This is a genomic window from Olivibacter sp. SDN3, from assembly GCF_014334135.1.
Lineage (GTDB): Bacteria > Bacteroidota > Bacteroidia > Sphingobacteriales > Sphingobacteriaceae > Olivibacter.
This window is the reverse complement of record NZ_CP060497.1, coordinates 2133848-2249190: the sequence shown is the minus strand read 5'-3', so window position 1 is coordinate 2249190 and position 115343 is coordinate 2133848. Positions and strand designations below refer to the sequence as shown.

Annotated in this window: 88 protein-coding genes and 1 pseudogene (1 of these 89 cut by a window edge); 34 read left to right on the top strand and 55 right to left on the bottom strand. The window is 42.4% G+C overall.

Annotated elements, in window-relative coordinates; translation table 11 throughout:
• The 15 genes from H8S90_RS09180 to H8S90_RS09110 form a co-directional block, all read right to left on the bottom strand.
• A protein-coding gene (locus H8S90_RS09180) for a WcaI family glycosyltransferase (protein WP_187342254.1) crosses the window boundary here: on the bottom strand, positions 1-1084 show its 5' portion. The gene continues 218 nt to the left of window position 1, outside the view; the window shows 1084 of its 1302 coding nt (coding positions 1-1084); it begins with the start codon at positions 1082-1084; the stop codon falls past the left edge of the window.
• 41 nt (positions 1085-1125) lie between these two features.
• Entirely contained in the window at positions 1126-2442 is a 1317-nt protein-coding gene (locus tag H8S90_RS09175) for an NAD(P)H-dependent oxidoreductase (RefSeq protein ID WP_187342253.1), read from the bottom strand.
• 22 nt (positions 2443-2464) lie between these two features.
• A complete protein-coding gene (rfbC, locus tag H8S90_RS09170; protein ID WP_187342252.1) occupies positions 2465-3001 on the bottom strand; it encodes a dTDP-4-dehydrorhamnose 3,5-epimerase in 537 nt (178 codons plus the stop codon).
• A gap of 22 nt (positions 3002-3023) precedes the next feature.
• Entirely contained in the window at positions 3024-4097 is a 1074-nt protein-coding gene (locus tag H8S90_RS09165) for an NAD(P)-dependent oxidoreductase (protein ID WP_187342251.1), read from the bottom strand.
• A gap of 28 nt (positions 4098-4125) precedes the next feature.
• Positions 4126-4953 carry a glucose-1-phosphate cytidylyltransferase gene (rfbF, locus tag H8S90_RS09160; RefSeq protein WP_187342250.1) on the bottom strand — a complete coding sequence of 276 codons (828 nt, stop codon included), beginning with the start codon at positions 4951-4953 and terminating at the stop codon, positions 4126-4128.
• A 71-nt stretch (positions 4954-5024) separates the two neighbouring features.
• On the bottom strand, positions 5025-6059 hold the full coding sequence (locus tag H8S90_RS09155) for a glycosyltransferase family 2 protein (RefSeq protein ID WP_187342249.1): 1035 nt from the start codon (positions 6057-6059) through the stop codon (positions 5025-5027).
• Between the two features lie 138 nt (positions 6060-6197).
• Positions 6198-6785 (bottom strand): putative colanic acid biosynthesis acetyltransferase, encoded by a 588-nt coding sequence (locus H8S90_RS09150; RefSeq protein WP_187342248.1) that lies wholly within the window; start codon positions 6783-6785, stop codon positions 6198-6200.
• A gap of 288 nt (positions 6786-7073) precedes the next feature.
• Positions 7074-8291: a glycosyltransferase gene (locus H8S90_RS09145; RefSeq protein WP_187342247.1), complete on the bottom strand. Its 1218-nt coding sequence runs from the start codon at positions 8289-8291 to the stop codon at positions 7074-7076.
• Between the two features lie 25 nt (positions 8292-8316).
• Complete coding sequence (locus tag H8S90_RS09140) at positions 8317-9357, bottom strand: glycosyltransferase (protein ID WP_187342246.1); 1041 nt, start codon at positions 9355-9357, stop codon at positions 8317-8319.
• 16 nt (positions 9358-9373) lie between these two features.
• Positions 9374-11008: a hypothetical protein gene (locus H8S90_RS09135; RefSeq protein ID WP_187342245.1), complete on the bottom strand. Its 1635-nt coding sequence runs from the start codon at positions 11006-11008 to the stop codon at positions 9374-9376.
• Positions 11009-11027: 19 nt separating this feature from the next.
• The gene (locus H8S90_RS09130) at positions 11028-12152 is read right to left on the bottom strand and encodes a glycosyltransferase family 4 protein (protein WP_187342244.1); all 1125 of its coding nucleotides are present in this window, start codon (positions 12150-12152) and stop codon (positions 11028-11030) included.
• A gap of 49 nt (positions 12153-12201) precedes the next feature.
• Positions 12202-13740, bottom strand: a complete 1539-nt coding sequence (locus H8S90_RS09125; protein WP_187342243.1) for a lipopolysaccharide biosynthesis protein — start codon at positions 13738-13740, stop codon at positions 12202-12204.
• Between the two features lie 11 nt (positions 13741-13751).
• Complete coding sequence (locus tag H8S90_RS09120) at positions 13752-14771, bottom strand: glycosyltransferase family 1 protein (protein WP_187342242.1); 1020 nt, start codon at positions 14769-14771, stop codon at positions 13752-13754.
• A gap of 5 nt (positions 14772-14776) precedes the next feature.
• Complete coding sequence (locus H8S90_RS09115; protein WP_187342241.1) at positions 14777-17134, bottom strand: polysaccharide biosynthesis tyrosine autokinase; 2358 nt, start codon at positions 17132-17134, stop codon at positions 14777-14779.
• Positions 17135-17145: 11 nt separating this feature from the next.
• Positions 17146-17874, bottom strand: a complete 729-nt coding sequence (locus H8S90_RS09110; protein WP_187342240.1) for a polysaccharide biosynthesis/export family protein — start codon at positions 17872-17874, stop codon at positions 17146-17148.
• A 553-nt stretch (positions 17875-18427) separates the two neighbouring features.
• On the opposite strand from H8S90_RS09110, the gene H8S90_RS09105 reads away from it, so the two are divergent.
• Together H8S90_RS09105 and H8S90_RS09100 are read left to right on the top strand one after the other, a co-directional pair.
• Positions 18428-18964, top strand: coding sequence for a UpxY family transcription antiterminator (locus H8S90_RS09105; RefSeq protein WP_187342239.1), 537 nt, complete (start codon positions 18428-18430; stop codon positions 18962-18964).
• Positions 18965-19174: 210 nt separating this feature from the next.
• Positions 19175-19735 carry a Crp/Fnr family transcriptional regulator gene (locus H8S90_RS09100; RefSeq protein ID WP_187342238.1) on the top strand — a complete coding sequence of 187 codons (561 nt, stop codon included), beginning with the start codon at positions 19175-19177 and terminating at the stop codon, positions 19733-19735.
• 91 nt (positions 19736-19826) lie between these two features.
• Here H8S90_RS09100 and H8S90_RS09095 read toward each other — a convergent pair whose 3' ends face one another.
• From H8S90_RS09095 to H8S90_RS26185, 3 genes are all read right to left on the bottom strand, one after another.
• Complete coding sequence (locus H8S90_RS09095; protein WP_187342237.1) at positions 19827-19997, bottom strand: hypothetical protein; 171 nt, start codon at positions 19995-19997, stop codon at positions 19827-19829.
• Between the two features lie 60 nt (positions 19998-20057).
• The gene (locus H8S90_RS09090) at positions 20058-20639 is read right to left on the bottom strand and encodes a hypothetical protein (RefSeq protein WP_187342236.1); all 582 of its coding nucleotides are present in this window, start codon (positions 20637-20639) and stop codon (positions 20058-20060) included.
• Positions 20640-21108: 469 nt separating this feature from the next.
• Entirely contained in the window at positions 21109-21237 is a 129-nt protein-coding gene (locus H8S90_RS26185; RefSeq protein WP_255501882.1) for a hypothetical protein, read from the bottom strand.
• A 61-nt stretch (positions 21238-21298) separates the two neighbouring features.
• Between H8S90_RS26185 and H8S90_RS09085 the strand changes: the two genes are divergently transcribed.
• Positions 21299-21658, top strand: a complete 360-nt coding sequence (locus H8S90_RS09085) for a hypothetical protein (RefSeq protein ID WP_187342235.1) — start codon at positions 21299-21301, stop codon at positions 21656-21658.
• 135 nt (positions 21659-21793) lie between these two features.
• On the opposite strand, the gene H8S90_RS09080 is transcribed toward H8S90_RS09085, so the two are convergent.
• On the bottom strand, positions 21794-23293 hold the full coding sequence (locus H8S90_RS09080) for an acyl-CoA dehydrogenase family protein (protein WP_222852265.1): 1500 nt from the start codon (positions 23291-23293) through the stop codon (positions 21794-21796).
• Positions 23294-23810: 517 nt separating this feature from the next.
• Here H8S90_RS09080 and H8S90_RS09075 point away from each other — a divergent pair.
• Positions 23811-24197, top strand: coding sequence for a hypothetical protein (locus H8S90_RS09075; RefSeq protein WP_187342233.1), 387 nt, complete (start codon positions 23811-23813; stop codon positions 24195-24197).
• Between the two features lie 284 nt (positions 24198-24481).
• Here H8S90_RS09075 and H8S90_RS09070 read toward each other — a convergent pair whose 3' ends face one another.
• From H8S90_RS09070 to H8S90_RS09060, 3 genes are all read right to left on the bottom strand, one after another.
• Positions 24482-26047: a SusD/RagB family nutrient-binding outer membrane lipoprotein gene (locus tag H8S90_RS09070; RefSeq protein WP_187342232.1), complete on the bottom strand. Its 1566-nt coding sequence runs from the start codon at positions 26045-26047 to the stop codon at positions 24482-24484.
• Between the two features lie 12 nt (positions 26048-26059).
• Positions 26060-29158 carry a SusC/RagA family TonB-linked outer membrane protein gene (locus H8S90_RS09065; RefSeq protein ID WP_187342231.1) on the bottom strand — a complete coding sequence of 1033 codons (3099 nt, stop codon included), beginning with the start codon at positions 29156-29158 and terminating at the stop codon, positions 26060-26062.
• 593 nt (positions 29159-29751) lie between these two features.
• A complete protein-coding gene (locus tag H8S90_RS09060; RefSeq protein WP_187342230.1) occupies positions 29752-31614 on the bottom strand; it encodes a LuxR C-terminal-related transcriptional regulator in 1863 nt (620 codons plus the stop codon).
• Between the two features lie 217 nt (positions 31615-31831).
• Between H8S90_RS09060 and H8S90_RS09055 the strand changes: the two genes are divergently transcribed.
• Together H8S90_RS09055 and tssD are read left to right on the top strand one after the other, a co-directional pair.
• Positions 31832-32158, top strand: a complete 327-nt coding sequence (locus H8S90_RS09055; RefSeq protein ID WP_187342229.1) for a DUF4870 domain-containing protein — start codon at positions 31832-31834, stop codon at positions 32156-32158.
• A gap of 13 nt (positions 32159-32171) precedes the next feature.
• Positions 32172-32657, top strand: coding sequence for a type VI secretion system tube protein TssD (gene tssD, locus H8S90_RS09050; protein WP_187342228.1), 486 nt, complete (start codon positions 32172-32174; stop codon positions 32655-32657).
• Positions 32658-32874: 217 nt separating this feature from the next.
• Here tssD and H8S90_RS09045 read toward each other — a convergent pair whose 3' ends face one another.
• The gene (locus H8S90_RS09045) at positions 32875-33255 is read right to left on the bottom strand and encodes a helix-turn-helix domain-containing protein (protein WP_187342227.1); all 381 of its coding nucleotides are present in this window, start codon (positions 33253-33255) and stop codon (positions 32875-32877) included.
• A 347-nt stretch (positions 33256-33602) separates the two neighbouring features.
• On the opposite strand from H8S90_RS09045, the gene H8S90_RS09040 reads away from it, so the two are divergent.
• The 6 genes from H8S90_RS09040 to H8S90_RS09015 are packed head-to-tail and all read left to right on the top strand — an operon-like array spanning position 33603 to position 38211.
• Positions 33603-34277 (top strand): MarR family winged helix-turn-helix transcriptional regulator, encoded by a 675-nt coding sequence (locus H8S90_RS09040; RefSeq protein ID WP_187342226.1) that lies wholly within the window; start codon positions 33603-33605, stop codon positions 34275-34277.
• A 6-nt stretch (positions 34278-34283) separates the two neighbouring features.
• A complete protein-coding gene (locus H8S90_RS09035) occupies positions 34284-35780 on the top strand; it encodes an NAD(P)/FAD-dependent oxidoreductase (RefSeq protein ID WP_187342225.1) in 1497 nt (498 codons plus the stop codon).
• A complete protein-coding gene (locus H8S90_RS09030) occupies positions 35764-36600 on the top strand; it encodes a phytoene/squalene synthase family protein (RefSeq protein WP_187342224.1) in 837 nt (278 codons plus the stop codon). The genes H8S90_RS09035 and H8S90_RS09030 overlap by 17 nt, the downstream gene beginning before the upstream one ends.
• 8 nt (positions 36601-36608) lie before the next feature.
• On the top strand, positions 36609-37061 hold the full coding sequence (locus H8S90_RS09025) for an SRPBCC family protein (RefSeq protein ID WP_187342223.1): 453 nt from the start codon (positions 36609-36611) through the stop codon (positions 37059-37061).
• An 11-nt stretch (positions 37062-37072) separates the two neighbouring features.
• Entirely contained in the window at positions 37073-37525 is a 453-nt protein-coding gene (locus H8S90_RS09020; RefSeq protein WP_187342222.1) for a sterol desaturase family protein, read from the top strand.
• A 2-nt stretch (positions 37526-37527) separates the two neighbouring features.
• Positions 37528-38211, top strand: a complete 684-nt coding sequence (locus tag H8S90_RS09015; RefSeq protein WP_187342221.1) for a lycopene cyclase domain-containing protein — start codon at positions 37528-37530, stop codon at positions 38209-38211.
• 12 nt (positions 38212-38223) lie between these two features.
• Here H8S90_RS09015 and H8S90_RS09010 read toward each other — a convergent pair whose 3' ends face one another.
• Positions 38224-38586 carry a response regulator gene (locus H8S90_RS09010; RefSeq protein ID WP_187342220.1) on the bottom strand — a complete coding sequence of 121 codons (363 nt, stop codon included), beginning with the start codon at positions 38584-38586 and terminating at the stop codon, positions 38224-38226.
• Positions 38587-38886: 300 nt separating this feature from the next.
• Here H8S90_RS09010 and H8S90_RS09005 point away from each other — a divergent pair, with 300 nt between their 5' ends.
• Positions 38887-39525 carry a hypothetical protein gene (locus H8S90_RS09005; RefSeq protein ID WP_187342219.1) on the top strand — a complete coding sequence of 213 codons (639 nt, stop codon included), beginning with the start codon at positions 38887-38889 and terminating at the stop codon, positions 39523-39525.
• A 77-nt stretch (positions 39526-39602) separates the two neighbouring features.
• Entirely contained in the window at positions 39603-39818 is a 216-nt protein-coding gene (locus tag H8S90_RS09000) for a hypothetical protein (RefSeq protein WP_187342218.1), read from the top strand.
• A gap of 69 nt (positions 39819-39887) precedes the next feature.
• Here the strand turns inward: H8S90_RS09000 and H8S90_RS08995 are convergent, their stop codons facing one another.
• The 6 genes from H8S90_RS08995 to H8S90_RS08970 all read right to left on the bottom strand — a co-directional run bounded on the left by H8S90_RS08995 (position 39888) and on the right by H8S90_RS08970 (position 49751).
• Complete coding sequence (locus H8S90_RS08995) at positions 39888-41129, bottom strand: MFS transporter (protein WP_255501881.1); 1242 nt, start codon at positions 41127-41129, stop codon at positions 39888-39890.
• A 73-nt stretch (positions 41130-41202) separates the two neighbouring features.
• The gene (locus H8S90_RS08990; RefSeq protein ID WP_187342217.1) at positions 41203-42378 is read right to left on the bottom strand and encodes an exo-alpha-sialidase; all 1176 of its coding nucleotides are present in this window, start codon (positions 42376-42378) and stop codon (positions 41203-41205) included.
• A 12-nt stretch (positions 42379-42390) separates the two neighbouring features.
• On the bottom strand, positions 42391-43827 hold the full coding sequence (locus H8S90_RS08985) for a RagB/SusD family nutrient uptake outer membrane protein (RefSeq protein WP_187342216.1): 1437 nt from the start codon (positions 43825-43827) through the stop codon (positions 42391-42393).
• 95 nt (positions 43828-43922) lie between these two features.
• Positions 43923-47168 carry a SusC/RagA family TonB-linked outer membrane protein gene (locus tag H8S90_RS08980; protein WP_187342215.1) on the bottom strand — a complete coding sequence of 1082 codons (3246 nt, stop codon included), beginning with the start codon at positions 47166-47168 and terminating at the stop codon, positions 43923-43925.
• Positions 47169-47388: 220 nt separating this feature from the next.
• A complete protein-coding gene (locus H8S90_RS08975) occupies positions 47389-48999 on the bottom strand; it encodes a sialidase family protein (protein WP_187342214.1) in 1611 nt (536 codons plus the stop codon).
• Between the two features lie 347 nt (positions 49000-49346).
• Positions 49347-49751 (bottom strand): helix-turn-helix domain-containing protein, encoded by a 405-nt coding sequence (locus tag H8S90_RS08970; RefSeq protein WP_370525689.1) that lies wholly within the window; start codon positions 49749-49751, stop codon positions 49347-49349.
• A 226-nt stretch (positions 49752-49977) separates the two neighbouring features.
• Here H8S90_RS08970 and H8S90_RS08965 point away from each other — a divergent pair, with 226 nt between their 5' ends.
• The gene (locus H8S90_RS08965) at positions 49978-51582 is read left to right on the top strand and encodes a sulfatase (RefSeq protein WP_187342213.1); all 1605 of its coding nucleotides are present in this window, start codon (positions 49978-49980) and stop codon (positions 51580-51582) included.
• Positions 51583-51593: 11 nt separating this feature from the next.
• Here the strand turns inward: H8S90_RS08965 and H8S90_RS08960 are convergent, their stop codons facing one another.
• From H8S90_RS08960 to H8S90_RS08950, 3 genes are all read right to left on the bottom strand, one after another.
• Positions 51594-53396, bottom strand: coding sequence for a mechanosensitive ion channel family protein (locus tag H8S90_RS08960; RefSeq protein ID WP_187342212.1), 1803 nt, complete (start codon positions 53394-53396; stop codon positions 51594-51596).
• Positions 53397-53450: 54 nt separating this feature from the next.
• Complete coding sequence (locus H8S90_RS08955; protein ID WP_187342211.1) at positions 53451-54251, bottom strand: alpha/beta hydrolase; 801 nt, start codon at positions 54249-54251, stop codon at positions 53451-53453.
• Positions 54252-54535: 284 nt separating this feature from the next.
• Positions 54536-56227 carry an AraC family transcriptional regulator gene (locus H8S90_RS08950; protein WP_187342210.1) on the bottom strand — a complete coding sequence of 564 codons (1692 nt, stop codon included), beginning with the start codon at positions 56225-56227 and terminating at the stop codon, positions 54536-54538.
• 269 nt (positions 56228-56496) lie between these two features.
• Between H8S90_RS08950 and H8S90_RS08945 the strand changes: the two genes are divergently transcribed.
• Together H8S90_RS08945 and H8S90_RS08940 are read left to right on the top strand one after the other, a co-directional pair.
• Positions 56497-57084, top strand: coding sequence for a sugar transferase (locus H8S90_RS08945; protein WP_187342209.1), 588 nt, complete (start codon positions 56497-56499; stop codon positions 57082-57084).
• Between the two features lie 232 nt (positions 57085-57316).
• Complete coding sequence (locus H8S90_RS08940) at positions 57317-57559, top strand: hypothetical protein (RefSeq protein ID WP_187342208.1); 243 nt, start codon at positions 57317-57319, stop codon at positions 57557-57559.
• 189 nt (positions 57560-57748) lie between these two features.
• Here the strand turns inward: H8S90_RS08940 and H8S90_RS08935 are convergent, their stop codons facing one another.
• The 9 genes from H8S90_RS08935 to H8S90_RS08895 form a co-directional block, all read right to left on the bottom strand.
• Positions 57749-58180, bottom strand: a complete 432-nt coding sequence (locus H8S90_RS08935; protein WP_187342207.1) for a lipocalin family protein — start codon at positions 58178-58180, stop codon at positions 57749-57751.
• Between the two features lie 149 nt (positions 58181-58329).
• On the bottom strand, positions 58330-59571 hold the full coding sequence (locus tag H8S90_RS08930) for a PepSY domain-containing protein (protein WP_187342206.1): 1242 nt from the start codon (positions 59569-59571) through the stop codon (positions 58330-58332).
• 31 nt (positions 59572-59602) lie between these two features.
• A complete protein-coding gene (locus tag H8S90_RS08925) occupies positions 59603-61993 on the bottom strand; it encodes a TonB-dependent receptor (protein ID WP_187342205.1) in 2391 nt (796 codons plus the stop codon).
• A 165-nt stretch (positions 61994-62158) separates the two neighbouring features.
• A complete protein-coding gene (locus tag H8S90_RS08920) occupies positions 62159-63238 on the bottom strand; it encodes an acyltransferase (RefSeq protein WP_187342204.1) in 1080 nt (359 codons plus the stop codon).
• Between the two features lie 384 nt (positions 63239-63622).
• Positions 63623-65299 (bottom strand): FAD-dependent oxidoreductase, encoded by a 1677-nt coding sequence (locus H8S90_RS08915; protein WP_187342203.1) that lies wholly within the window; start codon positions 65297-65299, stop codon positions 63623-63625.
• A 32-nt stretch (positions 65300-65331) separates the two neighbouring features.
• On the bottom strand, positions 65332-66798 hold the full coding sequence (locus H8S90_RS08910) for a RagB/SusD family nutrient uptake outer membrane protein (RefSeq protein ID WP_187342202.1): 1467 nt from the start codon (positions 66796-66798) through the stop codon (positions 65332-65334).
• 23 nt (positions 66799-66821) lie between these two features.
• Positions 66822-70199, bottom strand: a complete 3378-nt coding sequence (locus tag H8S90_RS08905) for a TonB-dependent receptor (protein ID WP_222852264.1) — start codon at positions 70197-70199, stop codon at positions 66822-66824.
• A gap of 232 nt (positions 70200-70431) precedes the next feature.
• The gene (locus tag H8S90_RS08900) at positions 70432-71625 is read right to left on the bottom strand and encodes a FecR family protein (RefSeq protein WP_187342201.1); all 1194 of its coding nucleotides are present in this window, start codon (positions 71623-71625) and stop codon (positions 70432-70434) included.
• A gap of 65 nt (positions 71626-71690) precedes the next feature.
• A complete protein-coding gene (locus tag H8S90_RS08895) occupies positions 71691-72290 on the bottom strand; it encodes an RNA polymerase sigma factor (RefSeq protein ID WP_187342200.1) in 600 nt (199 codons plus the stop codon).
• 285 nt (positions 72291-72575) lie between these two features.
• Here H8S90_RS08895 and H8S90_RS08890 point away from each other — a divergent pair, with 285 nt between their 5' ends.
• Positions 72576-73193 (top strand): hypothetical protein, encoded by a 618-nt coding sequence (locus H8S90_RS08890; protein ID WP_187342199.1) that lies wholly within the window; start codon positions 72576-72578, stop codon positions 73191-73193.
• 49 nt (positions 73194-73242) lie between these two features.
• Here H8S90_RS08890 and H8S90_RS08885 read toward each other — a convergent pair whose 3' ends face one another.
• From H8S90_RS08885 to H8S90_RS26410, 5 genes and pseudogenes are all read right to left on the bottom strand, one after another.
• Positions 73243-74937 (bottom strand): hypothetical protein, encoded by a 1695-nt coding sequence (locus H8S90_RS08885; protein ID WP_187342198.1) that lies wholly within the window; start codon positions 74935-74937, stop codon positions 73243-73245.
• A 109-nt stretch (positions 74938-75046) separates the two neighbouring features.
• Complete coding sequence (locus H8S90_RS08880) at positions 75047-75565, bottom strand: hypothetical protein (protein WP_187342197.1); 519 nt, start codon at positions 75563-75565, stop codon at positions 75047-75049.
• 100 nt (positions 75566-75665) lie between these two features.
• Entirely contained in the window at positions 75666-76484 is an 819-nt protein-coding gene (gene proB, locus H8S90_RS08875) for a glutamate 5-kinase (protein WP_187342196.1), read from the bottom strand.
• Positions 76477-76626 (bottom strand): hypothetical protein, encoded by a 150-nt coding sequence (locus H8S90_RS08870; RefSeq protein ID WP_187342195.1) that lies wholly within the window; start codon positions 76624-76626, stop codon positions 76477-76479. The genes proB and H8S90_RS08870 overlap by 8 nt, the downstream gene beginning before the upstream one ends.
• Positions 76627-77247: 621 nt before the next feature.
• A pseudogene (locus tag H8S90_RS26410) lies at positions 77248-77588 on the bottom strand (SLC13 family permease).
• Positions 77589-77897: 309 nt separating this feature from the next.
• Between H8S90_RS26410 and H8S90_RS08860 the strand changes: the two are divergent.
• The 10 genes from H8S90_RS08860 (at position 77898) to H8S90_RS08815 (ending at position 97372) form a co-directional block, all read left to right on the top strand.
• Positions 77898-78479 carry an RNA polymerase sigma-70 factor gene (locus tag H8S90_RS08860; RefSeq protein ID WP_187342194.1) on the top strand — a complete coding sequence of 194 codons (582 nt, stop codon included), beginning with the start codon at positions 77898-77900 and terminating at the stop codon, positions 78477-78479.
• Between the two features lie 68 nt (positions 78480-78547).
• A complete protein-coding gene (locus H8S90_RS08855) occupies positions 78548-79495 on the top strand; it encodes a FecR family protein (RefSeq protein ID WP_187342193.1) in 948 nt (315 codons plus the stop codon).
• A 271-nt stretch (positions 79496-79766) separates the two neighbouring features.
• Positions 79767-83282, top strand: coding sequence for a SusC/RagA family TonB-linked outer membrane protein (locus H8S90_RS08850; protein WP_187342192.1), 3516 nt, complete (start codon positions 79767-79769; stop codon positions 83280-83282).
• A gap of 32 nt (positions 83283-83314) precedes the next feature.
• Positions 83315-84763, top strand: coding sequence for a RagB/SusD family nutrient uptake outer membrane protein (locus H8S90_RS08845; RefSeq protein WP_187342191.1), 1449 nt, complete (start codon positions 83315-83317; stop codon positions 84761-84763).
• A gap of 11 nt (positions 84764-84774) precedes the next feature.
• A complete protein-coding gene (locus tag H8S90_RS08840; protein WP_187342190.1) occupies positions 84775-87318 on the top strand; it encodes a zinc-dependent metalloprotease in 2544 nt (847 codons plus the stop codon).
• Between the two features lie 9 nt (positions 87319-87327).
• Positions 87328-88935, top strand: a complete 1608-nt coding sequence (locus tag H8S90_RS08835; protein ID WP_187342189.1) for an amidohydrolase — start codon at positions 87328-87330, stop codon at positions 88933-88935.
• Between the two features lie 608 nt (positions 88936-89543).
• On the top strand, positions 89544-90917 hold the full coding sequence (locus H8S90_RS08830) for a glycoside hydrolase family 27 protein (RefSeq protein WP_255501878.1): 1374 nt from the start codon (positions 89544-89546) through the stop codon (positions 90915-90917).
• Between the two features lie 454 nt (positions 90918-91371).
• Entirely contained in the window at positions 91372-94443 is a 3072-nt protein-coding gene (locus tag H8S90_RS08825) for a TonB-dependent receptor (protein ID WP_187342187.1), read from the top strand.
• A gap of 11 nt (positions 94444-94454) precedes the next feature.
• A complete protein-coding gene (locus H8S90_RS08820; protein ID WP_187342186.1) occupies positions 94455-96233 on the top strand; it encodes a RagB/SusD family nutrient uptake outer membrane protein in 1779 nt (592 codons plus the stop codon).
• A 485-nt stretch (positions 96234-96718) separates the two neighbouring features.
• Positions 96719-97372: an HAD family hydrolase gene (locus tag H8S90_RS08815; RefSeq protein WP_187342185.1), complete on the top strand. Its 654-nt coding sequence runs from the start codon at positions 96719-96721 to the stop codon at positions 97370-97372.
• Here the strand turns inward: H8S90_RS08815 and H8S90_RS08810 are convergent.
• The 3 genes from H8S90_RS08810 to H8S90_RS08800 all read right to left on the bottom strand — a co-directional run bounded on the left by H8S90_RS08810 (position 97355) and on the right by H8S90_RS08800 (position 102659).
• On the bottom strand, positions 97355-98092 hold the full coding sequence (locus tag H8S90_RS08810) for a YetF domain-containing protein (protein ID WP_255501877.1): 738 nt from the start codon (positions 98090-98092) through the stop codon (positions 97355-97357). The two genes, H8S90_RS08815 and H8S90_RS08810, sit on opposite strands and share 18 nt — an antisense overlap.
• 150 nt (positions 98093-98242) lie before the next feature.
• Positions 98243-101926 carry an ABC transporter permease gene (locus H8S90_RS08805; RefSeq protein ID WP_187342183.1) on the bottom strand — a complete coding sequence of 1228 codons (3684 nt, stop codon included), beginning with the start codon at positions 101924-101926 and terminating at the stop codon, positions 98243-98245.
• Positions 101927-102128: 202 nt separating this feature from the next.
• Positions 102129-102659, bottom strand: coding sequence for an NAD(P)H-dependent oxidoreductase (locus H8S90_RS08800; protein WP_187342182.1), 531 nt, complete (start codon positions 102657-102659; stop codon positions 102129-102131).
• 96 nt (positions 102660-102755) lie between these two features.
• On the opposite strand from H8S90_RS08800, the gene H8S90_RS08795 reads away from it, so the two are divergent.
• The 3 genes from H8S90_RS08795 to H8S90_RS08785 all read left to right on the top strand — a co-directional run bounded on the left by H8S90_RS08795 (position 102756) and on the right by H8S90_RS08785 (position 105526).
• Entirely contained in the window at positions 102756-103121 is a 366-nt protein-coding gene (locus H8S90_RS08795) for a helix-turn-helix domain-containing protein (RefSeq protein WP_187342181.1), read from the top strand.
• 104 nt (positions 103122-103225) lie between these two features.
• A complete protein-coding gene (locus H8S90_RS08790) occupies positions 103226-104218 on the top strand; it encodes a PD40 domain-containing protein (RefSeq protein ID WP_187342180.1) in 993 nt (330 codons plus the stop codon).
• A 195-nt stretch (positions 104219-104413) separates the two neighbouring features.
• Positions 104414-105526: a Fic family protein gene (locus H8S90_RS08785; protein ID WP_187342179.1), complete on the top strand. Its 1113-nt coding sequence runs from the start codon at positions 104414-104416 to the stop codon at positions 105524-105526.
• Between the two features lie 100 nt (positions 105527-105626).
• Here the strand turns inward: H8S90_RS08785 and H8S90_RS08780 are convergent, their stop codons facing one another.
• From H8S90_RS08780 to H8S90_RS08770, 3 genes are all read right to left on the bottom strand, one after another.
• The gene (locus tag H8S90_RS08780; RefSeq protein ID WP_187342178.1) at positions 105627-106073 is read right to left on the bottom strand and encodes a DUF2141 domain-containing protein; all 447 of its coding nucleotides are present in this window, start codon (positions 106071-106073) and stop codon (positions 105627-105629) included.
• A 248-nt stretch (positions 106074-106321) separates the two neighbouring features.
• Positions 106322-107581, bottom strand: a complete 1260-nt coding sequence (locus H8S90_RS08775; RefSeq protein ID WP_187342177.1) for a hypothetical protein — start codon at positions 107579-107581, stop codon at positions 106322-106324.
• Positions 107582-107680: 99 nt separating this feature from the next.
• Positions 107681-108151 carry a hypothetical protein gene (locus H8S90_RS08770; RefSeq protein WP_187342176.1) on the bottom strand — a complete coding sequence of 157 codons (471 nt, stop codon included), beginning with the start codon at positions 108149-108151 and terminating at the stop codon, positions 107681-107683.
• A 659-nt stretch (positions 108152-108810) separates the two neighbouring features.
• Here H8S90_RS08770 and H8S90_RS08765 point away from each other — a divergent pair.
• Positions 108811-109689, top strand: coding sequence for an ATP-grasp fold amidoligase family protein (locus H8S90_RS08765; protein ID WP_187342175.1), 879 nt, complete (start codon positions 108811-108813; stop codon positions 109687-109689).
• 51 nt (positions 109690-109740) lie between these two features.
• Here the strand turns inward: H8S90_RS08765 and H8S90_RS08760 are convergent, their stop codons facing one another.
• Positions 109741-110622, bottom strand: coding sequence for a helix-turn-helix transcriptional regulator (locus H8S90_RS08760; RefSeq protein WP_187342174.1), 882 nt, complete (start codon positions 110620-110622; stop codon positions 109741-109743).
• A gap of 122 nt (positions 110623-110744) precedes the next feature.
• On the opposite strand from H8S90_RS08760, the gene H8S90_RS08755 reads away from it, so the two are divergent.
• Positions 110745-113126, top strand: coding sequence for a carboxypeptidase regulatory-like domain-containing protein (locus H8S90_RS08755; protein WP_255501876.1), 2382 nt, complete (start codon positions 110745-110747; stop codon positions 113124-113126).
• A gap of 314 nt (positions 113127-113440) precedes the next feature.
• Positions 113441-114193 (top strand): SDR family NAD(P)-dependent oxidoreductase, encoded by a 753-nt coding sequence (locus H8S90_RS08750; protein WP_187342173.1) that lies wholly within the window; start codon positions 113441-113443, stop codon positions 114191-114193.
• A gap of 57 nt (positions 114194-114250) precedes the next feature.
• Here the strand turns inward: H8S90_RS08750 and H8S90_RS08745 are convergent, their stop codons facing one another.
• The gene (locus H8S90_RS08745; RefSeq protein ID WP_187342172.1) at positions 114251-115117 is read right to left on the bottom strand and encodes a sialate O-acetylesterase; all 867 of its coding nucleotides are present in this window, start codon (positions 115115-115117) and stop codon (positions 114251-114253) included.
• Positions 115118-115343: the final 226 nt, after the last annotated feature.

Genomic DNA, 115343 nt, shown 5'->3' with positions numbered 1-115343 from the left:
TTTCATGCTTTTTAATCACCGTATGAAGCGATGTTCCTTCTTCTGCAGTAACTAAAGGCAAACCTCCGGAAGAAAGTATTGCCAATAACTTTGAAGGCATTACCAAGTCGCACACATTCTTTTTCTGTAAAATTAAATGTACATCAGCCATATTTAAGAATTCATTGAAAAGATGCACCGGTTGCAACGATAAGAAATGTACATTATTCAACCCTGCATCTAAAGCTAACTGCGACAATTTTTCCTTATAAGGACCATTTCCAGATATAATAAATTTTATCTGTTCTTCCCCCTTTAATTGTTTTGCAATATTAATTAAACTATCCAAGCCTTGTTTCTCACCTATGCTCCCTGAATATAACACCAATATATCGGATGGTTTAAATCCCCATCGTTCTTTCAATCCCAACTTACTTGCCAGAGGAAAAAAAACATCTGTATCCACCCAATTCGGAAAAAAAAGCACTTTCTTATTTACCTTATCGGCTATCTTCTTGCACATGCCATCGGAGATGGTACTCACAAAGTTCACCTGCTTTAAGATCGTTTTCTCCAAGGCGAATAGCAAGCTAAACAATCCTTTCCAGCGTATAACCTGCAAATCTCTCGAAGCCTCTATCTGAAGATCCTGAATGTGGTAAACAATTTCACCACCCTTGAAAAAACGGTAGAATATAGCCAAGAACCCCAAATGAAAAGGTGGAGCCATACAAAAGATTTGTTGATGGCCTTTCTTAAATAAGAGATAACATAACATTACCAAAGAAGTAAGAAAGAAGGTGAGTTCCTGTAAAATACGTTTCAGGCCAGAGGGTAACCCCGGCACATACAACGGACATCTATATATTTGTAGACGACCATCATATTTTACTTCCTTTTTGAAAAGCAGCCCTCTATATGGTTTTTGAATTTTCCAATTGGGGTAATAGGGAAATGATGTTACCACCGTACAACTGTATCCATTTTCGACCAGCCATTCGGTCATTTCTCCGGTATATTTACCGATACCGGTAAGTTCAGGTTTAAAATTGATACCTAAAACCAGTACACGTTTTTTGGTATCATTAAGTTCGCGAATTAACATAAGGTTGATTTTTAGGGTTTTGTTGATTAGGTTTTTTCTTGCTAAACGGTATTAAGCCGAAGATCTCTTCTAAAATACGCCTGTTGTTGCAGATATAGTTTATCGACTAGCCTCCCCTCTGGCACAATAACATCTTCGTAAGTAAGAACCTGATCTTTAGGCACATCGTGTTTAACAATACAATTTTCTGCCAAACCTATAGGTAGGAGATTTTCCTTAAGACGTACTTCCGCGTTTTCACACAAACCATAGGTCATATAATGACCTATGCCGTCCAGGACATCGCCAGCTTTTAAATCTACCTTGGCCGCCGCAACAACTTCCACATAGGGTTTATCTATAGGAGCCAAAGCTGCGTCATTAAATAATACAGCACGTGCGACCGTTTGCGGCACTTCAAAATGACAAAGGTGATAAGGTGTGTGAAAAAGATAAAGAGGTCCTTCTCCTAATTTATATAGATTAAGGTAATGTTGCTGTAAAGGATGTTCGTGTGTTCCCAGCACGAAGACTCCAGGACCAGGCTCCGCCCCCACAACATAATCAACTATGCCTGGACCTTTTAATAAGTCTTGTAGCGGATACCTATCCGTTATCTCCTTTAACGGTGTGCCGCTGGGTACTGTCGGTCCGTGCATCCCTCGTTTAGCCACACGCATACCGGTGCCATTGGCAATGATTGCCTGTTCGAAAGAAATCTTGGTTCCATCAGCAAAAGAGGTTACCATTGATGGGTTTTGTCCCCATTTTTCGGCAAAAGCCTGTTGAGTAGTGGGGTTTCGGTAAGGATCATGCAGTCCTTTAATATTCCCGCAAAGGACGGGCTTCACCCCTAAACCTTTTACAAATCGGTAAAGATTCATGGTAACCCCCGGCTGATCGCCATCCGCATTAGTATACACCACACCCGCCTCATCAGCATAGACCTTCAATATTGGCCCAATGGTGCCGTCCAACTCAGCATTCATCAATATCAGGTGTTTCCGGTGACTAATGGCAGCCATTGCTACTTGCGCGCTATGTTCAACAGCGCCAGTCACTTCGATAATGGCATCTATACCATCAGCTTCACAAAGTAAAAAAGGATTGGTTGAAACACTTACTTGACCTTGTTTGATTCTTTGTTCCAATTCAACGACATTATCTACTATTTCTATCGAAGATTGGCCAGCTGTTTGATATATTTTCTTTGCTTTTTCAACATTTCTGTTGGCTATTGCCACCAGCTCCATTCCTTGCACATAGTTACAGATTTGCAGCGCAATTCCTTGGGCCATGAAGCCTGCTCCTACCATGGCAACTTTAATAGGGTTTCCTTCTCTTTGGCGCTTGGCCAAAGCAGTATCTATGATGATCATATTTATGTTATAATAAATTAAATTATACTTCCATCATCAGAAGAGGGTGCTCCTGATCTTTTAAAGAAATTACGCTCGGTTGTACTGGCCATTCGATCGAGAAAGCGGGATCGTCCCAACGATAGCCTTTTTCAAAACCAGGTGTATAAAACTGGCTGACCTGATAAGTAACGTCTGTGTCATCCTTCAAGGTGATAAAACCATGCGCGAAACCTTCCGGAACATAGAGCATTCGGTAACTATGACCTGTAAGTTCTACACTAATCCACTGTTTATAGGTTGTGGAGCCTTCGCGCATATCTACGATAACATCGTAAATAGCACCACTAGTACAGCGCACTAATTTTGTTTCCTCAAAAGGAGCGGATTGCAGGTGCATTCCACGTAGCGTACCTTTTTTCTTATTGAAGCTAAAGTTAGTTTGTGCAACCTGAATGCTCAACTGGTGTTCCTTAAATTCCTGCTGGCAATATCCGCGGCTAAAAAAACCACGTTCATCTTCCATGGGCTTTATATCTATAATATAAGCGCCTTTCAATTTTGTTTCTGTAAAGATCATTTGTTTTAGTATTAAACGACTATCATGATTCCGCCCAAACCTTTTGCATTTTTTGTTGCCATTCCAGCTCGCTGTTAATTTCATCTGTTTCCTGTAGATAATTTAGCATCTGCAATCGCATCAGTTTTGAGTTACGAAAATGAGCATCTTTGAATGCCATTTGTCGTAGGTTATCGGCCAGCTCCTCAATTGTACTGGCTAAGGTGTAAGAAGGCTGATAATAGGGTGCCAATGTTTTATAACGTTCAAAGCTCACCCGATAAGAGCGTTTATCTGGTGCTGCTTCCCGGTTTAGGGAAACGGTTACTCCCGGAATAATATCTGCGACCATCCCCGCTAGTTCAATTACTCGGTAATTCCAAGTATCGCTACCTGCATTTACCGCTAAAAAGGCACCTCCATTCTCCGGCCAGCGATCAATTGCCCAGTCTATTGCTTTAGCCATATCATTTACATGAATCAGAGGTCTCCAGGGACTGCCATCACTCAATATTTGCACTGTTCCTGTAGCTACAGCACTGGCTACAAAATCATTCAACACCAAATCAAGTCTTAAACGTTCGCTCATTCCGCAGGCTGTGGCGAAACGCAAGCATGTTACCGTAAAGCCATCATCTACCAATTGACTTAATCCTTCTTCCGTTAACACTTTGGAACGTGCATAAGCCGTTAGCGGGTTTAGTGTGGACGCTTCGGTTTTAACATCTTCTCCACTTTCTCCATACATGCTACAGCTAGAGGCAAAGATAAATGAGCGAACGCCCGCTTCCTTGGCCATTTCAGCTAATTTTATACTCGATCGATAGTTCACATTGAAAGTTACCTCTTCATACTTCAATCCCATTGGATCATTGGATATAGCTGCTAAATGTACAACGGCATCTACCCCATAGAGCAGTTCCGGTGGCATATCGCGTACATCACCATAATACTGCATGTCAAGTTTACTTTCCGGCAATACTGAAGCATTGGTCAGGCAAGTACCGAAATAGCCCATATCGTACCCAATCAGTTTGGCATTGGGATAACTATTTCGCAGCCGGTTTACCACTCTAGGCCCTACATAGCCCATGTTTCCTGTAATTAATATTTTCATAATAAAATGAAGTTTATTTGTTTACTTATCAATTGCTTTTGGTAGTAACTTGTTGACTTTTCAGAATGTTCAAAGCCAACGACTGTTCGTGCCAAGGTGCCTTTCCTGCTTTCCACAATTCGTCCAATACCGTTTTATCTCGCAGCGTATCCATGGGTTGCCAGAAGCCCTCATGCCTATAGGCTGCCAGTTGACCATTAGCCGCCAGATTCTCTAAAGGTTCGCGCTCCCATATGGTATCATCTCCATCGATGTAATCCAGTACTTCGGGTTCGAGCACAAAAAACCCACCGTTAATCCATGGCATCTGCACGCCATGTGGCTTTTCCTGAAAAGAATCAATTTTTACCTCTTCGCTACCCAGGTTAAACGCGCCGAAACGACCGGGTTGCTGCACAGCCGTAAGTGTTGCCCAAGCGCCATGAGCCCGATGAAAACTAAGCAGAGCATGAAGATTTACATCACTTAAACCGTCGCCATAGGTCATGCAAAACGTTTCGTTACCAATATATTCTTTCACTCTTTTCAGACGGCCTCCTGTCATACTGTTATAACCGGTATCTACCAGCGTGACCTTCCAAGGTTCGTTATAGTTTTTATGGATTTCCATGCTGTTTTTTGTGAGATCGAAGGTTATATCCGAATGGTTGAGGGCATAATTAGCGAAGTATTCTTTAATTACATGCCCTTTATAACCGCAACAAATGATAAACTCATTGATACCATAGGTGTCGTAAATTTTCATGATGTGCCAGAGTATAGGTTTACCCCCAATCTCAACCATAGGTTTAGGCCGAACGCCACTCTCCTCAGAGATCCGGGTGCCATAGCCTCCGGCAAGGATTACTGCTTTCATAATGTTTGTTTTAAGTTTAGATGAAAGATTTAAGTTAAATGTATAGGTGATGTAGAGTTCTACTGATCGTTTTAGCCCAGTTTATTCGCCAATAATTTCTTGGAAGCTCGCTTTTCCTGGATCTTACTTCCGGAAAGCATATATTTCATGAGCCTCACTTTAAGTCTTTGTTTTCTGTTAACCATGGTAACCGGAATACAGGACACTAATAAAGTCCATTTAGACCAGGCAGGGAACATGTTGGCCTTAAAAAGCGTTTTTAGGTATTGAAAATTACCATGTAAGATCAATTTTAATCCGATATAATAATAACTTGCACAAACCGTAAGGTTGAAATAACGCTGCAGCTGTCTGATGTCATGAGTAGGTGATAGTCGTTGGATCAACTGTCCGTAAATAGCCAGCAACTGCTCAAAAACCTGTCCTTTCATCGTCAGGTAATTAGAAGCTGCACGCGTGTGCAACCTCACGCAGATTAAATCCTGATTTTTTACCCCTATAGCATAATTTTTAGAGGCCCTAACCCAAAATTCAAAATCGCCCGCCGCTGGGAAAGCTTCTGAAAAACCGCCAAGCTCGCGCACTATAGTCGTCCTTAAGCTTACATTTGAAAGGTTTCGGATAAAATTTCCGCAGACGAAAAACCAAAGGTCTGCCTGGCCAACCGGCAATACTTCCGGAATAATGCGGTCTTCCAGCGCAACTGCCTCCGATCGGACTTGAGCAGCCCATCCCTGTTCCTTAAAGGTTACGAAACCCAAACTATTGGGAGCAGTCTTCCAATAGCGCGAAATATGACGCAAGGAAGTCTCTGACGACAAATAATCGTCTGCACACAATATCTGCGTAATGGGGGCGCTGACTTGTAGGAACAAGAAATTTAGATTTCCCATAATCCCCAGATTCTCCTGCTGCAAAAAAACTTTGATGCGTTTGTCGGTCAAGGTCAAGAGATAGTCTATCGTACCATCGGTAGATCCGTTATCGCTAATCAATAATTCCCAATCCGCGAAGTCTTGGGACAACACAGAAGCCACACATTCTTTAATAAAAGGCATGCCATTCCAAACGGGTGTGACAATAGCAATGATAGGTTTAGCATTCATAAATAGCTAATAATTCTTTGGTTTAGATATTGTTTACAATCAAACCCTAAATTTTGATGAGATTTACTATTTAATAGTTATTCGGTTTTTTCGATATTAAAAATTGAAATCATTTCGCGAGTATGAATCGTTGTTTAGCTAACCTTTTACAAATAGTGTCTGTTGATTTTCAAGTCCATCGGTCATTACCCGTTTTTTTATCACCTGACAAGGGTGCCCGGCACATACTGTCCATTTTGGCATATCCTTCACCACCACTGCTCTCGCCCCGATTACGGAACCTTCACCAATTGTAACGCCAGGGTGCACAAAACAATAGGAAGCGACCCATGCGCGATCTCCGACAACTATCGGTTTGGTAAAAAGCGGATGGCCTGCTTTAGTATAATCATGCGACCCTGTACATAAATAACTCCCTTGCGATATAATGGCACGGTAACCGATAGTGATCAGGTCTTGTGAATAGAGTTCAACTCCATTGGCGACACCACATTCATCTTTAAGTATCAGATTCCATGGCGCCCAAATCTTTACGCCGGGGTAAACGTGAACTGCTTTGCCAACTTTAGCTCCGAAACAGCGTAAAATCGTAGATCTATAGCTGTGAAAAGGTCTAGGAGAATATCGGAAAAACAAGTGATAGGTGATATTCCAAAGAAGGCGTCTTAATCTATTACTCAGTGAAAAAGAAGCTCCAGTATAGGTATCAACATTGTGCGTACCCATTGTTTTATATATTATACCCATTGTTTACGTATTAAATTTATAGTTTTTAACAACTGTTTTATTAACCGAAGAATTAATCCGTTGTGATAGCGACAAACATTTTTCCTCCCCTATGCGTGCACAGCGAACGAATTCTCTTGAAAAATGATGCTTTTGGATCACCTAAGCTTGATGCTTCATGGGATATGTTCACTTGCTGTAACCCGTTAATAGAATTTCTTAAGTCTTGACATGCAACTCCATTGAGTTTACACTGCTATTATCCCTGATATTTCCATCAGCTTTACACTAATTTTGTAATTGCATACCAAGCGCGTCCGACGTAATATTTACAAGGGATTGCCCGCAGCATACTTCTAGATAGGCCTTTTCAATTTGGTCTAGACACCGATCCGAATCGAACCGATGGGCGTTTAAAATGCCTTTCGACACCAGCTTTTCACGTTCAGATTTAGATATTCGCATAAAATCATCTACTGTCTTTGCTGCCTTTATTGCCCATAAGGAGATAGCATCTACTTCATTTGGCATCTTTTTTATATATATTCCACTCGAGGCGGCCACTTCCGTCATAGGCGCCTCTTCTGTCGTCAGCACAAGACATCCTGAGGCCTGGGCTTCGACAATCGGCCAGCCAAAGCCTTCTGCCAATGAAGGAAATAATAGCATTTGAGCTCCGGCATAGGCCGTACGAACGGTATTATCATTAAAGTCAGTTAGAAAAATAATGTCTTTTCGATAGGGTGATGAAAGATGTTTTTCTTCCAATGCTTTATCCGGAGACTTCCCAATCATTAGCAACGGATAAGATAAATTACTGAATTTTCGCCAGGCATTATAGATATCAATAACTCCCAGTCTATTCTTATACCACGCATTACCGCCAATATGCATAAGGTAACCATCAGACAGAGGGATACCTGTAATCCTGCTCATATGTTTTCGGGCAATAATAGGATCTTGCGGTGTGAAGACTCGGTTTAAACCGTTGTAAACAACTGTCGAAGTAAAGATCTTATTTGCCATAAACCGTTTAAGGTCTTCATCCGTTTTAGAAGAAACGGATATGAAGTGTTTAGCCCTTGTATAGCCGAACCTGATATATTGTTGGTATATCTTCCCGGTGAAACTAATTCTGACACCATCAATTTCATTGGCAGCAGACCGCTGCGCCAGAAAGTCATGGCAATGCACCATATGTAGGCGATTCTTTACTAAGGGAATCCACGGCCCCAATGCATGGTCGGTCAGAATAAACAAAGTATCTTCTGAGCAAGACCTTATTTTGTTTTTCACTTGCTGTGGAAACAACAAGAACATATCGATGTACGAGAGCCACTTTTTTACGAAGCCATTCTTTCCAAATTTTTCGACAAATGATGCCTTTGGTTGCCATAACTCCACTTCATGTCCCCTTGCTGTCATTCCCTTGCAAAGCATTTCGGTAAAACGAATCATACTATCCTGCTCTTGATAGGCAGGATGTGCGAAAAAAACGATTTTCATAATGATAACTATTTAGATTTTTTGGTTACGCCTGTAGATGTTGAAGAATTTCGCGGCATACGTCCTCGTTACCCAACCTCAGTGTACGGACCTTGCCCATTCCAGCGGAGCGAAGCTGCTCGCAGTAGTAATTGTCGCCCAGCAGCTTTTGACACACCTCAACACACTCCTCCACATCTGTCCAAAAAACTGCCTCATGGCCATCTACATACATCCTTTTATGTTCCGAAGTACGTTCTGCACACAACACTCCGCCAGCGTATGGAATTTCTAAGGAACGGGTAGTATGGAGATCCCTATTCCCTTTGGATAAGAATCCCAAGCATATGTTCGCTCCTTGCATAGCAGCAACGTAATTCCTGCCACCTAATGCCCCTCCCCGGTAGGCTTTTTTTAGGACTTTCCAATAGCCTGATTTCTGCCACCTATCGCCCCAAATACTTAGCGGGATCCCCTGCTGTAGAAGTTTCACCAAAAACTCATCGCGCTTTTCATTTCTCATCCAAGTGCCTATGAAGGCTACTTCTGACCTATAATCCATGGGTATATCGCCTATATCAGTATAAGGCTTATGAGCCTCCTCATCATAGCTTCTGTAAACACGCATGACATTTTTTGCCCCAAGTAGCCGACACTCTTCTGCTGTTTCCTCGCGAACAACTACTACCAAATCATAATACCCAATAGCTTTTTTAAGCGATTGGAACCTGCCTTGATCTCGCTTTCCCGTAGGGTCATCTATATTGTAAAGAATAATCGGTAGCGCGTACGCTTTTAGCAGTTGCAAACATTTTAACCCGAAGAACTCACCACTATCCACCCATATCAAGTCATAATCGCTTTTCTTCGCCATCACTCCCTGCAAAAAAAAAGCTAGCTTTTGCTGTAAAAAACGATATCCTGTGCGGTAGTGCAGAAAATTCTTTAGGCTGTTTTTTAGCTCTTCAGCAACTGCTTTTTCAGGATTCCAATGAGACACGGTGTGACCAATGCGCCTCAAGGCTTGCGCACGGTGAGCAGCGGTAGATGACGAATGGTCATCTCCTAAATAGAGAATACTAGCCATTGTTAGGTAAAGGTTTTTAGAAGAATCTGAAGTTTTTAAGCCCTTCGGTGATCTTTTGTGTGAAGAAAAATAGGAAAGCGTAAAGTAGCACCAATTGAAACCACCCTCTTATCAAATATTGTAAAACTTCCATCACACTTTCTGCAGGCAAAAATTGAAAGATCGCAGTTAGATTTACCAGTGCACATAGACTGAACCGCCTGCCGATCGAAATTTCCGTTTGTCCATTGCTGTTGTTCACGTACTTTTTAACATGTAAAAGGTCTAACAAAAAGAAAGCGGGTATAATTGCCAATGCCAAAATCAGGAGGTACCACCAACCGAAAGCAGCCATACCCGTACCGGATAAATGCCCTGTAACAAAGAAACCAATAATGAATTCGTTTTTTACAACCAAATACCGCAATTGATCACCGAAGGATTGACTGCTTAGCCCTTCCTTATCTAATCTAGGGTGCAGTACATTCAGTAAGGGTTGAGGAAGTATTGTCCATACACGATCAGTTGAAAATCTACGCATATCGGCATTTCCATAGCCTAAGTCCCTCGCAAGCAACAAGCTTGCGTCATTGAACTTGATATTACAAAATCGTGCTAAAAAAATATTGTCCAAATATGTTTCATCCCAATCACTCTCTTCTAATTTAGCATCTTGATCATATTTACGAATCAGCTTTTTATCTTTAAAAGCCTCCCAGGTCAATCGAATAAATTCAGACTTAGGTATCTCATTTCTTTGATGCCTGACAATCACCATTGCTTTTCCCAAATCGGAGAAGGGCCCAGTAAGCAACCATATTGTTCCAACAGCAAAAAATATATTCTTCCAGGTTATCAGCTTTATTTTTATCACGCCGAGTATCATTCCCAATGCAAAAGCAAAACCCAATGATGTAAACCCGATCATAAAAGCACCGCGACTGTTTTTGCCAATACTCACAACGAAGAGGGCAATCGTAAACATGATCAATTTAAAGGCAAAACCTTTTGGCAGAATTTTATGCTGTCCATATAACTTGCCAAAAGGGATGAAAAAAGGCGCGTAAGTAAAAGGCGCAAGCGCCTCCACCATCTTTCCCAGAACTCCCACATCCTTATCGCCTCCGTCCCTTAGGATGAAGGAAGATACAAAGGTTGCCCCTAAGCCCAATAACCCCATCATCCATACCTGCACGTTGGATGGCGGTGTAAAAAAATGCAAGCGTTTTAAGAGACCTGAACCCCTCCCCGGCCTAACAGCCCTATCGAAAGTGATTGACCGATAGATCCAATGGCTTAGCAGTAATACGATTAGTGCTAAGAGCGTATGCATAAATACCTGTGCTGGCACATCCAGGTTGTATACCAGTGGTTTTGCTTCTATCGTAGTAAATAACAAAGGAAAATAAAGCTGTGTACAACAAAAACCAAGGACCAAAAATGAAGACAAGGGATATGTTTTCAACACACGATTTTTAAAATAAATATGCGCGACAAGTACCCATCCGATAAATACATGCGCCATGGCCATTAGATTGACCCATCCAGGAAAAAAAAGGCATTGTAATGCTACGCAAGATCCCAAAACTATCCACGAACCTCTCAGGAGATTATTTAGAAAAGTGTTGCTTTCTGTGACGAAAAAAATCGGAGCAGAAGTAAGATAACGCATATTTAAATTTTTAATCGGGTTACCACCAAGTACAGTATTTACCGACACGGGTTGCCCATTTATCTTCAGTCATTAAATCTTTCAGCAACGTTTCATCAGGATAACGCTCACGTATAGCCGTCACATGTGCTTCAATAGCATCAGTAAAAGATGTTATGTGATCATCGCTTACGGCTACCCAGGCATTTTCTGCCAACATCTCCGAAATACGCGACTCCCTGTTTTGTACTACTGGTATATATCGATAAAGCGCCTCTAAAACCGGCAAACCATATCCTTGCTTCGCCGGCACCAAAAACAGATCAGCCCATCGATACTCTTCTTCCACTTCTTCCTCATTTAAAAATCCGGGAAAACGCACGTGCTGCTCCAATTTCAGATCGCGCGTTAAGGCAATCAGTTTGTCAAGATCCGGCCCTTTCCCGGCAATCACGATCTCCAGTTTTTCAAACCAGCCTTTAGCAGCGAACCGTTCCTGCAAGTTTTTTGCGGCCAGCAAGATCCAGTTTAAATTTTTCGAATGTGTTAATCTGCAAATCGAAAATAAACGTAAAGTATTTCCCACACAACGCTTGCGAAATGGATGTCTACCAGTAATTGGTGGCACGCCACCCTGATAAATCACTTCAAAATTCCGGGAATAGCTCTGATGCAGTTCCCTTGCGTTCCAATAGGTCATGGTCAGACAAACATCGGCACATTTTACGCCCTTTGCTGTTAACCAGGAAGCGAACTTCGTTCTAGGCATAGACAGATATCGAATAATCCGGGCCTGTTCTTTTTCCGCTTTCAACAAACTAGGCGGATCAGTAAAATGCAAAGCGTAGGTATAGGATTTACGGAAGGGCCATGCCGCGTAAAATCCGGCTTTTCCGCTAAAAAATAGCGGTAAGCCTAAAATGCTGCCTTTGTTCTTAAGTAGCCACCGCTGTAATTGTTTAGATTTAACGAGCGGGTTCCAGTGGTCACCTAGCATTTCGACCTGTAAACCTTCCTGATAGTTATCCATTTTTATACGATCGTAAAAACATAGCAATACGGGTATAAAACCTTGATCTAATATTTTAATACTCAAGCCAATAATATTTCTTTCTATTCCGCCGTACTCGTCGATATGCGGATAGAAGATTACGATCCTCTTCATGTTTGAATGGCAATAATTAATAGATTGTCAATCGCTTTTGCTATGACATTCAGGCCGTCACCCACTTCTTCATCAAGGGGATTCTGCGCAAAAGTTCTTTCGTTCGGGTTCTGGTAAACACAGGTAAGGTCTGCCAATATTTGGCTAAATTTAAGCATAACAGGCACATGCTACCTGCAAACGTATAGTATTGAGCGGCCGGAAAGGCGATAAGCATTGCCATACTGACGCTTGCCAATATAATGGCTACATAGACACGTTCAGCAGACCGTCTTGGCCAACTGAGGCCATTTTCAGCAAGCCACTTTTTTGCGGTCATCTTGTAACCTATCGTTACCATAAGCTCTGCTAGCAACAGGGCAATACCAGCCCCTACAATACCTAAAGCAGGAACTAAAGCCAACATCACGCCTATAACGACAGTCGCTGCTAACGCTGATAATTTCATTTGTACTTTCAACAGATTGTTTCCCATAACAATTGCTATGGCAGGTTGAGCCGCAGCGTAGAGCAGTACACCGATGGATAGCAATGCAAAAAGAACCGGATCGAAAACCACCTTTCCTTTTGTCCATAGCTCAAAAAAAGGCGCAATAAAAGTCTGCAATATCACTACTCCGGGAGCCATGATTGCTATAATAATAATCCAAATGGTTCCAAACGCGGTCTCACTCCTCGTCTGATCGCGTTGGTGTAAGAAACGCATCAGTTCGGGCATCATCGGATGCATAATGGTATTCAGTCCCTGCATAACAAAATTAGCCCCGGTGCGTATAGTAGAAAAGCTCACCAGCGCTTGATTACCTGCCAGTGGTGCTAGCAGGATACGTACACCACCGATACGGCAATTCTCCAACAAATTTTTAATAAATAGCGCCAGCGAACGCACAACGTTTTGCCAAGCGGTTTTTATCGATGGACGCGTATATGTTATACCTTCTCTACGCATTAAACGGTAGATATCTAAGAAAAGGAAGCCATTGTATAGCAAAGTAGCGATACCCAGGAACAGTCCTGCTGAAAACAAACCTCCCCCTATCATCACGGCCAATGCGGGCGCCAACGCCGTTATAAAGGCAAGTAGTACCCCCCACCAAGCCAAACGAGGAAAGTAATTGAATACGGCCATCAAACGGACCAATACGCCGCCCACACTACCCGTTATCATCCAAACAAAACCTTGCATAGCTAACACAAGGCCCGCTTCTTTCACCAAGAGTTGGTCAAGCAGAGCGGCATCTGAGAGTAAGAAGTGGAGAATTCCTGTAAAATGTAACAGCAGCATCATTCCCAACTCCACAACACCTATAAAAAAAGCGGCCCAGATACCCGACCAGAACTGCAGACCCAATTGCTGTCTGTTAGCTATTCCTAATCTCAAAAATTCAAACCCTAAAAAGTTCTGATGCCCGAAACTCAGCATGGTAAGTAAAGTAACCAATGCCTGTACACTGATCCACACACCATAGGTGGCTACATCCCAATAGGTCAGATACAGTGGCACCAGCACAAGTTGTGAAATAACAGTGACCCCGATTTGCATCCAAGAAGCTACACTGCCTGAAAGTACTCTCTTTGCTACACTCACGATAACAGCTATTATATGGCCTTTTTAATTTGAGGAAAAAATTCAAGGAGTTCTTTCGCTCGTTTCATACTGCTGTTATCTCTAGCCCATTGCAAACTGTTCCGCTGTAGTTTTTCATATTGTGCAGGCGTAAGCCTTTCTATCTTATTTTTCAGGTCTGTGTAATCTTTATAAGCAATGCAATTTACACTGTCAACTAAACCATGTGGTGCGCAAGTAGCTGGTTTTTCGTCTAAATCTTTAAAGCACATGACCGCACCGTTCGCAGCAATTTCATAGTGCCTGAGGCAATCCCAACCTTCACGTTTCGTGGTAATACCAAAACGCGATTGCCGAAGATCCTCATAGTATGCCTGCTCTTTCTCAAAAGCATAATTTGTATAGCTTCCTTCCACTTGTGTGGCAACTTCAGGGTCAACGATATGCTTTGGAAAGTCTTTTGTCTTCCGGGGAAGCTCAGCTATAATTTTCTCCTCCGGCATACTAAAGGCAATTGTCCGCAGGTTTTTGGGACGGGAAATGAAGCCTCTCAGTTTGATAGGCAAAAAACGCATCCAAAGATGAAAATATGTATTTGGCGTCCATTCCCTTTTAAAATATAAAAATGAGCGATGTGCTGTTGGTAAAAACCAATAATATGGTTTACGCCACCAGCGTCCACGCGCCGGATAAGGATGAGGTGTATCAAAACCATCCATAATTAACGTGTTTTTCATGTGTAGCCATGGACGAAAATGTAGGAACCAGCCAAATTGACGCTGTATATCGCTAAAAATGATCAGATCAAAATAGTTATTTTCCAACTTGTATTCGATATTAAAACGGTCGACCGCTATGTCTTCCAATAAGCCCGTATATAAGGTAAATCCGTTTCCGCGAACCTGGTGCATCATATGCTTTGGGCATTCTCGGTAGAGAATATCTTGTTTCGGAAAATCAATACAATCCGCACCATAAATTTTTCGCAGACCTATCAACACCGCATCGCCTAAATAGTCTTCTACAGGAGTGGTAAAAAAAAGTATTTTCATTGCAACTAGAACCTATTGAAAAAATTGCCAAATATAGCATGCCAAAAAGATTGCTTACTGGATTTTTCGGCATAGTAAGAATAATCCAACGAATAGCCAAAGCGTTTATCCATCTGTACACCATTAAAAACCAGCTTCATATTCGGTAATTTATTTGCTTTATAAACCTCATCCACAAATTTCAGCTCCTCTTTGGGTGTATAATTATGGCGCACTACGTATAAACTGAGTTCTGTCAAAGGTGCTAAAATCAAGGCGTCTGTTACCAAATGAAGTGGAGGAGAATCGATTAGGATATGATCGTATTCATTTCGCAGCTCTGTCAGCAACTGCTTCATCCGTTCACTCTCCAATAATTCGGAAGGATTTTCCGGGACAGGCCCTGAAGGCATAACATATAAATCCCGTTGTAAGCTAGAGGCTAAAATGATATCCTCCTTTGCAACTTCTCCGGCCAGGAGACTGCTCAGCCCCGGGGCTACATTATCCATTTCGAAAATCTTACTAATACGTGGCTTTCGCAAATCAAGTTCCAGAATGATGGTCTTTTTACCGGAAGCGGCCAATGCTACCCCCATGTTGCTCACCACAAAACTTTTCCCTTCACCGGCAATACTAGAAGTAAATAGCGTTACTTTTCCGTCTACTCGCTCATAATGCTCCTGTAATAAGTTGGTACGTAGTACACGCATCTGTTCGCTGATGGCATAACGTTTATCACTTTGTAATACAATCGACGCATTTTTCTCTGTCTGGATCAATTCGCAAATAACCGGTACGGCGGTAATCGCTTCAATATCTTTCTTGGTGAGCACTTTGTTTCTAATCAGCTCGCGACTATAAATGAGTCCTATCGGCAACATAAAACCTGTCAGCAAGGCGATAGCAAAAGGAAAACTCTTTTCAGTTTTTGGTTCTTCATAATAGGCTTCTTCTATTGTTCTTGCATCCGTAATGGTCGAAGCGTAACTCATCGCCACTTCTTCTCTTTTTTGTAGTAAATAAACATATAAGCTTTCTTTGATTCCTTGTTGCCTTTTAATACTTACATATTTTCTTTCCTGCCCGGGTATATTCCGGATCGAGGATTCGAATTTATTGTTGTTTTTTTCCAATTGCTTACGTGTTGCCAGCAAGGATGATTTAATTCCTTTAATCGTTTCGTTCAAAGCAACTTTAGTACTATTGATCTGTTTATTGATCGGTGCAAAGATTGGGTTACCTTCAGGGGTGGTAGCTAAAAGTTTCTGCTTCTGTATCTGCAACTTTGAAAGCTGTTCAACTAAACCGATTAAACCAGGGTCGGTAATCCCGATAGTTGCGGGAGTGCCCTCCGCCTCGCTGTTGTATACATAAGCTTCGATACCATCTATCACATTCAGTTGCACGTCCACTTCGTTCATACGTGCGTCATTCAGTTGCACATTTTCCAAGTAATATTGTGATTTCGACGATATATCCGTAAGTCCGATACTGCTCTTATATCCTTCCACATCCCGCTCCACATTATTCAATTCGCCCGTAATCGATATTAAACGATCATCAATAAATTTCAATGTATTTTCGGTTTCCTGGTTTTTATCAATAACATTATAATTTTTATAGGCAGCAATCAGATGATTCAATACCGCTTCCCCCCTCTCGGGCACCACATCATTTAGGGAAAGATCGATAATCGGCGCCTGTTTATTTAGTGTAACCGCAATTTCATTTTGGTAATGGCTGATCATATTGGGCAACCGATGGAGTTCCAATATAATGGTGCGGCCGATAAACTCATCAAGGTGAGGCGTCACATCCAGTTTCCATAAGCCGATGTCGCTGGAAAAATGATCATCAAAAGTTCCATGTAAAACGTCGCCGTTTTCTTTGGTCAACTCAAATTGTTGTTGATCAATTATGGTAATGGCATAAGTGCGGGCCCGCATTTGCCCATGCTTTTCCAGCCAGTTAAAAACTATCGGCGTAGTGTTATATAAATCAATTGAGCGATATGTCTCATCCAATGAATAATGCACATAAAGTTGCAAATCATTAATGACACGTTGAATAAGTGCTCTGGATTTGATTATTTCTACCTCACTTTCTGCTTGTTTCGGGCTGCCCGCAATATTTAATTCTTCCAAGGCAAATTTCTCCATAGTCGACTTTTTTTCGTCTTTAATACCTATTTTGGCCTTTACATGAAAAACAGGCTGCAAGGTACGCACATAGAGAAAAGCGGCCGTTAGTGCAAAAAACAAACAGCAGAAAAACAGCGGCCAGTGGTAGCTATATTTTTGCCACAATTCCCGGAAACCCTTTGGAGGTGTTTCTTCAACACCATAACCATATGGCGGAAGATTTGATTGTTGATGTACCATTATAAACAGTATTAACGAGTGATAATAATCGCAACGATAGAAAGTGCCGAAAGCGCTAAGCTTAAGCTGCGGTAGACGCCATCTGTAGATGCCGCATACTTGTTTTTCCCCGGTTGCACGTAAAGAACATCGTTATTGCGCAAATAAAAATAAGGCGAGCGTATAAAGTTACTAGCGGTTAAATCAAGCGGAATGAAGCTTCTTGTACCATCTACCTCGCGTATCAACATCACATGCTTTCGCATACCGGTAATATTTAAATCTCCAGCCATGCTAATAGCTTCATTTACCGTGATTCTTTCACTGGCGATGCTATAGGTCGCGGGTTTCATCACATCACCCATCACCGAAACTTTAAAATTGAGGATACGCACCACAACAGAAGGTTCTTTGAGGTATGGCAATAAACGTTCTCTCAGCTGCTCACTCAAGGCTGTACTCGTAAGGCCAGCGGCTTTAACCGAGCCAACAAGCGGGAGTACAATCTCTCCCTTTTGATCAACCAGATAACCTAAATCACGGTTACTGGTATCGCTCCACGCCTGAGGGTTTAAGCTGGTAACGTTAATACTCAGTATATCGGAAGTTTGGATAGTTATAGGTTGGTAATTTTCTATCAGTTCTTCCGTAATGCGCTCCCTATCAATATCTTGAAAATAATTTGTTTTTTTTGAAGAGGCACAAGAACAACATACCAGAATTAATAGAAATATTAGTAGTTGGTTTATTTTATTTTTCATAGAGAAATCGTTTAGATCATCAAGTTACTTATGGCATAAAATTTAAATAGCATTCAATTAACATTGTTATATAGTAATTATAGTTGTTGAGTTTTTAGATGGGAGGTTCGGTTATACTTTTTACGTTGAAGGTTTTAGGTAATGCGAATGTAGCTCCGCCACTCCACTTACAGTGGCTCTTTTTTTTAATTAACCGCAAATCATCTGGCTGCTTATCGTTTGCTCTATCGCCGGTTTAGTATAACAAACTTAGGCGTAAAAACATAACTCATCAAGCGAAAGGCTTAATACGTATGGAATTCGTGAAATTTTGCCTATAAATTATACAATTCTTATATATTTTACTCAATCAGTTGACTTTTACACATTAGTTATTAAGTCAACATATAATATACACACATATTTATACATCAATAAAAACTATTTTATAAAACTCATTTACCACAATACCTCACAGAGTGACATACAATTTGAATAAAGCGAATTAAACAGTGAATTATTATACGGAACTTAGCGAAAGTATAAGTCAGTACTAAACCAAACACTGCAAAATATGTATCAAACTATTATTACCCCCCAAAAAAAACGTAACTGGATGGTTGTTTATACCCGTTCAAACTATGAAAAAAAAGTCTCTCATTTACTTTCAAAACAGCACATTCATTTTTTCTGTCCTTTAATTAAAATCAAGAAGCAGTGGACAGACCGAAAGGTAACTATTGAACAACCTCTTTTTCAATCATACGTCTTTGTTCACGTAGACGCACACGAACAATTACAGGTATTGCAAACCACAGGTGTAGTAAATTTTGTTAATTATAATAATAGTCCAGCTATTATGGCTGAACAGGAAATAACCCAGATCAAGTCGGCCTTAGCGAAGCATCATGCACTTCAAACCGTCAATCTACGTACATTGCATATTGGCGATCACGTCAAGCTGGTATCAGATGTTTTCGGTAATTCTAAAGGCGAAGTCTTAGAAATCCAGGAAAAAAACATCGTTGTTATCATCAAACAGTTAGATTGCGCCTTGGTTGCCAGAATAAAGGTTCCCCACGATCAAATAACGACCTATTTAAATGAATAAGTTATAATATTGACAATCAGCATGAATTTCAGCATGGTCTGTCCGCTACTTCATAAATAGATTAATCTATTTATTATATTTATAACTTTATTATTATCTAGTTAACAAAAAACAATTTTGCAAACAATCATACTAATAAACCAGGTTCAACCTACTCTACTTAGTTCAAGTTTACATCAACAACAAAATACCAAATCAATCCAAACAGAAATGGACGACCTTTTAAACCTGCAATATCTGTTAAAGCAATTTGGTTACCTACGCACAGCTGCGTGGGAATCAATAATCCATAGTTGTAAAAAACAGCATTATATGGCCAATGGAATTCTAGAACTGGCACCAGGGGCCACCTTATATGTGACCAGCGGTTTTGTTAAACAATATGCTTGCTGGCACCACTCCGAACCACGTATCAGCCGTATTATCATGCCCGGACAATTTCTTTTCGTACCTGGGGGGCATCGACTAATTTACGCACAAGCACTTACGCCATGTACACTTTTTTGTTGGGAAGAGGAGTCCATCCGTCGCATCCACCGACAACACCCTGATTTACTGCAGATAAGCAATATATTACATCATATTCAAGAGCAACAAGTAGTCGCGCGGCAGTATATCCGGGATGCTCCCGGTGTTGAGAAAATAGAACTTTTTGACAGCATTTTTCCAAATGTGAGATCACATCTTAGAAAGCAGGAGCTAGCCAGTTACCTGAGTATATCGGTTAAGCATTTGATGCAGCTTCAAAAATTATTACATTCGGAGCAATAGTTCTTTATCTTAGGTGTTTTGTCTTACGAGGTTTACCCTTCTTCTTTCATTACATGTTTTTTGTCCTTCACCCAAACACTTTATCGACTATTTATAGCTCAGGTAGCATACCAGCTAACCAACAGAGATACACCAGTGCATCACTATCTTTTGCAAACAAACGATTGCACGCATTGTGCACTTGATGCTCTACCGCCCCCACAGTCATATCTAAAAGTGTAGCTGTCTCCTGCAATGTTTGACCAGTTGACAATACTTTCACGATCGCCCCTTCATTTCTGGTAAGTATATCTTTTTTTCGAACTTTTCGTTCATTGGAAAATCAAGAATAAACACAGGATGGTGTAACTACTCGTATCCAAAACCCTTCCTCTTTAAGAAAAGGATAGATATCACTTATACGATCAAACATAATCAACGGCTGGCCACAGTCTTCCTTGTAGATTGCCCTGCTGACGTAACAGAAACGTATAGGTCTGCCTTTAAGATTAACCGCCGGCATTCCGCAGACCACTACGGTTGTTGCATCAATTTCTTTTTTCGGAATCCGCTCATCCATCGTTCGTAAAACACCCTCCACATCAGCCTGTATTTCCCTATCCTGAATCATCTGCATAAAATAAGATCGCCAGGAATCGGGTAGTATAGCATTGTCGTACCCTATCAATTCAGCAATATTAGATGTGAAAAAACAGGGCCTATTGGTTATATTGTCTAACAAATAGTAACTTACGTTGTATTCTCTTGCATGCTTTTCGAGCTCCCGCAAGAATAGCAAAACAAACCGGGCTTTTGTTGAACCGCCTGTTTGTGTTGACGGCATCGTTCGCTTCACTTTAAGCACTTCAACAACCCTTAGCAGATCTTCGCGCTGCACATGAAAATAAGAAAACGATTTTTCCATTATTTTTTACGTATTACCCTATTGTGTTGATTTACTCCTTCGAAAAACAAGCTGACTTGAAAATCTTTTTAGCAGACAAGCAAAAGCTAAAAATACATTTTTAAATGGTTTTAAACTACTAATTATGCAAATAGTAGCACATTATTATACACTGCAGAATCTTTTGAAAAACCGACAGGTCGATTTTTACTTTTTTATCGCTTGTTTTACTATTGATTAGAGAAAATTAGCAAACGTACGATAGCCATATATCAGCTCCCAAAAAAAGCCGGTAGTTTTAGTTAAAACTACCGGCCTTCAACCCAAGTTTACATTGGTTAGTGAACTACTCTATAATTCTAACGAATTATTACAAAAATAACCATACTAACGCACTATATAACAAAATTCTACCGCTTGTATACTAATTTGGACAAAGTGCGTAAAAATGCGCATGCTTCTACAAGGCTTCCTAATAAATTTCGCTTTATCACTGAGCCGCTAATCGCTGAGATTCAAGCCCATTAACACCTGAAGTAACAGCCACCAGTGCCCAATCAACGCCTTCTAAAGAAACCCCATGTTTGCTATGAAAAGTTAAAACAAGCTTTGGTATCATTCTTGCGTTTATTACTAGGAAGTACATCATATAATCACGTATTCATTTAAAAAAACCGACTATGGAAATTACGACGACTACCAAACACGACATTTTATGGGATTTTCCTGACTCACAGGAATTCAGCGCAGAGATTGTAAATGGCAAGATCACAAAATTAAGTTTCCAGGATGTTGGAGAACTCACCGAATCATCACTTGAATCTGTCAATGAAAAATACTTAAGGCATGTTCACCGCGCACTAGAGGGTTTATTCCAGCATCTAGACACCATTAGAAATGTGGGCAACGTAGAATTGGCCAATAAAGAGCAACAAGAAAACCTCGACAAGGAGGAAATGAACTTGAGGTATCTACAACGTGACGAACATGAGATGGAGGAATATAAAGAACGAGTTATCAATTCCATTAAGCGCTCATAACAGTTAGCGCCGTTCTATATCATGTATTGATTCACAAAATCCACTTGCGTAAAATTGCCCTACTGCACAAGAGGAAAACTACTGTCCATCATTTAACCCCAAATCATTGAAAGCGGCTTAGCATATTATGCAAAGTCAAAACATGCCCGACCATTCACTGTTCTCCTTATACTCCTTGACGAGCGTTGCCCGTGTATCCAGCGAAAAGTTTGAAACGAGGTGAGCTATATCTAATCGGGTATTATGTAGAGAGTTGACGGTAAGCTCCTTGTTAAATCCTTTATCCCTGATGTCCAGTACATACTGTGCGCTGATCAGCTTTGCAATGATTTTTCCTAGATCAATCATTTTTCTTTGAGTAATATTATCTCCTATAACAAAATTTAGTTCCTTTTTAAAATGAGGGGCTGCTCTTTCCGTTTGTTTAAATTGCGACAGGAAGTTAAATAAATTTGCTTCCTTCTGTCTTTTCATTTGCTTGGCAATAATTTCTGCAATCTGCGTATAGAGCATCTCATTTGAGCCCTCAAAAATCTGGAAGGGTCTACTGTCTACAATACCTCTTCCTGCGATATGGCTAATTTTATAACCATTTGCTCCCGATACCTGCAGGCAAAGCTGAGCAGATTCTTGCATGAGATCCGTTATTAACGCCTTCATGCTGTTTGCTTCAAGTCCTTCTGCTGCAACATTTAATCCAATCCCACTGATATGACTACTTCGGTAACACATTGCAGAACAGATGGTATAAGCTGTTTGTATTCTCGAGAGCTGATGCTGTACGGCATCCAATTTCAATAAATTACCTGTTCCCACGATACGGTTTTCGCAATGGAATTGTGCCTCATCCAGCATACGTTTGATGAATCCCATGCCCATCCCCGGAAATTGCATTCTACTGCGATGCAAGATGTCCAGCATCATCTTAATTCCCGTGCTTTCAGGCTTCAGCTGTTGGTTTTTAGGTACTGTAACATCAACCGTGTTCAGGCCATATGGAATCATATAGAGCCCTAGGTTACTATACAGCGACTCCACTTTGATATGTTGATGAGGGAGCTCATTATCTGTTATAAAGAAATCCACATCTCTGGCAAGTTCACCATTTTCGAGTGCTTTACGGGCAGCAACCAGCCAATAGGTTGCCTGGCCAGTTAATCCCTGCCAATGCTTACGCCCTTTTACCACATATTTCCCGTCGATTTCCTGATAAAATGTTTTCATGTTCAGGGCATCACTACCGAAATCAGGTTCGGTTATCATCAACCCTCCCATGCACTGCTTTTCCAAGAAATCCCTAAAAATAGGCCCTTTAACCTCATCGTTCGCATATTTCGCAACAGGTTCAAGAAACAGGGCGATGTTGATCCCAAAGGTTAGTGATAGTGGAAGAGACTCATAAGAAGCCGCGGCGAGCAATGACAGGCATTCCTTCACTACGCAGCCCCTGCCACCATATTCCTTCGGAACGGCCACGGCAAGCGGCACGGTATCCATAATCCCTTCCCAAATGTGCGGAGGCAGGCCTCTTTCAAGGCTTAGCTGGTTAATATCATGCTGTTCGTAGAATACCTTCTTCAGTGCCTGTTTAAAACGGTCGATAAATTCCGGCAAGTCATTGTCATTTCTATTCATATGATTCATTACCCATCATGGTTGATCAGTGCTAACAAATGTATTCATTCAAAAAAGGAAAGCAAAAATTTCGGCTATTTGATCTCAAAAATAAATATATCAAAAACCTTTCTATTTGTCAACAACCGTCATTTTATTAGGAAATATCACTGAAAAACAACTAATTACAAAAACATTAGGAAAAATAGTTATTATTTATTTTTTATGGTCTTATTGGGCAATGTTTAAAGAGATATATTTAAATGTATATCTGCGAAACTTGGTTACAAGTGATCTGATCACTATACGTACACTTAAAGCGATGACCCGTTATTTGAATTTTCAAAGAAACTAATTTGTTGATTTTCAAATATTTTAGTATATTTACTAAGTTATCCTAAGGCAATTGCTAGGGTGAAATTACAGTTAAAGCTACCTTGTTTTTAGGTTGGAACCTGTTAATAACCTTTTGAGGCTATACAACATTCTTTTCATTGTAAACGCAAAGGCTTATTTTTTATCTCATTAAAAAATTACAATGGAAAATTACAGCAAATATTACCGTGTCTTTATAAATGACACCAAGGTCATTGAATTATCCACCAATAACTTTTTATATTTCGACACGAGACCATATAAAATTATTTGGACGGACCATCATCCGATTAAAGTTTATTGTTCAGTTGCCAATCAATCCTTTCGACTGCACTCCAGTATCGGCAAGTATCACGACTATACTGATAAAATCATGGCTATGGAAAAGGCAAAAGAAGGCGCTCTTCGTTACATATCGTCATTAATTAAACAAGCACAGGGTATTATATCAACCTTAAAGCAATATCGCAACGATCATTACGAAGATCTAAATAAGAACTTAATTGATAGTCAGATCCGCAAGTTGGAGTTGGCGAGTACAAACCGATAATTTAAAAAGTAAGTATATGAGCAGAGATAAGAAAACACCCAAGAGCGCGAAGACAAAAGCTCCTTCGAATTATCAGAATGAGAAGAGTACGTCTTCAAAAGTTGAGATCATTTCTACAAAAAAACCACCCAAGCCAGGAAAATAGCAACTTATCAAATTGATATGGTTAATTGATATCAGCTAGATAATAGTTATTGCTGTAACTTATGTTAATAAGGAAAAGCGTGTCGTACCGATTTACGACACGCTTTTCCTTATTAACAAATAGTTCTGAAGTACCTCTCCTACTCTACATCCCACCACATGCGAGAAGTCATCCGATCGCCATTCTCATAGCGGGCAACGGCCTCGTTATAGCTTTCAGTATTAATCGAAGCTTCGCTGGTAGGATAGGTAAAACGACGGGGTATCGTCCCATTGGTCACATTATTAAAGTAGTTTACCTCCTCCAGCATCGGAAACCCTGATCGGCGATAATTCGTCCAAGCTTCATATTCATCCATAAAGGTGGCAATCCAATACTGGGTATTGATCATCTCCAGAGCACTATCAGCACGGAAGGGGTGCTCGGCAATATAAGCCTGTGCCTGCTCTTCGATGAGCGCCGGAGATGCTCCCAATTGGTTCATTTGCATGATAGCAGCTGTTACCCCCTCATTATAATAAGTACTGGCTTCGCCGCTAATCCATCCGTAATGTGCCGCCTCCGCCAACAACAATTGTGTTTCGGCATGCGTTAAGAGGAACGTTGGGGCGTCCAGCCGTGCATAGGTATAACGATTCACGATGGAATAGTTATTGATATTTCCCGGCCAATTGGCTGCCCTTGAAATATCCGTCTCTGCGCCCAATTCATCGTAACCGTTTGGCATCCCCAATTGTTTAGACGCGGTGGTATCCCCTAAATCAAAATTTGCATTTCCATAGGCATGTTGTGGTGCAGCAGCTACGGTAGCCATATACATTAAACGAGGGTCGTTGGTATTTTTTAGCTGATTCACAAAGGTTTCACTCAAGCGCGAAGCATTTGGGTCCTGATACACCAGTACCTTTCCGTAAGCATTCGCTGCATCCGTAATATTCAGTTGATGCTGCATCATAGCATTATCTTCGTTATTGGCGAACACCCCAGCAGCGAGGGCTTCCTGTACCCATTCTTTCCCCGTTTCCGGATCCACTTTAGACAAGCGCAAGCCTAAACGCACCATGAAAGAAGCTGCGTACTTCTTCCATTTTGCAACATCTCCTCCATATATAAGATCAGCTGTAGTAAGTGTATTTGTGGTATTAGCTTCTAGGGCTTCCGAGGCCTCCTTTAGTTCCTTGTACATATCCTGATAAATAGACTCTTGCGTATCATAGGCAGGATAACCCTGTCCATCCAGATAACCTAATCCCGCCTCGCTATAGGGTATATCCCCATAAAGATCGGTCATTTTCTGAAAGATGCTCACGCGCATGATACGAGCAATATGGTAAGCATTCTGCTGCTCTGGATTATCTTGAAATTTACTCATCGCCATGGTAATATCTCTCACGGCATTCGGAAAATCACGATCCCAGTGTGCGGCGTTATATGAAGCATCAAAGGTATACTTGTCGCCATTCCAGTAATTTTGTGTAGAGGCCAAGTGCTGTATCATGGTTGCACAATAAATCAGGCCATTTCTCCACACATTGTAATCTGTACCTGCATGATATACCTGCGCAGAGGAAAACAGCAGATTATAGTCCATTCCATCTTCAGGGATGGCGTTGGGGTCTGTATTAATCTCTTCGAAATCTTTGGTACAGCTCCATGCACTCATTGCCAAGAAGCCCACCAGTGCAATTAATTTTATATGTTTCATTCGATTACTTCTTTAAAACTTCATATTTACGTTAAAACCAAGACTCGTAATAGGCGGATTGGAGGTAGCTTCCAAACCCTGCGCATTGGAATTATTATATGCAGACTCCGGATCGATATTTGGTGTATGCTTCAATAATGTCCAAAGGTTTCTGGCCACTAAAGAAAAAGTTGCTGCTTTAAACGGCGTCCGCTGTACCAATTCGTTAGGAAGCGTATATCCCAATGATAGCTCCCGTAGTTTGATAAAACTAGCGTCATACACAAATTCTTCTGCAATGTTGTTGTTGATGGCTAAATTCTGGTAATAATTCTGTGCGGGAACAGCCACGGTGTTTGGACTTCCATCCTGGGTTACGCCCACACCGATAACTCCACCTTCCCTACCATCGAGAGTCTCTTCATGTAAGCCTCCGTTATAGAGCAGTAGGTTAGTGGCCGAGAATAGTTTTGCTCCAAATTTAAAGTCGAACAACATACCAAGCGTGAAGTTTTTGTATTGGAATTGATTGGAGAAACCACCTGTGGTTCTGTAAACTCCCGAACCTAATGGTACAATTCCGTCCGTCCTCAAGGGGTTTCCATTGTCTCCATAAATGATGTTGCCCGCCTCATCGCGCTGATAGGCAAAGCCCATAATTTGGCCATAACGTTGACCAATTACATTACTTACAACAACCCCATCACCAAAAGCCGCTTCCGACCCCTGTATGGTGAGGGCATTAATTCCTTCACCGAGGTATCGGATTTGACTATCATTAAAGGCTAAATTGAGGCTGGTATTCCATGAGAAGTTATCATTCTGAATAGGCGTTCCCGAGATCAAACCTTCGATTCCTCTATTGCGTACCTCACCAATATTCTGAATGGCCGCATTATATCCTGAGGCGGTACTGGTACTAATGATCGCAATATCGTCTTTGGTGTCCTTTTGATAAACCGCAGCATCTATATTTAAACGGTTGTTGAAGAATTGCATATTCAGGCCTGCCTCGTACTCGCGGATCTGCACCGGTCGGAGGTCGGTATTGGGTACATTTTCATTTCTCACATAGCCCAACGGCACACCATCCTTATCATAAGTTTGTAGTGAAAAATTCAATAAATTCTGGTATGGTGTTGTTCCGTTAGACGATTCTGCGTAGGAAGCCCTGAATTTGGCAAAACTGATCACTTCCGGAAGGTCAAACGCTTCACTGAATACGAAACTGGTACTTACCGAAGGATAGAAGTAGCTATTGTTGGTCGGGTTCAGCGTAGAGAACCAGTCGTTTCTAGCAGTAAAGTTCAGGAAAAGGTAATCCTTATAACCAAAATCGGCCGTACCATAGAACGAGTTCACACGCAAGCGCTCATACTCCGGCACATACTTGGTGTTCGGGGCATTAATATTGTTGATATTGTACACATAAGGCACAATGAAAGGGCCTGCAGCACCTCCCAGCAAACCATAAGCACGATTGATATTATCTTGCGTATTGCCACCCACCGACGCATTCACGCTAAAATTTTCTCCAATATTTCGATTGGCAGTAACCAGAAAATTGGCATTCAGCTCCCGGAAATTACGTTCATACTCCGTAAGTTCCCCACCATTTGCGTAAGCTGTACCGGTAGGAGTAACTTTTCTGAATTGGAAGACATAACCATCCCGACTTACCTGTCCTTGTACCGAAAGCCAGTCAAGAATATCATATTTTAATGTGGCGGCCCCTGTTAGGCGGTTGCGGTCGGTATTGTTTTCGTGCTCATAAGCTAGAAAATAAGGGTTATTAAAATACAGATTAGTACCCGGCAGCAGTTCGTTGCCATCAGCATTACGATAAGGGTTCAACCAACGGATATCGTATCCATTGCCCAGGTACATGGTCGACGCGTTCACATTTGTCGAATTATCGGCCAACAAGGCCCTATTTTTCACCTGCTCGAATATATAATTAGCAGTAATGGTCAATTCCAGTTTATCTGTAATCTGATAGCTGGTATTGGTGTTGATCCCCTGCTGCTTCATATTCGAATTAGGGACGTTTGGTGTGTTATATAGGTTTGACAATCCAACCCGGTAACGTACTTTCTCGCTGCTTCCGGCCAAAGCAATGGAAGTTTGATTGTTAATACCGTTTCTATAAAAATTCTTCCAATTATCAGGCCCGGGGGAATACGCATAAGTGTCTCCACGCAGGTTCACAGCTTCCGAACCATCAAAACGGGGGCCCCAACTCGATACGGCGGAATTGAGTGCACTGTTCGCTGTAGTAGGTTTCACGCCTTGCGTGCCCTGTCCGTAATCTTGCTGAAACTCTCTGAAATCAATTATCTTATTTACCGTAAAGTTATTATTCAGTTCCACCGATAAGGCTTCTCCCGCTTTACCACTTTTGGTGGTAATCAGTATTGCCCCATTTCCACCTCTGTAACCATAAAGTGCCGAAGCTGCTGCACCTTTAAGCACCTGAATATCTTCAATATCATCCGGATTGATATTAGATAAACCATCACCGAGATCAAGTCCACCATATTGTCCGGCACTTCCTTGGTTGGTATTGTCAAACGGCACCCCATCGATGACGTAAAGCGGTTGATTGTTTCCGGTCATGGATGCGTTCCCCCGGATAACCACGCGACTACTTCCTGAGGCGCCAGTGGCATTATTAGAAACGCTTACACCTGCTACTTTACCTGTTAAGGCATTACCCAGGTTAACATCACGCGACTGCGTAAACTTATCGCCTTCCACCCGGGTCGTAGAATATCCCAGTGCCTTTGCTTCCCTTTTTATTCCCAAAGCGCTTACCACAACTTCGTTCAAAGCATTTGCTTCCATTTCCAAAACCACGTTCATGTTTGCTTCATTTCCTACAGGTACCTCTTTTCTGGCATAACCTATATAAGAAAACACCAGCGTTTCGCCTTCTTGCGCTTGTATTTCATAATTTCCCTCAGATGTAGTCTGCACACTGTTTTGTTTACCTTTCACCTGTACGGTAACACCGGGTAGTGGCCCACCCTCATCGCTAACTGTTCCTTTAACCGTTTGTTGGGCATAAAGCAGAGAACTACTGCCAATACACCAAAACAAACAGAGCAGGAACCATCTGTAATATTGATTCATGCGTTATAAATTGATATGGTTAAACTTAGTTTATTACGGAATATGAAGAAAGTATCGGTAGGTATACGTCGTATGCTCATCTGCTATGAAAATTATATCGGCACTTAAAATTTAAACGTTCTAGCTACAATTATTTTACCGAAAACGAGCATTTAGCTTCCCTATTATAAGTGGAGATAGATGCCGTAGGGGAATCATTTATCGAGAAAAGACAAAAATTATTTTATCGCCATACTTTTAAACTGTCTTACAAACACTTATTAACACGATATAAGCAATAACAAAAACACCAAATTCTTTAGTAAAAATTCCTTTACACGTATGCAATAGCACTAGATGCATCACATCAATTTGAAAAAATTCCTCAAGTTGTAGTAAAATGCCAACGATGGAAATGTTTTTTCAGCCCGTCCGATTCAATAATTGTCTTGGACTATAAAAGCTTTAACTTAGATCACACATTAGGATTCGTGATAAGCGCTAAAGCTACAAAAATCAAGTTGTTTGGAGATAAAAAGCATAGCAGCGTGCTACGGTGATATCGAAAGTTTGATGGATAATCAGGGTTTAATACCTATTTGATATTTTTTGCACTACTGTTGTGATCGGATAAAATGATCGAGGTGTTGATCTTTATCCAGTCCTAGCTTCTGTTTAATACGGTAACGAGCCATCCGGATGCTTTTGGGCTCTATATTTAAACGAAGGGATATTTCTTTATTTGGCAGACCCATCAGAATATAAGCACAGTATTTCAGGTCGAGACGGGTCAATGTATGCTTGGCCTTTTCTTGCAGTCGCTCAACAAAAGCCGGGCTGACCTCAAAAAAACCTGTCTTATGCTCGTCAAAATCCTTATCCATCCGCTTCTGCTGTTTAACAATACGCTTAATCTGTTCGTCGATGCTAAGGTTGCTTTGGCGTCCCACCTTCGTGGGCAGCAATTCCAAGAGTTCATTTTTTTCCGATATCTGTAAACTACCTGCAAGCACTTCTTTTTCAAGTCGTTCCTGCCGTTCTTTCAACAACGACTGTTCGGCATGTAGCTGAAGCATTTCCGCCTCTTTTAACCGAGCCCGCAACTCCGCCTCTTGCTTTTCCTTATCGATCAGCTTCTGCCTTCTGATAGAGGCCTTTAGCTTGTAATTATACGAACTGAGTAACAACAGCAGCAAGGCTATCCCTGTAAATCCCAAACAAACATATAATATATTCCGCTTTTTATTAAACGCAGCTTGCTGTTGCAGGTAAGCTATTTCCTGTTCTTTTTTTACGGATTGATATTGTGCTTCTATTTTCTGTATGCTATGTAATTTCTCCTCATTAAACGCCTCTTTATTAAATTGTATATACTGCTTCAGGTAATGGAGTGCAGCAGCCCTATCTCCCTTATTTTCTGCAATGCGTGACAGCGCCTGAAAAATGCGAGCTTTTGTTACCGGCATTTTCACCACTGTCGCCTCCGTGTTTGCCAGCCCCTGCAGCAAGATACGTTCCGCCCGATTAAAATCACCGTCTCTCACGGCATACTCACTTCTTAAACCATAGCCATTCAATAAGACCTCTTGTAGGTTTGTTCTGCCAGCAATATCCATAGCAACGTCGATATACTTCTCAGCGCTATCACGGTATGTATCTGGGAAATACTGAAAATAGCTATTCGCTGTATTCAAGGCCACCGCCGCTGTATTGCTTTGTACGATCAGTCTTCCTGCCTGCCTTGCTGAAAGGTTGAGCGACTTTTTATTGAAGGCTAAGGCAGAATCGAGCAAATAACGTGTGGTAGTATCCAGTTTAAACCGATCGTAATAACTCTGACCCAGCGTATAATAAGCCGTATTCAAGGCATCTACCTGCTTGCTCTTCAGTGCGCTTTCATAACACATGCGTGCATACCTTTCCTGCTTGGCGGCATCATTGCCATAACCATAAAAACTTGCAAGATAATGGCAAACCAAGCTTTCATAAGCATCTGCCCCCTGTCCCTTAAAATAATTGAGCGCTTGGAGCAACTTCCTTATGGACTGATCATTTTCATCATCAATAATATCTAGCCACCCACTTCTAAACCACACAAAGCCCTTCGCTATGCGATCTTCCGTTCTATCGGCATAATATAGAGCGCTATCCCGGCTTTCATAAGCCCTTTGTATTTCCTGTCGCTGTACATATAAGTGTATAAGGGTTCCAAAGGCCAATGCTTTACCTTTCCCATCGTCTAGTGTTTCACCGATTGCAAGTGCCTTATCCACCAGTCGGAAAGAAAGCGATAAATCCTGTTCGAAATTAGCATGTGCCAATTGACATAAAGCGATCACTTCGTCTCCCTTTGAAAGGTTCTGTTGCGTCAATAACTGCTTTAATGAATCTATGTAAATCGCTTGCGCACTTCCTTTACCCGTGCAAACGAAGAGTAAAATGATTACGATTATAAAAGGTTTAACAGGCAGATGCATCTATCAAACATAGCTAAACTTGTGCTTATATGCAAGTTTAGCTGTTCAAAAAATACTCGCAAAACACTGATTAATAATAATTTAAAAACAATCCGTAGACGCATTGTAGACATACGATTTTTTAGAGGTAGCTCTTTTGTAGACTGTCTTTTCTGGCACGCGTCATTCACCCCTTCTATCTTTGCTTCATCAAGCTTAAATTAAATTTTTAAAAATCATGACAAATAAAACAGTGGCTATGGTGGCCTACATTACTATCATCGGATGGGTCATCGCTTATTTAACTTACAAAAAGTCAACGGAAAAAAACACCCTAATCAATTACCATTTGGGTCAATCGCTCGGAATCATCATCATCTCGGTTGTATTAAGTGTCATTAGCGTAGTTGTGCTTGCTATTGTACCCGCTTTAGGCAGCTTATTTTATCTGATTTCATTAATTCCTTTTGTGTTCATGTTATTAGGAATCATCGCTGCATCCAATGAAACCGAACGTCCGGTACCATTGGTTGGGAAAATATTCGAAGGCAAGTTCAGTTTTTAATAAGCACTTAGTTATGAAAAGTAAAGTTTGCTTCCTCCTGCTTATTTTCTGCTGTTTCAGCAATATTAACACCTTTGCCCAACAAGCTGAAAACGAAGTAAAATTTGTATTGACAGACCCGGCAACCAATACCTCGCAAACTTATCAATTACGATCGGTATCCTACTCGTGTTATCACCCGTCTCAAGACACCATCGCCAGGTCCTATGACACCCATATGGTCAATATTGATTTCAAATACAGTCTTGACTCCTTCTTGCTCAAATGGATCGCCGGCGAAACCGAGCAGGCACAAGGTAAAATTACTGTAGAGAACAAATACAATGGAAAAATCATTCGAACGATTGTTTTTGATAAAGCTGTTGCCGGGAATGCTTCGGAAAGTTTTGCGGCGGGCGACAGTTACAGCAGCTATGGATCAACACAGATATCCGTTTATACCAGAAAATTAGTGATTGATGACGTCGTTATGGATCGCGCCTTATCATCGTCCAGATGATGATCAGGATCGAGGAGCTAGCTACTGTTGACAATACCTGGGATAAACCTATTCAAACAGGAACAGCTTATTATTGCTAAACACTAACTTTTCGCTGCAGTGAAAGGTTAGTGTTTTATCTTTTACGCTCCCATTACGATGATTTGCGTGGAACAGCTAACGATAATATAAGCATACCAGCTACGCAAAAGATAGCCGGTATACCTAATATATAGTTTTAGATTGCATAGTCAAACGGACCTTGATTATTTTGCTTTTGATAAGTGAGCATCGCATTATATTTTTCCAATAGGCTGATGTATTTATCCTTCCAATAATTCGTCTTTTCCAATTCATCTACCACATTAGTACGTTTTACTTGGGTATTGCTAAACGCTTTCTGAAAATCCTCAGTGGTAAAAAGTTCCGGGAACTCTTTAGAGAAGTCATAACGTAATGCACAACCTATTTTGAAGATCAGGTTATCTTTGAGTTTGGGTTGATCAAACCAATTGTAAACTGAACGTCTGTTTACTTTCATCGTTCTTGCGGCTTCACTGATGCTGTAGCCGTTTCTTCTCATCACCTTCTCAATAATTTCTCCATAATGCTTGTCCATATTCAATAGTTTTATGTTAAATGATTATTTATTTATACAAATAAACAACACATTAACGCACGATACTAGAGGAAAATGCACGTAAAAAAACAGGAAAATTCCTGTTTTTATTTCTCAACACCCTGTGGAAAACTTCTAAAAGCAATATCACTTACCGCTATGCACAAAAATTTATATGCAGTTTTGTTATTTCAACTTATTTATACAAATAACACATTTTCTATCATATCATCCAATCCGTTGATCATCTATCATTAACAGTTCTCCGCAAAAAGATATTTTTAGTTTAAAAATAAACAAAATATTAAAAATAAAGTTTATTATTGTACTACTTTAAAAAGAAAGTTATGAATTACCGCTTACTTCAGGAGGTTATATCCTTAGTAGAAACCTTTGAAAATCATCATGAAGAACAAAATCACTCCCCCGACATAGCGGGGTTTAAACGTTGGTTATATGAAAGCCATATTCAAACAGAGCTTTCTACCATGGAACCTGAATGGGAAGGTAAAACAAAGGGTCGCAGCCCGGAGAGCGTTATCAATACACTCTTAGTTCATCTCAATCGTTATGCGCGCACTTATTCCAAATCGGCCATTGTTGGATCGGACTTTTCTACTCAAGAAGAATTTATTTATCTAATCAACCTCAGGGCTTTTGGAGCAATGACCAAAATGCAACTTATTAAAAAGAATATACAAGAAAAACCTGTAGGTATGCAGATCATCAATCGTTTACTTAAACAGGGTTGGATTATCCAGACGGATTCAGAATCAGATAAGCGCAGCAAAGTTATTAATATAAGTACTAAAGGGGAAGCAGCATTGGAAGGGCAAATGCATAAAATCCGTCGGGCGACACAAGTCGTAACAGGCAACCTGACGCATACGGAAAAAATGGAATTAATTCGTTTGCTGACCAAGCTGGATAGATTTCATCAGCCTATTTTCCAGCAGCAGCTAAGTCCTGAAGAGCTGCTGGAGCAAGCATGGTCACGTTATCCTTTTGAAAAAATTAAATAAAAAGCCATGCGAAAGAGAATAGCCATTATAGGTTCCGGATTTTCAGGCATTTCAGCAGCAGCTTATACTGCCCAGGCTGGAAATGAAGTACACGTTTTCGAGAAGAACAGCTCCTTAGGAGGCCGTGCAAGGCAATTCAAGACCCCTGATGGTTATACCTTTGATATGGGACCAAGCTGGTATTGGATGCCGGATATTATCGAAAATTTTTTCGCCGATTTCGCGAAGAGAAGTGCAGACTTTTACTGCCTAACTCCTCTTAACCCACAGTTTGAGATGGTTTTTACCAATAACGTAGTTGCCATTCCCGAAAAATATGAAGACCTGCGCAACCTATTTGAACACATGGAATCAGGAGCAGCTAAACAACTCGACCGCTTTATGGACGAAGCCCAATACAAATACGAAGTGGGCATGAAAGATTTTGTAAACAAGCCTTGTCATTCCTGGTTTGAGTTTTTTTCACTAAAAATCGCGAGAAGTGCGCTGAAGCTGGATCTGTTCAGCAGCTTTCAGACGCACGTCCGCCGATTCTTCAAACATCCGCAGTTAATTTCGCTAATGGAGTTTCCGGTTATTTTCCTGGGCGCCATGCCAAAAGACATTCCAGCGCTATATAGCCTTATGAATTATGGCGGTTACAAATTAGGCACCTGGTACCCCATGGGTGGTTTTATCAAAATTATCGATGCAATGGTTGCCGTGGCAAAAGAACAAGGCGTTCAATTTCACCTCAACGCTCCAGTAACAAAGATCCATATAAAGCACAACCAAGCCACCTCGCTTGCTGTCAATGGAGAAACCATACCATTTGATGCCATCATCGCCTCTTCAGATTACCACTATACCGAACAGCAATTACTGGAAAAACAATATCGGAATTACAGGGACGATTATTGGAGAAAGAAGACCTTAGCCCCTTCTTGTTTAATTTTTTATCTAGGACTCAAGCAACAAATCCCGAACCTAAAACATCATACCCTATTTTTTGAAAACGACCTAAATATCCATGCCAAGGAAATCTACGACACCAAAAAGTGGCCTACTAGGCCCTTATTTTATACCTGTTGCCCTTCCAAAACTGATAAAGGACTGGCTCCCGAGCAGCATGAGAACCTGTTTTTACTGATGCCTCTTGCCAGCGGGATTGAGGATAACAACAATTTGCGGGAAAAATATTTTCGCGAAATGCTACAACGTCTCGAAAAGCATACCGGTGCAAGTAATCTCTTGAAGCAAATCGTTTATAAAAAAAGCTATTGTATACGTGATTTCAAGGAAGATTACCATGCCTATCTGGGTAATGCCTATGGATTGGCCAATACGCTTAGCCAAACAGCCGTGCTAAAGCCTTCGATTCGAAACAAACACGTTAAGAACCTGTATTACACCGGACAATTGACCGTTCCCGGACCGGGCGTTCCACCAGCTATTATTTCCGGTAAAATTGCAGCAACTGAAGTAAATAAACTTAAGATCATGCCTTATGAAACAGCTATTTGATGAATTATCATTTAAGATAAGCAAAGAGACCACCAAAAAATACAGCACCAGTTTTTCGTTGGGCATCTTGGCGTTGAGTCCAGGAATTCGTCCGGCTATTTACGCCGTATACGGTTATGTACGGTTGGCAGACGAAATTGTAGACAGCTTTCATGGTTACGATAAAGAACGCCTATTGAAGCGCCTGCGCAAGCAAACAATACAAGCTATTGAAGAAAAGATATCCATCAACCCTATCTTACATTCGTTTCAGGAAACTGTTCATCGATACCAGATTGGCTGGGAGTTGATCGACACTTTTCTAAGAAGCATGGAGATGGATTTGCTGCCGGTAAAATATGATTCCAACCTGTACAAGACATACATTATGGGTTCTGCGGAAGTCGTGGGGCTGATGTGTTTACAGGTTTTTGTGCAAGGCGACAACCTCGCTTATGAAAGTCTTAAACCGTATGCCATGCAATTAGGTTCGGCTTTTCAGAAGGTTAATTTTTTACGGGATCTGAAAGATGATTATCAACTGCTGGGAAGAATCTATTTTCCCAATGTAGATATGGCCGATTTCAACCCTCAGATAAAATCCGAAATAGAAAAGGAAATAGAAAAAGAGTTTAGGGAGGCGCTGCACGGCATTAAACACTTGCCCAATTCGGCTAAGCTCGGTGTATATCTGGCATATTCTTATTACATTTCCTTATTCAGAAAAATACAACGAACGTCTGCAAAGGAGATCGTAAACCAACGTATCAGAATCAACAATGGAAAGAAAATTTCACTGATGATGAGTAGTTACTTTCAGTTTAAAATGGCACTAATATAAAAGCTGCAATGAAATACCGACTATATCGTGAACAGCAACTGCACTGCGATCTCCAAACAGCATGGAGTTTTTTTTCCTCGGCCACCAATCTGTCAAAGATTACACCCGAAGAAATGAGATTCAAGGTTTTATCATCTTTTGAAAACGATAAAATCTATGAAGGCATGCTGATTGATTATTACGTAACCCCCTTCCTAGGTATTCCTTTGAAATGGCAAACAGAGATTGTACAAGTCGATTTTCAAAAGAGTTTTACCGATTCTCAAAAAAAGGGTCCCTATAAATTATGGCATCATTTTCACGAGTTTGTTCCGAATGAAAACGGTATATTGATGAAAGATACGGTTGACTACGAATTACCTTTTGGTATATTAGGTGATTGGGTACATCGCCTATTGGTTAAACGAAAGCTACAAGCGATTTTTGATTTTCGCCGTAAAGTTTTAGAAAAAAAATTTTAAGCCCTTAATATATGAATGTGCTGATAGTTATGATCACTTTTATCCTAATGGAAGGCATCACCTGGCTGACGCATAAATACATTATGCATGGCTGGCTGTGGTCGTTGCACAAAGATCATCACGATAAAGACCATGATAGCAAGCTGGAACGTAACGATTATTTTTTCATCATTTTTGCTTTCCCCGCCATTGCCTTAATGTATTATGGATCTACGCATGCATTTAACTATTGGTTTTACATAGGTTTGGGCATCACCTTTTATGGATTCGCCTATTTTTTTGTTCACGATATTTTCATTCATCAACGCTTAAATTTATTACGTAACACAAAAAACCCTTACCTGTTAGGTATACGGAGGGCGCATAAACAGCACCACAAACATCTTGGCAAAGAAAAGGGCGAGTGTTTTGGTTTTTTGTGGGTACCGGTTAAATATTTTAAAATGTATTTCAAAAAAGCTTAAGGATGTTATCATACACCTATTTACTGATTAATTTTTTTACAGTCGTTATCTGCTTTATCTTTTCCTTTCATCCTAAGATTCGTTTTGACCGTTATTTTCTACCCTTTTTTAAGGCAAGTATTTTAGTGGCCATACCTTTTATCCTTTGGGATGCCTACTTTACTAAAACCGGTGTCTGGTGGTTCAATGACGCCTATCTGCTCGGGCTTCGGCTTTTGGACCTGCCTATCGAAGAATGGTTGTTTTTTATTTGTATTCCCTTTTCCTGTATGTACACTTATTTCTGTCTGGATCATTTTTTCAATCTGCGATGGAGACCCCAGGTAACCCACTATTTTGCATTGGCAGCAATAACAGGCTGCCTGCTGATCGGTTTACTACATACTGATAAAATCTACACCTTGATCACCTTTATCACCACTGCAAGCACACTGATTTTCTTAAAGTTTGTCGCCAAGGTTGATTGGATCGATAAGATTTCCTTCGTTTACGGTATATTATTACTCCCCTTTTTCATTGTCAATGGTCTATTGACTGGAACAGGCTTAGAACAGCCTATCGTAAATTATAATCCAGATGATTTTATGAATATACGGGTATTAACCGTTCCGATTGAAGATGCGGTTTATGGTTTTGAGCTAATTCTGTGGAACCTTTATTTTTTCAATATCTTCTCCAAAAAATAGTCTTTACTCCTTTTAGGCATATACATATTGTTTGATCTGCGATGCCATGTCATTCAGATCAAAAGGCTTGGGAAGGAAACTCCGAACATTCTCCGAGAATGCAAACCCATTATTTAAATGCGCAGACATGATGAGTACGGGCACATGGTAAGTGTCTGGATTTTTAGACAAAGCAGCAGCAAGGTCTACGCCACTGCCATCCGGCAGGTTAACATCTAATAAAAAAAGATCAGCATTGCCCATGCTATTACAATCTCGTTTAAAATCAGCAATGTGGCTATACGTATGCGCCTCCATTCCTTCTGCGTCTAAAAAAAACTCAATAATTTCACGTATATCTTTATCATCTTCCACAACATATATTTTCTTTTTCATGGCAGCTTTATTTTACTGGCCGTTACATCAAATCAAATTTCGATATACGCACCTTTTATCACTTTGTTGTTACACATAAACAGTGCCAATGTTACATACTGAAATACACATTTTTATGCGCATTTTAAATCATTCAAAAAAATCCCGGAATTCTCTAACATACACTTGCTCCAACATTACTTTAGCCCTACAGTTAGCCGAAAATAAACGTTGTGGTCAACGAACCATATATTTTTTTACCACGCGAGAGAGAATCTAAAAGATAAAGAATACTTATATTCGTGCTCGTAATCAAAAACTATGCGTAAAACTTTACTTTATTTCCTATTCATGCTTTTCGTGATTGCCTGTAGCAAAGATGAAATAATAGACAGTGAGCCTACAAGTGAAGATCATTATGTTGTTGAGGATATTGCCTTCTTCATTTCGGATGAAGACACAGTAGACTCCATTTTTCAGCGGCTGGACACCGTTACCTTCATTAATCCGTCATCGGCACACCTGCCAGACACTACCTTCTATCCCTATCAAGACCTTAAGGACAGCATCTGGGTTGATTTAGACAGCTCCGCAAGTGAAGAAATACTGCTTAAAGACACTTTAGCTTTAAGACAAATGGTTGTGATTGATGGTAATTTTTATTTTACCGATAGAGAAGCTGTATTCATTGACCGATTACCAAGTACGAGTACCGTATCCACAACGATCGCTACTGCTTCTACCTTTGGCCTACCACCCAAATCGAAACACCAGATCACCGGCGAGTACTGGCGTGTGAAATACCGTATTAGTTTTAAGGCTAAAGCAATCAGAATACGCGACGAGCAATCTTTCAACTTCGAAGGCAAGATACATTTTTCTAGAGTGGCAACGGGTTATCATGAAGGACAGGAAAATCAACCCAAGACAGTTATCGAGGTTTTATCTCCCTTAAAATAGGTGTCAACTGTTGCCAGCTTGTTCCTCTCCAATGATGAAGCTCAACTCCATCCACTATTGACGTATTATCAGCGGTAATGAAACAAAACGATGAAACACCTGTTAATCCATTAGCAAATAAACAGGTGTATAAATTTTTAAACATTACTTTTATGGATTGGATACCAAAAACCCTTAGGAGCATACTATTTTTAGTTTTTGTTATTGCAATCTGCCTGCTCATTGCCTTTGTAGGGGTAAGAAGTTTTACGAACAAAGTAACCGATATCCAGCAAAGAGAAAATAATCACTAATACCTGAAATTTAAATTTTAGCCTCCGTACTGACCACAGCCTTATTTAGCAAAATACTGCACGAGCAAATCAATCTTCAAAATCATCCACCCTGGGCCGCAGCAGCAACAGTTGGAGGAAACATACGAGTAATAGCATAATCGCCAGCATCGCAAAACTCTTGTCTAAACTGCCTTCATCTACAGATTTTCCCAAGAAATCGGTAATATATGCGCCAAAAAACACACCCATCATATTCATCAGGCCATAAGCCGTAGCCCGATGTTTAGAGGATACGAACTGGCATAGAATAGGCATATTATTGGCATCAAACATACCGAAACCCACACCAAAGCATATTGCTGCCGCCAGCACATGCAGGAGCGTACTACCGGTAGCCAACAAAAACAGGGCAGGTACCATCAAAAGCAAGCCGATAACTCCGGTAAAAATCCGTCCCTTTAACCTTATTTTTACCCAGCGATCTGACAATAGTCCTCCCAGCAACACACCTAAAAAGGAAGATGCTGCTGTACTCACCGTAGCTATAGGTCCTGCCTCAGCCATCGGTATCTGCAATTTGTCAGCAAATAAAGTAGGGAGCCAATTTTTTATCGCCCATCCGGGGAGGCTAGGTACCGTAAAATACAATAGAATCACCCAAAAGGAGAAATTGCTGAACAATACCTTGAGTCCTCCGAATAGGGATGACCGTTTTGTGTTTACCTCTTGGTTTTCTTCCGGCAACTGTTCTTTATCATAGAGCAGCAATAGCAATACCAGGGCATACACTATTCCCGCAAGCCCCAAGGTATGAAAGGTAGTATGCCAGGTGTAGGCATGTGCAATGGTAGCACCGAAACCACCCAGTGCCTGCCCAGCATAAATACCAGTCATATGAATACCGATAGCTAAAGAACGGCTGGGCCCCTTGTGGTAATCAGCAATTAGTGACAAGCCAGCAGGTATGTAAAAAGCTTCGCTAACGCCCATGATGGCACGCAGCGCATATAGTTGTTGGAAATTTGTAGCATAACCCATGCTAAAAGTAACGGCCGACCATACAAAGAGGCTTCCTACAATCATCCATTTCCGGCTGGTTTTATCGGCCACCACACCTGCAACAGGACTCATAAAACCATATATCCACAAAAAAATGGCCATAAGCTGTCCGAAGCTGGTAGCCCACTGCAGTTCCACAATATCTACCTGCATGGAAGGCCTCATGGTAGCCAACATCTGCCGGTCCATGTAATTCAGAAGAGCCACCAACCACAATAAAGCCACCACCAACCAGGGGTATTTTTTATTCGCCTTAATGTTCCACTTCATCTATTTTATTTTAAACGTTCTTTGTATCCAGCTGTGCAGGTTACTGTTTTACTGATTGATATGAAGCTCTTTTTTATTGAAAGTCTTCGAGCAACAGTTTTTCAAAAGCCAAGCCTTCGTAAGGCCGATTGATTCCGCCTTCGAACAGTAAACCAATCTCCGTATCTGAAATGACTGTCATATCCGAATAGGCTGCAGGCCCTTCATGTATCGTTTTTTCAAAGTTCCAGGTTGCACCATCGTCAGCGCTTCGTCTAACCATCATATGGATCCGTTCAGAGCCATGCGCCGCATTTGCAAAAAACAATTGACGTTCATCACCAACGGCCACAGATAGCAGACTTCCCTGGCATTCGGGATCGGGCAGGTTATTATCAACTGTGACGTCGCCCCAGCTTTGACCGCCATCGTTACTGATCGCATAACGACGGGCTCCTCCTCCCGTACGCATGTTCATCATCAGGGAACCATCAGAAAGCTCGGCCACGGTACATTCTCCTACTCCGTCAAAATTTGTGGTATCACCTGGTATCCAGGTAATACCATTATCGTCTGAATAGACTGCTTGTACATGATACCTTCGCGACCCCTCTACCATCACCGTATAGTAGCAGGGCGCCACCAAACGCCCTTTATAGTGTTCATTTTGCAACTGTATACCATGTACCGGGCCAGCACCATACCAACCCCAATAAGGTTTACTTACCGCATCTGTAAGCTCCCTGGGAGTCTCCCAGGTCAGCCCATCATCATCCGAGAAGGTATAATAGGTCCTTCTTCGATCAATAGACTGTCCAGTGGTCAGATCGCTCCACTTATCATCGCCGTGATTCCAGTTCATCAGAAGATGTATTCTACCGCTTGTTTCATCCAGTATAGGTACCGGATTACCGCAAGTATGCATCCCATCGTCCCATACCATAATCATATCGCTCCAGGTCGTCCCCCCATCTGTAGAACGTCTAACTACCAGGTCAATATCACCCGTATCCCCGTTACTTCGTTTTTTTCGTGCCTCGGCAAAAGCCAGCAAGGTGTTGGATGCTGTGCGCAGCAAGGCAGGTATACGGTATACTTCATAACCATTGGTGCCTTCCCGATAAACATAGGTTAAACCATCTTCTTCTTCGGGCTCACCCGGAGAAGGCTGTGGCACCTCACCGCTCGACTTGCAGGAAAGCAGGGTAACCACAAGCAACAGCAGTAAGGGCAAATGTTTTTTCTTTTGGTGCATACGATATCGATTCATACTATATTCATTTTAATAACCTTCTGTTTGTTTTAAATTAGGATTCAAGTCAATCTGCGCCTGTGGAATAGGAAAATACAGCGGTACTGTTTTCCCCTGCAAGTTCGGCACCTCGTCATATACATTGATTACCCCACCGTAATGGAAGCGCAGCAGGTCTGGCCAACGTTTGAGTTCCAGGTAAAGTTCTTTGAAACGCTCCTGCAAAATGGCTCGTTCCACGCTTATTTTATCGCGACTACCCGAATAGTCGCCAATACCTGCACGCTCCCGTACCTTATTCAGCTCTGCAATAGCCTCTTCTGCACGGCCGAGTGCCGCCAAGGCCTCCGCCTTAAAAAGCAGCATCTCGGCTAAGCGATATACAATAATATCGGCATCATAAAAACGATCGCCTCCCATAGTTGACCCCCGCATTTTATTGTCAAAAACACCGATCACATTTCCCTCTTCGTTTATTGCTTTGATGTACGATTCATTTTTTCGCTTATCGTCTGGGAACTCCTCAAAGGCTTCCTGAATTTTCGGACTTGGAGCGTAGCCGCTCCGGGCACCACTTCGGGCGTAAGCAATATCATCTCGGTTCACTGCATCCTGCACGAAGATATCCCGCGGTTTTAGGTTGCTGCTGTAATGCCCCGATTTCTCCTCCCGTTGAAAATAAAGTGAAAAGATTACTTCATCGCCGTTTTTACGGTCGGTGGCGTAGATATGCCAGAACGGATCTGCCAAACTTAAACCCTCGGCCGCTCGGTTGGCACATTGCAAGGCCTCTTCCAGGTCCTGTTCGTTACCCCCCAGCACTTTTGCCTTCCAGAGCAGTACATCGGCCTTTAACGCCAGGCAGGCTGGAAGCGAAGCCCGGCTTTTGTTGCGATATCCAGGCTCAGGGAACAGCTCAATAGCGGCATTGATATCTTGTAGAAGAAAGTTCAGCACCTCCTCTCTTGGAGCTCTGGGTAGCATGGCTTTATTATCCGAAAGTGTTGGTTCTGTTTCGATAGGCACTTCACCCCAACTGCGCAACAAAATAAAGTACGTATGGGCACGGATAAACCGCGTCTCAGCCAGCGCCCTATTCTTATCGGCTTCTACAGAGAAAATCATAGGTTCGGCATTTGTCAGCAACAAATTGCAGTGGTGTATAAGGTTATAAAAGCCCAGCCAATTTGGAGCATTCTGTGGAGTTAAGTTTTGATTCCAGGCCGACGAAAGTCCCGATTCAAGTCCGGCCACAAAAGTATCCCCACGGTCTTCCAGGTAATAGGTACTATTGACCTCATCACGATATTTGGTGTAGATTCCCACCAAGTAGCTTTCTACATCTGCCGGCGCATTCCAGAAATCATCATTGGTGATATCCGAAATGGTCTCTACATCCAATATTGAACAGCTAGCCAGTAACATCAAGGCCAGCAACATTCCTTTTAATTTTATTTTCCTGAACATCTTTTTTATTATTTATACTTCATATTCATCCTACTTGGTATTACATCCGAAAGATGCATTACAAAACCGATTACAAGTCCTAAGCATCATCCGGGTTAAAAGGTTGCTTTCAGACCAAAAGTTGTTTGTCTGGGTCTTGGATAGGTACCCCAATCATGCCCTTCATAAATCTCCGGCATAAAACCGTCGTATGCCGTAATGTAGCCTATGTTGTACATACCTGCGAAAAGCTCCAGTCCCTGAATACTTATCCTTCGAAGAAAATCAGTCCGTAACTGATAGCTGAAAGATAGTTCCCGGAAGGCCAAAAAATCACCCTTTTTATAATACAAACTGTTATTGGTTCCTCCTGAAGCATTTCCTACATTATTATCCCAACGGTTATGGTTACGCCAGTTATAATCGTAATCGCTGGATACCGTATAGCGTGGGTAGGCCGCATCATGTCCAGTATATTGCCAACTATCATGTAGCGCTTCTTCAATTGCATTATTATTGTTCCTGGAGCTCCCCATGATATAACCCTTAAAACCGTTATCTATCACATGGCCCATCGACCAATCAACCACCAGGCGCGCCGAAAAATTCTTATAGCGGAAGCTGTTTACCAAACCGCCCATTTTATCCGGTCGGATGTACCCCATAAATACCATGTCTCGGTTATCCAGTATGCCGTCACCATTTACATCTTCAAATATGGCATCACCTGCCACTTTGGTCCTTCCTGCCGCGTTTGGATCCTGCGGAGCCCCTGCGGCTTCCTCATCCGTCTGATAAACACCTTGGTAGTTGTAAGCCCAGCGTTGGCCAAAGCGTTCACCTTCAGCAAAACCTCCTACCTTTATCTCCGTTCCGGCAGCCGGATCATACACCCAATTACCTCCTACCCGGTTTTTATCTTCCTCATTTTCGGGCAACTCTACGATTGTGCTTCGATTATAAGAAAAGGTTGCGCTGATATCCCACGAAAAATTGGTCTTACGGATCGCATTTGCCGATATCTCCACCTCAAAACCACGGTTACGCAATGAACCGAAATTACTCCGAATAGCTCCAAAACCTGTAGATGCCCAGAGCGGTTTATCGAAAAGCCGTCGGTCGGTGAGTTTATTGTAATAATCCAGCAAGATCGAAATACGATCCTTAGCCAGTCCGATATCCATTCCGATATCAAAGGCTGTTGTATTTTCCCAAACCAAGTTACTGTTGATCAGTACCGTGTTCAGCACGCCAGCCTCTCCCTGATAGATATTGCCCGTTGTATAACGTCCGCGCGTATCAAAAATACTCAGGGAATTATTACCTGTTATACCATAGCTGGCACGGAGTTTTAAGCTAGAGAGCGTGGTAGTCAGTGGTTGAAAAAAGTCTTCTCGATGCAGGTTCCAACCGGCAGAAAGGCCTGGAAAATAGCCGAAGCGATGACTCTCGGCAAAACGGGAGGAACCATCCACCCTGAGATTAACAGCAGCCATATACTTCCCTTTATAGTCGTAATTTGCTCGGCCGAAATAACTCAGCATTGCGTCATACGTTTTGGTGGTGCCCACCCGCTGTGTCAATTGTGCCGTAGCGTTTAAGGTTGGTATATAATCTGTAAGCGCTTCACGGCCACTACCGTTCATGCGGTAAGCATAATCATGGTTAATACTCGTTCCCACCACCACATCCAAGTTGTGTTGGTCGGCAAAGCTTTTTGTATAGCTCAACAGGGCATCTAGCTGCAGATGCCGATCAAAATTATGATTGGCCGATGCTGGTCGGTCGGTAACCGTTTCATTATAAGCCTCGAAATAATTTTCTATACCCTGATTGCCAAAGTAATAAAGTGTAGGCTGAAATTTAAGTCCGGGTATGATATCCCAGGTTGCCCCCAACTGCACGGTAGTGCGGTATACGTTCACGTCGTTATGATTTGTTTTATAGTGGATCTCATGCAGGCGGTTGCGGAAAGAAGAAACCCCTTCGCCGGGAGCCGGCAAGCCATCTTCATAATACTGCCTATAGGTGGGCGGCATCAGAATGCTACGTGCCAGTACCCATTCATAATTATTGGGAGCATTGGCATTCCGTACCTGTAGACTGAATTTACTGTTCAGGCTCCAGTTATCACTCAGCTTAAAGGTACCGTTAAACAGCATGCTGTAATTCTTATAATCGGTTCCACGGACAATTCCATCCTGATTGAGGTAACCCAAACCGAAGTAATAAGTTGCTTTATCCGTTCCACCGCTGATATCCAGATCCACTTCCCGTCTTTGGCCGGTCTGAAAGGTAGCTTTTTGGAAATTGTTGTCCTGAAAGATAAGCTCCCTACCCGTGGCAGGATCGGTCATCGTTTCCCATCCTTCATTATTTAGCAGATGATTCACGTAATCCTGGCCGTAATCATTCAGGTACACATCCAGAAACTCCAGGGTGTTACGTGAATTACGCGGATTCCCGGTAGACATCCCATAACGCCCACCCTCCAAAAAAAACTCCGGATTATCTGTATTAAATTCATGTGTATTCCTCCGGGTGAGGCCGATGTAATCACGGGCATTCAGCAATGAAAGTTTACTTCCTTGCTCCTCTATACCATGGGTATAACGTAAATTGATGGTAGGTTTGCCTTGTTTCCCCCTTTTTGTTTGAATGATGATGATACCATTTGCAGCCTGCGCACCATAAATGGCCGTTGATGCTGCATCCTTCAGTACCTGTACAGATTCAATATCATCCGGATTCATGTCGCTGATGTTACGCATGCCCTGTGATATGATACCATCTACAACAAACAGGGGCGCATCACCCTCGGGAGAGGTAGACGTACCTCCACGTAAGAATACCTGTGGCGCTTGACCGGGCATGCCGCTAGGTACCTGTAGGGATAGTCCCGCCACTTTACCCTGCAACTGCAATAAAGGGTTCTGGCCGGGAGCCTTCGCAAATTCCTCAGCCCCAACTTTTGAAATAGAATTGGTAATCGTCGCACGGTTTTGCTCGCCATAACCGATCACGACCACCTCATCTAAGGTATTAGCTTCTTCTTCCATCAACACGTCGTAACGGTCTGCGGTACCCAACGGCTGCTCTATCGTTTTGTAGCCTATCAGCGAAAACACCAACAGGGCACTATCTACTGCACCTACCGTTAGTTTATAGTTTCCCGATTCATCAGTGCCTGTACCCAACGTAGAACCTTTGAGCGACACGTTTACGCCTGTTATCGGCAAGCTGCTCTCTCGCTCCTTCACGGTCCCAGTTATTGTTCGCTGTGCCTGTTGCGCATGAGCTGAAAACAAGCATAGCAAGAAGCTTGGCGTAAAGAGGATGCTTAGCAATTTACTTTTCATCATTTAATCATTAATTGGTTGTTCTGTTTATCTAGGTTTATTAGTACTTATGTACTACATAATTATATTCAATGAGTATAGCTAAAAAAATGCTCGCATCGCCTATTTGATCATCCTGCTATTATGCCTTCTAAAAGAATCGACATTTATTTCTTCAGGCAGGTTCAGTGGGCAACAGATCATTGGTTATGTGATGTATAATTTTAATAATAAGTGAAAATTTCTATGGAATGAAGTCAGTCACGGGAAAGCGCTGGAATACCAGGTCTGCCTGACTACTTTCATATAAAATACCGATATGTTCGCGGTCGATACTTGTGAGACAGGAATAACCTCTGCCATTCCATTCATCGATCAGCAACTGTCGTTCTTCCGGCCAGGACATCCCCTCGTCTAAGCTGGCTTTTATAGTGATATCTTCACGTTTTAGCTTATTATTCGGATTACTAAAAAGCAAAATATCGTCGTGTTTATGCAAGCTGCCCATACAAGTAGGTTCGGGCAGTGCGCCATGGTTCGATGGATGTACCTGCCAGGTCTCGCCGAGATCTACTGTTACTGCCACAGCTCTACCGTTACTGGACGATGTATCCCCTCTATTACTGTTGGCCCGCATATTGAGCATGAGCGAAGCATCCGACAGTTCCACAACCGCGCATTCTGTTGTGCTCTTTGTGGTTGCAGGTGTTGATGTTTTCCACGTCTTTCCGCCATCGATGCTATACGTAATGCTTGAGAAAGCTTCTCCCTTTGCATTCCTACCCTGAGAAGGAAACACCAAGGTACCATTCTGCAGCGTGATACCCTGGCCCGGCGCCGGCGCCCAGAGCCACCATGCCGGCTTTTTGCACATTGCCGTTAAATTCACGGGTTTATCCCAGGTTTTCCCATCATCGGTACTCTTCACCAGCAAAAACTGAGAAGTCTGTTTGACATTCAATCCGGGCTGCGAGCCCTTGGTGCGCCATTGGTGATTCCAAACGCTGCTCGTATCCGTCAAACCTTCTACCCAATTTCCCTGATCATCAATTACGCCATGCATCCAAAGCCCGGCGATATATATCGTCCCCGAATACTTGTCTACCAGAATACAAGCATCAGACACCCCATTAAATTTTTGTGGAAGTCCGCCCCACTCCCCTTGATCGATAGCGATACGGCTACGTTCCCAAGTGCGACCGCCATCTGTGCTACGACTGACGCCAATATCCATATCCCCTTGTAGGTCACGCGGCGAATCGTATCGGACATCATAGATAGCCAATAGCGAACCATCTTTCGTCGTCGCCAAACCCGGAATACGGTAACTTTTCGCCATTGAGTCAGGCTGTTTTACCAAAACCCCGAAACGCTGTGTATTGGGCGATACGCTATTAGCATTCACCTTACGGTTTCCGATATTCATTAATTTGCACGAAACGGTCAATGAGCCTTCCAGATTGGCATTGCCTTTTAATTCGGCAGAAAGCCAAAACACGTGTTTACCTTTATGGAGAGACACCCGTTCCGGGCTAGCTAACGTCATGCCATCACCCGGCATCTCTGCAAGCAATTGAAGGTGGCCTATATCTGCCAAATTATGCCTTTTGGCGGCTGAAGTATCCAGGTACACACGCCATGCTTTAACCTCCTTTTGCATAAGCCCTACCTGACCAGCTAGCTCAAATGAAAGCAACTCATGCACCGCATCAGGCAATTCGACTTCCAGTCGAAGCACCGGATTATTCTTTTTTCCGATAAGAATAGGTATCTGAAAACTTTCCTGTTGGAGTACGGGTTGGGCAAAAATGTCGGAAGCAAGAAGCGTCAGCAAAAAAAAGATTACGGGTTTCATAAGGTATACTATAATGGTTATTGTAGTTATGTTCTACATATCAAAGGTATGTACATTTTTCAACAATACAAATTTTATCTTCATTTTCTAAAAGTTAATCAATGTAGTCCGCCTGTTGTTATCCACGAGGTGTTGTTTTCGGTAGGAAATCAACCCAAGAAATCTTTTTTGTGATAAATCACTTCAATGTGTCAACTATTTAGGACACTGATTCCGAGTAGTGTTGGAAAGTGCCGTTAACATGAGCTATATGATGACTCAGGTAACAGATTGTAGTCAAAACAATACGCACAAAAAAAGCCGGTTATCTAAAAAACAACCGGCTTGAGCTATTTACCGTTATTATATCAACGTGCATAACGAAACGTCGAAAGATTATTATTTTGCCCTTGGGAAGTAAGCATTGCATTATATTGCTCCAACAAGGAGATATACTTATCTTTCCAGTAACTGATTTTTTCATCTTCCTCTGCCATATTCACTTTTTCGCCCCACGAATTTCTTTCGAAGGCCTTCTGAAAATCTTCACTCTTGAATAACTCTGGAAACTCCTTTGAGAAGTCGTAACGAAGAGCACATCCAATTTTAAAGATAGTATCTTCCTTTAACCTTGGTTGTTCAAACCAATTGTAGATAGAACGTCTGTTAACATTAATTAATCTGGCAGCCTCACTTATGCTATAGCCATTTCTTCTCATCACCTTCTCGATGATTTCACCATAATGCTTGTCCATTTCTCTTTTATTTTTCATAGTTCACGGCACATTATGCAAAGACGAGGCCAAAATTGCGTAATATTCACGGGGAAAAACCACCAAAATAAAACAGGGTATTTCCTGTTGTTTTTCTAAAAAGTACGTTAAATGAATGTTATCCAAATTGCAAGCAATGTAGAATACTGATAATAAACGTTGATAAACAATAAGTTTAATCCTATTTTAGCCAATCCATATTATTAGCTAATAATGACGTATAAAAATGAACAGCAAGCTATTTTCCTTATTCCTCATATTAACTTCAGTAATGGTATATGGAGGTTTAAGTCTCGCACAGCAAAATAAAGGTAATCGCCCGAATATTGTTTACATCATGAGCGACGATCACGCCTACCAGGCAATCAGCGCCTATGGCTACGGCTTAAATCATACACCTAACATTGACCGTTTAGCCAAAGGGGGTGTTTTATTCTCAAGGGCAACAGTAACCAATTCACTCTGTGCACCAAGCAGGGCGGTGCTACTTACCGGTAAACACAGTTTTATCAACGGCAAGGTAGATAATGAAGCCCGTTTTGATTGGAATCAGGATAATTTTGCCAAGGAACTTCAAAAGAATGGCTATCAAACTGCGCTCATAGGAAAAATCCATATGGATGGTTTGCCTCAGGGCTTCGATCATTCGGCCGTGCTGATTGATCAAGGCGAATACTACCATCCGAATTTCGTAATCAATGGAAAAAAACAACAGCTGCAGGGTTATGTAACGGATCTTACCACAGATATGGCCCTAGAGTGGATAAAAGATCGAGACCCGGAGAAACCTTTTTGTTTGCTTTATCATCAGAAGGCTCCCCACAGAGAATGGTTGCCCGCATTGCGTCATATAAAGACCTATACCAATAAGACGATAAAAGAACCTGAGACGCTCTTTGACAACTTCGAGGGTCGTGGTACAGCTGCGAAAACCGCTGAAATGAACATTCTCAAGCATATGAACTGGGCAGGCGACAATAAGATACCACCTGCGATGATGGATGAACTGGGTTTAAAAGAATTTATAGCTTGGGATAAAAAAGCCTATGAAGACAATTTAGGCAGGATGACAGCCGAAGAAAGGGCCACTTGGGACGCTGTATATAATCCAATAATGGAAGATTTCAAGCAACGCTACCCATCCATGAACGGAGAAGAGCTAATGCGCTGGCGCTATCAGCGCTATATGCAAGATTACCTCGGTACCGTAGCAGCGGTGGATGATGGCGTTGGGCAATTGCTCGACTTTCTGGAAGCTAATGGCCTGGACGAAAACACCATTGTCGTCTACACTTCCGATCAGGGTTTCTATCTCGGAGAGCATGGCTGGTTCGATAAACGATTTATGTATGAAGAGTCTTTGCGCACGCCCCTGATCGTTCGTTATCCGGCAGAAATTCCCGCAGGCACCGCCTCAAATGCATTAGTACAAAATCTAGACTTTGCGCCAACATTACTGGATTACGCTGGTGTAGAGGCGCCCAAAGACATGCAGGGAGAATCGTTCAGAAAATTGGTAAGCCAGGAGGATACCACTTGGAGGGACGCTGTTTATTACACTTTTTATGAATATCCCTCCATCCATATGGTTAAAAGGCATTATGGCATACGGACAGACCGTTATAAGCTAATTCATTTTTATTATGATGTAGATGAGTGGGAATTATATGACCTTAAGGAAGACCCCCAAGAGCTACGCAATGTGTATGATGATCCTTCTTATCAAACAGTTAGTCAAGAAATGCGTAAAAAATTAACGGAATTACGCAAAAAATACAAAGATTCGGAGGAGAACGATCAGCAATTCATTAACCATACCGTAAAACATTAGCGGTCGCCACCTCATCTTTTTCTACTCACAGATCCCTCTGGTGGAAATGGAATAGTATTTTTCAGCTCATTGATCCGGTCAGCGTCAAAATTGGGTAACTGCAGTTCTCCTGATTCCTGCCACTGTTGTACCTGTTCTTTCACTTCAGCTGCCTTTTCAGGAGAAAATTTATTTTCCTCTGCTACATGTACCGTTTGTGCCGGCCGGGCCAATTGTGTCCCGCTAGTTGCTATAACGTCCAGCATCCGAAGGTAAAGATCTTCCTGTACCTCCAAAAACTGATCGAAATCCACCGCATTGATATAGGCAAAAATTTCCAATACATAGGCATCGCGCGTAAGCTCTACGAGGCGCACCCTGGCAGGCAGAGGGTTAACCAAAGGATGCGCATATAGCACCGCTCTCAACTCCACCAGCAGGAACCTGATTTGGTCGGTAGTGGTTTCGTATGGCAAGTGGAAAAAGGGATGGAACCAAAAGCGTTCTCTATGTGCAAAATTCTCTATCTGCAAAGAAGAAAACTCTCCATTAGGGATAGTAACGATTGTCCGGTTCAAGGTTCGGATGTTTGTAGACCGCATACCTATGCGCTCCACCGTCCCCACAATCTCTCCTACTTTACAGAAATCACCCACACGTATCGGTTGATCGACAATTAGGGTAACACTGCCGACGAAGTTTTCAACAGTCTTCTGCGCACCCAAGGCCAAGGCCAAACCACCAATACCTAGTGCTGCCAAGCCTGTAGTTACGTCCAAACCGAAAGTGTTGAGCACCATAATCATGCCCACAATCACAATAGCTATTTTTGTTGCCCTTCGCAAAAATAATGTAGCAGATATGCCCGAAGGGTTCTTCCTGCGTACCATTTGCTTCTCCACTATTTTCGCTGTAGCATCGGCAAGCTGCCAGAGCAGCAGGAATAAGGCAATAGTTCCTACTACAACTACCATGTCGCCAAAGCGCTGCCGTACCACAATGGATATTCCGGCCCGCTCGCTGAGCATGACGAAAAACAACACGCTTAGGTATAGTTGTACCGGTAAGGAAAAAGCCTTGATAACGCTTATAGTGGGTGAGGACGCAGCTTTCCGCCATACCAATGGAATGAGCGAGATGATGATCTTCAGTATTGTCCAAGCGATGGCAAGCGATAACAGGATAAGTACAAAAATGGCTAACCAATGACTGATCGGTACGCCCCCCCATCGTGTGTTTTCCATCGCTTCGGGAAAGGTTTGCTGTATGAAAGTTTCGTGTTGCACACTATCGGCAATTGGCAACGGAACTTTTTCTAATGTCTGCTGCGCAAATAGCCAAATTGGCGCGGCGTGTTTATCTTCTGTTTTCTGCATTAACACTTCGAAAGAACCTTCCTCATTACGCGCATTACCGACGCGATCGAGATCATTGGCCAGTTCATCTTTTAAGTCACCATTGTAATCGTTGTTTATAAGCGAATAAGGAAATATATTACCCCTACTATCCAGTGTTTGCTGCAATGCCATGGCCAGATCTTCACCACTGATCTTTTTTCTTAAAGACTTTGGCACATCCAAATAGTAAGATGCCTTGCCATAGTTCTGTTGTGCCACTGCTCGGATAAACCCCTGCACGGCTCCTCTTGGCGTACGCCTACCTAATGAATCTTCGGGAAAAGCGGGTTGGACTGCGCTAGTGTCTGTTGATGTTTTAGTTTCCTGCCCATGTATATCTAAAAAAAAGAAAAGCAGTAATATGTGGAAAATCGCTAAAAATCTGATGTGTCTGCTATACCTATTAAAATAACCCATGGTCCAAAAAATTATTGCCATTTGCTAAATGTACTATCCTTATTAAAGAAAGGAACTGATTTTCGAACAGATTGTTTATTTTAAAATTTTCTTTATCGCTTTTAGGTAATCGGGATTATCGGTCAACCCATTGTGTCCCTGACCTGGTAATGTAATTAAGTTAACTTTTTCTCCCAAATCATTTTTCAGCTTTACGGACGATTCGTAGTAGATCACCTTATCACGGTCGCCATGAAAAATCACAATAGGCATTGCGGCGTCTTGTAGATAGCTATTTGTTTCAAATTTATACTTGAGTATAGTTGTTGGCAATAGCGGAAACATTCGCTTAACCAAATCAGTCAAACTGTAATAAGGTGTTTGTAAGATCAGTAATCCAGGATTATTTGTTGAGGCCAGTTTGGCCGCTGGCCCTGTTCCTACAGAATAACCTAAAACAACGATGTCCTTCTCTTCGTATTTTTGTTTCAGTTCGTCGTAAGCTCCTTGGACGTCTCCAAAAAGCTGGTCCTGCCCACTGATACTACCCTCACTTTTTCCGTAACCACGGTAATCTAGTATAAAAAGATCATAACTTAAATCCGTATATGTTTTTGCCACGGTTCCCCAAGAATTCAAGGATCCGGCATTGCCATGCAGATAGAAGATCAATCCTTTCGGCTCCGCTGTTTTAAAAAGCAATCCGTTAAGTAGTTTGCCATCGGCTGTTTTGATGTTCAACTCTTCGTATTCATCGTCAAATGAAAACTTAAAATCGTTGTCTAATTTCTCGGGGAAGAAAATCAGCTTTTCCTGAAAAAAGTAAAGTAGCCCGCATACCAGTACGTACAATCCGAGCATACTGCATACTATAATAAATAATACCTTTTTCCACATATTATATTTCTGAAAAATTATTGGTCATAGACCGCAATATACAAATCCGTGTAATAATAACGTATTCTTGAGTAAATAGCTAATAGGTGCAGAAGCTTAAGCTGGCGTTTATCAAAAAAAGACCTGGATTTAGCTAAATGCTAATATCCAGGTTAGGTAGGTTGATTTTTATTCCAAGGTTACAATAATGTGTATTACCGTTAGCAAAGGTAAACTGCCTCGACTCCCAAATCATGAAAAAATACTCTCAAATCACGAATTTCCGCACCTAAGTGCCTTCGGGTTCATAGCTTACTTAATTTTTTGAATTTCATTGGGGTAAACCCAGTAAACTCCTTGAATTGCCTATAAAAAGTATTGACATTGCCAAAACCTACCCTATCTGCTAACTGGTCGTTCGATAGGTTCCTATAAGTTGGATTGAGCAGCATTTTCTTGGCTTCATTCACCCGGAAAGAATTCACTAAACGGTTAAAGTTCATACCACTATGCTGATTTATGGCACTGGAAATGTAGCGCTCGTTGGTATGCAGTTGGTAGGCCAGGTCTGCCATATTGAAGTTCGGGTTCCCAAAATTTTTCTGTTTACTAATAATTTCCAGAATATCGCTATGGAGCGCTTTAAATCGATCATCTTCAACTACAGGATTCGCTGCATCTGTTATTACCACTGCCGTCTGCGAATCGGACCCGTCATACTGTTTAAAGTAGTTGATCTCTTCTCTATTCTTCTTTAACAAAACCCGGTTAGCCGTTTTCAAACGTACATACAATATGCTCAAACTCCCCATTGCCAGGAGTAAAATGGTCAGCGAAGAATACAGCAACCAATTTTCACGTGTTTTCATATGGATTAATCGATCCTGAGACTCCAGCTGCAGATCTTTCTTTTCCTGTTCATAAAGAATTTTTAGCTCCGCCATATGGGCGCTCTCCTTGCGGACATACTCTTCCTCGAACCATTTGAAATTACTTTCACGTAACTGCACATATTCGTCGTAACGCCCGCTAGCGGCATAGAAGTCCATCAACCTTCGGTTCACATGCATCGCCTCTCCCTGTGCATCTATCTTATTAAATCCTGCTTTCGCCTCATGCAACAGTCGCTCGGCCTCCACCAACTTCCCCTCGGTAAAAGCATTCTCTGCTTTTGCAAAACGGAGGTGATTGGTAATGAGTTGATCGCCGTATTTATCATTTATCGCTTCAGTCTGCACTATATATTGGTTTGACTGAGGTACCAGACCTTTCTGGCTATAAATATTTGCCAGATTGTAAAGAATATACATTTGGTTTTGGGTATCTGCTATCTCTTCATACAACTTCAGTGCTTTTCGCTCATGTGCAATCCCTTCATCGACCTTACCGAGATTTACCAGCAGTAAACCAATATTCTGATAGCACAAAGCCATATTTAGCTGATCCCCTTCCTTTGTAAAAAAATCGAGTGCTTTATAGAGGTAATGGTTCGCTTCTTTTTCGTTGTTTAGTTTAGCGTAAAGTAAGCCTATATTGATCCAGGATTTACCGATAAGCACTGCATCCGCTAATTGCTCCGCGATACGCAATGATTTTAAGTAGGCGTCTAAGCTTTCGCTGTACTTCATCCGCATCTCATAATTAATACCAAGGTTATTCCAACAGGAAGACTGCAGGTCGATATCCTTCGCCGCGACCGGAGATTCCAACGCTTTTTTGTAGTAAGCACTTGATACATCAAACTGCGAAATATAGTAATAACCGAGGCCTAAGAGGTAATAAGAACGCGCCGTAAGCGAATCATCTGCTAAGTCTTCACTTAAATCCACGCATTCTTTAGCAAGCGTTAGCGCCTGTTGTGGATCTTTGGTTACTAGCTTTCTAATTTCCAGATGTTTTTTAGTAATAAGCGTCGTATCCACAGCAGCATAAGAAAATGGTATTGCGAAAAAAACAGTTGCCAGGAAAGCGAACAGGCCGTTATATAAAACGTGCATACAGGTCAGGTTTGGAAATAATGAACAAAATGAACAAAACACTAAACTAACCATAAGGGCTGACCTGTGCAAAACAAATATAAATTTCTCATTTTTACTCACAATTAATCGGAAAATACCACATATATATACAAAAATCTTTTTTCTTTTTCACACAATAATTCCGAACTTGAGAGTAAGTTTTCTGATGTTGTTATATCGTTCAACTTATTTTTGCGCTACCTGGTTATTATACAATAACTAAGGCATACAAGATTAAATTAATCAATATGTTTACTTCCAGTACTAAATATTATCCTTCCGTTAAACGCCTGTTTGACTTTCTGTTGAGCTTATTGGCTATTCTGGTTATCTGTTCATGGTTATTTCCACTTATCGCGATAGTTATCCGCTTAAACTCTCCCGGCCCTATCTTTTACCGACAACAACGGTGGGGCAAGGGCAATCGGCCATTCTGGTGTTTGAAATTCCGCACCATATATATAGAAGCTCCACGGCTCACTAATATAGGGGTGTTTCTTCGCAGAAGCCGATGGGATAAGTTACCCTTGCTTTTTAATGTATTACGCGGTGAACTATCCATTGTAGGACCAAGACCTCATACCTACTCCATGCATGACCAAGCGATGAAAATGGAAAAAAACCACTACAAACTCTCCGTTAAACCCGGCATTACGGGCTGGGCGCAAGTCAATGGGTTTCGCGGAGAATCTGCCATTCCAGAATTATGGTGTGCCCGGGTGAAACACGATCTCTGGTATATCGAAAACCAGCATTTTTTACTTGATATAAAGATCGTTATGCTTACTATACGTAATATACTTTTGGGTAGTGACACATCATTTCCCCACACTTAATATAAACATAAAAAACTCAAAGGTATTTATTGAAAAATATAAACTTTAACCAATCAAGGAGATAGTAACCATTATTCTACAAATCTTAAACATTGCTACGCATGCTTTTCCCATCATTTTACGTTACACTAACCATAACAAAAAATCTTAAAAAAAGAACAATATTGATCGCTAACTTTAGATAACTTATTCAACAGCACTTCCTGTTGTAGAGGCATTAACACCTAATCCTATGAACAACGAAACCTTTAGCCCAAGTCTGTTGCTCACCATTATCCTGTTTGCGATGATTGCCTTCATTGGAATAGTCAGCTGCTTTGTCTTCTTTCCCATCACCACATCCTTTATCAGCTTGGCGCTGGTAGCCTTAATTATACGGTTCTTTATTCGTAAACCCATCACTTACTTTAGGAATGAAGCAGAATCTGAAGTTTATTCAGATACCTTTTTGAAATTGGGAGACCCGAAAAAATAATATAACACTGTTAAAGTTTTGTCCACAACGATACCTCACCATAGATAGATAGTGCAGTACACAAAAATAGTGGCATGCCGTTTGATTATGTATCGATAGGTTTAGGTTGATTAAAAAAAGAACGTCTGGCATTCCCAAAAAGCCAGGCGTTCGTTCTTTAGCAATGATCTTGATCTTCTTCAGAAAACATCATCTTCTAAAGATAAGCCCTACTTGCCTACCATTTGCGGTGATAACCATTTGAAGTGTCTGGTTATCGTCATTCAGCACGATACCTGTCTGTTGCCGTTGCTCACCATTTAACAAGTAATAATTACCGTTCTCCCTTACCCATGCACCGTTAATCGTCTCCGTCTGGCATTCTTCGGTATCTTCATCAGGTACAGAAAGTGTTAAATCCATCACCGTTTCATCAATGATGAAACGGGAATCCCTGAAACATTCCCGATCGGTTACATCAACCGTTTCCTCTCCATCATGTACCGCACGCAGGTTCCATGTACCGATTATGGGATCAGTTTCAGGATTGTTTTCGTCATCATCCTTGGAGCAGGCTAGGTTAACTCCGGCAATAACCATAATGGCTATTAGCATTTTGATCAGTGATTTAAACGTCTTCATGTTGTTAGCTAATTTTTGTAACCAAAAATACCGAGACGATTTTCAATCCTAAATACCAGAAAACCAGTATTTTTCTGTTCGTGAGAAATAAGGATATATTTAGCGGGGATAGGCAATAACCGATAACTTATGGTGTCTTCGCCAGATATTTACGATTCTGGCGAAGACACCATTTTTGGCCGAAATGCCGGTCTATTATTTCCTAAATCTTTTTTAGGAGAATCGTTACGCACCGATTTTCTCTTTTTCTTTTTCCTACGGTTCCACCAAATAAAGAAGCCCGTGATAGGTAAACTGGTCGAAACCAGTCCACCTACAAAGGTGAGAAATTTACCCGTTTGTCCAAGCCATGTGCCCATATGCAAACTCCAATAAACGTTTTCCACTTTTTCATGCATCATTCCCTCAGACGGCACATCAATGTCATCGCCCGTATATTTATCTACAAAGTGGAAGCTAGGTGCGTCAGCACTCTTCAAACCAATGGACTTTGCTATGCTAAAATGATAATACCCCATCGAGTCCCATTTATAAGTAGCAATCTGCGCTTCTCCTTTTCCGGGGTTAGCGTCAAACGACCGATCAAGTAGGGCATAAAGGTCGACAGGTTCTCCATCATCCTTCATTTTCGGGAGATCATCTTCCCATTCATGGCCAGGCGTGCCACCAAATGCCGTGATCGTAAATTTCGCCAAAGGTTTATAGGCGATAATCAAGCCACTCAAGGTCAGTATTAAGGCAATAGATAAGGCATAAAACCCCACAACATTATGTAAATCATAATTAATGCGTTTAATGCTGGCTTTCCATTTCACCTTGAAACTTGCCTCCTTGGTAGATTTTGTCCATTTCTTCGGCCACCAAAGAATTAATCCGGTCAGGAGCTCTACGAGAAAGATAATCGTAGCAATATCCACGATATGCTGCCCAACCTTACCCAACAGCAGCGAATTATGCAGGTGTGCTGTGATATAGAAAAAATGAATAGTTGGATCGTCTTTTAATATTTCGCCGGTATAGGGATCCATATACACCATGCTCAAACCTTTAGCAGGTTCGAACATGTTAAAACGAATAGTCCTTTTAGGATCTTTGTAGGCCACGGCGTAACCCGGGGGCCTTTTATCCGGATAAGCCTCCTTTAATTTACCGATCAGCGTTTCTATCGGCAATTTCTTTTCACCTACTGTCTTCACATATCGTGCGTCACCCGCAGAAAACTCCATAATTTCATCGCAGTACACGACAATAGTGCCTGTTAGACATACAAAAATCAGTATCAACGCAGAAACCAAACTTGGCCAAAGATGTATCCAAGCCACTGCCTTATCGAATCCATTCTTTCCAGTTTTCTTTGCTGGTGCATCTTTAGTGTTAGTTGTTTTCATCATTGCTCGTTTTTGTTAGTGTTTAGCCAGCTCTTTAGAATTTATAGGATATATTCGCAATAAATTCTGCTGGTTTTTGTGGTTTTCCGAAGAAGTCCCAATAATGATTATCCGTTAAGTTGTTCACCTTAACACCTACCCTGTATTTAGGTTGATCATAGAAGATGGTAGCATTCAGCAGCGTATAAGCCGGAATGCCGAAAGTATTATCTACATCAAAATAAGTTTCACCTACGTAGTTCGCGCCAACACCGAGTCCCAAACCTTTAACCGTTCCGTCCAAGAATTTGTAGCTTGTCCAAAAATTCGCCACGTGTACCGGGGTCCACTGCGCCCGTTTCCCTTGGTTACCTTCTGTATCCCGAATGTATTCGTTATCATTATAGCCATAGCCCACGACAATATTCCAGCCCGCCAAGGGATTGGCAATAATATCTACCTCAAATCCCTTGCTCACCTGGGTTCCATCCTGTACAGAAATGCCATCAGCTATGCTTCGCAAACGGTTACTTACCCGTATATTATAATACGATACCGTGCCCGTTAGCCGACCATTAAAAAGATTCATCTTCAAGCCCCCTTCGTACTGATTCGCTTCTTCCGGTTTCCAGGTTTGCAAAGAAGGGTCTATCCGATCCAGATCGCCTTCGCTCGCGAGCCCCATACTCGGCGATTGGTTTACAAAAGCGTTAAGGTAGTTAGCAAAAAATGAGAGCTGATCACGGATGGGTTCATATACCAGTCCGAATTTTGGCGAAAGGAAAGTCTGTCCAAACCCCTCAGTACTTACGCCACCATTGGTTGGGGTATACGTATAAGACGATTTCTGTTGATACCTATCCAAACGTAAGCTGACCATCGCTTTCAATCTGGGTAGCACTTCTGCTACGTCAGAAAAATAAGCACTGTAGGTTGTTGAGCCACTGGAAGCAGCCGTTGTGCCATTGGCACGTTCCATGCGGTAACGTTCGATATCCACTCTGCTCAGTGGAGGCCAGCCCGATGCATGCATGGCCACCGTATCATAAACCTGAAATACCGGGAACATCTCTTGATACTTCGTACTGGTTGAAAAAAGATCGACCCCTACTACCAAGCGGTTATTCACATTCCCTATGTTGAAGTCACCATTAAAATTCTGTTGTAAATGGTCGCTATTCGTTTGATAATTATCAAACACCCTAAAACGGCGTTCAATCTGTTCGTCCCTCAAATAAGTTGGCACGAAAAAAATTGATCCACTTTCACCTGTGCTATTGTGGAGATAAGATGTACGGGAAGTCCAATGATCAGATATGCGATATTCTATTTCCGCCGACGCATTAATATTCTGCCGGGGTGTTGTCACATCATCACTCAATAACGACCGGTAGTAGGGTAAATTCACCCTATCCATTGTCGTAGCGTCTAAAACCTCTGTGTTCCGTATAAAGGCTACCAAAGGTTTATCAGGCCGGTAGATATCGGCGTCAAAGCGAACTGTTGTACGTTCGTTCGGTTTAAAAGCCATACTGGCCGCGAAGCCAAAGTTCCGTTGCTTACCTGCATCCTGAAAACCATTTTCCATATGCCCCAGCGCGTTAACACGCAGCAAGGCTGTGCGATCATTATTTAAAGGTGTATTCAGATCGACGGTAAAGCGGTTAAGCCCCCAACTACCTGTATGGTAAGAGACCGTACCCCGATAACTTTCAAAGGGCTTTTTGGTCAGGTTATTCACAATGCCACCATAAGAAGTCATTGCTCCGCCAAAGAGTGTGCCCGAAGGCCCCTTCAGTACTTCCACCTTTTCCAGATTAAAGATTTCCGATTGCGAGCGGGGATTACTTACCAGTCCGTTCCGAAAGGATACCACTCCATTAAAACCTCTCAAAAACACTTCGTTTCCACTATCGTTCACCCCATTCATCACCACAGCACCGGGCACACTCAGCATAGCGGAATTATAATCGATGGCCATCTGTTCCTGCATCAATTCTTTGGTAATCACGCTATACGCCTGTGGGTTCTCCAAATGACCCAGTGGCATACGTGCTGCGGAATTAGACTCTCTACGCCCAAATTTATTCGTTTCAATATCCTCGATGATTACCTCCTGCAACTGATTGGACGCAGCATCTACCGTAATCACCTGCACATCGAAGGTTTCACCGGCAGTAACGGTTACTTGTATTTGATTAGTCGTATAGCCGGCATAGGTAACCGCTAAAGTGTACTGTCCTTCAGGCACTTCAAAAGAAAACTTACCATCCGCGTTGGCCATAGCTCCGTAAGGCGAATTCTTTATCAGCACAGAAGCATAAGGAAGGGATTTGTTATCACTTGTGCGAACTTCACCCATCACTTTTCCAAAACGCCCTTGCGCGAATGCGCAATTACTTACAGCTACTAAAAACCAAATGCCTGTATAAAGAAATATTCTCATTAGTATGAACAGTTGAAATTATGTATTATTAAGATTGATTATAAATAACGCAAATTTAGGGGATCTGCCAATACTTTGCTAACACTTAGCGGATTATTTATAACACATGCCGGAATTGAATAGATTACCGCAAGGCGGCTATTAAATAGATCGACGTCTATTAAGCTATTTCATTCTATTTTTTATCCGCTTACGAATCGGAAGGTCTAATAGTATCAAAACACCGTATGCCAAAGCGACTAATAGCGCTACACCAATCAGTATAATCATATTCATTTGATCCATATCGGGCTGTTTTTTTTCAACGTAACTCATAAATAGCCAAATAAATGGATAGTGGATCATATAAATGGGATAAGAGATTTCACCGGAAAACTTGCAGATTTTAGTGCACTTCGGATCTAATCGGGCGCCCGCACCCAATACCACGAGAAAAGGGAAGTAAAACAAAACAACTAGCAGATCCGCTATCCAGTTCAATTTTTCGTTAAACGGAATAAAAAACACGGCTACCAATAAAACACCCAAGCTCATAAAGCCGAGCTTCGAGGTAATTTTCCAATTGGAGCGATAGAGTAAAATGCCCACTATAAAAGAATAGAAGATCCTTATACCTCCACCGGCAAAATTGTCACCTCCCCATCCCACCGCTAAACCATCAGACTTGTAGGCCTCATAACAGAGAGCCACCGCTGCAAGTACCGTCAAACCCAAAAGCATTTTATTACGCATCTTAACAAGAAAGAAAGCATAACAAATATTAGCAAGGTATTCCCAGAATAAAGACCAAGTTGGTGGGTTGAGGTGAAAAAGATTAAAATACCGCTCGTGTACCAGTGGGTAAGGTATCATGAGGCATGATGTTAAAAACATCAAAAAAGTTTTTTCGGAGTAAGCTTCATATAAATCGCTGAAGGGATCAAAAACAAATGCTAAAAGACCAATGATTGAACCAATGATCACTAGCGGGTGCAAGCGTATCAGCCGCAGCTTGAAAAAGTTCATCACACCGATGCGCTGTAACTTATGGTCGTAAGCATAAGCAATCACGAAACCCGATAAACAGAAGAAAAAATCAACAGCCAAATGGGCATGTGCAATAAAACTATCATGGTAGTCCGGAACCGCAATTTCCATGAAGTGATAAATAACCACAGCAACAGCGGCGATTCCCCGAAGGCCATCTAAAATTGTAAAGTGTGGTTTGCTTTTTAAAAGATACGGCTTGGATATTGTTTCGTTCATGCTTATTTGGCAAATGCAGCTGCACAATAAAAATTTAATTCTTGAAAAATTCTACGTTCTTCCAAGCACTCGTAATATGCTGTTGAAAAACATGTTCCAAAGATGGGATCTAAAAGAAATACAGTGTCGGAAAAATGTATCAATTTTTCGATTTTTTATCTAAAAATTGATCATCGAAACACTTGTAGCAGCATCTTCCGCTGTTGGTATATAGGCTTACAATCAATTTGACTTATTTAACAAAAATGTTACCAGATACAAAACCACTTGGCATAGCTTTTGATAATTTACAGATAGGTTTAGGTTGATTAAAAAAAGAAACGTCTGGCACCCCAAAGGCCGGACGTTCTTGTTTTTGAGTGAATAAATGCAATAGACCTTTAGCTAATATCCTTCATTCAACTGTAATACCTGACCTTGTTTTAGCAAAATTCCCTGCAATTTATTATAAGGCACCTCCTGTACGTCAAAACCGCCATCTATCGCCAGCGAAGCCGCAGTAGCAGCCGCCTGTCCCAGTGCCATAAATGTGAATTCTATACGGATCGCACCATAGGCAATATGAGAGGATGATGGACAGGTCGGAGCAATCAAGTTTGTACATTCCTTCTTCTTCGGTACCAATGCGCGGTATGCTATCCCAAGTGGCTTCCACCATTCGCCTCCAAACACAAAGCCTTCATTATAAGCCTTACCGTTCCTGACAATTCTACGGACACTATGCACGTCGGCTGGCCAATAAGCTAAGGCTACAGGATCTTCCACTGCAATACCATTCTCTCTGCTTACATGGTGTTCGGTGATCACATAGTCAGAAACCATCCTTCTCGCATCGCGCACATAGAGCATACGTGGCCAGCCATTGTTGTCTGTAAATTCGTCCTTTGCCAAGCCCCAAGACGCCCAAGCTTGCTGCAGATCCGGTGCTATCTGCCCAATTTCGTCATCATGAGCCAAAAAATAAAAAAGCCCTTCAGTATAATCCCGATGATACTGCAGAATCTCTTGTCTTTTTTCATAGTTACCGGTTGGGTATTCATAATTCATTCCATAGAGGTTGTGCGTCAGATCCCCTCCTCCGTTCAGGTCTGTTTTTCCATGAGGTATATTGACCCGAGGACGATACAGTTTTCCCCCAGATTTTAAGTACCGCACATAAATCTCATAGTGGGTCCGATCGTAATTATCCGGTTTGCGAAATGGAATTTGGTTTTCTGGGTCTTGACTGAGGCACACCCGAAAGCAATAAGCCTGTAGGCGATGGTCTCGACTTCCCGGCTCACCCAAAGGTTCATCGCGAATGGTCGGGATTAAACCGCTTGTGGAGTCGCCCGGCACAAGATAGGGATCCACATCCACGGCAAACTGCCCATGAGTGGTTTCTGCCCGAATGCCATTACGCGTCTCGCTATATGTCTGATTCGACTCTCTACCTACCACCGTCGAAATACCCGCAGCGGCCAACAAATCGCCTTCCAATGTCGCATCAATAAATACTTTGCCCTTAAAGGTAGTACCGCTTTCTGTTTTAAATGACAAGATTCTTGAACCATTGCTGCGTACGGCCTCCGGATCTTCCGAAAGCCTTTCGCCCGTGTACACTTGTATATCATATTCACCCAACCATTTGTTGATCACCTTTTCCGCAACACTCGGCTCAAAGCGCCATAGATGTGAGTTTTTCAACTGCTGCTGAAACGAACGATCAAAAGAGTCTATGACACCGTATTCATTGGCTATACGCCGATAAAATTCCAGTGCCAGGCCGCCAACAGCCGGACTATTCTGAAATTCAGGGTGATTGTCGATATCCGTTCCCCCGAGGCCTTCCACATTTAAACCGCCGATATGATTTCCGGGTTCCACAAGCGCTACAGATTTTCCCAATTCGGCCGCTTGTATCGCAGCAATAAAACCAGAGGAACCGCTGCCATAAATGACGATATCGTAACCAGCCCTGCCCGAACAGCCCCACGCAAAACTTGTTAGAAAAGCAATAAAAACCACCATCTTAAAAACCGTAGCCTCCAGCTCTATGAGCTGCTTTGTCTTTTTTTTCATTGAAATAGCATTAAATCCTATCCGTTTCATCATTAGTATCCTTCATTTTGTGTCAATGCGCCATTGGCGTCCATCTCACGTTGTGGGATGGGCAAGTAGCGGTTAAAAGTCTGAATATTCGCGTTCCTTGAGAAGCTATTCTCTCCCCTTACGGTTTCCACCAAGCGATTGCGGCGAACGATATCAAACCAACGGTTTGCCTCAAAACAAAGTTCCAATCGTCGTTCATTCAATACCGCCTCACGAAAGGCAGTTTGATCCAAGTTACGCAATTCCGGAAGTCCGGCACGCTCCCTTACCCTATTTAAGGCCGTATAGGCCTGCTCGGTGGGCCCACCATTACGCTCATTTAACGCTTCCGCGTAAATTAATAAGATATCTGAGAACCGAAGATAAGGAAAGCTTTTGCCTGCCTGCCCCGAAAGTGTTGCGGTCAGATCAGCAAGTTTCCAAAAAGAAACCGCCAACGCCGGATCGGGATTCTCTGCAGAAAGTTCAACCTGTCCACCTGTCGACGGATCTATATACGAAGTCAAGAATGTCACTGACTTTCGCTCGTCGGCTCCTTCATATAAATTAAACAAACTACCAGTAACCCGGAGAATACCACTTCCGTTACCGGGTACAATGGGCGCCCCACGGGGTGCATATCCGGTAGCCAGGTTATTCCCTGCCAGATCCGTAATATACAATACCTCGAATAAAGACTCCTTCCCACATCGGTTGGCCAGGTCAAACACCTCCTGATAATTCTCCCAAAGGTCGTACAGGCCGAGGTTGATGACCTCTTCCGCTTTATCTGCCGCCTGCCCCCAATAGGAAGAGGCAGGATCATCACCGGCGCGGGTGAGCCATACTTTTGCCAACAGACCCATCGCCGCGCCACGGGTTGCCCTGCCCTCATCATTTCCGGTATACGATAGTGGGAGTAATTGTTCTGCCTGTTGAAGGTCGTCCACAATAGCATTATACACGTCATCTATCGGCTGTCTGGGTACTTCAATATCAGCTAATGAGCTTACCTCCTCAAGCACCAAGGGTACTTCTCCAAAGAACCTAACGAGATTAAAATAATGGAGGGCCCGTAAAAAATATGCTTCTCCGAGATACTGTCCTTTCAAGTCTTCATCCATGTCAATGGCAGGAACCCGGGCAAGGAGGATATTGGAGCGTTGAATGCCCGAATAGGCCGATGCCCATATTTCTCCAACGAAAGTATTTACTGGCGTCAGGTTATAGTTCCAGAGCGCCACCCGATCGGCATTACCGGTTAAAAAAGGTATGGCATCGTCGGAAGCGATGTTATTTGGGGTATTGATCACCTCATCCCGATAGAGATCCCTCAACTGTCCATATAAGGCCACTGCCGCTGAATTGGCGTCTTCTGGAGTTTGGTAAAAGGTGTTTACAGACTTGGTATCTACGCGCTCCAAGTCTAGATCCGGCACACACGCGGCGCAGGCTATTAAAAATAAGGTTGAAATTATGATCTGTTTCATTGCTTGCATGATTTAATAGCATTTTACAAAGTAAAGTTGAGGCCTACCAAAAAGGTCTTTGCCGCAGGGTATCCTCCATAGTCCATCCCCTGGCTGATAGACGATGTGCCGAAGCGGCTCACTTCCGGATCAAAACCAGTGTAATCCGTCCAGGTCCAAAGGTTTTGTGCAGACACATAAACACGGATCGATCGACCGTTCAGCCGGTTTATAAACGATTGCGGGAGTTGATATCCCAGGGAAATATTCTTCAGTCGGAGGTATGAACCATTCTCGATCTGAAAGGTCGAGAGAATGCGTTGCCCGCCAGCTGCGTTTGCCCGGGGAATATCATTGGAAGGGTTTTCCGGCGTCCATCTGTTAACAACATCTTTAGCTTGGTTATTATTTCCATTTAGATTGTACAGGTCAAAACGTCCGTAGTTTAAGATATCATTTCCAAAACTTCCCTGAAAGAAAATATTAAGGTCGAATCCCCTGTAACGTAGGGTATTATTGAAGCCCCCGATAAAATCCGGATAGCCATTACCGATAACCGTTCTATCATCATCATTGATTACATTATTCCCATCCAGATCGCGATAACGGAAGTCGCCGGGACTCGCATTCGGTTGCGCAGATCCCGCCACTTCCTGTTCGTTCTGGAAAATGCCATCGACTATCCTTCCGTAAAAATTGCCTAAAGGCTCACCCACTTTGAGCTGATTAGGGTTAGCTACCTGCAGGTGCCCCACACCCGACCCTGTGAGGTATTCCGGACGACCATCCAAGCGCATCACTTCATTTCTATTAAAGGCGATATTGAAGTCGGCGTCCCACTGAAGCCCTTCCTCCTTCCCTACGCTTCCCCCTAAAGTAATTTCAATACCCCGATTGCGAATTTGCCCGATATTCTGCAGGGAAAAACTGTAACCGGTAGTCTGCGGCACATTTACCGAAAACAAAAGATCTGCGGTCACCTTATTATAATAATCAACGCTAAGTCTCAGGCGGTTCTCCAAGAAAGATAAGTCGGCACCTAAGTCCAGCTGCCGGTTACTTTCCCATCCCAAGTCAAGATTACTGATAATGGCAGGCACACCACCAACCCTGAGGATCGGATTTGCACCGCCGAGTATAGCTGTGCTTTGGGCGATGGTTGCCAAATACGCGTAATCGGTAATCCCTTGATTTCCCGTCAAACCATAACTGATCCGCAGCTTCGCATCTGATACCCAATGGTTCTGCATAAAGAAAGGTTCGTTGGAAATGCGCCAGGCAAATGCGCCCGAAGGAAAGAAACCATATTTTTTATTCGGCCCGAAGCGGGAAGAGCCGTCTGCCCGTGCCGTCAAGGTCAACAGGTAACGACTATCATAAGCATAGTTGATCCTCGCCAAAAAAGAGACCAAGGCCCAATCGGTAGCTCCGGAAGAAGGCGGGCGAAGCGTTGCACCAGCGCCAAGATTGTTAAACTTGGCAAAATCATCATTAAAATTTACGGCAGCTGCCGACACGTTTTCGTTATGGCTAACCTGCGCGGTATAGCCCAATACTGCATTTACATCGTGTTTATCTGCAAAAAGCTGCTTATAGGTTAAGGTATTTTCATTCAACCAATTGTAGCCAAACTCATTGCTCACCGAGGCCGATCCATTAGAATTTAAGCCCAGGCCAATCAGTCGTGAAGCATAAAAATTCGTCTTGTTGCTCGCTAGGTTCGCGCCTATCGTTGTGCGAAAGGTAAAATGTTTTGAAAAGTACAACTCCGCATACGCATTGGCCAAAAAGCGCATCGTGTTATTTATATCGGTCACTTCATTAGCGATTCCCAACGGATTGTCGACCAAATTTCCGTTTAACGGCCCAACTTCCCTATGATACACACCATTGGCATCATACACCGGAAAAACAGGTGCATAATTGATCGCCGCATTTGTTACGCCACCACTGGCACCTCCCTCCGTTTCTGTTCGCGCATTGTTCGTTTGTGTATAAGCTCCCTGCATCGAAAGCCCGACCTTTATCCAAGACTTTACTTCCCGGTCAATATTCGCCCGAACGGTATAGCGTTTGAAATTGGAATTTACGATCACACCATCTTGATCATAGTAGCTTCCGGACAGGGAGTAATTGGTTTTATCACCACCGCCGTAAAAGCTCAACTGATAATTTTGAATGGGTGCATCCCGAAAAACCAAGTCCTGCCAATCGGTTCCTGAGCTCAGATCAGAAGGAAGCGGTCTGTCAGGGGAAGAGCCATCAAAATAAACACTTCCACCTGCATTCACCCGCGCTTCATTAATAAATTCTGCGTATTCCCTGGCATTTAGCAGGTCGATCTTGTTGGTCACCGATTGGCTGCCATAATAACTTTCGAAGTTAATGAGCGATTGTCCGCTTGTTCCACGCTTAGTAGTCACCATCACAACGCCATTGGAACCACGCGATCCATATATCGCTGTTGCAGAGGCATCTTTAAGCACCTCTATAGATTCAATATCCGATGGGTTGATCGAATTTAAGTCGCCCGTTGGATAGCCATCAATCACGTACAGGGGCTCGTTCGATGCATTCACGGAACCCGTACCACGTATACGGATAGTGGTTTGACCGCCAGGCCTGGCAGAATTTGTAGTCACTTGTACACCGGCAGCCCGCCCCTGCAAAGCACGGTCTAACGCCACGATTGGTGTCGCCTTGATGTCAGCTTCCCTTACCGTTGCAACCGAACCGGTGAGATCTCCTTTCCTTTGGGTACCATAACCCACTACCACCACTTCATCCAGATCGCCGATAGCTGTCTTCAATGTCACATTAATAGTCGATTCTTTTTTCACCGTTATTTCATAAGAAGCATAGCCCACAGCCGTAAATACCAGCGTCTGACCATCATTTACGGTTAATCGGTATTTTCCTTCAGCGTCCGTTTGGGTACGTAAGGTCGTTCCTTTTACGGCTACTGTTACGCCTTCGATGGGAGCGGCGGATTCATCCGCTACCTTACCGCTCACGAAGGCCTCCTGCGTATTTCTTAACGTTTTGCGTTCAGGCGATAAATGCTTTGACGGCAATGGCCGTATAACAATGGTCTGGTCTTTTAATATCCAGTCCATTGGTAGCTCTTTCAACAATTTGTTCATCGCCTCTTCAAGCGTCGCATTTTTGATTTCTACATTGACCTTCGCATTGGCCAGCTCACGTCCCTTGAAAAGAAATAGGCTGCCGCTCTGCTGCTGCACCGACTTCATCGCCTCGGCAAGAGGCAAGTCACGGGCTACCAAGCTGATTTGCTGGGCAAGGCTGGAGGCTGCTGCCTGCAGCACAAACGCACACGTTATTAAAACTGCTAGTTTCATCATAATAAGAAACCGATGGAATAGATACTTCCACGGATCTTTTGCACTTACTTTTAATTTCATAAGTTTGTATAATTGGATTGGTTAATAAAGCTATTCGCTGTTTTTCACAGCGATCAAAAATGGCCGTCCAAATGTTTTACCGGATGGTGTTCGCAGCACCTTCCGGTTCATTTGCTCTTGCTATACAAAATTTCAGTTCTTTCTTTCCATATCGATGGTCCCTCCTTTTTTAATTTCTATCATTAGTTAGTTGTTCATTTAGCTTTTTTATGTTCCATTCCGCCGCTGTTGGTCAAGGTGTAACAATCAATCGATTGATTTCTCCGGTCCGTTCCATACGGAAATTCAGGCCACTTTCCTTCAACAGTTCCAATACTTTTGATAGCTTCTCATCTCGGCTGATGTAACCATAATAGTAGGTGGGCGCAATATCCCCCTGGTACTCTACGCTCACATTATACCACCGACTAAGCTGGTTCATGAGCTCACGTAGTTCGGTTTCATTGAAATTTAGCAGACCATCTTTCCAAGCGGTGGCCGCCGCAACATCTATATCACTAATACTGGTTTTCCCCTCATCTACCAGGCATTGCTTACCTGGTTGAAGTTGAACTATTTTATCCGATTGGAAATTGGTAATGGCCACACTCCCTTCTACCAGTGTTGTTCGCACGCCCACTTCTTCCTGATATGCGCTAATATTGAACGATGTACCCAACACCTTCACCTGTTGTTTGGCCGATTGTACAACGAAAGGTTGATCCTTTTTACTTGCTACTTCAAAATATGCCTCGCCGCTCAAATACACCTCTCGTTTTTCACCTTTGAAAGTAGCGGGGTATCGTAAGCTGCTGGCTGCATTCAACCATACCTTTGAACCGTCTGGCAGCGTCAGCTGATACGTTCCGCCTCTTGGCGTAATCAATTCCAAGAGCTGATGCTCTATTGTTTCCGCATCGTTCATCCCACTGCTCTCCGCGTCGTTTTTTCCCGTTAAGACCGGATTTCCGTCAGCATAGTGAATATCATTATTTACCACGATACCATATTGTTTATCACTTAGGTCAATCGTACGTCCATCCGCAAACTTTAAGGTCGCGCGGTTTCCTCCTGCGGTAATGTCTGCCAACGGCGAAGTAATAACACGTTTTCCATTCCACACTTCGTTTCCTAAGAACCACGTAAGACCGATAGCTAGCAAGACAATTGCGGCAGCATATGGCAGCCAGAAAGTGAAAGATCTACGTTTTTGTTTTGGAGCAATTTCACCCATTAACCTACGATGAATACGGTCAAGTCTTTCTTCTACAGCCTTGCTGTCGCTGGCAGGAGTACTGGAAAAATTCAGCTCCCGCTCAATACGATTACGAAGGAAAGAGGTGTTACCTTCCAATTCAAAATGCCGCAACAGTCGTCGGATTTCCTCGGGAGAACACTGCTTATTTAAGTATCGGGAATAAAGTTCCTTCCATTGGTCTTCTGTCATTTACAATTGGGTTTTGACAGATATACGTAGCAGGCCGCCAAAGCATATGCTCCCAAAAGATTTTTTTATTGCTGAGCGCAGGCCATAGACAACAACAAGAGGTAATACAGTTCCGATTGTTTGCTTAGCAATTCCATGCGAAGAAAACGTACCGCCTTGACAATATGATCGTTAACCGTTCCGGGGCTGATGTTTAAGATTGTGGCGACCTCGTGATAACTTTTCCCTTCGAGTTTACATAGTTCAAAGACGCGCCGGCGCCGTGGAGGCAATTTTTGGAGGGCTTCCCTAATCAGCGATTCGTGTTCCGACAGATTGGACTTATTAAAGGGGTCGTCATGTATCGTGGCCGACTTGATGAGCTCTTCTCTGAGTCGGGCATCTGCTGCAGCTTTTCGATAGAAATCAATCGCCAGGTTTGCGCTGATACGGTAAAGAAGCGCCGCGAAAGATTTGTGTTCATCCAGTTCAGCTCTCTTATCCCAAATCTTCAAGAACACATCTTGTGTTAGCTCCTCTGCCACTTGGGGAAGATGGACCAGTTTATATAAACCATAATAAACCATTCGTTTATAATGATGGAAAAGGTTCTCAAAGGCACTTTGTTCACCTTTTTTTAGAGCCTTAACCCATAACTTTTCGGTTTCTGGATTCCATTGAGGCATAAGTTAATTGGTTAATGGCATCTAAAGTAAGGACTAATAGCTTAAAAAAAAAATAATTAATGCTGTAGACAGGTATTTAAACGAACTTGTTAAGCTTATTCCTCATTAAGCAGTATATCTGAAAAAAAACAAAAAAATGGTGAACTAATTTCGTTCAAACACTTATTTATCTTTATGATAAATACCCTTTTTCAGGGATTGCTCAGCATTGTTTCTGCATTTATTTTTGTAAGATAAGTTTAGATTTTTACCAGATGTCTGGAAATAGGCATAAGCCCTACAACAATGAAAAACGTATTATACTTAGTACTGCTCCCTGTCCTACTCTGCTACGGGTGTAATAAGGATGGCAATGTTGAACCCGAGGCCAGAGAAGATTTTATTTCTACCTATGGCGGTGATCCATTTCTTGGGGATGCAACAGGAAGATTAACGCTGAACGATGAATTCTTATACCGATGGAAAGGCGACGCCACTATTGCATTGCTGGAAGCTCATGACGATTCGGTTTCTATCGTATTCCGTGCGGATTTCGGTGAGGAGGGCGAAATGAACTTTAAGCTACGGGGGCAACAGCAGGGGATGGATTATCTCTCGGGGGAAGAACCGGACGACTATTTTAAAGTTAGTGAAAACAATATCAGTGGACAAAGCCGAAATGCATCGCAATATATGACCTTTGACGGACGCATGGCAGCTGGCCGTGTTTCCATGGATATGACCGTTGAATTTATGGAAGAAATGGATCATTTCCCTCAAGGTTCCATTCTCGAGCTCTCTTTCAGTGGACGCCGGGAAGTTGAACAAGATGACGGATCATCAGGTGAGGGCTGTCAGATGAAATTGGTCCCGATATGGAGCCCAAACGGTATGACGATGGGAATGGTGCCCGACTGTAAATAAATTCGGAAAGTACTCATCCCCCCGATAATGCATGTTTATTCATTTATGCCTATTGCTTGGCACTATTATCACAATTGATGATTAATTGATTGCTTTCCGGGATCAAGCTAAATACCGTCGCCGCATCTGCCCGTCCTTCCTCTACACGCCCTTTCTGCAAACTTATGCCGTAATTAAATCCTCTAAATTTAGCATTTATCCTTTTTTCAGCTATCTTTTGGAAAGGTAGGTCTGCCTCCCTGGCCGTGTGTAATTCCAGACTCCAGCTTAGTTCATTCTCTTGGGGTTTACAACTTACCTCAAGCCTGTCTTCATAAAAAGTCAGTAGAAACTCATTTCCATCAAAATCTTCACAGCTAAACACCAAAACATCATTCCCCTGCTCGGTCACGACAGGATCTTTCAGGCGAATGCTTGTCTTTTTTCCAGACGCATCCATTTTAACCAGATGCATACCCGCACGATCTTCGGGAGTACTCCAGGTAAAACCATCCACAATCGGCAAGGCATAATAAAAAAACTGGTTGCCCTTCCCTGCTTTTTTCAGGTATGGCGACGCAAATTTTTCGTCAAACAAATGGATGTCGCGAAAGCGCAAGATCCCGTCGTCCCACAATATATTGGTGCGGTAATAACGACTATTGAACCATACCGATTTACGTCCCTCGTCCCGTACATCGCTCAACGTTGTCACGGCCGTTGCCGGAGTTACTGAAAAATGTTCACGGAACCATTTGCCGGATGTCTCCATGGTTTCTATCCGGATTTTGTTTACCTTCCGCAGGGAATCAAATAAAGGAAATTGCATCTCCAAGCCTTTCTGCATCCCTTCCCAGGTAAATGAATTTTCCTGCCCTGCCTGCGCATAATTGAAAGCTAGGCTAGGCTGATTAACTATAGATTCCAAGAAATATTCCACCCATTTTTTATCCATGCCCGATTCTGGATATACCGGTTCGAGTGAGATCACGCCCTGTCTCGACTGTCCCAGACCGGTATCATATTGGTAAATCGGATCGCTTCCCAACATCCGGAATATCGGCACCGGGATTTGAGCCTGCTCGTTTTGCGCAGGCATATAAGCATTAGACCGGCTGGGATAATATGCCTGGTTCCAATAGCCACCCCACAAGGTATAACCATCCGTCCCCACCTGATCTTTACAATTACTGGAAGCTACAATTCCATACTTCTCAGCCATATAAGCCAAGGTATGCGAATCGATAAACCAAGAACCCACAGATCGTGGGTATTGCCCATATATTGACTTAAATTTCTCCATGTAAACATCCACCAACTTTTCTCTTTCCTTTGGGCTGTATCCGGTAGTAAAAGCAATATTTGCATGAGACACCCAAGCATGTTCACCACGCCATTTGATTCCCGCCGCTTCCACATGGGGCTGGGTAATTTCCCACCAAGCACCGATTTCGCAATGGTCATTCAATTCCTTCTTCATCAGTTCCTGATATTTCGGGTTAATCAGGGCATCGTATTGGAATAGGAACGTGGCCGGAAAATCATACTTGTTGATCAGCTTGATCTGCTGTTCGACTGTTTCCAACAGTAGACGGTCTGCATCTTTCACCCGGTAATCCGTTTGCCGGATAAAATTCACGATATTAATAATACGCGGCGATTCCGTATCGTTATCCGTCTTTACCTGAGCAAAGCCCATCTTGCTTAAAACAACAAGCGTCAAAATACAGAAACACACCTCTTGTACCTTTTTCAAATACATCATATCATTTATCTGTTAAAAAAATAGTTATGACCCTCCCGGATTATTGGGCAGCAAGTTAGGATTAAGATATGTATCATCCAATAGTACAGGAAAAGAGATTACAGCAATTTTACCGCACCTCGAAAGGTACATCGTGTTCCTGCGCATAGGCCAGCGCCAACTCATCCAATTCATCGAAACGTTGCGCCATTCCGTTCTCGGTTTTAGCGTACATCTCTGTAATTGCCGCATCGATCTCCTCCTCTGGTTTCCCCTCATCGATCAATTGCGCAATAGCGATGTAATCGCTTTCAAAGATCTCTTTACCATAGGCCATTAGGTCCAAGGCCGCGGCAATCAAGGCCTGGGTATCGTCTGTTTCTTTGAGCTGCTTCACCTTTTCCATAGATTCTTCCACGGGTCTCAAGGCTCTATCACGCACATAGTCTACCGCTGTGGTACCGGCAAGTTGATCTTTACCTTTACGTTCCATGAGTTCCTCCAAAAACATCGGCCGATAAGCCGATGATACCAAATTACTGTTCAGCGCCGTTACGGAAATATATTTTTCGGGTGTTGTTGTATTGCAGGCCTGAAGCATCACTCCTATGCATAAGCCAATAAACATATTGCAGGCAATTTTCTTCATGATATGTCGTTAATTTCAACCATTTATTTTGTGGTCAAACTTACTGCCAAAATCGATAAGATCATATATACAAAATATCTACAGTCGTCTTCCAACCTCGTTAACATAACTCTCCTTTTCCTTTCTGCAAAGCAGGCGCTAAAATCTTTGTACCCACCTGCTTACCGTATACGGCATCCAATAAAACGCGGTCACGCTTACCATTGGCGATGATCGTCGGTATCCCCAGATTCGCTGTGCGTTTAGCGATACGCAGCTTTGATGCCATACCGCCGCGTCCTTCCGCTTCACCTTTGGTAGACGCTTGGATATACTGTTCTACAGGTTCATCTACCGATAGCTCTGAAATGAGCTGACTTGCGGGATTATCCGGGTGTCCGTTGAATAACCCATCGGTATCGGTAAGCATCACCAACATATCTGCATTGATCAGTTCAGCCACCAAACTAGCCAACTCATCATTATCTGTAAAAGTAGACATGGATAAGGAGACGGCATCGTCTTCGTTAGCTATAGGAATCACACCCTCAGCCAAAAGCCCTTCATAACAATTAATCATATTCTCCCGATGTTTTCCAGGATCAAAATCACGTTTTGTGGCCAGCACTTGTGCGCAGCGCATACCGTGCGCATGAAAAAGATTATAGTACTGCCGCATTAATCGCGGTTGCCCTACCGCTGAAAAGACCTGCCGCCTTGTGACGTGGTCGTCCGTTTTCAGGTCCCGTCCCATAACTTCCTTCCCCGCTATTACGGATCCTGAAGAAACCAGCACCAATAACACGTTATGCTCATAGAGATAGGCTATCTGACTCACCAGTTTCTCCAAGGTACGCGGTATAATCCGCTTATCCTTATTGGTCATGACATTTGTACCGACTTTCACCACGATACGTTGTATTGGATTTACCTTATGCATCTTTAAACTCCTTTCCTATCTCAAGTGCGTGGCTTAGCGTTGCGTAAAACGCAGCTTGCGTAGTTCCTGAGGCGCCGGACTGTCGCATCATCTTTGCATAAGTAAACCCCATATTTCCTCCACCAATTACAAGTACTTTCATATATAGTCGTTCTTTTTACGGGATATTCCCTTGTATTAAAATTTTACTGCAATACCTACAAGCACCATGCATGAAGCCAATAATTGTCAATTTGTACCTCGTAGATAACGAAATAGATGCGAAAACTGATAGCATGTCATAGGCAGAGAGGCGCTATCTCCCGTTAAAGGCAAGTTCTTATTAAAAGTCGAAAATTTGACAGGTAAAATCACAGCACACTATATCTATGCGAATATGTCAGATAAATTGGATTACAATACAATTATTGAACAGATTGCCGTCCGCTAACGTACGCCGTCCAATTCCACCCGCCTTCCTTCATTATCTTTAGGATCGCTGAACCTGGCTCCTTTTATTTTGAAGACAACGGCATTGGGCGATACTCGCTGGAATGGCACCCATCGCTAAAATGGTCATCACTAAAAAAGGAAAAAGGAGCGGAAGCAGGAAGACCATAACCGGGGCAAATAGCAGTTGGAGAGGAACGCCAATTTTCACATAATCCATAAATTGATAACGTCCGGCCGACATCACCAAGGCATTTGATGGCGTTGAGAAAGGACTGGAAAAACACATACTTGCAGCAACCGTCGCCGCAAATAAAAAAGGACAAGGGCTCACCTACATAGCATCCGCGGCCTGCAGCGAAATAGGAGCAAACAGTACTGCAGTCGCAGTATTGTTCAAAAAAAGAGTAAGCAGAGACGTTGCCAGATAAATACCACTAAGCAAAGTCATTGGTCCCAAGCGCCCAAGGCTATTCACCAGAAACTCCGCGATCGCACTAGATACCCCGGTTTCTCCAGCGCAAGCGACATGGGCAACATGGCTCCGATAAGTAAAACACTCTCCCAATTAATCTGCCGATAGGCCGCCTTCGCGTTACGCAGGCATCCGGTAAGCACGGTTAATATGGCCGCGAACATCACTGCGGTTACGGCAGGGAGCCAGTTGAAGGCCATCGTTATGACAATACCCAACATGATCATAGCTGATAAAGGCGCTTTGTAATCCAGGGTGATATTCGATGCCTGCACCGCCGGTTGCCCTAAAAAAACAAACTCAGTAGTACATTTGTCTATTGATGAAACCAATTAGCAGCTGAATTATACGAGATAATTACCAGTTGAGTGTTTTGCTGGAAATTAACGATAATAATTGTTTTTTTTGTTTTTATAGGGCAATTAAATTAAATTCGTATCAACTATTCGATAAAACCTTATTAAACTGACTAAAGGAAATAATTTTTTTTTTAAAAGTATCCCATTTTTATGTCAGTAAGCAAGAAAATGTCGGAAATCGATATCTTCCAAAAACTAAAGTCGGGCAATATAAAGGCTTTCGAACAAATTTATCACAAATATTGGCCTAAACTTTTCGATCAAGCGCACAGAAGGTTGGCTGATGACGAAATTGTCAAGGAATTTATACAAGATCTATTCACCGAACTGTGGCAAAACAGAGAAACAATAAAAATTCATACATCCATTTCGTCCTACCTACATCAAGCGTTAAAATTTAAAATATACAATTACTACAAATCACAGCAGGTACAAGAACGTTATAAGCAATTTATTGACACGCAACGCCCCCCTCATCTTACCAATAATATAACAGAAGAACGGATAAATTATATCGATCTGCACCAAGCCTTAAAACACAGTATCGAAAAATTACCTAATCAAACAAAACTTGCCTATAAATTAAAGCAAGAAGGCGGATTAACTTATTCTGAAATTGCCGCCACCTTAAAAATATCCACCAGCACCGTAGAAAAACATATTATGAAAGCACTCAAATTAATAAGAGAAGAGCTTAAACATTTCATTTGGCTGTTATTCATATTATTTTAAAAATAATTCAAGAAGAACTAGAGGTATCATGCCTTTTAAATTTACTATTAGTTGTATTTGCACACATAATGGATCAAAACAACACACAACGAGAAGAAGAAAACCAAATGTACCAGCGTTTTGAAGCATGGTATAACGCTGTCGATGAATCCATAGCATACACCAATACGCTCAGTAATCATACAAAACGTTCTCTTGGTAAAGAGATGTTGCTGCAGATTAAAACACGTGCGAATATATCCTCCTCGAAGAAGTACAAGCCATTCCCTTTCTCCAAAAAAATACTTGGGTACGCTGCTGCTATTATTTTATTATTTACGGTCTTCTTATTCTTACAAAAAGGTACTACGATAACATACAACACAGACTACGCTGAAATCAAAGTTATTCGCTTACCCGACGGGTCGCAAGTCAAATTAAATGGACATTCCACTTTATATTATAGCAAAAAAAAATTTAACGCCAACCGCGAAGTTTGGTTAAACGGTGAAGCGATTTTTCTTGTGGTACATAAGCAAAACAATCAACGTTTTAGCGTGCATGTGTCCGATAGCACGTCTATTGAGGTCTTAGGTACAGAATTCAATGTAAAAAATAGAACACAGACATCGATAGCACTGCGTGAAGGTAAAATCAATTTTCAATACACTGGCAAACTGGATAATTATGAAGTGAATATCCAACCCGGTCAGTATCTTATCTTGGACAAAAACAGCAGCACTTATCAGCTAAAAAACGATGTTGCCATCGATGCATTTTTCCTTTGGCAAAAACATAAGCTTTTACTCAACAAAAGCACACTTTCCGAAGTACTCGGAACATTAAAAGAAACGCATGGTTTAGAAGTGGCAATAGCAGATGATACCTTACTGAAAAGAGATGCTTCAGGATCTATGCCTTTAAACATTGGTGTTGAAGATATGATTTCTAATATAGCTTTATTGTACGATCTGGATATTAACAAAGAGAATAATCAGTTCATATTTCAATCGAAGCAACGCGTTACACACAAATAGAAATCGATAAAAGCCAGGCATTATGATAAAAAATTACATGCATGTTTTGATGCATAACAGCTCTTTATTGCCTTTTTTTTACTTACAAAAACTATTTTAACATTCAGACCCTCTAACATGAAACCATCAACAATCCACATTATTATGCGCTGTTAGGTCAAAACACCTAATAGGAACAGGTAAAATTTATCCTGTACGAAGAAATCGGTAAACCAATTTTACTGGTTAATGGAACTGCTTTGCCTTTTACTTAACAAAAAAAACAATTCTAATGATACGTAACTTTTTAAAAACCATATGTTTGACCTTGATTCTAGGTGTATTCACGCCTCCGAAGCTCATAAAATTGGTCGCGGCCGGTTCTAAACCGTTCCGCATGTCCGTGATAACAGAAAATCTTTTTAGCAGAGCCTTTACTCAAACGGTAAGTCTCGAGACTGCTTTAAAAAAGCTAGAAGAAAAGTTTAATGTCTCCATTGCTTATCGCGGAGGTTTATTAAAAAATAATCAAATAAACATGGATGTCCTTGATAATACATCCAATATTGAGGCAGCTTTGACAAAAGCACTGGCCCATAAGAAACTAACTTATACGAAGAACAACGACAAGTTCTTCGTTATCATCGAAAAGAATACCTATAATGAAACGGAAACTATTCGGCCAAAATCTGTAAAAGTAACGCAGCAAGGTGTAAGCGGTGTAGTTACAGATGAGAACGGAGAACCAATTCCATTCGCGGCCGTTAAAGTCAAGGGGACCAATCTGACAACAAGTACGAACGAAAAAGGACAATTTGCGATCAACGATTTACCTCAGGATGCCACAATAATCATTACCTACATGGGGTACAGACCAACCGAATTACCTGTAAACGGCAAATCGGTCATCAACCTTCAGCTGGAGCCGGTTGCTGCGGAGCTAAATGAAGTGGTGGTGGTGGGTTATGGTGTACAGCGAAAAGATGAATTTACGGGTTCGGCCACCCGCATCGGCGGAGAAAAACTGGCTGATCAACCGGTGCAAAGTTTCGATCAGGCATTGGCCGGTAAAGCCTCCGGTGTCAATATTGCGCAACCAAACGGTGTATTAAACAATGCTCCGGTTATCCGTATCCGAGGTGTCAATTCCATTTCTCAAAGTTCCTACCCGCTTATTGTCGTGGATGGGATTCCAATCAATGCGGGAGAAAGTGTGTCCTCTAATGCCAATGTGACCAATAATCCTTTGGGCGACATCAATCCAGCAGATATTGAATCCATCAACATACTGAAAGATGCAGCTTCCACCTCTATTTACGGCTCAAGAGGAGCAGCTGGCGTGATGATTATCACTACAAAAAGAGGCAAAACGGGCAAAGCACGTGTCAATTACGAAGGGTGGACCGGCATATCCAAGCCTGTAAGGCTACCAACGATGCTAAACGCCGAACAGTTCATGGAAATAAAAAATGAGTCGGTACTGAACTCGAAAATTTTAAGTGGAAATGCTGATGACGATAATGTTGCAGATGCCTATTTCTTCCCCTCTTATCATGAAGACGGATCGCTGGTAGATACACGATGGTACGATGAAACCTACCGTACCGGTTTTTCCCACAATCACAGCCTCAACGTTACCGGAGGCTCAGAAGACACCAAATACTTCTTTTCCACCAATTATTCCGATCAAAAAGGTTTCATCCAAAATAATGCATTTGACAGAATCGGTGTACGCTTCAATGTAGATCACAATTTAACGAACTGGTTAAAATTAACCGGCGGAGCCAATTATACCCGTAGCAATAACCAATCTCCCAACACGGGATCGCTGCGGGGCAATGCCTTTTTACTTACCGGTATCGCCCGTCTGGCTTGGTTAACCGCTCCTAACGTCAGCCCATACAATCCCGATGGCACCTACAATATCGCCAGCAGCACCAATTCGATGGGCATGGGCAATAATACGGTTGTCAGTAATTTTTATAACCCCACCGCCCTATTGGGACTGAACAGATACGATGCGCAAAATGATCATATTATCGGTAACGTAGGAGCTACCGTCACGCTGCTTAAGGGACTGGACTTTAAAACAAGTTATGCTGTAGATTGGACGAAAGTAGAAAACAAAACTTTTGAAAGTGCCTTACATGGGCCTGGTTTTACACCCGAGGGTAATGCCATAAACACCGTTAACAGCATCAACACCTGGAACTGGAGCAATACGATGTCGTTCAGCAGAACCTTTGGCCAGCACAACTTATCGCTATTAGGCGGTTATGAAGTGCAGCATTTCTATTTCAACCGTTGGGGCGCTACCCGCACGCAGTTATCCGACCAATATTACGATAACTTCGAAGGAAGCTATGGACGCATTATCCCATTTGGCAGTATGTTAGATACTGAATCATCCCTTATTTCCTATATTTCCAGAGTTAATTATGACTATGGGAAACGTTATTTTTTAACCATCAACTTCAGAAGAGACGGTAATTCTATACTGGGAGAAAAAACAAAGTTCGGAAATTTCGGCGGAGCTTCTGTCGGGTGGACACTTTCGGGGGAGAATTTCTACCAGGCGTCTTCCTTAGCAGAAATCATGAACAGCGTGAAATTGCGCGGCAGCTGGGGGCGCGTAGGAAATGCCAATAATCCAAATAAGTTTGCCTCACTAAACCTATATGAGTCGGCCCTGTATGGCGATGCGCCCATGTTGAATTACTACCAGGCCGGAAATAGCGGTTTGGAGTGGGAAACCAGTGATCAAACGAACATTGGGGCCGACTTAGGATTTTTCAACGACCGTTTGCAGATAGAAATGACCTATTTCTACAATAATGTGAATGGTTTAATTCTGAATGCCCCCCAAACCCCATCAAAAGGTATTCCCGATAACGGCATTATGTTGAATGTAGGCTCCATGTATAACCGTGGATTCGAATTGACGCTCAACGCACTTGTTTTAGAGCGAAATGGCTTTACATGGAACTCGTCCTTTAACTTTACAAGTATTAAAAACCGCGTTACCGCCTTGGCCGAAGGTGACGCTGATATCGTTGGTTCGACCAGTACGGCAGCAGAGGCCACCAATATTACCCGGGTAGGCTATTCCGTTGGCAGCTTATATGGCGCCAAAACAGATGGTGTAAATCCCGAAACAGGACAGCGTATCTTCATCAATAGTGCTGGTGAACGTGTGCAGTACAGCCATGCTGTAGCCGCGGGTGGCAGTAGATGGACTTATTTGGACGGTTCGCCGGCTCAGGCAATTTCAGGTGCCGATTATTATCTGCTGGGTAATGCACTTCCCACTTGGTATGGCGGATTTGACAATACCTTTCAATATAAAAACTTTGATCTGAACCTAAGTTTTGTATACTCTGGTGGTAATCATATCCAAAATGGCACTAAAGCGACCTTACGTGACCAACGCTTCTGGAATAATTATACCGAGATCTATGATCGGTGGACAAACCCTGGTCAGCAAACAGACATCCCCCGCCTCGTGTATGGCGATGTTATTTCCAATGGTTCTTCCTACCCTATATCGGAAAACGTCGAAAAAGCAGATTTTCTTAGACTGCAGACAGCGTCATTGGGATATCGACTTCCAGCAAAATTACTGGGCAAATCAGGCATCAGTTCCGTTCGTTTTTATGGTCAGGTGTTTAACGCGTTTTTAATTACCAGCTATAGTGGCTCCGATCCAGCGCTTTCATCCAATGGCAACGACAACCTAACGCCGGGCGTTGATAAAAATTCCGTACCGCAAGCACGCACTTTCACACTTGGTGTAAATGTCGGTTTCTAATAAAAAAGATTCAGTAGTAAAATTTACAGATTATGAATAACAAACATTATAAAATGCTAAAACACAGTATTCAATTATTAATGATTACCGTGTTATGCTTCGGTTCTTGCAGCGAGCAGGAATACCTGCATCCAGATCCCACTACTTACATTCCGCAGGAACAAACATTTGATACACCAGAACGTGTTTTGGCTTTGGTAAATGGACTATATAGAGGTATGAAAGACCAGCAATTCTATGGCGGTCGTTATTACATTTATTGCGAGGTAAGAGGTGAAGAATATATCAATAGAACGGCCAATCTTTTTACTGCTTTTGATTCCTGGAACCATACCTTAAATGCTGGCTCTAATGAAGCACAGAATCTTTGGATTGCTGCATATCGTACCATTAATTTATGCAATATTTTTTTACAGGGACTGGTAGACAATGCTGATAGAGTAGACCCTGAAGCAGCTATTGCATACGCTGCCGAAGCTAAATTTGTGCGTGCGGTTTCTTATTTTGCCCTGATTACCCTTTATGCAAGGCCCTATATTGAAAATAATGGTAGCTCTCCGGGTTTACCTTTGCGCCTGCTGGCCGAAACTTCATCGGCCAACAATTCCTTAGCCCGCAGTTCTGTAGCCGAAGTGTATGCACAAATAGTAAAAGATCTCGATGAGGCCGAGGCCGCTCTGCCCCAATCCTATGATACCCCTCTACTGAATACCACGCGTGCCCACCGTAACACCGCTATCGCCTTTAAAACCCGCGTTTACCTCACCATGGGAAACTACAGCATGGTGGTTCAGGAAGCGCAGAAAATCGTTTCGGCCAATGCTCCATACCGGGCCGAAACAGGCGTAGCCCATGCCTTGCAAGAAGATGCCAGCACACCTTTTCTAGCGAATAATTATACCACAACAGAATCTATCTTTAGCATGCCCATGACGGATCTAGATTCTACCACCGGGCAATCGTCTATTGGCTACAATCTCAATACAACTCCGGGAAACTCAGAATATAATTTAAATCCGCTGGGTATCATAGCCGATACGGAATGGCGTGAGAACGATCAACGTCGACTGTTCATTACCAGCGGAACTACCAAGTACCTCAAAAAATACAGCAAACCCTCTCCCTTTTTAGATTATATTCCTGTTATCCGGTACGCTGAAGTATTGCTCAATTATGCGGAGGCCGCGGCGCACGTAGGAGATCAAGATAAAGCACTCGACCTGCTGACTTACGTCAGAAATCGGGCAGATGCCTCCTACCAGTTTCCAGCAAGTGCCATAAACAATGCAGATGCCCTGATCAGTACCATTTTACATGAACGGCGGATAGAGTTTTTAGGAGAAGGATTGCGCTCTAATGATCTATTGCGTACTTTGCAGACTATCCCGGCAAAGGGTACCGCTCCTGCTGTCGCACCTACAGACGAGGCCTATATTTTTCCTTTGCCCAATTCAGAATTATTAACTAACAAAGATTTATAAACGATAAAAGTATGATGTACCTAAAAAAAACGATTACAAAGGGTTTCCTTATAATGCTGCCCCTCTTAGGTGGATTATTGTCCTATCAAACCGTACAGGCACAAAAATCAACAACAACGCCTGTTGACACTGAAAGCATTAACAGTAAAGTCAAAAATCTAAAGGCGTACCCCGGTTATTTCAATTTCTATTATGATGAGAAAGATGACAAAATTTATCTGGAAATAGATAAATTGGGTTCAGAATTTTTGTATTACACCTCTCTTACCGATGGCGTTGGTTCCGGTGGGCCAGAACGGGGGCAGGCAAATGCAGTCATTGCTAAATTTATCCAGGTAGGACAGAAGATTTTTCTGGTAGAACCGAACTATGCTTACCGAGCCATAACCGACAATAAAGATGAACAAAAAGCCGTAGAAAACGCCTTTGCGCAATCTGTTATCTGGTCATTTAAGCCCTTAGCTACTGAGCAGGGGAAAGTACTCATTGACCTGAGTCCATTTCTCGTGAGGGATAGTCAAAAAATAGCCGCCAGCATTGGCCGTAATAACCTTCCCGGCCTGAACGCCGGTGCCTCACAGCAAATGAGTCCTGCCTACAATTTTGATAAAAGTAGATCAGCTATCTACCTGGACAACACCAAAAACTTTCCAAAAAACACGGAATTCGAAGCCATTATTACCTTTACAGGAGGCAGTACCGGTGGCAGAGGTTGGCGAATGGGACCCGGTATTGCACCAGACCCCAATGCGGTTACCGTAAAGATGCATCAATCATTTGTTGAACTACCTGATGCTGGGTATAAGCCCCGTAAATTTGATCCACGTTCGGGCTTCAATATGTATAGTTACATGGATTTTTCCGCGTCCATGAAAGAGCCCATCGTAAAGCGTTTTACACGCCGACAACGCCTGGAGAAAAAAGACCCTAGCGCTGCGCTTAGTGAACCTGTAAAACCGATCATTTATTATGTGGATCGGGGTGCTCCCGCACTGATCAAGAAAGCACTTATTGAAGGCGGCGCGTGGTGGAACCAAGCCTTTGAGGCTGCTGGTTATAAGGATGCCTTTCAGATCAAAGAGCTGCCCGAAGGAGCAGATCCTATGGATATTCGGTATAACATTGTGAACTGGATTAACCGTACAGGCAATCCCAGGGCCTTTTCAACAGGCATGTCGCATATAGATCCCCGAACCGGCGAAATCATTAAAGGCGTCGTTACCTTGGGAGCAGACAGACACCGGCAAGACTATCTGATTGTTGAGGGCTTATTGCAACAATACGAAGATGGTAAAGAAGTAAACGACGACATGCAGAATTTTGCACTATCGCGTATCCGTCAGCTCTCCGCTCATGAGATTGGTCATACACTCGGCTTATATCACAATTTTACCTCCAGCACAAAAGATAGAGCTTCCGTTATGGATTATCCCTTCCCTCGCTTCAGCATGAACAATCAAGGTAATATAGATATAGCAGACGCCTATGCCGTGGGTATAGGTGAATGGGATAAGCGTGCTATTATCTGGGGATACCAGGATTTTCCCGAAGGAACCGATGAAAACAAAGCCCTAGATGATATCATGAAAGAAACACTTGCACAAGGACATATCTTTATTCCAGATATCGGTGGCTATGTTCATCCTATCGCCAACCAATGGGATGAAGGCACCAATGCCCCAGATGAGCTAAAACGCCTGCTCCATATCCGGAACCAGCTACTACAGAATTTTTCAGAGAAAGCCATTCCCGAAGGTGCACCTATGGCCATATTGGAAGAAGTATTGGTACCCATTTATCTCTTGCACCGTTACCAGATAGAAGCCGCAGCCAAGTCTTTAGGTGGCTTGTATTTTACCCATGCCATCAAAAATGACGGACAGGTTATTACCAAACTCATTGAACCTCAAGAACAATGGAAAGCCTTTGATGCCTTAATCAGCACGATTCAGGCAGATGCGCTTTCACTGCCCGAACAGTTAATACAGAAAATCCCTCCCCGCCCTTCAGGATACCCGCAGAACCGCGAAGTCTTTAACCGTTACACCGGTCCCACCTTTGATCCCATCGCTACTGCCGAAACAGTGGCCGGTACGACGCTGACCTACCTGCTGGACCCCGCACGCGCCGCCCGTTTAATTGAATATCAGGGCAGGGATGATAAGCAGCCCGGTTTTATTCCCGTGGTTGAAAAGCTCCTGGAGCTTACCTGGAAGAAACCTCTCGCTGCCGGATATAAGGGCGAATTACAGGCCATGGTAAACAATGTCACTTTGCAGTACCTGTTACAATTAGCAGCCGGTAAAGAAACATCCTCCGTAGTGAAAGGCCAAGCGCTCTATCTGATAGAGCACCTCGCCACGTGGATGCAAGATCATCTCAACACCGCTTCACCATCGTACGCTTCCAATTTACACTATGGCTTAGCTCAAATTAACACTTTCCGGGAAAATCCGGCCAAATTTGAAATTGAAGCCCCTATGCAGATACCTCCCGGTGCTCCCATAGGATCGCCATCGCTTCATTTCATCGATCAAATCTGTTTATTCAACTAATTTCTCCACATGAAAAGACAACTCATTAGCAAACTTTTATTTGTCCTCCTGGTAACCGGTGTGATACCCGCTGGATCTCCCACCCCTCTTTTTGCACAAAAGATCAATGCCAAAAAATTGGCCGCTTTAAAAAAAGAGCTTGTTCAGGAAATCGATAAGGAGCAGAAGATGAGCCAGGAAATGGTAGACATGGTCTTCAGTTTTGGCGAATTAGGTTTTCAGGAAGAAGAAACCTCTCGCTACCTAACCGGAATCCTAGAGAAAAACGGTTTTACCATCGAGCAAGGTATTTCCGGTGTTCCGACAGCCTGGCTGGCCAAATGGGGAAACGGTAAACCCGTCATCGCCGTTGGCAGTGACATCGATTGTATCCCCAAAGCTTCCCAAAAACCCGGGGTGGCCTATCACGACCCCTTGGTAGAAGGTGCACCGGGGCATGGAGAAGGCCATAACTCGGGAGTGCCTTTGAATATTACCGCTGCATTGGCGCTTAAAAAGATTATGGAGCGCGAAAAAATCAGCGGCACCTTGGTTTTATGGCCGGGTGTGGCGGAAGAGCAGTTGGGCACAAAGGCCTACTACGTACGTGATGGCTATTTTAAAGATATTGATGCCTGTATTTTTACGCACGTGGCCAACAACCTTGGCGTATCCTATGGCGACAGCGGCGGGAACGGAATGATTTCCGTAAAATTTAATTTTGAAGGGGAAGCCGCTCATTCAGGTGGTGCGCCATGGCGTGGAAAAAGTGCTTTAGATGCCGTGGAACTCATGAATGTGGGTTGGAATTACCATCGCGAACATATGGAGCCTACACAGCGCTCCCACTATGTCGTGACAGATGGCGGTGATCAGCCCAATGTCGTTCCCTCCAAAGCAGCCGTTTGGTACTATTTTAGGGAAAAAACCTATCCAAAGATTATCCAAATGTACGAGGATGGCATTCGGATCGCTGAAGGTGCGGCCAAAATGACCAATACCAAAATGAGCTACGAAGTATTGGGCAGTGCTTGGCCAGGGCATTTTAACCAAACAATTGCCGAAACCATGTATAAAAACATTCAGGCGGTAGGTTTACCCACATGGAGCGAGCAGGATCAGCAACTTGCCAAAGGCATCCAAAAGGAATTGCAGGTTAAAGAAGAAGGAATGAATGTTGAATTAGGTAAACTCGGTGTTCCCAATACCAATCCATCCCACATGAGCGGAGGATCGGATGATATTGCAGACATTGCCTGGAATGTGCCAACCGTAGTACTGCGTTATCCATCCAACATCCCCGGTTTACCCGGTCATCACTGGGCTAATGCCATCGCGATGGCAACACCCATTGCACATAAAGGCGTCATCGCCGGAGCCAAAGTGGAAGCCCTTACCCTACTGGATATGCTTGTAGATCCACAAATTATCAATGATGCCTGGACTTATTTCAATGAGGTGCAGACGAAAGAAGTAAAATACACCCCCTTGGTTTCAGAAAAAGATAAACCTGCTACCTATCTGAATAAAAAAATAATGGAAGAATTCCGTCCGCTCATGAAAAAATATTATTTTGATCCCAGCAAATATGGTACTTACCTGGAGCAACTGGGTATTAGCTATCCCACGGTGAGATAATGTGAAGTAAAAGGAGGTTGACTTATCATTAAAGTAGCCTCCTTTCACTTGCGCTGAACAGCAACATCGTGTCAAACTTCCGCTTGCCTCAGCTCCCTTCAAAGGACAAACCCAAAATAAAGATCTTTTATTTAATTCGGAAATATTTTCTCCGGGAGCAACTTGCAATACCTTTCTGCCAATATTTTCCTTTATCTAAACATAACCGTGAGATAACATCTAATTTATTACATCTGTCTATCTGCTAAAAGATCTATATATACGGTATTTACTCTCCTTGCTTATTTTTTTCTGTGCCTGCCGCAATGATGGACGTTCAATCAAAGTAAAAAGACCCGATACGGAAGTCAATCTATCTGTTATGCTGGCCGAACATTTCTATGCCATACATCCAGACTTCAGTGTGGCTATTTCGGGAGGAGGATCAGGTTTGGTTTAGTTCGAAGAACCGTAAGATCGGCTCCATATTGATCGAAAGCAATAGCAAAGCTAAATTGTATGTTCTCTGAGGGATACAAAATAAATGTTTATTTGACATTTAAATAAAAAATGTATATTTACTACTTCATTAGCTATACCAACATTTAAACCAACTTATTCAAATGACAATGACAAAATTATTAAGCATTATTGTAGGAGCGGCCCTGCTTTTCTCTGGCAACCTACCGGCACAAGAAGATACTGACAAGCTGTCGAAAACCGACCAACAAACATTCAAGCAGTGGGCCCAAACACCTCCTATGGGATGGAACAGCTGGGATTGCTACGGTCCTACGGTAGAAGAGCACGAGGTCAAGGCCAATGCCGATTATATGGGCAAAAATTTAAAGAAACATGGGTGGGAATATATTGTGGTTGATATCCGATGGTTTGTTGAAAACGATAAAGCGGGTGGTTACAATCAAACCGATCCCATCTATGTATTGGATGAATACGGCCGGTATCTGCCTGCAGTTAATCGTTTCCCCTCTGCAAAGGAAGGCAATGGTTTCAAGGATATGGCCAAATACATACACCAACAGGGTCTGAAATTCGGTATACATATTATGCGGGGCATCCCGAAGGAAGCAGTTGCCAGGAAGACGCCCATTCTCGGTACTGACGGCATCACTGCCGACCAGATCTACAGTACCGAATTGCAATGTGAATGGTTACGGGATAATTATACTATTGTAGCAGATAAGCCCGGTGCTCAGGAATACTACAACTCGATCATCAATATGTACGCCGATTGGGGAGTGGATTTTATCAAGGTAGACGATCTCTCGCGGCCTTATCACCAGGGCGAGATTGAATTAATCCGAAGGGCAATTGATCAATGCGGACGGCCCATCGTTTTAAGTACTTCCCCCGGCGAAACACCCATCAGTTCAGCTGCACATGTCAGCTCACATGCCAATATGTGGCGAATGGTGGATGATGTATGGGATACCTGGGATCACATTACCCATTTATTTAAAATATCTGAACAATGGTATCCCTATATCGCTCCCGGTGCCTGGCCCGATTGCGACATGATACCTTTAGGCCGGATTTCCATCCGTGGTGAACGGGGCGAGGATCGGATGACCCGCCTGACACACGATGAGCAGTATACCTTGATGAATCTCTTCACCATTTTCCGCTCTCCATTGATGTTCGGTGGCGATTTACCCAGCAATGATGATTTCACTTTATCGCTGTTAACCAATGAAGAAGTATTAAAGATGCACCGGGAAAGCACCGATGTACGGCAGATTTTCCAGCAAGATGGCAAGGTCGCCATCACCTCCAAAAATCCAAAAAGCGGTGAGGTCTATTTGGCCTTATTCAACCTGAACGATGATCCAACACCCGTTGCTGTCTCCGTGGATTTAGCAGATCTTGGACTGGAAGGAAACTTTGAGGCGTATGATTTATGGACCGGGCAACAAGTTGCAGTAAATAACCGTTTTCAACAGGAATTGGGGCCTCATAGCTCTGTGCTTGTCAAACTTAGATAAATTCGCCTTTTTATAACAGAAGTTGCTAAAAAATCAATAACAACTGGCCGTCCGTTCAACACATTGGTTTCATTTGAAGAGAGCCCGTGTTGAGCGGACCAAGCAAATAAATTGCACCGATACTTGCAAACAAAAAATATTAATTGTAATATTGACAATAATTAACCACTTAAACACCAACATTAACCAATGCGTATGAACCAATCAACCAAACAATTACCTGTCTTTAATAAGACATAATATCCGGGCCATCCCATCACAGCCATTCCAGACTTGAATATCCTTTAATGCTTATTCAAACCTGTAAGTAACATTTATTGAGCGTAGATATCAATATCTTGGATGACTCCATCCAGGATTTCCTATACGCTCAATCATATGTAATAATTGTATAATAAACACTTTATACGCACCGGGACCAAAGACCAATTGTTCACTTAAACTTAATTAAACCATGAGAACACCCATTAAACATTCTCGTCGAAAATTTTGGCCAGTATTCCTGTTTTCCATACTGTTGGGGCAGCTGCTTTACGGCCAACAACTTTACGACGTATCAGGAACGGTTACGGATAACCGTGGAGAACCCTTAGTAGGTATCAGTGTGCTGCTCAAAGGCAGTCAAAAAGGTGCTACCACTGATAATGAAGGACGCTATACCATCCGTCTGGAAAGTCTGGAAGGGAGCCTGACTTTCAGTTATATCGGCTACGTTACGCAAGAAAAAGCTATTAATGCACAGGTCATCAATGTAACAATGGAAGAAGATGTGGCCAATCTGGATGAGGTGGTGGTTGTAGGTTACGGTACACAGAAGAAAAAAGATCTGACAGGTTCTATCAGTTCTGTCTCCGGTCAAGAGCTACAAGCCGTTCCGGCAACCAATGTGTCCAACACGCTGGCCGGAAGGCTACCGGGCCTTATCGGCATGAATGCTTCCGGCGAACCGGGTTTTGACGACTCTAATATTCTTATTCGTGGAATCAGTACCACCGGTAGCAGCCAACCGTTGATTGTGATTGACGGAGTTCCCGCACGTGAGGGTGGTTTCTCCCGTCTAGACCCCAATGATATCGAAACCTTTACGGTACTGAAAGATGCTTCCGCAGCCATCTATGGTGCTCGGGCGGCCAATGGTGTTATACTAGTGACCACTAAGCGCGGGCGTATCGGAAGGCCAACTGTTGATTACACCTTCGATTACGGGTTAAGGCAGCCCACACGTATTCCGAAGATGTTAGATGCAGGTGATTATGCGACTGCTATCAACGAACTGAATACAGCCGCCGGCCAAAGCCACACGTACACCGAAGAGGACATACTGAAATTCCGTGACGGCTCCAATCCGGCAACACACCCCAATACAGATTGGTTTGCCACCACTCTAGCCTCTGTTAGCCCGCAGACCAGGCAAAACCTATCGCTCAGTGGTGGAACCGAGAAAGTGAAATATCATGTCTCGCTCGGACACCAGTTCCAAGATGGCTATTACCGCAACGGCGTATCCAATTTCAAGCAATATAATTTCCGCAGCAACCTAGATGCTCAGGTGACCGATAATCTGAGTGTCTTTTTCAACGTTGCTGGCCGTCAGGAAGATCGCAACAGTCCGCACCACAGTTCAGAGACTATCTATCGGTATATTTTATCAGGAAAACCTATACAGATGGCTTATCTACCCGGCACGGATCTCCCGGGTTTAGCGCTGGGCGACGACGTTAACCCTGTAGCTGCTGCCACCGATCTCGCCGGTTATCAACGCGACGAAAGGCAGTTTTACAATGTCGATTTTGGTTTTACCCATCAGATGGCTTATGTCACACCGGGTTTGTCCCTTACCGGAGGGGCTTATTTTGATGGTTCCAATTATCTATATAAGCATTTGCACAAAGGTTTTGACCTCTACGCGCTGGAAGATGGCGAACCGTCACGTGTACGTTACGGCCTTCAAACGGGCAGTATCGACCATAATATGCGTAAATTTCTTGGTATCACCGCTAATATGCGCTTGAATTATGATCGGACTTTCGGCAAACATGACGTTGGCGTCTTTGTTGCTTATGAGCAAAACAGTACCAATGCAGATTACCTTCGTGCCTTCCGCAACAATTTGCTATCAACCGAGATTGACCAAATTTTTGCCGGCGAGATCAACTCTGCTATGCAGACCGACGGCAATGGCATAAAAACCTCGCGCAGGAATTATTTCGGCCGCTTTAATTATAGCTATGCCGACAAATACCTTTTACAATTCAATTGGCGTTACGATGGTTCATCCATTTTCGCTCCGGGCAAACGCTATGGTTTTTTTCCAGGTATTTCCGCTGGTTGGCGGATTTCGCAGGAAGACTTTATGCATCCGCTCTCTTTTATCAACGACCTGAAATTACGGGGCTCCTATGGGCAGCTCGGTAATGACGACGTAGGTGCCTTTCAATTTTTGACCCGCTATCTGATCACCAACGTAGAAGGAGGGGTATTCGGTGGAAGTAATCCCACTTTAGCTCCAGGCCTGATCACCTCTGTACTAGCCAACCCCAATATTACCTGGGAATCTGCTACCACCTACAATGGTGGTTTGGATGCGGCAATGTTCAACAATAAGCTCTCCATTAATATCGATTATTTTTATACGAAACGTGCTAATATTCTCGGTCCGAGAAGTTCGTCGATTCCTGACTATCTGGGACTCGACCTTCCTGATGAAAACATCCGTGAGGTGTCCAATAGGGGGTTTGAGCTCAGTGCCAACTACAGTATGACCATTGGGCAATCCCAATTATCCATTGGTGGGAATATAGCCTACAACAGAAACAAAATTGATTTTATGGACGAGGCTGCCGGCGCTTTTCCCTGGCAAATGCAAACGGGAAAAGCTATCGGCGCGCCCTTACTATGGGAGGCCATCGGCATTTTTAGATCGCAGGAAGAGATCGACCGTACCCCTCATGCTCCAGGGACCCAGCCTGGTGATCTCATCTTCCGCGACGTTGACGGTGATGGACAAATCAATGGTAATGACCGCGTTCGCCAGGAGTTGACAGACATACCCAGGATAACATTCGGTTTACCGTTGAACTTTTCCTACAAAAGCTGGAATATCAATGCCTTACTGCAGGGACAGGCCCAAGCACAGAAATATGTATATTTCCAATCAGGTACTATCGGCAATTTTACACAGGAATATTTTGACAATCGATGGACGGAGCAAAACCCCGACGCATCCGGACCTAGGCTTTACGACAGGGAGAACATACCTACTACTAATTACACGAACACCTATTTCCTTCGTGATGCCGCTTTTCTTCGTTTAAAAAGCCTGCAGATCAGTTACAGTCTGGATAACGAATTGCTAAAACGCCTGCCATTCTCAGCTTTGCGGATTTATATCAGCGGCTTCAACTTGTTGACATTTGACAGGTTAAAATACCTTGATCCCGAAGCCAATCCCAATGATCAAAATTATGCCGGTTGGAACACTCCGCAGACAAGAGTATTCAATGCTGGTTTAAACGTCACTTTTTAATTTACATGATCATGATTACGTATAATAAAATTACTTGTAAAACTCTGTTACTGGCCTTCTTTTTCATCAGTATCACCTTCGCCTCATGTAAGCGCGACCTATTGGATTTAAAACCATTGGATTCAGTTTCGGATGCCGATGTATGGAATGACCCGAATCTCGTACAGGCCTTCATTAATCGCCGTTACGATCAGATCGGATGGGGCTGGACAGAATCGTGGATGAGCTCCGTTGTGGATGAGACTTATCTGATTTGGAGCCGGGGTTGCGAGCCCATCACCAGAGGTTTTGTTAATCCCAATGATCTCGGCCGTATGAATGGCGGCTGGTACGGAGGCGACAACCGCAACTGGAAAACCATTTGGGATAATATCAAAGACTGCAATGTTTTCTTTCAGAACATTGATCAGGTACCTTTTACTGATGAGGAACTCAAAAACCGTTTCCTAGGCGAAATAACTTTCATCCGGGCCTTAATGTATTTCGATTTGGTTAGCAAATATGGCGGTGTTCCTTTGGTAACAGTAGCCTACGATCTCGATAATATGGAAGAAGGCGCCCAATTGCCCCGTAACGACTACGAGACTTGTGTCGCATTCATCGTGAATGAATGTGACAAAGCCGCCTCTCTCCTTCCGGCAACTTTTAGTGGATCGGATAACGGACGTGCAACCAGTGTAGCGGCTTTAGCACTCAAATCACGTATGCTACTGTACGCGGCAAGTCCACTTATGAATGAACAGGTGCAGGATGAACTGGTAGGCTATACCACTCCGTCAGTTGATCGCTGGATCAGGGCCGCAGATGCGGCAAAAGCAGTTATCGATCTGGCCTCTGCTAATGGTTATGGCTTATATGACCAATATGGAGATGATGTCAAAACAAATTATACCGAGATGTTCCTTGACAAATCCAGTCGCGAAGTCCTATTTTCCAGACAGAATTATGGCTCGCCCAATAACATGCACTATATTGATCAGGTCAACTACCCAAATGGTTATGGAGGTTGGGGCGGCAATGTGCCTATCCAAGAATTTGTAGATGATTTTGAAGTCTTACAGGAAGGACAGGCGCTGCCCTTTAATTGGAATAACCCCACTCTGAGAAGCACCCCATACGCCAACCGCGATCCCAGATTGTACGCTTATGTCTTATATGATGGTGCCTCATGGAAAGACCGTACCCTAGAAACACATTTCAGGGAACAATCCGGCACCAATGCACTAGCCGGCGGCAGAGATACTCGAGATGGTACAGAACCTTGGAACACCAGTACTTCCGGCTACAATATGCGCAAATTTATTAACGAAGGTTACGTTGCCAACAGTTGGAATTTTGTTGGTCGTTCAGCTCAAAACTGGATCTGGTTCCGTTTAGCAGAAGCCTATCTCAATTATGCGGAAGCGCAATACCATGCAGGAAATGAAGGTGATGCACGCTGGGGTGTAAACATGATCCGTAATCGTGCCCGCATGCCCGAAATAACTGCAAGTGGAACGGAACTTTTAGAAAAAATCAGGCACGAGCGGCGTATCGAACTGGCTTTTGAAGAACATCGCTATTTCGACATCAGGCGCTGGATGATAGCTGAGGATGTAATGAATAGAAATGCAACTGGTGTGGTCATCATTAAAAAGCTAGATGGCACAACAGAGTACAGGGCACATACAGGCACCCCGGAAACGGTTGTTGAAGAGCGCAGTTTCGTAGCACCGCGTATGTACTGGTTACCCATACCACAATATGAACGTGACCGAAATCCAAATTTACAACAGAACCCTGGGTATTAATTAAAAGAAGAATGCCTGGCCGTCTAAAAACCAGGCATTCCTCTTTAATAAGGTTTTACCGTTTCAACAATTTCCTGGCGATGTCCAGTTTACGTTACAACTATTCTAAAAACGAAGATCCGAATAATGGATATTTCCAAGGATCATTATCGCCAAAACTGGGTTTAGTTTATCAGGTAATGCCAAAATCCATAATCAGGTTGCTGACGATTTCATAGCTTTTCTGCGCCACCGCCTGTTGTCTTTCCTGTCTTTTTAGTATTTCTATAACACCCATTTCAATTGTGCCTCCGGTCACTTTATAAATGATTCTATCAAAGTTACGATTTATTTTGCTGTCTTATCACGCCTACAATCGCCGCTGATCAAGGCTTTGGCAATAGCCGACCGAGCAACGTATAGATAGACAAAACAAAAATCGTATCCGATTATCAGGGAGCAAAAACTCGATAGATTTAGTAACTTCGTTTTTTAACAACTTAGATATGGATAAGATAAAGACGGTTATTTTTGATTTAGATGGTACTATAGCGAATACCCTTCCACTTTGCATTCAGGCTTTTCGCCATTCCATAGAACCATTGATTGGAAAGTCGATTTCTGATCAGGAAATTATAGCTACTTTCGGTCCATCGGAGGAAGGCACAATTAGTGCATTGGCTCCCGACCACTACGAACAAGGGGTTCAAAACTACTTACGTAATTACGAGACGCTGCACCATATCTGTCCAACACCGTTTGAGGGTATACCGGAAATCCTAAGAGACCTGAAAAATAACAAGGTTATGCTGGCGCTTGTTACGGGAAAAGGAGCATTGAGCGCCAATATTTCCTTAAAACTTTTCGACCTTCTCCATTTCTTTGACGTCATAGAAACCGGATCACCGGATGGCCCCAGAAAGGTTGAAGGAATACAAACCGTTTTAAAGCATACACCTGACACGAAAAAAGACCAGGTTATTTACATTGGCGATGCGCCGAGCGATATATTAGCCTGCCGGGAAGTAGGTATTCCTATCGTTGCTGCCGCATGGGCGGAAACAGCAGAGCCAGATAAACTGCGTGCACTAAATCCAGATTATATGTTTTTTGAAGTGAGCGATTTCCATCAATGGCTGGAGCTACTTAATGCGGTCTGAATTCGAAGCCGCTATCCATTTATTTTTGCCACATCGGTTACAAGTATGCTTCCCCGAAGCCAAGAAAGCTGGGTTACCGCAAAAAACACAAGCATAAGTCCCATGCGCTGAAATTTCGACATGCTGTTTCCCGTAAACTTTCGGTAATATCGGAAGCCCATATCTAATATCCTTCGTAGGAAAAAAGAAAACGGAGATATTTCCATTGGTCTCAAGGATTGCAGTTTCCACCTGACCTAAATGCGTTACGCTCACTTGTCTTAATTCAGCAAAAAATTCATCCATAGCTAACGAATCTTTCGAAATATTATCAATAGCGAACATCCCGTTTTCAATAATGTAAATAGGGTTACCTTCTACCCATTTTTCAATTTTCCGGCTTTTAGCAGTGAACCATGTTACTGATCTATATGCTATGATGATTGTACTGCATACCAAGAACGCGGGTATAATGGCAACATCTTTATAAAACATTGGATCACCTGCGGCAGATCCCAAACTTATAATTATTGCAACTTCAAAAATAGACAATTGACGTACGCCCCTTTTTCCGGAAAGCCTTATGATTACGAGGACAATAACAAACATTACCATTGTTCTCGCAACAATCTCAAGCGCATACTCCAGATTTAATTTTTCAAAAAAAATTCTATACCAATCTATTTCCATAAAACAAGCAAATCTTAACAAAATTTCAGTAAGTACCGGTTGTGCAATCAAAAGCTATCATGTCTAAAGAAGGCTTGAATGATTTGTTTGACATTTGATGATTAACTTCAAGCGTTTTCCGGATTACGGTAGAAAGTTACGAAATGGCGTTGACATTTAATGGGTACAATTAGGACGAATAACGGATATACCCGGCAAAAGCTACTCACTTCTCAAACTCTTCACTGGGTTTGCCCTTGCCGCTTTTATTGCCTGGAAACTTATTGTTATAAGTGCAATAATGATTGCAACAAGCCCGCCTATAGCAAATAACCACCAACTGATATTGATGCGATAAGCATATTCTTGCAACCATTGGTGCATGTAATACCATGCGATGGGTGTAGCAATCGCAAAGGAAATAGCAATGAGTATAATAAATTCTTTTGAAAACAAATAAACGATATTACCTGTGGTAGCACCGAGCACTTTACGAATACCCACTTCTTTTATCCGCTGCACGGCCATGAATGAGGCTAAACCATACAACCCAAGACAGCTCAGGAAGATTGCGATGGCTGCAAAAATTTTATACAGAGCCGCTAACTGGTTTTCCTGTTTGTAAAAACTTTCAATTTTATCATCAAGAAACTTGTATTCATAAACATAATCGGGAAATATTTGCTCCCATGTTTTTTTTATAGATTGCATTGTAGCAGAAATGTTTGAGGCTGTAAGCTTCATTCCGGCCTGGCGATACATGGTGCCGTTTGTGGTAATAAGCAATGGCGCCAGAGCATGATGAAAAGGTCGGTCATTAAAATCTTTCAATACACCAACAACAGGACATTTTATGAGGTCACCAAATATGCTTATTTCTTTACCCAATATATCTTCCGGTCGTTTAAATCCCAAATTTTTCACCAGCGTTTCATTCACCAAAAATTCTCTTGTCAGATCGGAGGCTTGTAAATTTCTTCCGGCTACCAGTTGTAATTTGTAAGCCGGCACATATTCGTGGTCAGCGAATTTGACAATAGCTTGAAAGTCTGCTTCTTTTATTGAACGGTCAAATTTGAACTCAGTCCACAAATTATTATCGTCTTCAACCGGCGTACTGGAACTGAAGCTTACGGCTTGCACGCCGTTTACTGACAATAACTGTTGCCTTAAATAATCCCTCTGCACGGTAGTATCCGGACGGAAGGGAACATTTACTAGGGCATCTCTATCAAAGCCTAAGGGTTGATTCATGAAATAATTCATTTGCTGGACAATGACGAGTGTGCCGATGATCAGTGCCTGAGCAATGATAAATTGAAACACAACCAATGCTCTTCTTAATGAAATTCCCTTTGCAGTATTTATTGTGAGTTTACTCTTTAAAGCATGAACAGGATTGAAGCGTGATAAAACGAGAGAAGGATAAAAACCGGCAAGTGCGGTTACCACTAGGGTTAGCGTCAAAAGAAATAAAATAATTGCAGGATTGCCCAGTATGTTGAATGAAAGTGAAAATTCTAAAAGTTGATTAACAGAAGACAAGGCGAGAACAGTAATAACTACCGCAAGCAGGACAGCACTGGTAACGATCAAAAATGTTTCAACGATGAATTGGATTTGCAATTGCAGTTTGTTACTACCCAAAACCTTTCTTACGCCAATCTCCTTGGCACGATTAACAGCCTGTGCAGTGGAGAGGTTGATAAAGTTAACGCAAGCAATTAACAGAATGAATGCTGCAATCAACCACAATACGTTGATCAGTTCATAACTGATTGTTTTGTTGCTATAATTACCTGTTTGTGTGTCATAATGCACCGCGTTTAATGCTTGTATAATATAAGTATCCTTATGATCGGGAGATTGTACCTTTTGTGCGAATGCGCTTAATTGTTGATTAAAATCATCAACAGCAATATGCGGCGGCAGCAAAATATAACAACCAAACTCAGGTGCGGTTCCATTCCAATCGGGATTTTGTAATCCGTGTTCTTTATCGCCTGTAAAATCCGTTCCGAAAGCAATTGCCAGTTTCAGCTGAAAGTCTGTATTGGCAGGTATGGTGGCGAGAATGCCGGAAACTTTCAGCTCGATGGGCGGTGATTGAAATAATCCGGCACCTATTCTATAGGATACGGTTAGTTTTAGGGTTTTACCGATTGCGGTCTTCCAGTCACCGAAATATTTTTCTGCAATCTCTTGGGTAAGCAATACATTGTTCGGATCTTTTAAGGAGGCATATGAACCTGCGAGCAGTGGGAAATCAAATATGTTAAAGAATGAAGGCGTTGTATAAAATACGCCGCTCTGCTCTCTAAAATTCTTAACAGGGTTTCCGTTAACATCAAGTACCTGTAACTGATCGTTATGGCTTGCATATATCGGAGCTACTTCTTCTAGCTGAGGAAAAACCGTTTTTAATGCTATGGGCATTGGAAAAGGGATGCCTTTCTCATAAGAAGTATTGACGGCATCCGCATGATGATATTCAGTTAACACCCGATAGGTGCGATCTTTCTTTGCGTGAAATTCATCGAAGCTTGTTTGGAATTGTATAATGATAAAGATCATCATACAAACGGCAATACCAACAGCCAATCCGATAATATTAATAGCGGCATAACCTTTATTGCGCATTAGGTTGCGCCTGGCTATCTTAAAATAATTTCTAAACATAAAACTGCGGTTTGATTTCTCGTGAGGCCACTTTGGGGTGGTTTCATTATTCGAAATTACCGCCACAAACCGGGGATAGCGTCCCAGATTATAAGATGGGCGCTCTTTTTTCAGATGATTTTTATATGCAGCCGGGCTTTCCCCGGTCAATTGTTTGAAAGCCCGATTAAAAGTAGTTTTGGAATTAAATCCCGATTCAAATGCAATACCCAGCAGGGTAATATGATCATAAGCAGGGTCCTGCATTTTCTGAATGACGTACGCAACGCGGTATTCATTGATGAAATCATTGAAGCTTTTTTTGAGCACAGTATTGATGATCCGGGATAATTCATGGGGCCCTAGCTGTAGCTTTTCGGCCAGCGAGTTTAAACTTAGTTCCGGATCTTTGTAATGGAAATTGGTTTTGACAACTTTCTTCAGCCAAATACCTTTCTGCTTCAACTCAGCCGATAGCACCGGTCTTAAAAACCAAGGTGCATCTTCCGATACGCTAACTTCCGGCCTTAAAAGGGCCACCATCGCCATCCAAATGGCCATTACCGCTAAAAGAAGATAGAAAGGATAATAAGCCTGGATGCCTAACTGGTTATGGTAGTAAAAATAATCTACAGCTGTAAAAGGTAGCCACAATAGCCATAAAAAGCCAAAACCTATCAATAAATCACGTAGCCACCGCAATTGGTACCGATACCGATCACCCCCGTTAAATTTCAAGCCTCGGTAAAAGTACTCTATCTGTTTATGAGATGCGTATAGGTAGGTGCCGACCGAAATAAATGCCAACAATTGTAATATAGGGTTCAGCTGATGAAAGGTCAGCGTATGATAAGTGGCCGCACCCGTCTTGATACTCTCCTTCATCTCCAATACCAGAACACCCTGTTCGAGCAATAGCGGGCCGAAATGCAGAAGATCCTTAAAGCGAAATGTTTTGTTAGGCCAGGTTATTCTGCGGACATAAAAAAAGATCAGCGGACCTATTGCCAGCGAAAATTGCAGCGGCAGCCAGCTCCAATGAGAAAAATAGGTTTCAAGACCGATGCTCCTGCCCAGTACCCAGAGCAGCCGCAGCACCGTTGTAGCCATGGCCAAGCTCAAAAAGCGGTTTGCAGCCCGGTTTATCCTTTTGGCGAATCCCAATTGCAGAGCAAGAGAGAGCCCGATAAATATCGCTCCCAAAAGAGCCAGGTCATAGGGGGTGATATGGAAGATATATGCACTCAAGTGGTTTCTTTACTTCAATCCCCATTCCAAACCATTAAGTTATTAATATAAAGTAAATTGCATTTTACTTACGCTAATCAATGTAACGCTAACGGACAATGAGTGTTCAAAAACGAACAACATTTGCTTGGGGAAATTAAGCATATCTTATTTTTTCTATCTTGGCGTAAAACGCGGCATGGCCTATTTAGTTTCACCCAGCTTAAAGCGATTCCAAAAACTTCCTATATAGCGGAACACTACGTTCTATCCATTCATCAGAAGAATTTAACTCTATCCCATAGTAAGCAAAAAACGGTCGGTAATCAGCCTTTACATATTCAAACGATAGCTCGAACGGCCGGGTCAATTCCTCCATGGTATATTTATATCTTTCTCCCGAACCATACTCATGTTCATCAACCCCTACTGACATCGCCAGCGCCACTTTCTTTCCCGACACCTTGTAACCACTTTTACTGCCATAGGCCCAACCGTAAGTCAGCACCTCGTCTAACCATTTCTTAAAAAGTGGAGGGCAATTAAACCAATAATAAGGAAACTGGAATACAATTTTGTCGTATTGCTCCACCAGTTTTTGCTCGGCCAACACATCAATTTTTTCATCAGGATAAACTTCATACAGCTGATGCACAACATATTGATCAGGATACTTTTTTAATTCTTCCACCCACCGCCTGTTCACTTTCGAGCTTTTAATATCGGGATGGGTAACAATTACCAGTGTTTTCATATCATTGATTAAACTTATCTGATGCAAACATAAACAGCTTACCTCAAATTTTGTACATTAGCAACCTATTGTATGATACTATAAAAAAAGTAAGTAATGTCTAAGATTAAGGAATCATCTACAAATTTTGCGAACAAGCAGGCATTAGCCGATGAATGTCCGGAAGTGTATGCCGCTAACCTTATTGGTGGGCAATGGGCTTTGGTCATTTGTTCCTGGTTGCTCAACGGAAAACTACGATTTGGAGCCCTTAGGAGGCTTTTACCCAACATTACGGAGCGTATGCTTACCTTGCAACTTCGAAAACTAGAAGAGCAAAACATTTTGACCCGGACGGTTTACGCGGAGGTCCCTCCACGCGTGGAATACGAACTCACGCCAATTGGCTACGAATTAAAGCCGATCATTAAACAACTTGAAAGTTGGGGGAAGAAACATCAACAAATGAACCAGAAAAGTTAATTGTGCTTGTAAGGCGTGGGCCCCAAAGGGAGATAAAAATACCGCTTTTCGGGGATTTATCTAAGTGGATATAACACCTATATTTGCTAGGTAAATATCGATCTATGAAAACATGTCGCTTTGGCGTTTATATCACTTCACTGTTATTATCATTCTTCATACTTTCCTGCTCGAAGGATAGCGATACGCAACCCGATGGGGATGGTGCCGGGGGAGAAAACTTTTATCCACAAGACCTGACGGGCACGATTTATTACGATTGGGCCACAGAGGGCATCATAAAGGTAGAATTACCCAGCGGTACCGGGGGATCTTTCATTCCCGACAAGGGCAAACTGAACAGTTTTGATGTATCCAAAGATGGTAAATACCGATTGACCGCAGTCAATGCAAGTACATTAGGACAGTATGATGTGCGGTTCACGTTAAGCAATTTGAAAGATGGAGGTATAGTAGAAGAGTTCATTTACAACAGCCCCGCCGGCAACCCGTATTGCCATGGTCAATTATCTTTCGACAACCAATTTATCCTTGTTACATCTAACGACTATGAAGACGGAATTACGATTTTGAAAACCAACGGCGAATTCGTTGCGCGACTGAGCGATATCAACGGCGAGCGCTTCGAAATGAACGAAACTCGGTGCTGGCTTCCCAACAACGAAATTCTGCTTACCCACGGAAAATACATTATCCGTTCGGCTCCGCCTTATACTGGCGGAAAGCTCGTGAAACAAATGGATTATGAAGATTGGGGCGACCTGACCGTCAATCATGATGGTACCCAGCTTGCGCTACGTATTGATAAACACATTTACACCTTGGATATAAATGGTGAACAGCTCACACAGGTTACCACAAGCAATTTCAAGGAAGCGGAGCCGGTTTTCTCTCCAGACGGAAAATACCTGCTAATCGGATCTGATTACAGGCAAACCGGTCCTTTTGGTTTCGTGTGGGATTTGAAAATTATTCCCAATGATGGTAAACAGTATAATGTTGATCCCGTTGACGCTAATTCTATAGGGGTAATCCCCGTTTTCTGGCAAGGAAAGGACAAGATAGAAACTGCCGGCGGACAGGTTGTGTGGAAGTAAGTTCAGCGAAATGAACAAAGCTTGGTGACAGTTTCAGTAGCTGCAATAATAATGAAAACTACGACCACATCGCAAACTTTAACTATATATCAACAATCCATATATCGTGAAGGATTGGGCAAATGAGCCGAATAAAACTTGTAATCGGCTCATTTTATATGTATATTTGAGCCAATTAAGAAATATAATCGGCTCATGGCATATAATTGGCAGCTACAAGGATGGCCTAATTTTAACTACAACGTAGAAGAAGTGCAACCATTGATTCTTGCGTTCGCACAGGAAACTGGTGAGGTGAACGGCCTTATTCAAGGGTTGTCCAGTGAACTCCAACAGGAAGCACTACTCCAGCTCATGCTGTCCGAAGCTGTAAAGACTTCAGCAATTGAGGGCGAATATGTAAGTCGTGAAGACGTGATGTCTTCCATCCGGAATAACCTCGGTCTGAACAATACGCCAATATATATCAAAGATCAACAAGCAGTAGGAGTAGCCCATTTGATGGTGGAGGTCAGAAAAACCTTTCAAGAGCTGTTGACTTCGGCGATGATCAAATCTTGGCACCGCCTGCTGTTTGTCAACGCAAACCGGATCAATCCAGGTGAATGGCGGCAAGGGGACGCCCCCATGCAGGTGGTTTCAGGTGCCTACGGCCGCGAAGTTATCCATTATGAGGCGCCTCCATCGACACGGGTGCAGCATGAAATGGGAGCATTTGTCGACTGGTACAATTTGGCAACCTTTCCACTAAATGGGCAGGTGCCTAAAGCCATATTGAAATCGGCCGTTGCACACCTCTATTTCGAATCAGTTCATCCCTTTGAAGATGGCAACGGTCGTATCGGGCGGGCAATAGCGGAGAAAGCGTTGTCACAATCACTTGGACGTCCCGTCATGCTAAGCCTATCCAAAACGATCGAAGCAAACAAAAACGCATATTACGCCGCTTTGAAAGAAGCACAGCGCTCGTTGGATATCACTGCTTGGATTGACTATTTTGCAAACGTCATCTTAGATGCACAGCGTGATGCGAAGACCATGATGCAATTTACGTTGAAGAAAGCGCAGTTCTTTGATCGTCATAAAAATCAGCTTGACGACAGGCAAATGAAAGCAATAAACAAAATGATGGACAAAGGAACCGATGGTTTTGAAGGTGGAATGACCGCCAAAAAATACATGGGTATCACGAAGGTTTCAAAGGCTACGGCTACACGTGATTTACAACTTTTAAACGAAATGGGAGTATTGGTACAAGAGGGGGCTGGAAGATCAGTAAGGTATTACTTAAATTTAGCATACCAATAGCGGCTTTAACAATTTCAGCTTCCTAAATATTATATCGACCAGTTCTTCTTAATTAGAAACCGCAAAAATAAGTAAACCAATCTTTCAACGATTTATCAACTTAAAAATAGCGCATTTTGCAGGTTATTTGAGCAGATGGTTTTGCAAGTTGAAAACTGAAATCGCCGAATTTCGGTTTCTTCATTCCCGAAAGATAAAAGTTCGAGAACGCCACCCCTTCCTTCGGTATGCCAACCATGTTTTTATCTAGTTTGCCGTTACTGTTTTCATCATCTACTACGGTAATGCCATATGATCCTTCAGGTAGTTCAATTGATAGTTGCATCTTACCATCTTTCAAGGTTGACTTTTTGAATACCTGCCGAAACTCTGGCTTTTCGGATTTGAAGCTCTCCTCATTCTTAAAGACAGCCAAAAGGATCTGCCCATTGGATGATTTGATGTCTGATACCTGAATATTTACGGTTTGGGCAGAAAGTGCGGTGCCTGATAGGGCCACGATTGATAAGCAGAGAAAAAAGACTCGTAGTAAATAATTTATGGCCATAGTCTAGTAATATAATGTATCGTCGTTTATCCTCAAATCTAATGATAACCGATGAATTCGCAACAAAAAAGTAAATTTCGAAATACCTGACCTACCTTATGGACTGATGATAGACCGGACACGATATCCCACGATAGCTGTATATGGCACTATGCAAGCTATAATGATATCAAAGTAAAATAACTAGCTGATATTATTTCTAAATCTTATTTTTCGGTTGCACGTCTCCTTTATCCAAGCTACCGTGATTACAAACCTTTCACTATTACTTCTTCTTTAACCAATATTTCACCATCACTATTTTTTATCTCGATATGATAGCGCCCTGGAAACAGATACAACACATTGTCCTTGTCGCTCACCAGATACTGATCTGCGGGAATTCGCCATCCCGGTGCTTCATTTGCATAAAATGCCTGTACCGTTTGCCCTTGGGTGAGTTGTTCAAATTTGACCTTGTAAGGTTTACGCAATCCGGCTATTTGATAAAAACCAGGTCTAGCCTCTCCTCGATATCTTGGAAATATTATGGAAACATCCACAAATTCGCCATGCCACGCTTTCCCATCATTCATCGCAATCACAGGTCTGCTTATCTGTCGAAGATTATTTACAGCAGTGAATTCCTTGGTCTCCAGTTGCGGATAAAAGTGTTCGATTTCTTTAGTCTGATCAATAGCAAAAGGCTCTATTCCGGTAATCTGCTTAATATACTGGCCCATTTTCTTCCAGCCATTGGCGTTACCCTTATGTATGTGGTCATAACCTGCATACACCAATATCTTTGCCTGAGGATCTTTGGCTATGATTTTGCCAAGGTTTACCGCCATGACTGAATCACGAAAACTGTTGCAGTAATTACGGTCTGCACCTTTATTATCGCAGGGCTGCTTCGACTCATAAGGAACCAATTGGAAACCTAAGTGTAAGCCATGCCTCATAAGTTCTCCAAAAAGGGGTTCGCGACTGTAATAACCAGTTTTATAACTAAATTCCCCGCTACTGTTTATCATCGAATCTTCCAATGTCTCTACCGCAAGATACCGGTATCCGGCATTATAAAAACCCCGGAGCATTTCCGTTACAAAAGCACGATGATAAGGGATATGATGCGCTTCATTCATCATGGTGATCTGGTGCTTGGCCGACTGGCTTATGATATAATCAGCAGCATCAATAAATTCATGCGTCTTGACAAAAGCGGTATCGCACTCGACTTTTAAACTATCTATTATACTCAGGTATCGCTGATCGCTGTAATATAACGTGCTATCATAGTCTCCTAGAAAAGAATAGTAGGTCGTCATGGCCTGAAGCCACATACTTAACCCAGCTTGATCTTCTTGCGCTATTGGAATGTTTTTGAGCATTTTTAAGGGGGCTAAGTAATCTTCGGCATCGGCGTCCGTGATTGCAATAGCCATGTTGAACGAATCACTTGGCCTATCCTGCGCCAGGACACTAATATTCAACAATAACAAGACCGATAGTGTAAACAAATATTTCATAAAAATTAATTAGTCACCAAAACTAATAAATTAGTTTAAAATTATCAAGGCTTTCCTCGCCGGTAGGGTGATGACAATAAAATTTTAGTTCAATCGATATCAGTCAGAAATGATTGTTGTCTCCACGATAATCTCCTGGTTGTCTTCTGCTTTCGGGAGTAAGACGTGATACGTAACACTGGGTGCCTCGGTAGTCCAGCCCTGATAGAAACTCACATGTAATATTTTGTTACCCTTACAATCACCCCTTAACTCGTAATGGATCGAGCTATTACCTGTCCCAAAACCCTTTTTTCCTATCAACAGATCGTATTTATCAAATACGATATCAGGATGGCATTCGCCTGTTACCTTTTCATCATACTCGGCTTTGTTGCTGATTACCGTATAATCGTTGTTCAGCGCAATGTCGAGGCTTCGGCGTGTATCCGTACAGCCATAGGTGTCTTCAATGGAAGGCAATATCCAGCCAAGATCTGTTGACAAACAGTGCGCCTCGTTTTTGCCACAAGTTGTATTTAACAATAACACAAGTGCAGGGAGGGAAAAAAGGATGATTTTATATTTCATGGTTCGGTTGCTTTAGCGGTCTTGTTCAGATAAACGCCTCCCTAATCGATTACGCTACAGATACCATAATCATTCGTTCTCATCACCCGTTCGATGATTTCTCCGTAATGTTTATCCATTTTACTGGTTTCTCATTAGCAGTTCTCAAAATATAGGGCAAATATAGCATTAGCGTTATCATGGTGGAATACCAAATTATGGGAAAATCTATCGTCAAATATCTCAAACCTTTACACCAATAAGAAAAATGTTCAAGGATATATGACACATCAAATAATGTGAAAAACGACAAAAGCGAGCAATTTCGAACGTTAATGGCTGGGATTACAAGCAAATAGCCAATAAATACGTTAATGGAAGTAAAGTTAAAGAAATTTGACTTAGCACTTCAAATATAATTATCTTCAAAAAAAAGCTTCACATTTTTTTCTTGCTTCTTCAAACGATTTAATCTCATAGTAAATAACCAAACGAACCAAGCAAACAACTCCCTCTTTATGAACACTTTTTGATAACAGGCAATTCTAAATATGAAAAACTGTGAGGTGAAACGTGTCCCTATTTCGCGGCTATTATCAAATAAAACTAACTATTTTTATAGTGCTATATCGAACTATATTAAACTATTTATCAATTATTATTATAAATTTTTTTCAATTATGCTGGAACATATCGGTCACCATATGCTGGGACGGATCAATTATCGCTTTAATAGTGGTGGTGAATTTTCCAACCGAATCAAGCGCAGGCATCATTTATTATGGCGGGAGGCAGAACCGCTTAGAAGACTGTGGTTAACACAAAAGCATCCCCTGAATGAATGGCGCGATGAAAACTTATGGCAAAGGCGATTAAGTAACAAGCTCAATGCGAAGGAATTTGCACAGTTAAACGGTTGTAAAACCTCCGAACTCTACTGGAAAGGGCGGAATGTAGAGAAAATCGACTTTTCGACACTGCCCGCTCAATACGTTATTCGCCCAACAAGGGGAAGCGGCTGCACAGGGGTTTTCCTTATGAACGATGGATTAAATTTGCTCGACAATAAACGTTATTCGCCCGAAGAGATTGTTCTTTTATTAAGAGCATGCGTAAGCGAGTTCCCTAACCAACATATTCTCGTAGAAGAATTTTTACAGAATGAAGCCGGGGAATACTTGATTCCGGTCGATTATAAATTTTACTGTTTTAATGGTAAAATTGCGGGCATCAGTGTGATCAACAGGTTTGGCAATCACGGTGGGACTCGTAGTTTTTTCAACGAAGATTGGATTCCGATGAAACCCTTACTCTTTTCTTTTCCTTATGACAATATATCAGAGCAAGCCAAACCAAAATGTTTTGATGAAATGGTTGAACAAGTAAAAAAGCTGAGCAAAATCTATGGTATCTTTGTAAGAATAGATTTTTATGCCACCTCCAAGGGTGCCGTATTTGGCGAATTCACGCCAACACCCGGCTTAGGTATGGGGTTTACCAAATTCGGACAAAAATTGTTCACAGCTTATTGGGACCAGTACTGCAAAGGGCAAATCTAAGGTAGAAATGCCATTACGAATGAGCTTCCGGCATAAAAGGGGTGTAAAAACTTAGCGATAATGTCCGGGAGCCACGCCAAAAGCCTTTTTAAAGGCCACACAGAAAGATGATGGTGCGGCATAACCTACTTTGAATGCGATTTCCTTCAGTGAATAATCCGTGTTACGGATTAAATCTATGGCCTTTGCCATCCGGATTTTGGTTGTATATTCAAAAATACCCATCCCATATAACTCCTTGAAGCCCTTTTTGAGCTTGAACGTATTAATCCCAAAGGCTTTGGATAGGTATGCTATGGTAAAAAAGCGCTCTGCATTAGCCGTGATCAGGTTTTTCACGTCCTCGAAAAGCTGTTTATCGCGATCTCCCAGCTCCCCTTTAGTTTGTGTAATCGTTCGGTCTGCATCAGACTCAGCCTTTTCAAAAAGTAAACTGAGCAAATGATTTACCTTCGCTCTTACGAAATAATCTCTACTGATTCCCTCCAACTTACAGGTTCTCATATCTTCCAGTAAATGAGCTACCTCAAGTGTGATAGGTATCCCTTTGTTAAATAATCGTGCATATTGATTATACGAAACCTTACGAATAAACTCCTTTATCGAAATATTGGATGTGGCCCATTCATTGAAAAAAGAAGGGGAGATATAGATATCAAGATTGCGGTAGCTATTGCCTTTACGAAGATATACTTCCACATCGGCATTTTTTGGTGTATAATAAATGTAGGCGTGATTCGGAAGATACTCATTTTCCACGCCGTTGATCTTGTCCTTCAAACGAACAGGATTTAGAAAGAAACTAATCTCAATAAGCCCCTCTCCTTCTGTATGGAAATGCTGTGTACAATCTTGCCGGCACGTATAGACATGCTCACAGATGTTAAAAGCCTGAGAATTGTGAATATAAGTCGTACGAAAAACACGCTCCATTACTGCTGTTAAAATTATACCAAACTAAAAAGCATTTCTACCAAATTCGAAAGCCGGCAGCATGCCATCGAACTAAATTTGCAGCGAATTTAATTATACTCATTCTAAATAAAATGGTTTATATGCTTTTTTACATAAAAAACAGGAAGGCTTGCGTTCTTATGCTCCTTTTCTTAATTTCTGTTCTTCCCTTGCGCAGCCTTGCACAAGGCTCCGGTGAAATATCCGGAAGAATCACCGATCATCATGATACTCCGCTAAGTGATTTAACGATCATCCTGAACAACGGTCTCCGGCAGACAGTGAGTGATGAGGAAGGCTACTTTACTTTTACTGGATTGGCAGACGGCCACTATACCGTACGCGTACTTTATTTTAATTCCCCGGCAGAAAAAGCTATTACCATTACCGGGCAAGAGAAGCTTCGTTTAGATTTCAGTATACAGGCAGGCAGTCAGGAGCTGGATGCTGTCACCGTATCTGTTAATAGAAAAACGATACCATCGTCTACCTTAAGGTTATCAGAAAATCTGCTGGTAACCCCTCAAAACATACAGATTATCGATCAAAACATGATCAACGATCAGGTTATTCTATCTACCGCAGAGGGCTTTACGAAGAACGTTAGTGGGGCACGGACGGTATACCATCAGGAAGAAGGAAGTGCCGGCATTTACGTTCGTGGCTATTCGGCCTCAAACTTACGGAACGGTATGGATGTTAGTGGTAGCTTTGGACCGTTAAGGGAGGATATGGCCTTTGTTGAACGCATAGAATTTGTCAAGGGCCCCGCCGGTTTCATGATGGGTAACACACAACCCGGTGGCTTCTATAATATTGTGACGAAGAAACCTAAAATCGATGGTGAAAGCTCCGCCCGCCTCACCTTGGGCAGCTTTGGTCTCTACCGTGGAGAGGTTGATGTAAACAGCAAACTATCGGAAGACGGGAAACTTTTGGGCCGTTTGAATCTTATGGGTACCAAAAAAGGCTCACACGTCATTACCGTATCTCACGAGCAATTTGTGATCAACCCTTCGGTCAAATACTTATTATCGGATAAAACAGATTTTACCGCGGAATATATTTACTCGCAGAACGCTTTTACCGGTGGTTTTTCAAAGTATGCCTATGGGCTTAATAACTTCAAGGAAGTGCCCGATTGGTTCAGTTTTAACGACCCCATCATCCAACCCACCGTCGTGCGCGAGCATAATATCTTTGGAACCATCAACCACCTGCTTTCAGACACCTGGATGTTAACGGGCCAGTTTGGTTACATCAATTCCGGTATGCAGGGCGAATCGCTCTATACCTTCTTTAATTCCATTGATGCCGAGGGAAATGTCTTTCGCCGCCTAGCCGCAAACGATGCCCTCAATACGTCAACCGTTGGGCAGGTGTTTGCCAAAGGTAAGTTTAACATAGGACAAACGCAGAATAACGTATTAATGGGCTTAGACATGGGAACAAAATTCTATGTTGCCGACTGGACAAACCTTCCTGATACGGTAGGTGGGGCTTTCAACATTTACGATCCCGTTTACGGCAACCTTAGCGCCAGCGATATTCCGGTATACGACCGGAGCAAGCCCTTGCGTGAACGTGGAGCGATGTACCTGACCGAATACACCTATTACTCTGCGCACTTTCAGGATGAGGTACATCTGCTAAATGATCGTCTGCGCATCGGTGCTGGATTACGCTATACCACTACAACACGTACCAGTGCAGCATCCAATGGTAATCGTGTAGACAATTCGGCACTTACCCCTAGATTTAGTATTACCGGGCTGCTAACGCCAACACTTACAGCCTACGCCCTATACGATCAAAGCTTTCAAGAGCAGACCGGTATGCAGTTGAATGGTGACCCCGTAGATCCTTCCCGCGGCATTAATCAGGAGGTGGGATTGAAGAAAGCATGGTTTGGAGGCAATTTATTGGCCGGCATTACCGCCTATCACCTTACACGCACCAATATTACGACTACAGCAGGGCCAGATAACCCCGGTTTCGTAGAGCAATCGGGCGAGGCAACATCCAAAGGTATTGAGGTAGATATCAATGGAAGGATTGGAAATTCATGGAATATCATGCTCAATTATGCTTATACTGACGCCAAAATTACAGAAGATAATGATCCCAGCAGGGTTGGCCAGATGTTATTGGGTACAGCTAAACACATATCTAATGCATGGATCAAATACACGCTGGACGAAGGTTTGCTGAAGGGCCTAGGCTTTATGGCCGGTTATGAATTCCAGAACAAGCGGGCGGCATGGCCGGTAACCGAAGAAAAATACCTGCCCGACAATCTCTTTCTCTTAGATCTCGGCACCACCTTTAAAAAAGACAATTACCAAATATCGTTACTTGTAAACAATCTGACGAACCGTTATAATTATACCGGGCATTTCCCTGGAGCATGGGGTTATTCTCATTATGGATGGCGATCGTTACCACCTCGAAGTTTCCGCCTTACACTGGGTTATAGCTTCTAGGTATAAATAGGCCACGGTTACCACTAGAATGTTACAATTAAACAAAATTCTTGGCACAGCACTTGATTATATGATTATAAGGTTTAGGTTGGATTAAAATCGAACGTCTGGCATCTCAAAAAGCCAGACGTTCTTGTTTATGAACAAATGTTAATCTGACAAAGTAAGCACCTGATAGCCAAAACCTAACATTCAAAATTGTAATGCATCTCACTTTTATAACTGACCGGGCTCAGTCAGTCTCTTGAATGAATACGTTAATTTTACTGCAATTAATCAGTTGGAGGCGCTTTTCAGCAAAAACACAAGAAATTATGGATAGACTTAAAGACAAAGTAGCGATAGTTACCGGTGCAGCCGGTGGTATTGGTGAAGCTATAGCCAGGTTGTTCGCAGATGAAGGAGCACGGGTTCTGGCAACGGATATTCAGGAAGAAAATTTAAAGCTTTGGGTGCATCAAGCACAACAGGCAGGCCAGCAAATTGAATATGCTTTACACGATGTGGCCTCAAGGACCGATTGGCAAAGTGTAATTACAAAAGCGCTATCCCTTTATGGCAAGGTAGATATCTTGGTTAACAATGCCGGTATATATCCCGCAGGTGCCACTACCGAAAATACGACGGATGACCTGTGGAATAAAGTCACTGCCGTTAACCTCACCGGACCATTTATTGGCACTCAATTATGTATACCACACATGAAGGAAAACAACGGTGGTGCTATCGTCAATATTTCTTCTATCGCTGGAATAGTTGGTGGCAACGGAGCGGCCTACTCGGCTACAAAAGGCGGCTTAAAATTATTAACTAAAGATCAAGCTGTGGAATTTGCGAAAGATAATATACGGGTAAATGCTATACACCCCGGAGGTATTCTTACCCCTATGACCGATTTTATTGGAACCGCAGAGGAGGCAAACGAACTTATGAAAGACCTTTGCCCCATGGGAAGATTAGGGAACGTGATGGAAATAGCCTATGGCGCACTTTATCTGGCTTCTGACGAGTCATCTTATACAACCGGCATAGAGCTGGTTATTGATGGGGGGCTGGTTGCGAGGTAAGAAAAACAGATAAATACTTTGTTAAGGAAAGAAACGTCAAACGAAGATGACTATTTTTTAATCCTGTTGTATTTCCTCTGCGCCATCTATCACCGACTGCATCAACAAATCCGAATAGCGATCCAACCCTATTTCCGAAAAATGCTGCCCGTCAAACCTGTCTATCGCATATATCAATTTATCTGTGTTCGGCCCAGCAAGCACATTTGGCATTTCGTTTATCGTTTCGATCTGTGCCTGCTGGATATTGGCATCAATCCCAAGTCCAGTTAGTGCGGAACGCTTTGGCGCATATGAAGCTATCGAGCAATAGAACGGAGCATCCTGTCCGAACTCCCTTACTGTATTGATGATGGATACTAACCTATCCTTATAATTTCCTTTGGATATTCTACTATTATCTGCTTCTCCCTGATGCCAGAATATATGAGTGGCTTTAATGTTTTTCTGCCGAAGAAGACCAAGTGTTTCTACTAGATCGGTGTTACAACGACCGCTTGACCAGCAATTAATATTGGTTCCGCTTATACCAATAGGAATTACAACCACATTCCGGCACATCCTGTTATCTATCAGCTTATCAGCAAATATTGTCCAGACACTACCTCCCAGGCCTCCTTTCATGCCAAGCAAAGGTTCCTTAGCAATAAATGTATTACCTTTATAGTAATTAATGATCGTATTATGCGACTCGTACAAAAAGTTACTTGAATTAGCTGAATTGGATTGACCAAAAGCCAATATAACAAATGTTGAGTCATCTGATGATGAGACATCAAAGTCAATTTTTTCCCGGAGAAGTTTATTTGCGGTAACTAGGGATTTTACAGAATTGGAGAATGACTTTCGATGATATCGATGAATATACTTTCCAAAGGTCGCTGTTGTAATGGATAATAACAATAAAAGCGCAGCCAGCGCCATGCAGCGTAGCTTTAGGTTGATTAAAAAACGCATACACAAAAATACACATTATTCTACAATTTGGATAAATTATTTACTAATAATTTCACATTAACTTATCTGTAAAAATAAGTTAAATTTGATGTCTTTTTTTGAATATTTAGAATATAATGTATAGTGAAACAATAAAGGTAGATCGCCATGATCTGAAGTCATATGCTTAAGTTGAATTGATCTTTTTTCTACG

Coding starts and splice junctions, on each gene's coding strand:
- H8S90_RS09175 (WP_187342253.1), bottom strand. CDS start 2,442: ATGATCATCATAGATACTGCTTTGGCCAAGCGCCAAAGAGAAGGAAAC.
- rfbC (WP_187342252.1), bottom strand. CDS start 3,001: ATGATCTTTACAGAAACAAAATTGAAAGGCGCTTATATTATAGATATA.
- H8S90_RS09165 (WP_187342251.1), bottom strand. CDS start 4,097: ATGAAAATATTAATTACAGGAAACATGGGCTATGTAGGGCCTAGAGTG.
- rfbF (WP_187342250.1), bottom strand. CDS start 4,953: ATGAAAGCAGTAATCCTTGCCGGAGGCTATGGCACCCGGATCTCTGAG.
- H8S90_RS09155 (WP_187342249.1), bottom strand. CDS start 6,059: ATGAATGCTAAACCTATCATTGCTATTGTCACACCCGTTTGGAATGGC.
- H8S90_RS09150 (WP_187342248.1), bottom strand. CDS start 6,785: ATGGGTACGCACAATGTTGATACCTATACTGGAGCTTCTTTTTCACTG.
- H8S90_RS09145 (WP_187342247.1), bottom strand. CDS start 8,291: ATGAAAATCGTTTTTTTCGCACATCCTGCCTATCAAGAGCAGGATAGT.
- H8S90_RS09140 (WP_187342246.1), bottom strand. CDS start 9,357: ATGGCTAGTATTCTCTATTTAGGAGATGACCATTCGTCATCTACCGCT.
- H8S90_RS09135 (WP_187342245.1), bottom strand. CDS start 11,008: ATGCGTTATCTTACTTCTGCTCCGATTTTTTTCGTCACAGAAAGCAAC.
- H8S90_RS09130 (WP_187342244.1), bottom strand. CDS start 12,152: ATGAAGAGGATCGTAATCTTCTATCCGCATATCGACGAGTACGGCGGA.
- H8S90_RS09120 (WP_187342242.1), bottom strand. CDS start 14,771: ATGAAAATACTTTTTTTTACCACTCCTGTAGAAGACTATTTAGGCGAT.
- H8S90_RS09115 (WP_187342241.1), bottom strand. CDS start 17,134: ATGGTACATCAACAATCAAATCTTCCGCCATATGGTTATGGTGTTGAA.
- H8S90_RS09110 (WP_187342240.1), bottom strand. CDS start 17,874: ATGAAAAATAAAATAAACCAACTACTAATATTTCTATTAATTCTGGTA.
- H8S90_RS09105 (WP_187342239.1), top strand. CDS start 18,428: ATGTATCAAACTATTATTACCCCCCAAAAAAAACGTAACTGGATGGTT.
- H8S90_RS09100 (WP_187342238.1), top strand. CDS start 19,175: ATGGACGACCTTTTAAACCTGCAATATCTGTTAAAGCAATTTGGTTAC.
- H8S90_RS09090 (WP_187342236.1), bottom strand. CDS start 20,639: ATGGAAAAATCGTTTTCTTATTTTCATGTGCAGCGCGAAGATCTGCTA.
- H8S90_RS26185 (WP_255501882.1), bottom strand. CDS start 21,237: ATGATACCAAAGCTTGTTTTAACTTTTCATAGCAAACATGGGGTTTCT.
- H8S90_RS09085 (WP_187342235.1), top strand. CDS start 21,299: ATGGAAATTACGACGACTACCAAACACGACATTTTATGGGATTTTCCT.
- H8S90_RS09080 (WP_222852265.1), bottom strand. CDS start 23,293: ATGAATAGAAATGACAATGACTTGCCGGAATTTATCGACCGTTTTAAA.
- H8S90_RS09075 (WP_187342233.1), top strand. CDS start 23,811: ATGGAAAATTACAGCAAATATTACCGTGTCTTTATAAATGACACCAAG.
- H8S90_RS09070 (WP_187342232.1), bottom strand. CDS start 26,047: ATGAAACATATAAAATTAATTGCACTGGTGGGCTTCTTGGCAATGAGT.
- H8S90_RS09065 (WP_187342231.1), bottom strand. CDS start 29,158: ATGAATCAATATTACAGATGGTTCCTGCTCTGTTTGTTTTGGTGTATT.
- H8S90_RS09060 (WP_187342230.1), bottom strand. CDS start 31,614: ATGCATCTGCCTGTTAAACCTTTTATAATCGTAATCATTTTACTCTTC.
- H8S90_RS09055 (WP_187342229.1), top strand. CDS start 31,832: ATGACAAATAAAACAGTGGCTATGGTGGCCTACATTACTATCATCGGA.
- tssD (WP_187342228.1), top strand. CDS start 32,172: ATGAAAAGTAAAGTTTGCTTCCTCCTGCTTATTTTCTGCTGTTTCAGC.
- H8S90_RS09045 (WP_187342227.1), bottom strand. CDS start 33,255: ATGGACAAGCATTATGGAGAAATTATTGAGAAGGTGATGAGAAGAAAC.
- H8S90_RS09040 (WP_187342226.1), top strand. CDS start 33,603: ATGAATTACCGCTTACTTCAGGAGGTTATATCCTTAGTAGAAACCTTT.
- H8S90_RS09035 (WP_187342225.1), top strand. CDS start 34,284: ATGCGAAAGAGAATAGCCATTATAGGTTCCGGATTTTCAGGCATTTCA.
- H8S90_RS09030 (WP_187342224.1), top strand. CDS start 35,764: ATGAAACAGCTATTTGATGAATTATCATTTAAGATAAGCAAAGAGACC.
- H8S90_RS09025 (WP_187342223.1), top strand. CDS start 36,609: ATGAAATACCGACTATATCGTGAACAGCAACTGCACTGCGATCTCCAA.
- H8S90_RS09020 (WP_187342222.1), top strand. CDS start 37,073: ATGAATGTGCTGATAGTTATGATCACTTTTATCCTAATGGAAGGCATC.
- H8S90_RS09015 (WP_187342221.1), top strand. CDS start 37,528: ATGTTATCATACACCTATTTACTGATTAATTTTTTTACAGTCGTTATC.
- H8S90_RS09010 (WP_187342220.1), bottom strand. CDS start 38,586: ATGAAAAAGAAAATATATGTTGTGGAAGATGATAAAGATATACGTGAA.
- H8S90_RS09005 (WP_187342219.1), top strand. CDS start 38,887: ATGCGTAAAACTTTACTTTATTTCCTATTCATGCTTTTCGTGATTGCC.
- H8S90_RS09000 (WP_187342218.1), top strand. CDS start 39,603: ATGAAACAAAACGATGAAACACCTGTTAATCCATTAGCAAATAAACAG.
- H8S90_RS08995 (WP_255501881.1), bottom strand. CDS start 41,129: ATGAAGTGGAACATTAAGGCGAATAAAAAATACCCCTGGTTGGTGGTG.
- H8S90_RS08990 (WP_187342217.1), bottom strand. CDS start 42,378: ATGAATCGATATCGTATGCACCAAAAGAAAAAACATTTGCCCTTACTG.
- H8S90_RS08985 (WP_187342216.1), bottom strand. CDS start 43,827: ATGTTCAGGAAAATAAAATTAAAAGGAATGTTGCTGGCCTTGATGTTA.
- H8S90_RS08980 (WP_187342215.1), bottom strand. CDS start 47,168: ATGATGAAAAGTAAATTGCTAAGCATCCTCTTTACGCCAAGCTTCTTG.
- H8S90_RS08975 (WP_187342214.1), bottom strand. CDS start 48,999: ATGAAACCCGTAATCTTTTTTTTGCTGACGCTTCTTGCTTCCGACATT.
- H8S90_RS08970 (WP_370525689.1), bottom strand. CDS start 49,751: ATGAAAAATAAAAGAGAAATGGACAAGCATTATGGTGAAATCATCGAG.
- H8S90_RS08965 (WP_187342213.1), top strand. CDS start 49,978: ATGAACAGCAAGCTATTTTCCTTATTCCTCATATTAACTTCAGTAATG.
- H8S90_RS08960 (WP_187342212.1), bottom strand. CDS start 53,396: ATGGCAATAATTTTTTGGACCATGGGTTATTTTAATAGGTATAGCAGA.
- H8S90_RS08955 (WP_187342211.1), bottom strand. CDS start 54,251: ATGTGGAAAAAGGTATTATTTATTATAGTATGCAGTATGCTCGGATTG.
- H8S90_RS08950 (WP_187342210.1), bottom strand. CDS start 56,227: ATGCACGTTTTATATAACGGCCTGTTCGCTTTCCTGGCAACTGTTTTT.
- H8S90_RS08945 (WP_187342209.1), top strand. CDS start 56,497: ATGTTTACTTCCAGTACTAAATATTATCCTTCCGTTAAACGCCTGTTT.
- H8S90_RS08940 (WP_187342208.1), top strand. CDS start 57,317: ATGAACAACGAAACCTTTAGCCCAAGTCTGTTGCTCACCATTATCCTG.
- H8S90_RS08935 (WP_187342207.1), bottom strand. CDS start 58,180: ATGAAGACGTTTAAATCACTGATCAAAATGCTAATAGCCATTATGGTT.
- H8S90_RS08930 (WP_187342206.1), bottom strand. CDS start 59,571: ATGATGAAAACAACTAACACTAAAGATGCACCAGCAAAGAAAACTGGA.
- H8S90_RS08925 (WP_187342205.1), bottom strand. CDS start 61,993: ATGAGAATATTTCTTTATACAGGCATTTGGTTTTTAGTAGCTGTAAGT.
- H8S90_RS08920 (WP_187342204.1), bottom strand. CDS start 63,238: ATGAACGAAACAATATCCAAGCCGTATCTTTTAAAAAGCAAACCACAC.
- H8S90_RS08915 (WP_187342203.1), bottom strand. CDS start 65,299: ATGAAAAAAAAGACAAAGCAGCTCATAGAGCTGGAGGCTACGGTTTTT.
- H8S90_RS08910 (WP_187342202.1), bottom strand. CDS start 66,798: ATGAAACAGATCATAATTTCAACCTTATTTTTAATAGCCTGCGCCGCG.
- H8S90_RS08905 (WP_222852264.1), bottom strand. CDS start 70,199: ATGAAATTAAAAGTAAGTGCAAAAGATCCGTGGAAGTATCTATTCCAT.
- H8S90_RS08900 (WP_187342201.1), bottom strand. CDS start 71,625: ATGACAGAAGACCAATGGAAGGAACTTTATTCCCGATACTTAAATAAG.
- H8S90_RS08895 (WP_187342200.1), bottom strand. CDS start 72,290: ATGCCTCAATGGAATCCAGAAACCGAAAAGTTATGGGTTAAGGCTCTA.
- H8S90_RS08890 (WP_187342199.1), top strand. CDS start 72,576: ATGAAAAACGTATTATACTTAGTACTGCTCCCTGTCCTACTCTGCTAC.
- H8S90_RS08885 (WP_187342198.1), bottom strand. CDS start 74,937: ATGATGTATTTGAAAAAGGTACAAGAGGTGTGTTTCTGTATTTTGACG.
- H8S90_RS08880 (WP_187342197.1), bottom strand. CDS start 75,565: ATGAAGAAAATTGCCTGCAATATGTTTATTGGCTTATGCATAGGAGTG.
- proB (WP_187342196.1), bottom strand. CDS start 76,484: ATGCATAAGGTAAATCCAATACAACGTATCGTGGTGAAAGTCGGTACA.
- H8S90_RS08870 (WP_187342195.1), bottom strand. CDS start 76,626: ATGAAAGTACTTGTAATTGGTGGAGGAAATATGGGGTTTACTTATGCA.
- H8S90_RS08860 (WP_187342194.1), top strand. CDS start 77,898: ATGTCAGTAAGCAAGAAAATGTCGGAAATCGATATCTTCCAAAAACTA.
- H8S90_RS08855 (WP_187342193.1), top strand. CDS start 78,548: ATGGATCAAAACAACACACAACGAGAAGAAGAAAACCAAATGTACCAG.
- H8S90_RS08850 (WP_187342192.1), top strand. CDS start 79,767: ATGATACGTAACTTTTTAAAAACCATATGTTTGACCTTGATTCTAGGT.
- H8S90_RS08845 (WP_187342191.1), top strand. CDS start 83,315: ATGAATAACAAACATTATAAAATGCTAAAACACAGTATTCAATTATTA.
- H8S90_RS08840 (WP_187342190.1), top strand. CDS start 84,775: ATGATGTACCTAAAAAAAACGATTACAAAGGGTTTCCTTATAATGCTG.
- H8S90_RS08835 (WP_187342189.1), top strand. CDS start 87,328: ATGAAAAGACAACTCATTAGCAAACTTTTATTTGTCCTCCTGGTAACC.
- H8S90_RS08830 (WP_255501878.1), top strand. CDS start 89,544: ATGACAAAATTATTAAGCATTATTGTAGGAGCGGCCCTGCTTTTCTCT.
- H8S90_RS08825 (WP_187342187.1), top strand. CDS start 91,372: ATGAGAACACCCATTAAACATTCTCGTCGAAAATTTTGGCCAGTATTC.
- H8S90_RS08820 (WP_187342186.1), top strand. CDS start 94,455: ATGATTACGTATAATAAAATTACTTGTAAAACTCTGTTACTGGCCTTC.
- H8S90_RS08815 (WP_187342185.1), top strand. CDS start 96,719: ATGGATAAGATAAAGACGGTTATTTTTGATTTAGATGGTACTATAGCG.
- H8S90_RS08800 (WP_187342182.1), bottom strand. CDS start 102,659: ATGAAAACACTGGTAATTGTTACCCATCCCGATATTAAAAGCTCGAAA.
- H8S90_RS08795 (WP_187342181.1), top strand. CDS start 102,756: ATGTCTAAGATTAAGGAATCATCTACAAATTTTGCGAACAAGCAGGCA.
- H8S90_RS08790 (WP_187342180.1), top strand. CDS start 103,226: ATGAAAACATGTCGCTTTGGCGTTTATATCACTTCACTGTTATTATCA.
- H8S90_RS08785 (WP_187342179.1), top strand. CDS start 104,414: ATGGCATATAATTGGCAGCTACAAGGATGGCCTAATTTTAACTACAAC.
- H8S90_RS08780 (WP_187342178.1), bottom strand. CDS start 106,073: ATGGCCATAAATTATTTACTACGAGTCTTTTTTCTCTGCTTATCAATC.
- H8S90_RS08775 (WP_187342177.1), bottom strand. CDS start 107,581: ATGAAATATTTGTTTACACTATCGGTCTTGTTATTGTTGAATATTAGT.
- H8S90_RS08770 (WP_187342176.1), bottom strand. CDS start 108,151: ATGAAATATAAAATCATCCTTTTTTCCCTCCCTGCACTTGTGTTATTG.
- H8S90_RS08765 (WP_187342175.1), top strand. CDS start 108,811: ATGCTGGAACATATCGGTCACCATATGCTGGGACGGATCAATTATCGC.
- H8S90_RS08760 (WP_187342174.1), bottom strand. CDS start 110,622: ATGGAGCGTGTTTTTCGTACGACTTATATTCACAATTCTCAGGCTTTT.
- H8S90_RS08755 (WP_255501876.1), top strand. CDS start 110,745: ATGCTTTTTTACATAAAAAACAGGAAGGCTTGCGTTCTTATGCTCCTT.
- H8S90_RS08750 (WP_187342173.1), top strand. CDS start 113,441: ATGGATAGACTTAAAGACAAAGTAGCGATAGTTACCGGTGCAGCCGGT.
- H8S90_RS08745 (WP_187342172.1), bottom strand. CDS start 115,117: ATGGCGCTGGCTGCGCTTTTATTGTTATTATCCATTACAACAGCGACC.